This window comes from Escherichia sp. KTE172, assembly GCF_000408845.1.
In the GTDB taxonomy this organism is placed as follows: domain Bacteria; phylum Pseudomonadota; class Gammaproteobacteria; order Enterobacterales; family Enterobacteriaceae; genus Escherichia; species Escherichia coli.
In genome coordinates this window covers 2394373-2488235 of the sequence record NZ_KE137316.1, presented here as the reverse complement: position 1 = coordinate 2488235, position 93863 = coordinate 2394373, and the positions used below count along the sequence as shown (strand labels likewise).

90 protein-coding genes and 1 pseudogene (1 of these 91 running past the window's edge) are annotated in these 93863 nt (G+C 51.4%); 46 read left to right on the top strand and 45 right to left on the bottom strand.

Translation table 11 applies throughout. The features are described 5' to 3' along the window. Positions 1-159 precede the first annotated feature (159 nt). The 7 genes from G434_RS12005 to acrE all read right to left on the bottom strand — a co-directional run bounded on the left by G434_RS12005 (position 160) and on the right by acrE (position 9491). Entirely contained in the window at positions 160-918 is a 759-nt protein-coding gene (locus G434_RS12005; protein WP_000078348.1) for an amino acid ABC transporter ATP-binding protein, read from the bottom strand. 7 nt (positions 919-925) lie between these two features. Continuing rightward, positions 926-2029, bottom strand: a complete 1104-nt coding sequence (locus G434_RS12010; RefSeq protein WP_001309793.1) for an amino acid ABC transporter permease — start codon at positions 2027-2029, stop codon at positions 926-928. 9 nt (positions 2030-2038) lie between these two features. After that, on the bottom strand, positions 2039-3220 hold the full coding sequence (locus tag G434_RS12015; RefSeq protein WP_000019643.1) for an amino acid ABC transporter permease: 1182 nt from the start codon (positions 3218-3220) through the stop codon (positions 2039-2041). Positions 3221-3287: 67 nt separating this feature from the next. Then, positions 3288-4313 (bottom strand): amino acid ABC transporter substrate-binding protein, encoded by a 1026-nt coding sequence (locus tag G434_RS12020; protein WP_000738579.1) that lies wholly within the window; start codon positions 4311-4313, stop codon positions 3288-3290. Between the two features lie 430 nt (positions 4314-4743). Further along, on the bottom strand, positions 4744-4965 hold the full coding sequence (locus G434_RS12025) for a putative periplasmic lipoprotein (protein ID WP_000825639.1): 222 nt from the start codon (positions 4963-4965) through the stop codon (positions 4744-4746). 252 nt (positions 4966-5217) lie between these two features. Continuing rightward, a complete protein-coding gene (acrF, locus tag G434_RS12030; RefSeq protein WP_001273225.1) occupies positions 5218-8322 on the bottom strand; it encodes a multidrug efflux RND transporter permease subunit AcrF in 3105 nt (1034 codons plus the stop codon). Between the two features lie 11 nt (positions 8323-8333). Then, a complete protein-coding gene (acrE, locus tag G434_RS12035) occupies positions 8334-9491 on the bottom strand; it encodes a multidrug efflux RND transporter periplasmic adaptor subunit AcrE (RefSeq protein WP_000160348.1) in 1158 nt (385 codons plus the stop codon). Positions 9492-9889: 398 nt separating this feature from the next. Here acrE and acrS point away from each other — a divergent pair, with 398 nt between their 5' ends. Then, entirely contained in the window at positions 9890-10552 is a 663-nt protein-coding gene (gene acrS / locus G434_RS12040; protein WP_001129529.1) for a multidrug efflux transporter transcriptional repressor AcrS, read from the top strand. A 2-nt stretch (positions 10553-10554) separates the two neighbouring features. Here acrS and G434_RS12045 read toward each other — a convergent pair whose 3' ends face one another. From G434_RS12045 to G434_RS12095, 12 genes and pseudogenes are all read right to left on the bottom strand, one after another. Then, on the bottom strand, positions 10555-10734 hold the full coding sequence (locus G434_RS12045; RefSeq protein ID WP_001295275.1) for a DUF2556 family protein: 180 nt from the start codon (positions 10732-10734) through the stop codon (positions 10555-10557). Positions 10735-10817: 83 nt separating this feature from the next. Beyond that, positions 10818-11702, bottom strand: coding sequence for an adenine-specific DNA-methyltransferase (gene yhdJ / locus G434_RS12050; protein ID WP_001258950.1), 885 nt, complete (start codon positions 11700-11702; stop codon positions 10818-10820). Positions 11703-11787: 85 nt separating this feature from the next. After that, entirely contained in the window at positions 11788-12084 is a 297-nt protein-coding gene (fis, locus tag G434_RS12055; RefSeq protein ID WP_000462905.1) for a DNA-binding transcriptional regulator Fis, read from the bottom strand. 25 nt (positions 12085-12109) lie between these two features. Beyond that, entirely contained in the window at positions 12110-13075 is a 966-nt protein-coding gene (gene dusB, locus G434_RS12060; protein ID WP_001219652.1) for a tRNA dihydrouridine synthase DusB, read from the bottom strand. Positions 13076-13403: 328 nt separating this feature from the next. Then, on the bottom strand, positions 13404-14285 hold the full coding sequence (gene prmA / locus G434_RS12065) for a 50S ribosomal protein L11 methyltransferase (RefSeq protein WP_001145827.1): 882 nt from the start codon (positions 14283-14285) through the stop codon (positions 13404-13406). Positions 14286-14296: 11 nt separating this feature from the next. Continuing rightward, positions 14297-15748: a sodium/pantothenate symporter gene (gene panF, locus G434_RS12070; RefSeq protein ID WP_001175714.1), complete on the bottom strand. Its 1452-nt coding sequence runs from the start codon at positions 15746-15748 to the stop codon at positions 14297-14299. After that, a complete protein-coding gene (locus G434_RS12075) occupies positions 15738-15980 on the bottom strand; it encodes a YhdT family protein (RefSeq protein WP_000381170.1) in 243 nt (80 codons plus the stop codon). Before G434_RS12075 ends, panF begins: the two co-directional genes overlap by 11 nt. A 108-nt stretch (positions 15981-16088) precedes the next feature. Then, positions 16089-17438, bottom strand: a complete 1350-nt coding sequence (accC, locus tag G434_RS12080) for an acetyl-CoA carboxylase biotin carboxylase subunit (protein WP_000884639.1) — start codon at positions 17436-17438, stop codon at positions 16089-16091. 10 nt (positions 17439-17448) lie between these two features. Beyond that, complete coding sequence (gene accB, locus G434_RS12085; protein WP_000354622.1) at positions 17449-17919, bottom strand: acetyl-CoA carboxylase biotin carboxyl carrier protein; 471 nt, start codon at positions 17917-17919, stop codon at positions 17449-17451. A gap of 404 nt (positions 17920-18323) precedes the next feature. Beyond that, a pseudogene (locus tag G434_RS30980) lies at positions 18324-18626 on the bottom strand (sulfoxide reductase heme-binding subunit YedZ); the annotation flags it as partial. A gap of 158 nt (positions 18627-18784) precedes the next feature. Then, positions 18785-19615: a DUF1444 domain-containing protein gene (locus G434_RS12090; protein ID WP_000838295.1), complete on the bottom strand. Its 831-nt coding sequence runs from the start codon at positions 19613-19615 to the stop codon at positions 18785-18787. Between the two features lie 36 nt (positions 19616-19651). Further along, on the bottom strand, positions 19652-20626 hold the full coding sequence (locus tag G434_RS12095) for an acrylyl-CoA reductase (NADPH) (protein WP_001148479.1): 975 nt from the start codon (positions 20624-20626) through the stop codon (positions 19652-19654). 151 nt (positions 20627-20777) lie between these two features. On the opposite strand from G434_RS12095, the gene csrD reads away from it, so the two are divergent. The 8 genes from csrD (at position 20778) to tldD (ending at position 33166) form a co-directional block, all read left to right on the top strand. After that, positions 20778-22718: an RNase E specificity factor CsrD gene (csrD, locus tag G434_RS12100; protein WP_001241402.1), complete on the top strand. Its 1941-nt coding sequence runs from the start codon at positions 20778-20780 to the stop codon at positions 22716-22718. Between the two features lie 304 nt (positions 22719-23022). Beyond that, entirely contained in the window at positions 23023-24066 is a 1044-nt protein-coding gene (gene mreB, locus G434_RS12105) for a rod shape-determining protein MreB (protein ID WP_000913396.1), read from the top strand. A 65-nt stretch (positions 24067-24131) separates the two neighbouring features. After that, positions 24132-25148, top strand: coding sequence for a rod shape-determining protein MreC (gene mreC / locus G434_RS12110; protein WP_000802506.1), 1017 nt, complete (start codon positions 24132-24134; stop codon positions 25146-25148). Further along, positions 25148-25636: a rod shape-determining protein MreD gene (gene mreD / locus G434_RS12115; RefSeq protein WP_000179409.1), complete on the top strand. Its 489-nt coding sequence runs from the start codon at positions 25148-25150 to the stop codon at positions 25634-25636. Before mreC ends, mreD begins: the two co-directional genes overlap by 1 nt. Positions 25637-25644: 8 nt before the next feature. Beyond that, positions 25645-26238, top strand: a complete 594-nt coding sequence (yhdE, locus tag G434_RS12120; protein WP_000203099.1) for a nucleoside triphosphate pyrophosphatase YhdE — start codon at positions 25645-25647, stop codon at positions 26236-26238. Further along, positions 26228-27697: a ribonuclease G gene (gene rng, locus G434_RS12125; protein WP_000123197.1), complete on the top strand. Its 1470-nt coding sequence runs from the start codon at positions 26228-26230 to the stop codon at positions 27695-27697. Before yhdE ends, rng begins: the two co-directional genes overlap by 11 nt. A gap of 67 nt (positions 27698-27764) precedes the next feature. Next, entirely contained in the window at positions 27765-31565 is a 3801-nt protein-coding gene (yhdP, locus tag G434_RS12130; RefSeq protein WP_001253570.1) for an AsmA2 domain-containing protein YhdP, read from the top strand. Between the two features lie 155 nt (positions 31566-31720). Next, complete coding sequence (gene tldD / locus G434_RS12135; RefSeq protein ID WP_000055909.1) at positions 31721-33166, top strand: metalloprotease TldD; 1446 nt, start codon at positions 31721-31723, stop codon at positions 33164-33166. A 127-nt stretch (positions 33167-33293) separates the two neighbouring features. Here tldD and aaeR read toward each other — a convergent pair whose 3' ends face one another. Then, positions 33294-34223, bottom strand: coding sequence for an HTH-type transcriptional activator AaeR (aaeR, locus tag G434_RS12140; protein WP_000440317.1), 930 nt, complete (start codon positions 34221-34223; stop codon positions 33294-33296). 182 nt (positions 34224-34405) lie between these two features. On the opposite strand from aaeR, the gene aaeX reads away from it, so the two are divergent. From aaeX to G434_RS12160, 4 genes are all read left to right on the top strand, one after another. Continuing rightward, positions 34406-34609: a p-hydroxybenzoic acid efflux pump operon protein AaeX gene (gene aaeX / locus G434_RS12145; protein ID WP_000051841.1), complete on the top strand. Its 204-nt coding sequence runs from the start codon at positions 34406-34408 to the stop codon at positions 34607-34609. 7 nt (positions 34610-34616) lie between these two features. After that, on the top strand, positions 34617-35549 hold the full coding sequence (gene aaeA, locus G434_RS12150) for a p-hydroxybenzoic acid efflux pump subunit AaeA (protein WP_000854035.1): 933 nt from the start codon (positions 34617-34619) through the stop codon (positions 35547-35549). A gap of 5 nt (positions 35550-35554) precedes the next feature. Continuing rightward, complete coding sequence (gene aaeB / locus G434_RS12155; protein WP_000510962.1) at positions 35555-37522, top strand: p-hydroxybenzoic acid efflux pump subunit AaeB; 1968 nt, start codon at positions 35555-35557, stop codon at positions 37520-37522. A gap of 91 nt (positions 37523-37613) precedes the next feature. Continuing rightward, positions 37614-37886 (top strand): barstar family protein, encoded by a 273-nt coding sequence (locus G434_RS12160; RefSeq protein WP_001029005.1) that lies wholly within the window; start codon positions 37614-37616, stop codon positions 37884-37886. Positions 37887-37941: 55 nt separating this feature from the next. Here the strand turns inward: G434_RS12160 and yhcN are convergent, their stop codons facing one another. Together yhcN and argR are read right to left on the bottom strand one after the other, a co-directional pair. Next, positions 37942-38205: a peroxide/acid stress response protein YhcN gene (gene yhcN, locus G434_RS12165; RefSeq protein WP_000695690.1), complete on the bottom strand. Its 264-nt coding sequence runs from the start codon at positions 38203-38205 to the stop codon at positions 37942-37944. Between the two features lie 364 nt (positions 38206-38569). Continuing rightward, complete coding sequence (gene argR, locus G434_RS12170) at positions 38570-39040, bottom strand: transcriptional regulator ArgR (RefSeq protein WP_001257846.1); 471 nt, start codon at positions 39038-39040, stop codon at positions 38570-38572. Between the two features lie 434 nt (positions 39041-39474). Here argR and mdh point away from each other — a divergent pair, with 434 nt between their 5' ends. Beyond that, complete coding sequence (gene mdh, locus G434_RS12175) at positions 39475-40413, top strand: malate dehydrogenase (RefSeq protein ID WP_001309792.1); 939 nt, start codon at positions 39475-39477, stop codon at positions 40411-40413. Between the two features lie 192 nt (positions 40414-40605). Beyond that, a complete protein-coding gene (gene tnpA / locus G434_RS12180; protein ID WP_000526135.1) occupies positions 40606-41064 on the top strand; it encodes an IS200/IS605-like element IS200C family transposase in 459 nt (152 codons plus the stop codon). 122 nt (positions 41065-41186) lie between these two features. On the opposite strand, the gene degS is transcribed toward tnpA, so the two are convergent. The 3 genes from degS to zapG all read right to left on the bottom strand — a co-directional run bounded on the left by degS (position 41187) and on the right by zapG (position 44263). Next, a complete protein-coding gene (gene degS, locus G434_RS12185) occupies positions 41187-42254 on the bottom strand; it encodes an outer membrane-stress sensor serine endopeptidase DegS (RefSeq protein ID WP_000497723.1) in 1068 nt (355 codons plus the stop codon). A gap of 89 nt (positions 42255-42343) precedes the next feature. Then, entirely contained in the window at positions 42344-43711 is a 1368-nt protein-coding gene (gene degQ, locus G434_RS12190) for a serine endoprotease DegQ (RefSeq protein WP_001295271.1), read from the bottom strand. A gap of 153 nt (positions 43712-43864) precedes the next feature. Continuing rightward, on the bottom strand, positions 43865-44263 hold the full coding sequence (gene zapG / locus G434_RS12195) for a Z-ring associated protein ZapG (protein WP_001295270.1): 399 nt from the start codon (positions 44261-44263) through the stop codon (positions 43865-43867). A gap of 193 nt (positions 44264-44456) precedes the next feature. Between zapG and zapE the strand changes: the two genes are divergently transcribed. The 5 genes from zapE to sspB all read left to right on the top strand — a co-directional run bounded on the left by zapE (position 44457) and on the right by sspB (position 48175). Next, positions 44457-45584: a cell division protein ZapE gene (gene zapE / locus G434_RS12200; protein ID WP_001192347.1), complete on the top strand. Its 1128-nt coding sequence runs from the start codon at positions 44457-44459 to the stop codon at positions 45582-45584. A gap of 218 nt (positions 45585-45802) precedes the next feature. Continuing rightward, positions 45803-46231: a 50S ribosomal protein L13 gene (gene rplM / locus G434_RS12205; RefSeq protein WP_000847559.1), complete on the top strand. Its 429-nt coding sequence runs from the start codon at positions 45803-45805 to the stop codon at positions 46229-46231. Positions 46232-46246: 15 nt separating this feature from the next. Continuing rightward, positions 46247-46639 carry a 30S ribosomal protein S9 gene (gene rpsI, locus G434_RS12210; RefSeq protein WP_000829818.1) on the top strand — a complete coding sequence of 131 codons (393 nt, stop codon included), beginning with the start codon at positions 46247-46249 and terminating at the stop codon, positions 46637-46639. Positions 46640-47033: 394 nt separating this feature from the next. Next, entirely contained in the window at positions 47034-47672 is a 639-nt protein-coding gene (sspA, locus tag G434_RS12215) for a stringent starvation protein SspA (RefSeq protein ID WP_000257293.1), read from the top strand. A 5-nt stretch (positions 47673-47677) separates the two neighbouring features. After that, entirely contained in the window at positions 47678-48175 is a 498-nt protein-coding gene (gene sspB / locus G434_RS12220) for a ClpXP protease specificity-enhancing factor (RefSeq protein WP_000366126.1), read from the top strand. Positions 48176-48218: 43 nt separating this feature from the next. On the opposite strand, the gene dcuC is transcribed toward sspB, so the two are convergent. Next, positions 48219-49586, bottom strand: a complete 1368-nt coding sequence (dcuC, locus tag G434_RS12225; RefSeq protein ID WP_000466989.1) for an anaerobic C4-dicarboxylate transporter DcuC — start codon at positions 49584-49586, stop codon at positions 48219-48221. 379 nt (positions 49587-49965) lie between these two features. On the opposite strand from dcuC, the gene nanR reads away from it, so the two are divergent. The 6 genes from nanR to nanQ all read left to right on the top strand — a co-directional run bounded on the left by nanR (position 49966) and on the right by nanQ (position 55442). Next, positions 49966-50757, top strand: coding sequence for a transcriptional regulator NanR (gene nanR / locus G434_RS12230; RefSeq protein WP_000523843.1), 792 nt, complete (start codon positions 49966-49968; stop codon positions 50755-50757). 122 nt (positions 50758-50879) lie between these two features. Continuing rightward, a complete protein-coding gene (gene nanA, locus G434_RS12235) occupies positions 50880-51773 on the top strand; it encodes an N-acetylneuraminate lyase (RefSeq protein ID WP_000224714.1) in 894 nt (297 codons plus the stop codon). A 108-nt stretch (positions 51774-51881) separates the two neighbouring features. Continuing rightward, entirely contained in the window at positions 51882-53372 is a 1491-nt protein-coding gene (gene nanT / locus G434_RS12240) for a sialic acid transporter NanT (protein WP_000108458.1), read from the top strand. Positions 53373-53419: 47 nt separating this feature from the next. Further along, positions 53420-54109: an N-acetylmannosamine-6-phosphate 2-epimerase gene (locus G434_RS12245; RefSeq protein ID WP_000054239.1), complete on the top strand. Its 690-nt coding sequence runs from the start codon at positions 53420-53422 to the stop codon at positions 54107-54109. Next, positions 54106-54981: an N-acetylmannosamine kinase gene (gene nanK / locus G434_RS12250; RefSeq protein WP_000209040.1), complete on the top strand. Its 876-nt coding sequence runs from the start codon at positions 54106-54108 to the stop codon at positions 54979-54981. Before G434_RS12245 ends, nanK begins: the two co-directional genes overlap by 4 nt. Beyond that, positions 54978-55442 carry an N-acetylneuraminate anomerase gene (nanQ, locus tag G434_RS12255; RefSeq protein WP_000979886.1) on the top strand — a complete coding sequence of 155 codons (465 nt, stop codon included), beginning with the start codon at positions 54978-54980 and terminating at the stop codon, positions 55440-55442. The genes nanK and nanQ overlap by 4 nt, the downstream gene beginning before the upstream one ends. Before the next feature lie 59 nt (positions 55443-55501). Here the strand turns inward: nanQ and G434_RS12260 are convergent, their stop codons facing one another. From G434_RS12260 to gltB, 3 genes are all read right to left on the bottom strand, one after another. Beyond that, entirely contained in the window at positions 55502-56629 is a 1128-nt protein-coding gene (locus tag G434_RS12260) for a PDDEXK nuclease domain-containing protein (RefSeq protein WP_000445164.1), read from the bottom strand. A 183-nt stretch (positions 56630-56812) separates the two neighbouring features. Beyond that, on the bottom strand, positions 56813-58231 hold the full coding sequence (gltD, locus tag G434_RS12265; protein WP_000081679.1) for a glutamate synthase subunit GltD: 1419 nt from the start codon (positions 58229-58231) through the stop codon (positions 56813-56815). 12 nt (positions 58232-58243) lie between these two features. Next, positions 58244-62704 (bottom strand): glutamate synthase large subunit, encoded by a 4461-nt coding sequence (gene gltB / locus G434_RS12270; protein WP_032142346.1) that lies wholly within the window; start codon positions 62702-62704, stop codon positions 58244-58246. A 675-nt stretch (positions 62705-63379) separates the two neighbouring features. On the opposite strand from gltB, the gene G434_RS12275 reads away from it, so the two are divergent. From G434_RS12275 to mtgA, 4 genes are all read left to right on the top strand, one after another. Then, positions 63380-64309, top strand: a complete 930-nt coding sequence (locus G434_RS12275) for a tRNA modification radical SAM protein MnmL/YtqA (protein WP_001299745.1) — start codon at positions 63380-63382, stop codon at positions 64307-64309. A 95-nt stretch (positions 64310-64404) separates the two neighbouring features. Then, positions 64405-66741: an aerobic respiration two-component sensor histidine kinase ArcB gene (gene arcB / locus G434_RS12280; RefSeq protein WP_000809774.1), complete on the top strand. Its 2337-nt coding sequence runs from the start codon at positions 64405-64407 to the stop codon at positions 66739-66741. Between the two features lie 229 nt (positions 66742-66970). Beyond that, complete coding sequence (elbB, locus tag G434_RS12285) at positions 66971-67624, top strand: isoprenoid biosynthesis glyoxalase ElbB (RefSeq protein WP_001300411.1); 654 nt, start codon at positions 66971-66973, stop codon at positions 67622-67624. Then, positions 67621-68349, top strand: coding sequence for a monofunctional biosynthetic peptidoglycan transglycosylase (gene mtgA, locus G434_RS12290; RefSeq protein WP_000047073.1), 729 nt, complete (start codon positions 67621-67623; stop codon positions 68347-68349). Before elbB ends, mtgA begins: the two co-directional genes overlap by 4 nt. Here mtgA and yrbL read toward each other — a convergent pair. From yrbL to G434_RS12350, 12 genes are all read right to left on the bottom strand, one after another. Next, positions 68346-68978, bottom strand: a complete 633-nt coding sequence (yrbL, locus tag G434_RS12295) for a PhoP regulatory network protein YrbL (protein WP_000620398.1) — start codon at positions 68976-68978, stop codon at positions 68346-68348. The genes mtgA and yrbL overlap by 4 nt on opposite strands. A gap of 212 nt (positions 68979-69190) precedes the next feature. Then, the gene (gene npr, locus G434_RS12300; RefSeq protein ID WP_000216791.1) at positions 69191-69463 is read right to left on the bottom strand and encodes a PTS phosphocarrier protein NPr; all 273 of its coding nucleotides are present in this window, start codon (positions 69461-69463) and stop codon (positions 69191-69193) included. Then, complete coding sequence (gene rapZ / locus G434_RS12305; RefSeq protein ID WP_000243741.1) at positions 69460-70314, bottom strand: RNase adapter RapZ; 855 nt, start codon at positions 70312-70314, stop codon at positions 69460-69462. Before rapZ ends, npr begins: the two co-directional genes overlap by 4 nt. A 45-nt stretch (positions 70315-70359) precedes the next feature. Then, positions 70360-70851 (bottom strand): PTS IIA-like nitrogen regulatory protein PtsN, encoded by a 492-nt coding sequence (gene ptsN, locus G434_RS12310; protein ID WP_000183676.1) that lies wholly within the window; start codon positions 70849-70851, stop codon positions 70360-70362. 117 nt (positions 70852-70968) lie between these two features. After that, a complete protein-coding gene (gene hpf, locus G434_RS12315) occupies positions 70969-71256 on the bottom strand; it encodes a ribosome hibernation promoting factor (RefSeq protein WP_001176599.1) in 288 nt (95 codons plus the stop codon). Between the two features lie 22 nt (positions 71257-71278). Then, positions 71279-72712 carry an RNA polymerase factor sigma-54 gene (rpoN, locus tag G434_RS12320; protein ID WP_000809051.1) on the bottom strand — a complete coding sequence of 478 codons (1434 nt, stop codon included), beginning with the start codon at positions 72710-72712 and terminating at the stop codon, positions 71279-71281. Between the two features lie 47 nt (positions 72713-72759). Continuing rightward, on the bottom strand, positions 72760-73485 hold the full coding sequence (gene lptB / locus G434_RS12325; RefSeq protein WP_000224099.1) for an LPS export ABC transporter ATP-binding protein: 726 nt from the start codon (positions 73483-73485) through the stop codon (positions 72760-72762). Between the two features lie 6 nt (positions 73486-73491). After that, positions 73492-74049, bottom strand: coding sequence for a lipopolysaccharide ABC transporter substrate-binding protein LptA (lptA, locus tag G434_RS12330; RefSeq protein WP_000669785.1), 558 nt, complete (start codon positions 74047-74049; stop codon positions 73492-73494). Then, the gene (gene lptC, locus G434_RS12335; RefSeq protein ID WP_000030537.1) at positions 74018-74593 is read right to left on the bottom strand and encodes an LPS export ABC transporter periplasmic protein LptC; all 576 of its coding nucleotides are present in this window, start codon (positions 74591-74593) and stop codon (positions 74018-74020) included. Before lptC ends, lptA begins: the two co-directional genes overlap by 32 nt. Continuing rightward, on the bottom strand, positions 74590-75156 hold the full coding sequence (gene kdsC, locus G434_RS12340) for a 3-deoxy-manno-octulosonate-8-phosphatase KdsC (protein ID WP_000030006.1): 567 nt from the start codon (positions 75154-75156) through the stop codon (positions 74590-74592). The genes lptC and kdsC overlap by 4 nt, the downstream gene beginning before the upstream one ends. A 20-nt stretch (positions 75157-75176) precedes the next feature. After that, a complete protein-coding gene (kdsD, locus tag G434_RS12345) occupies positions 75177-76163 on the bottom strand; it encodes an arabinose-5-phosphate isomerase KdsD (RefSeq protein ID WP_001309787.1) in 987 nt (328 codons plus the stop codon). Between the two features lie 13 nt (positions 76164-76176). Beyond that, a complete protein-coding gene (locus tag G434_RS12350) occupies positions 76177-77154 on the bottom strand; it encodes a calcium/sodium antiporter (RefSeq protein ID WP_000922881.1) in 978 nt (325 codons plus the stop codon). Positions 77155-77363: 209 nt separating this feature from the next. On the opposite strand from G434_RS12350, the gene mlaF reads away from it, so the two are divergent. The 7 genes from mlaF (at position 77364) to murA (ending at position 82193) form a co-directional block, all read left to right on the top strand. Further along, positions 77364-78173, top strand: a complete 810-nt coding sequence (gene mlaF / locus G434_RS12355) for a phospholipid ABC transporter ATP-binding protein MlaF (RefSeq protein ID WP_000438245.1) — start codon at positions 77364-77366, stop codon at positions 78171-78173. Positions 78174-78180: 7 nt separating this feature from the next. Next, complete coding sequence (mlaE, locus tag G434_RS12360) at positions 78181-78963, top strand: lipid asymmetry maintenance ABC transporter permease subunit MlaE (RefSeq protein WP_000925795.1); 783 nt, start codon at positions 78181-78183, stop codon at positions 78961-78963. A gap of 4 nt (positions 78964-78967) precedes the next feature. Beyond that, positions 78968-79519: an outer membrane lipid asymmetry maintenance protein MlaD gene (mlaD, locus tag G434_RS12365; RefSeq protein ID WP_001296448.1), complete on the top strand. Its 552-nt coding sequence runs from the start codon at positions 78968-78970 to the stop codon at positions 79517-79519. Positions 79520-79537: 18 nt separating this feature from the next. Beyond that, positions 79538-80173 (top strand): phospholipid-binding protein MlaC, encoded by a 636-nt coding sequence (gene mlaC / locus G434_RS12370; protein WP_000476484.1) that lies wholly within the window; start codon positions 79538-79540, stop codon positions 80171-80173. Further along, on the top strand, positions 80173-80466 hold the full coding sequence (gene mlaB / locus G434_RS12375) for a lipid asymmetry maintenance protein MlaB (protein WP_000004488.1): 294 nt from the start codon (positions 80173-80175) through the stop codon (positions 80464-80466). The genes mlaC and mlaB overlap by 1 nt, the downstream gene beginning before the upstream one ends. 158 nt (positions 80467-80624) lie before the next feature. Further along, positions 80625-80879 carry a BolA family iron metabolism protein IbaG gene (gene ibaG / locus G434_RS12380; RefSeq protein WP_000429656.1) on the top strand — a complete coding sequence of 85 codons (255 nt, stop codon included), beginning with the start codon at positions 80625-80627 and terminating at the stop codon, positions 80877-80879. 54 nt (positions 80880-80933) lie between these two features. Further along, positions 80934-82193: a UDP-N-acetylglucosamine 1-carboxyvinyltransferase gene (murA, locus tag G434_RS12385; RefSeq protein WP_000357259.1), complete on the top strand. Its 1260-nt coding sequence runs from the start codon at positions 80934-80936 to the stop codon at positions 82191-82193. Positions 82194-82240: 47 nt separating this feature from the next. On the opposite strand, the gene sfsB is transcribed toward murA, so the two are convergent. Both sfsB and ispB read right to left on the bottom strand, forming a co-directional pair. Continuing rightward, the gene (sfsB, locus tag G434_RS12390) at positions 82241-82519 is read right to left on the bottom strand and encodes a DNA-binding transcriptional regulator SfsB (protein WP_000445406.1); all 279 of its coding nucleotides are present in this window, start codon (positions 82517-82519) and stop codon (positions 82241-82243) included. A gap of 226 nt (positions 82520-82745) precedes the next feature. Next, entirely contained in the window at positions 82746-83717 is a 972-nt protein-coding gene (gene ispB / locus G434_RS12395; protein ID WP_001047336.1) for an octaprenyl diphosphate synthase, read from the bottom strand. Positions 83718-83975: 258 nt separating this feature from the next. Here ispB and rplU point away from each other — a divergent pair, with 258 nt between their 5' ends. From rplU to cgtA, 4 genes are all read left to right on the top strand, one after another. Further along, positions 83976-84287: a 50S ribosomal protein L21 gene (gene rplU, locus G434_RS12400; protein WP_000271401.1), complete on the top strand. Its 312-nt coding sequence runs from the start codon at positions 83976-83978 to the stop codon at positions 84285-84287. Between the two features lie 20 nt (positions 84288-84307). Beyond that, on the top strand, positions 84308-84565 hold the full coding sequence (gene rpmA, locus G434_RS12405; protein WP_000940595.1) for a 50S ribosomal protein L27: 258 nt from the start codon (positions 84308-84310) through the stop codon (positions 84563-84565). A 126-nt stretch (positions 84566-84691) separates the two neighbouring features. Further along, complete coding sequence (locus G434_RS12410) at positions 84692-85657, top strand: DMT family transporter (protein ID WP_000813037.1); 966 nt, start codon at positions 84692-84694, stop codon at positions 85655-85657. A gap of 15 nt (positions 85658-85672) precedes the next feature. Then, positions 85673-86845, top strand: coding sequence for an Obg family GTPase CgtA (gene cgtA / locus G434_RS12415; RefSeq protein WP_000673561.1), 1173 nt, complete (start codon positions 85673-85675; stop codon positions 86843-86845). 39 nt (positions 86846-86884) lie between these two features. Here the strand turns inward: cgtA and dacB are convergent, their stop codons facing one another. Continuing rightward, positions 86885-88318, bottom strand: a complete 1434-nt coding sequence (gene dacB / locus G434_RS12420; protein WP_016239091.1) for a serine-type D-Ala-D-Ala carboxypeptidase — start codon at positions 88316-88318, stop codon at positions 86885-86887. 247 nt (positions 88319-88565) lie between these two features. Here dacB and greA point away from each other — a divergent pair, with 247 nt between their 5' ends. Next, positions 88566-89042, top strand: a complete 477-nt coding sequence (greA, locus tag G434_RS12425; RefSeq protein ID WP_001148001.1) for a transcription elongation factor GreA — start codon at positions 88566-88568, stop codon at positions 89040-89042. A 155-nt stretch (positions 89043-89197) separates the two neighbouring features. Here the strand turns inward: greA and yhbY are convergent, their stop codons facing one another. Further along, positions 89198-89491: a ribosome assembly RNA-binding protein YhbY gene (gene yhbY / locus G434_RS12430; RefSeq protein WP_001054420.1), complete on the bottom strand. Its 294-nt coding sequence runs from the start codon at positions 89489-89491 to the stop codon at positions 89198-89200. A 125-nt stretch (positions 89492-89616) separates the two neighbouring features. Here yhbY and rlmE point away from each other — a divergent pair, with 125 nt between their 5' ends. The 4 genes from rlmE to glmM form a co-directional block, all read left to right on the top strand. Further along, a complete protein-coding gene (gene rlmE, locus G434_RS12435) occupies positions 89617-90246 on the top strand; it encodes a 23S rRNA (uridine(2552)-2'-O)-methyltransferase RlmE (protein ID WP_000145975.1) in 630 nt (209 codons plus the stop codon). Positions 90247-90345: 99 nt separating this feature from the next. Then, complete coding sequence (ftsH, locus tag G434_RS12440; RefSeq protein WP_001107467.1) at positions 90346-92280, top strand: ATP-dependent zinc metalloprotease FtsH; 1935 nt, start codon at positions 90346-90348, stop codon at positions 92278-92280. Between the two features lie 89 nt (positions 92281-92369). After that, positions 92370-93218 carry a dihydropteroate synthase gene (gene folP, locus G434_RS12445; RefSeq protein ID WP_000764731.1) on the top strand — a complete coding sequence of 283 codons (849 nt, stop codon included), beginning with the start codon at positions 92370-92372 and terminating at the stop codon, positions 93216-93218. Beyond that, positions 93211-93863, top strand: partial view of a phosphoglucosamine mutase gene (gene glmM, locus G434_RS12450; RefSeq protein WP_000071137.1) — the 5' portion only. 685 nt of this gene lie beyond the right edge of the window; 653 of the gene's 1338 nt are visible here — the first part of the coding sequence; its start codon is at positions 93211-93213; its stop codon lies beyond the right edge, outside the window. The genes folP and glmM overlap by 8 nt, the downstream gene beginning before the upstream one ends.

Here is a 93863-nt window from a genome sequence, read left to right as displayed (position 1 = left end):
TGGTCCCACCTGACCCCATGCCGAACTCAGAAGTGAAACGCCGTAGCGCCGATGGTAGTGTGGGGTCTCCCCATGCGAGAGTAGGGAACTGCCAGACATCAAATCAAGCGAAAGGCCATCCGAAAGGATGGCCTTTTTGCTTTTCGAACTAACATTCAATTAATGGATTACCTGCGATAAAAATGCCCTCGTACGCTCTGATTTAGGATGCGCAAAAAATTCATCAGGTGCAGCTTGCTCCACTATTTCCCCACGATCCATAAAAATCACCCTGTCAGCGACGGTTCGTGCAAACCCCATCTCATGTGTTACACACAACATTGTCATACCCGACTGCGCCAGCCCAATCATCGTATCCAGCACTTCTTTCACCATCTCCGGATCGAGCGCTGACGTAGGTTCATCAAATAGCATGATCTTTGGTTTCATACAAAGTGAACGTGCTATGGCAACGCGTTGCTGCTGACCACCAGAAATCTGTCCGGGAAACTTCTGGGCATGTTCGGCAATTCTCACCCGCTCAAGGTAATGCAACGCCAGATCTTCAGCCTCTTTCTTAGGCATCTTGCGTACCCAAATCGGTGCCAGGGTACAGTTCTGTAGAACGGTCAGATGAGGGAAGAGATTGAAATGCTGAAAGACCATTCCCACTTCCTGCCTGACGCGCTCAATATTGCGGATATCTTCATTAAGTTCGATGCCATCCACCACGATCCGTCCCTGTTGATGTTCTTCCAGATGATTAATACAACGAATGGTTGTCGATTTACCGGAACCAGAAGGGCCACACAGAACGATCCGTTCTCCCGGTTGCACGGTTAAATTTATATTTTTCAAAACATGGAATTGCCCATACCATTTATTGACGTTTTCCAGCGTAATCATCGCGTTAGCAGGTTGCAGTAAAATTTGGCTCATAGTGTCCTCAATGCGGTGTACGCCCGGTGTTAAAACGTTTTTCCAGATGTTGGCTATAACGTGACATGCTGAAACAGAAGATCCAGTAGATCAGTGCGGCGAAAACATACCCTTCCGTCGACATACCCAACCAGGCGGGATCAACGGTTGCCTGCTGAACGCTACTGAAAAGATCGAACAACCCGATGATGATCACCAGGCTGGTATCTTTGAAGAGTGCGATGATGGTATTTACCAGCCCAGGAATCACCAGCTTCAACGCCTGTGGCAGAATAACCAGCCCCTGGGTTTTCCAGTAACCCAACGCCAGCGACTCTGCCGCTTCATATTGCCCTTTAGGCAGCGCCTGTAATCCGCCTCGCACGACTTCCGCAACATATGCTGACTGAAACAGGATCACGCCAACCAGCGCGCGGATCAATTTGTCGATACTGGTGCCTTCTGCCATAAACAACGGCAGCATGACCGAAGACATAAACAGAACGGTAATCAGCGGTACACCGCGCCAGAACTCGATAAAAATGACCGATAAGATACGCACAATCGGCATATGGGAGCGGCGACCTAACGCCAGTAAGATCCCCCACGGCAGCGCCCCCGCAATCCCAACTGATGCAATAATTAAAGTTAGCGTCAGCCCGCCCCATTGCCGGGTTTCAACCCGCTCAAGACCAAGAAACCCGCCATACATCAGCCACCAGACAATCAGTGGGTAAATCACCGCCCATACCGCAATATAGCGACCGCGATTCGGGAGTATTTTCCAGAACATTGGTGCGATCGACACAAGCCCAATCAGTAATGCGAGGTTAATTCGCCAGCGTTGGTCGTGTGGGTAAAGCCCATACATAAACTGACCAAATCGTTCGTGGATGAAGACCCAACAGGCACCGGCTTTTGTGCAGTCGGTACGCGTTGAGCCAACCCAGTTAGCCTGCAAAAATGCCCAGTTCAGCAACGGTGGAATCAGTTCCCACATCAACCATATGCAGCCAATAGTCAGCAGGCTATTGCTCCAGCTGGAGAACAGATTTTTTCGCACCCACACCATCGCGCGGCTTGAGTTATGGCTCGCCGGGCGCGGGGGATGAGACAGCAATACTTTTGTCATCATGACTCCTTAGCGTTCAACGATCGCGATGCGGCGGTTATAGATATTCATCAGCAGCGAGATAGTCAGGCTGATAATCAGATAGACCGACATGGTCATGGCTATCGTCTCGATGGCTTGCCCCGTCTGGTTCAGCACGGTGCCAGCAAACAGCGAAACCATATCCGGATAGCCAATCGCGGCGGCAAGAGAGGAGTTTTTGACGATGTTGAGATACTGGCTGGTTAACGGCGGAATAATCACTCGCAGTGCCTGGGGAATAATGACCTGGCGTAGCGTAACCGGATTGGGTAATCCCAGTGACCGAGCCGCTTCATGTTGACCATAAGGCACTGCCTGGATCCCAGCGCGGATAATCTCGGCGATAAATGCAGAGGTATAAACCGAAAGCGCCAGCGTTAAGGCTGCCAGTTCAGGAATTAAAACCATCCCGCCACGGAAGTTAAAGCCTCGTAGGGCTGGGACATCCCAGTGTAGTGCTGCGCCAAAAAGCCATTGCGCCAGTAAAGGCAAACCAATGATCAACACAGCGGCGATCGGCCAGGTGCGGCGCAGTTGTCCGGTCTTTATCTGGTATGTTTTATTAAAGCGGAATAGCCCAACAGAAAGGACTATAGCCATAACAACAGCCAGGATAAACGCAATAAATCCGTCTCCCAGCTGCGGTGACGGAATATAAAGCCCACGATTGCTCAAAAAGGCCAGATCAAACGCGCTCACAGCCTGGCGTGGTCCGGGCAAATTGCGCAACACGGCAAAGTACCAGAAGAAGATTTGCAGCAGCGGCGGAATATTACGGAAGATCTCAATATAAATTGTGGAAAGCTTTCGTAGCAGCCAGTTATCCGAAAGTCGAGCCAGACCGATAAAGAAGCCCAGAACAGAAGCGAATACAATACACAATGCAGAAACCAGTAGCGTATTGAGTAAGCCAACAATGAAAACGCGTCCGTAGGTATCACCCTGCTGGTAATCGATCAAATGCTGGACAATACCGAAGCCAGCGCCGCGATCCAGAAAGGCAAAACCTGAAGTAATGCCACGATTACTGAGATTCGTTACAGTGTTGTGAAATAACCAACCAACAATGCCGATAACAGCAACAACGGCAAGGATCTGGAATAACCAGGCACGAACCGTAGGGTTGGCAAAGGAGAGTGAGCCTTTAACGGTTGAGCGGCGATGAGACATAGAAACCTCGGAAAGCATAACGCTGAAGAGAGCGCCGCCGTAGCGACGCTCGTTACCTCACACCGACTTAACGCACGGGCGGCGCGTACTGAATACCGCCGTTATTCCAGAGATTATTTTGCCCACGTTTAATTTTCAGCGGGCTTTCTGAACCTACGTTACGCTCAAAAATTTCCGAGTAGTTACCCACCTGTTTGATGATGTTATAGGCCCATTTATTATCCAACTTCAGATCCTTGCCGTAATCGCCTTCTTTACCCAGCAAATGTGCCATATCAGGCGTTGCTGGATTAGCCGCTTTTTCATCGACGTTCTGGGAATTGATGCCCATCTCTTCAGCATTCAGCATGGCGAAAAGCGTCCAGCGTACAATCGAGAACCATTCATCATCGCCACGACGAACTACCGGCCCAAGCGGTTCTTTGGAGATAACTTCCGGTAAGACAATCCATTCAGCCGGGTTGCTTAATTTGATGCGCAGGGCATACAGTTGTGATTGATCCGAGGCCAGCGTATCACAGCGACCAGATTCCAGTGCCTTCGCTGATTCGTCAGAGCGATCGAAAGTCACTGGTGTGTACTTCATATTGTTTGCCTTGAAGTAATCGGCAACATTGAGTTCGGTATCAGTACCCGCCTGAATACAGACAGTAGCGCCATCCAGTTCTTTCGCGCTTTTTAGCCCCGCTTTATCGTGCGTCAGGAAGCCAATGCCGTCGTAATAAGTGACGCCAGTAAATGCCATTCCCATCCCGGCATCGCGAGATGAAGTCCAGGTCGTATTACGGGAGAGCAAATCCACCTCCCCTGACTGTAAAGCCGTGAAGCGTTCTTTTGCAGTGAGCGGGGTATATTTCACTTTCGTGTCGTCACCAAATACAGCTGCCGCAACACCACGACAAACATCTACATCAATACCTGAAAACTTACCGTCAGCATCGGCATAAGAGAACCCAGGTAATCCATCACTGATCCCGCATTGCACAAAACCTTTTTTCTGAACGGCATCAAGCGTCGCGCCAGCATGCGCCTGATTTGCAACGGCAAGCAGCACGCTGGCGGCAGCCAGTGTGGCTATCATCATCTTTTTCATAATGCTTCCTGTGAGGCGAAAATTATCGTTATAGGACGTTTGGGAAACGTCTTTTACCTGTCTGTGGCCATCCTCTTATAAGCAAAAGTAGTGCCAGCTTTTGCGCACGATTTCGCGTCGCAATAAGCTGAGTGTAGACAGGAAATAATAAAAACAGCGCCCCGCAATGGTGCGAAAATGAAACATGCGCCACATTTTGGCGCAAAATATTTACGCGTTTTTTACTAAGCAGAATAATGATTGTTAGCGTGAGTATAATTCTGGTGGGAAGTGTGAAAATTAAATTGATGCGTTATTTCGAAAGCAGCGAAATAACGCGATATAACATGCTAAATCAGCAGGGAATTAGCCAGCAGAATATAGCAATATTTTATCTTATGGTGAGATACTGTATCGTTAAACAGAGTGCGGTACTCCGCGCCCTGTGCAGTTATTTCGACAGAGCGATGATCCCCATCGTCAGGCCAGCAACAGCTGCTGCCCCGCCAGCAATAGCCCCAGCCGTTTCCCAGTTATCCTGAGTCGTGCCTTTCATACAGGTATTAGTGTGAACCAGTCGACCCTGATCGTCATAAACCGGAACGCAGGGCGAATCGTGAGCACAGCCCGCCAGCAATGCGGTGAGCAATGCCACAGGAATTAATCTTTTCATGGTGTTACCTCAGTAATAAACGCTAACGCTTAATAAGTTAACTCTCTTATTAACGAGCTGAATGCCATTTTATCACCGGAGGTTATAAATCTTGCGGAATGAATAATGACAAATTATGTGAATTGTAAAAATAGTGAAGGGAGCGGGAACTATAGAAAGTTTTTAAAGAGTGAGAAGAAGAATATCTTATTAATTTTTATGGGTTTCACTGAAAATAATAAAGGCACCCGAAAGTGCCTTTATGTTTCTGATTTATCCTTTAAAGCAACGGCGGATCACCACAAAGAACACCGGCACGAAGAAGATTGCCAGCAACGTTGCAGAAACCATCCCGCCCATTACTCCGATACCCACTGCGTTCTGCGCGCCACTGCCGGCACCGTTACTGATAGCTAGCGGTAATACGCCGAGAATAAAGGCGAGAGAGGTCATCAGGATAGGACGCAGACGCATACGTACTGCCATTAGTGTCGCTTCAACAACACCTTTACCCTCTTTCTCCATGAGATCTTTAGCGAACTCAACAATCAAAATAGCGTTTTTAGCCGACAAGCCAATTGTCGTTAGCAAGCCCACCATAAAGTAGACGTCATTTTTTTGATTAAAGAGTGTCGCCGCCAGTAGCACGCCGACAATCCCTAACGGCACGACCAACATAACCGAGACAGGAATTGACCAGCTTTCATAGAGTGCAGCAAGGCACAGGAAAACAACCACAAAGGAAATTGCTACCAGAGCGGGAGCCTGGTTTCCCGATAAGCGTTCCTGATATGACATACCCGTCCAGTCATAACCAATGCCAGCTGGTAATTGTGATGCAAGGTTTTCCATCAACGCCATGGCATCGCCGGAACTGGTTCCTGGCGCGGCTTCCCCCTGAATCTCCATTGACGGCAGACCGTTGTAGCGCTCCAGTCGCGGAGAGCCATACACCCAATGTGCAGTGGTAAAGGCCGAGAATGGCACCATTTCGCCGTTGGCGCTGCGGACATAAAGTTTATCGACATCTTCTGGCAGCATACGGAATTTGGCATCCGCCTGAACATACACCTTTTTCACGCGACCACGGTCAATGAAGTCGTTAACGTAAGTCCCACCTAACGCCGTTGAAATGGTCTGATTGATGTCAGAAAGTGAAACACCTAATGCCTGCGCCTTTTCCTGGTCAACTTCCAGTTTAAACTGCGCGGTGTCTTCCAGACCATTAGGACGCACGCTGACTAAGCTGGCAGGATGTTGCGCCGCCATGCCAAGCAACTGGTTACGGGCCTGGGTCAGGGCATCATGACCCAGCCCAGCCTGATCAATTAACTCAAAGTCGAAACCCGTTGCCGTGCCCAGTTCAACAATGGCTGGCATATTGAATGGAATGACAAAACCGTCGCGGATCTTGCCCAATTCCATTTTGGCACGATGGATTACCGCTTCCGCACTGTTTTCGTCACCACTACGCTCTTCCCACGGTTTCAGACTGACGAAAGCCATACCGGCGTTTTGTGCCTGGCCGCTGAAGCTAAAGCCGTTAACCGTAAAGACACTTTCTACGTTCGCTTTCTCGTTCTTCAGATAGTAATCCGTCACTTGATCCAACACTTTTTGCGTTCGCTCTTGCGTCGCGCCAGCGGGTAACTGAATCATAGTCAGAAAGACACCCTGATCCTCTTCAGGTAAGAAGGAAGACGGAAGACGTAAAAACAACACCACCATTCCAGCAACAATTAGTGCATAGATCAGTAAATATCGTCCTGTGGAACCGAGTATTTTGCCGACGCTGTTGGTGTAGTGGTTAACGCTATGATCGAAGGTGGTATTAAACCAGCCGAAGAAACCGCCCTTATTTTCGTGATGCTCAGCAGAGACGGGTTTGAGCAGTGTTGCACATAACGCTGGGGTAAGAATCAATGCCACCAGAACAGAAAGCGCCATTGCCGAAACGATGGTGATAGAGAACTGGCGATAAATTGCCCCAGTAGAACCGCCGAAGAATGCCATCGGAATAAATACCGCTGACAGCACCATTGCGATACCCACCAGTGCGCCCTGGATTTGCGACATTGATTTTTCCGTCGCTTCTTTTGGCGGGAGCTTATCCTCCATCATCACGCGCTCGACGTTCTCCACCACCACTATCGCATCATCGACGAGCAGCCCGATGGCAAGCACCATCCCGAACATCGTTAGTGTGTTGATGGAGTAACCAAAAGCGGCGAGGATGGCAAACGTCCCTAACAACACCACGGGTACCGCAATGGTGGGGATCAGCGTTGCTCGCATATTCTGCAAGAACAGATACATCACCAGGAACACCAGCATAATAGCTTCGAACAGCGTTTTTACCACTTCGTGAATAGAAAGCTGGACGAATGGCGTGGTGTCATAAGGGTAGAGAACCTTCATTCCCTGCGGGAAGAATGGCTGTAATTCCGCCAGTTTTGCCTTAATGGCTTTCGCGGTATCGAGAGCATTCGCGCCGGTTGCCAGCTTAATCCCCAGGCCCGCCGCCGGTTTACCGTTGATGCGAGCGATAACGTTATAGTTTTCACCGCCAAGTTCAACCCGTGCGACATCTTTCAGGCGTACCACCGAGCCGTCACTGTTTACGCGCAAGGTCACTTTGCCGAATTCTTCCGGATTTTTTAACCGCGTCTGAGCAATAATCGAGGCGTTCAACTGTTGCCCTGGTAACGCTGGCGTTCCGCCCAACTGTCCGGCAGCGATCTGATCGTTCTGTACCTTCAACTGGTTAATCACATCAACAGGCGTCAGTTTATATTTGTTTAGCAGATCGGCGTCCAACCAGATACGCATCGCATACTGTGCGCCGAAAAGCTGTACGTCACCGACGCCATTCAGACGGCTAAGCGTATCTTTAACGTTAGAGGCCACATAGTCCGAGATATCGTCCTGTGTGGTGTCTGGGTTATCAGAGACAAAGCCCGCCACCATCAAATAGCTGCTACTGGACTTTTCAACACTGATCCCCTGCTGCTGTACTTCCTGCGGCAGCAACGGCGTGGCGAGCTGGAGTTTGTTCTGCACCTGCACTTGCGCGATATCAGGATCGGTCCCGGACTGGAAGGTAAGGGTAATTGTCACGCTACCGGCGGAATCGCTGGTGGAGGACATATACATCAGGTTATCGATACCGTTCATATTCTGTTCGATAACCTGCGTCACCGTATCCTGCACGGTCTGCGCATCAGCGCCCGGATAGTTTGCTGAAACAGAAACCGCAGGCGGTGCAATGGTTGGGTATTGGGCGACGGGCAATTGTAGGATCGCCAGTGCGCCCGCCATCATCAGAATAATGGCCAGCACCCATGCAAATATCGGTCGTCGAATAAAAAAGTTTGCCATGTCAGATTGCCTTACTTCGATGCAGAATCTGCGGGGGTATCGGTAGTGGCTTTAACCTGCTCTCCCGGACGCGCTTTTTGCAGGCCGCTGACAATGACTTGATCGCCAGATTTCAGACCTTCGCTAATCAACCATTTATCGCCAATCGCCTGACTGGCAACGACAGGGCGCGCTTCAACCTGGCTTTTATCGTTAACAATCAGCACGGTTGCATCACCACGCGGTGTGCGGCTAACGCCTTGTTGCGGGATAAGAATGGCGTCAGGTTGGACGCCTTCATCAATCCGTGCACGCACAAACATACCCGGCAAAAGCGTATGTTGCGGGTTAGGGAAGACAGCACGTAGGGTTATGGAGCCGGTGCTTTCATCAACGGTCACATCAGAGAATTGCAGCGTACCTTTCAGGGGATAGGTTTGACCGTTTTCCATGACCAACTCTACGTTGCTGGTGGCGTTTTCCTTATGCAAATTTCCTTGCTCTACGGATTGCTTCAGCCTCATAAAATCGTTGCTGGATTGGGTCACATCAACGTAGATAGGATCGAGCTGCTGGACAGTCGCCAGTTCAGTCGTTTGCCCATTAGTGACAAGAGCGCCTTCGGTCACGGTCGATTTGCCGATACGTCCGCTAATTGGCGCAGTCACTTTGGTATAAGCGAGATTGATGCGAGCGCTTTCGACCGTGGCTTTTGCGGCAATCACGGCGGCATCGGCCTGGCGAGCATCAGCAATGGCCTGGTCGTACTCCTGCTGACTGATGTATTTCGTACCCACGAGCGGAACGTAACGTTTTACCGTCAAATGCGCGATGGCGGCGGCGGCTTCACTTTTCGCCAGTTCGCCTTTCGCGCTGTCATAACTTGCCTGATAGGTCGCGGGATCGATCTGGTACAGGGACTGGCCTGCTTGCACATCGCTGCCTTCAGTGAAATTGCGATTCAGTACGATCCCGCTAACCTGTGGGCGAACTTCGGCTATACGGTAAGCATTGGTGCGGCCTGGTAATTCAGTCTTAACTTCTAACGGGGCCGTTTTCACAATATGAACGGTAACCTGCGGTTCACCGACGTGAGCTTTCTCTTCTCCCTTATCGTTACAACCGGCGATTAAAGCCGCGGAGATCAGAATAAAGGAGGGCAGGAGGAAAAACCTGGCATGTTTCGTCATTACTATTCCTCAAAAAACCAAAAGCGCGTTATTTACCCAAAAAGGCAACGCGTTAACTCGCAGAAAGAAAAATACAGTTCGCTATCCTACAAATTATCATTCGTCGATGTAAGGAATAGTTATGAATACTGGCGTCTCAAGGCACATAAACACAAAAAAAGATTAATATTCTACTGTTTTATTTTGACGCGGGTTGAAAGAGGTAGAATCAAATCCTCGTAAATTGAAATATATATTGATAGAGTGAATGTATTTTAGGTAAATAATAAACGTTATTTATTTGACGATTTATAGCAACTCAATATTAGCCTCTCGTATAAATATACATTAGGTGATAGATTAACCTTCGCTATTTTCTCATCCTGTGTCGAATATATTTATTTCCTGAATAATTAATCATGGCAAAAAGAACCAAAGCTGAAGCCCTGAAGACCCGGCAAGAACTGATTGAAACTGCCATCGCCCAGTTTGCGCAGCGTGGCGTAAGCAAGACGACGCTCAACGACATTGCCGACGCCGCTAACGTTACGCGTGGCGCTATCTACTGGCACTTCGAGAACAAGACCCAACTGTTTAATGAGATGTGGTTGCAACAGCCTTCATTGCGGGAGTTAATCCAGGATCACTTGACTGCTGGGTTAGAGCATGACCCGTTTCAGCAATTGCGTGAAAAATTGATTGTTGGCTTGCAATATATTGCCAAAATTCCCCGCCAGCAGGCGTTGCTGAAAATCTTATATCACAAATGTGAATTTAATGATGAGATGCTGGCAGAGGGAGTGATACGCGAAAAGATGGGTTTTAATCCGCAGACTCTCCGCGAAGTATTGCAGGCATGTCTGCAACAAGGTTGTATAGCAAATAATCTCGATTTAGATGTTGTGATGATTATTATTGATGGTGCCTTCAGCGGAATTGTTCAAAACTGGTTAATGAATATGGCGGGTTATGATCTTTATAAACAAGCACCCGCACTGGTCGATAACGTATTAAGAATGTTCATGCCAGATGAAAACATAACGAAATTAATTCATAAAACGAATGAATTAAGTGTCATATAAATTCACATTCTGTCCTGAAAATTCAGTTCGTCACAGTTAACCAGTTTTAGTGGATTAACTGAGTTCATATTGCGGCATTTGTCTGTTTCTGTTGCGAGCAGTTCAATCCACTGCATCAGTAAAGTATCAAACAGAAAAACGAAGACAGCGAAAACGACGAGCCACCAATACTTGCGAATCATTACCTGAGCCTGTGCATGTTTAACCAAGTCTGGCAGGAAATATACACGAAATGAATAATCTGAAAACCAGGCTTACACTTCCTTTACTTTGCAATGAGATCGGGGTCAACTTCGCTTAACCTGCTTCGTTTTGACAGGTTGCCGGTCTTTCTTTTTTTCACTTTCGCCAGTTCTTCCGCAGAGTAATGCGACGCGACATCCAGCCGTCGAAGCCCCATTTTGATGTACTCGCTGTTGATCTCAATACCAATGAATTTTCGCCCACTGGCGACGGCTACGGCACCGGTAGTAAAGCTACCAGCAAACGGGTCGAGAACGATATCGCCTGGGTTGGAAGAGCCGAGAATAATGCGTTTCAGTAAGGCTTCCGGTTTTTGCGTCGGGTGGTTTTCATATTCATCCATCAAATAACGCACGCGCGGAAAATCCCAGACGTTACCCGGTACTTTTTGATGATTGTAAGGCTGTGGAGGGTTTTTGCGATAATCGATCAACGCGCGCTGCGATCCGGTTTTGGCTTCTACCAGAATAGCATCACCGTTGAATGTGTAGTTCTTTGCGTCTTTCACCATCATCAGGATGGGTTCGTACATGGAGCCGTAGTGTTTTTTCGCCTGCACTCCAGAACTGTCATATGACCAGACGATGCGACTTTTGATGGTAAAAAGCTTGCGGCACTGGAGATCGATAAAGGGCATGTTTTCCGTGCTATTCATGATGTACATGCTGCCCTGCTTTTTCAGAACGCGATGGCACTCTGCAATCACTTCAAACAGCCAGTCGATAAACAGATCTTCTTTCCAGGCTTCGATCAGACCATCAAAATTTTTACCGATGTTATACGGTGGGTCGGCAAAGATCAGATCGACACTTTCGGCGGGGAGCTTTTTAAGTTCGGTTAATGCATCACCCTGGATGATGGTCTTTGCTTCATTACCAAATCGGGTCGGTTCACATCCTGTTCTCATGGTCACTCCCTTTGTGACACCTATAAAAAAGGCGCTTCCCCATGCCGAGTAGCGCCTTTTTAATCAAGCATTTAGCTAACCTGAATTAGTTCATGCCGTATTTTTTCAATTTTTTACGCAGCGTACCACGGTTGATGCCCATCATCAGCGCAGCACGGGTCTGGTTACCACGGGTGTATTGCATCACCATGTCCAACAGGGGCTGTTCTACTTCAGCCAGTACCAGCTCATAGAGGTCATTCACATCCTGACCGTTCAGTTGAGCAAAATAGTTCTTCAGTGCCTGTTTAACCGAGTCACGCAGGGGTTTTTGGGTTACCTGATCCTGAGAGTTAACGGTAGAAACGGTCAGTACGTCAGAATTTACGCGTTGTTCGAACATAGTTCTGTCAGCTCTTTATTTCTGTTTACGCAAAATTTTCGAAGTATGCCTCCAACGCCTCCAGCTGTTCGCTGGCATCCTCAATGGCGTTGAATGTGCGCCGAAACTGGTCATTTGGAGCGTGTTCCTGGAGATACCAGGAAACGTGTTTACGTGCAATTCGGTACCCTTTTGCCGGACCATAAAAGTCATGCAGTTCCCGAACGTGCGCGCAAAGCAAGCGCTTAACCTCTGCCAAAGGCAGCGGGGGCAGCAACTCCCCAGTGTCCAGATAATGCTGGATTTCCCGAAAGATCCAGGGTCTTCCCTGAGCTGCGCGGCCTATCATCAAGGCATCCGCCCCTGTATAGTCGAGCACAGCTCTGGCTTTAAGCGGGTCAGTAATGTCGCCATTCGCGATAACCGGAATGGAAACTTTCTGCTTAACTGCCCGAATACTGTCGTACTCAGCTTCTCCATTGAACAAACAGGCGCGTGTACGGCCATGAATGGTCAGAGCCTGAATGCCACAGTCTTCAGCCAGTTGGGCAATCTCTTCGCAGTTACGGTGTTCCGGTGCCCAGCCAGTGCGAATTTTCAGGGTAACAGGAACGTCCACTGCATTGACGACCTCGGTAAGGATCGATTTAACGACATCCGGGTACTGCAAGAGGGCTGAACCTGCGAGCTTGCGATTCACTTTTTTAGCCGGGCAACCCATATTGATATCAATAATCTGGGCACCGCTTTCCACGTTAATACGTGCTGCATCTGCCATTTCTTTCGGATCGCTACCAGCAATTTGCACGGTGCGAATACCGGGTTCATCAATGTGCACCATCCGTAAACGAGATTTGTCGCTTTCCCAAACCTGAGGGTTAGAAGACATCATCTCGGATACTGTCAATCCGGCTCCCATCTCGTAGCACAACGTCCGAAAAGGTCTGTCTGTAATGCCAGCCATGGGCGCTGCGATCAGGCGATTTCTGAGCTGATATTGTCCGATGCGCATGAGTTAAGAAATGACCATACTGTGACTGCAAGGCGGCGTATATTACGCATTTTTTGCACGAGATGAAAGGCCAAACTTTGACCAATCCTCTGAGATGGATCAAAGAATTGCATTTAAAATGAGCGTAGCGCGATAATTACTCATAAAAATCATCATATTAGAAAATAGTGACTAAAATTTACACTCAAAGAAATTTGAGTAAGTTCTCAATTTTTCTTTATGAATGAAAATTTTGGCACGCAAATTTGCGTAAATAATCGGCAAATTAACGTGCCTTTTGTGACATCGCTCGCACTTCGCTCTGCGTCACCCTACGGCGATGCGAAGGTTAATTCTTACGACCGGTAATGCGGCACCACTCTTCTTTTTCCACGACCGGGTCCAGAGCGAAGCTGTCGGCATAAGCTTCGCAAACGCTCTCTGCCTGGCTTGCCAGAATACCGGAAAGGCCCAGCAAACCGCCTGAAACTGGCAGGACGCTGATTAACGGTGCCAGTTCACGTAATGGGCCTGCAAGGATGTTAGCGACCACCACGTCGGCTTTCATTTCTTCTGGCTGATCTTTCGGTAAGTAGAGTTCCAGACGGTCAGAGACGCCATTACGTTCCGCGTTGTCGCGGCTGGCCTGAATCGCCTGCGGATCAATATCAATACCAATGGCTTTTGCTGCACCCAGTTTCAGCGCCGCGATAGCCAGAATGCCGGAACCGCAGCCAAAGTCGATGACTGTTTTACCGGTTAAATCGAGGCTGTCGAGCCATTGCAGGCACAGAGAGGTAGTTGGATGGGTACCCGTACCAAACGCCAGCCCTGGATCTAACATCACGTTGACGGCGTTTTCGTCCGGCACATCACGCCAGCTTGGGCAGATCCACAGTCGTTCACCAAAGCGCATCGGGTGGAAATTATCCATCCATTCGCGCTCCCAGTCTTTATCTTCCAGTTGTTCGATTTTATGCGCGAAGCCCGCGCCGAGCAGCGGATGGTTTTCCAGAATCGCCACCACGTCGTTCATATCGGTTTCAGCGTCGAACAGACCAATCACATCGGTATCGCCCCACAGGCGCGTTTCGCCCGGCAGCGGCTCAAATACAGGCGTATCGTGGGTATCCTGAAAAGTGATAGAAACGGCACCCGCTTCCATCAGCGCATCGCTAAGATCTTCCGCGTTCGCGCCGGTAGTGTTCAGTTTCAGTTGGATCCAAGGCATGGCAAAACTCTTTATTTATCAGTAGTCAAAACGGTAGCTTGCGGGACGGATGTACCGAAACGGTTTCCGACCAGGAAAGCCAGCAAACTTAGTAGTAACGAGGGCACGATAGGGTGGAAGCCCAGGTACTGAATATTCAGCGTCGCGAGTACGGCATACAGTACGCCGCCAACAATCATCGCACTTAGCGCGCCTTTGGCGTTGGCGCGTTCCCAGTAAAGACCCAGTACCAGCGGCCACAGGAAAACGGCTTCCAGCCCACCGAAGGCCAGCAAATTCAGCCAGATGATCATTTCTGGCGGCTTCCAGGCGGCAAGCAGCAGCAACGCACCGAGAACTAACGTAATTACCGCCGACATCCGCTTCAGACGCGTCTCGTTTTGCATTTGATCCGGACGGATATTCAAATAGAGATCTTTAATGATCGTAGCGGAACTTTGCAGCAACTGGGCATTGATCGTCGACATGATCGCAGCCATAGGTGCAGCCAGGAAGATCCCGGCAGCAAACGGTGGCAACACTTTTACCATTAACGTCGGGATCACCAGGTCCGGTACGGTGAGATCGGGGATCACCGCCCGACCTAACGCTCCGGCCAGGTGCATACCGAACATCAGGATTGCGACCACAATCGTACCGATGATGATCCCCCGATGTACGGCTTTGCTGTCTTTATAAGAGATACAGCGCACCGCAGTATGCGGCAGGCCAATCACGCCAAAACACACCAGCACCCAGAACGACGTCATAAAGGCAGGCGACAGAATATCGTCAGCGCCTTGTGGCGTAACCAGTTGCGGATCGATGGTTTGCAACGTCTCTACTGCGTTGCTTAAGCCACCTGCGGCATGTACCACGCCAATAAGCAGCACAATGGTGCCAATCAGCATCACCAGCCCTTGCATGGTGTCGTTCAGCACGCTGGCGCGAAAGCCGCCGAAGGCGGTGTAGAGCGCAATGCTGATGCCAAAAATCAGCAAACCTGTTTCATAAGGGATACCCGCCGCGGTTTCCAGCAGACGCGCACCGCCGATAAACTGCACGGTCATCGCACCAACGAACGCAACCAGCAAACTTAAACTCGCCAGCCACACCAGCAGACGACTCTGGTAGCGGGCAAATAGCATATCGTTCAGCGTCACCGCATTGTAGCGGCGCGCAAGAATCGCGAACTTCTTGCCGAGAATACCGAGCGAAAGCCAGACCGCAGGAAGCTGAATCATCGCCAGCAATACCCAACCCAGGCCGTATTTATAAGCAGCGCCAGGCCCGCCGATAAACGAACTGGCACTGATATAGGTCGCGGTGAGCGTCATCGCCAGCACAATACCGCCCATAGAGCGGCTGCCGAGGAAATACTCATTAAGGAAGGTGCCGGTGCTCCGTTTACGCATCGCATAAACAGAGATACCGAACACCACCACCAGATAGGCGACCAGCGGTAGAATCACTTCAAGCTGCATCGTCATCCTCCAGTGGGATATCGCGATAGATAAATTTCACCATCGCCCAGCACAGTCCAATAAACAGCAGCGGCGTCAGGATGCAGGCCATCTCAAACCAGCGCGGAAAGCCGGTAAAACCGGGGGCAACGCCAGGTAAGTAAGCGGCTACTAACCATACCGCCAGATACAAAAGGGTCAGCCCCAGCGCCCAGCGCGCCTCTTTATGGGCCTGAACAAAACGAGTGTCCATTTTTTGTCCCTGATGGGTGAAGAAAGCGGGGATTGTACCTTATGGGGGTTGTCGATCCCCAGTAATAAAAAAGGCCGGAAAATCCGGCCTTTTGACGCTTTTGCAGTCTTATTTTTCCTGAAGACCGAGTTTTTTCTCCAGATAGTGGATATTAGTACCACCATGCTGGAAGTTCTCGTCATTCATGATGCGGATCTGCAGATCAACGTTGGTTTTGATACCGTCGATGATCAGCTCCTGCAGCGCATTCTTCATGCGGGCAATCGCCACGTCACGGTTTTCACCGTAGCAAATCAGCTTACCGATCATTGAGTCATAGTACGGCGGTACGGTGTAGCCCGCGTAGATATGAGACTCCCAACGTACGCCAAAACCGCCAGGTGCGTGGAAACGGGTGATTTTGCCCGGACTTGGCAGGAAGGTGTTCGGATCTTCGGCGTTGATACGACATTCCACCGCATGGCCGCGAACGTGAACTTCTTCTTGCTTGATCGACAGCGGTTGACCGGCAGCGATACGCAGCTGTTCTTTGATCAGGTCAACGCCGGTGATCATTTCGGTAACCGGATGTTCTACCTGAATACGGGTGTTCATTTCGATGAAATAGAACTCGCCGTTTTCGAACAGGAACTCGAAAGTACCTGCACCGCGATAGCCGATATCAACACACGCTTTAGCGCAACGTTCGCCGATGTAGCGACGCAGTTCCGGGGTAATGCCCGGTGCTGGTGCTTCTTCGACCACTTTCTGGTGGCGGCGCTGCATGGAGCAGTCACGTTCCGCCAGATAGATAGCGTTGCCCTGACCGTCAGCCAGTACCTGAATCTCGACGTGGCGAGGATTTTCCAGGTATTTCTCCATGTAAACCATATCGTTGCTGAAAGCAGCTTTCGCTTCCGCACGGGTCATGGAGATGGATTGTGCCAGTTCAGCGTCGCCGCGCACTACGCGCATACCGCGACCGCCGCCGCCGCCGGAGGCTTTGATAATCACCGGATAACCAATGCGTTTAGCAATGGCGCGGTTTTTATCCATATCGTCGCCCAGCGGGCCGTCAGAACCCGGTACGCAAGGAACGCCCGCTTTTTTCATCGCCGCGATTGCGGATACTTTGTCGCCCATCAGGCGAATGGTTTCTGCTTTCGGGCCAATGAAGATAAAGCCGGAGCGCTCAACCTGCTCGGCAAAGTTGGCGTTCTCGGAGAGGAAGCCGTAACCCGGATGGATTGCTACTGCGCCGGTGATTTCAGCGGCGCTGATGATTGCCGGGATGTTCAGATAACTTTTTACTGACGGAGCAGGGCCGATACAGACCGTTTCATCTGCCAGTAATACGTGTTTTAGATCGCGATCCGCGCTGGAGTGTACAGCGACAGTCTTGATGCCCAGTTCTTTACAGGCACGAAGAATACGCAATGCAATCTCGCCGCGGTTGGCAATAACAATTTTATCCAGCATGTTCGCCTCGTTACTCGATGACGACCAGCGGCTCGTCAAATTCTACCGGTTGTCCACTTTCGACCAGAATTGCTTTCACGGTACCGGATTTGTCCGCTTCGATCTGGTTCATCATTTTCATGGCTTCAACGATGCACAGGGTATCGCCCACGTTGACTTTCTGACCCACTTCGATGAACGCTTTCGCGTCCGGGCTTGGGGTGCGGTAGAAAGTACCAACCATCGGGGAACGTACGATGTGACCACTGATTTCCGCTGCTGCTGGCGCTTCCATGGAAGGAACGGTCGCCGGAGCGGCTGCGTTAGATTGAGCTGGCTGCTGCATCATTGGTGCAGCGTAAGCTTGTTGCATCACAGGGAAACTTGCGGCAGGAGCTGCACGGCTGATGCGTACTGACTCTTCGCCTTCGGAGATTTCCAGTTCGGAGATGCCTGATTCTTCAACCAGCTCGATCAGTTTTTTAATCTTACGAATATCCATGAGTGGGTTCCGTACTCTTTGTTTAGTGTGATTGTGACAGGCGTTTCACCGCCGTCTGTAAAGCGTATGCCCCGACAGCTGTATGCATAGCGATAAATTCCAGCAGGCCGGGACGCCGGTCTATTTTGCCCCAGAGTGTCAATGTTAGACTTGACGGACATTGTGCAGCGATCTGCTGCTATCCTCCGGCAAAAAACAAAATATACCTTCGTTGCGCCAATGTCACCTTTTCCGCAGCGCAAAAACTGCGTCAGGGAGGACGAGGTCGCACATTATAACGATTTCGTAGCAATTGGCAGCTAAATACTGGTCTTATCAGGGAAGATAATCAACAGCTAACATGTAAATAACCTTCAACACCGTGTAATTTGCAACAAGCCGCACAATTCACGAAATTAGCGCCATCATCGACGGAACTTCTTATAACGTAAGGCTAAAAGCTGTAAAGCCAGCCCTGCGAAGATGAGGGGCTGCAATGAGATAATCTTCACAGACCACAAATAATGTAGGGATGCCAGGATCGCGACAAGATAGACGACATTACGCAGCGGTTGCTGAGGATTACGCAATTTTCACTTCATCGTCTGGATAAACGTGAATGCTAAAGCACGCAAAATCAACCGCCTGACAATGCTCTGCATGAAATAGGTTTAAGTGGTTAATTTGTAATCAAATAAAATCAGATTATTCCCCCCATTTTGCAGAAGGTAAACTGTTTTGTCAGGCGGCAGTGCGGCTATGTGATGCATTCAGAATTTGCCGCGTGACAATAAAAAAGCCGATTTAGTAGCAAAATCGGCTTCGGTGAGTTTGCAGCATTCATCACATACTCCGACAAGCTTTTTCAAGCATGACGGAGGTTGCGTTAATGCAAGGTTTCTACCCAGGGATAAAAGTGACCGTTACGGCGGATGAATATCTGTGTTGTCAGAGGATGGTCATCCTCACGGAAGCATTGTTCTGTTAACTGTCGTAATGCGCTGAGATTTGCTGGCTGATCATTGTGGGTGAAAAACAGTTTTCCTCTGGAGGGAACGGTCACTAACAGGTCGCCGCATTCAGGATCGGGTGATTGCACCCAAAGATCGTCAATGAGCATCAGACTGGGCTCATAAGTACCCCCTGCGGAGATAACGGCAACTTTTCCATCGTTTGCGCCTGTATCAACGATTTCAGCCGTAACTTCCGGCAATATTTGCTTCAAATTACTGATGGCTTGTTCGCGGTCAATGGTCACTTCGCAGCGCATCAGATAGCGCATGGTTTCGCTACCGTCTTCAGCAAACAGGATAATTAACTCATCGTTAAAGTCTTCCCAGGCAAAATCAAGCGAGGCGTTGAGGACCTCTGGATCAGACTCATACTGGCTAAGCTGTTGGCGAACGGTATCCAGCCAGGCTTTTTCTTTAATCACCGGGACAATACAGCGCCCGGTCGGCAGCATTTCTGCAAGCTGTTTCAGCATATCTGCAGCCACTTCTTCCAGCGGGTCTGGTGCGGCTTGATAACGTTTGTAAGCATCATCAAGGGTGATTTCCACAGTTTGGTGACCCGTATCAATGCGCATCAATTTGTGGTCAGTCGAAATCATGACTTTCCAGTTTGGATGATGTTGTACAACTTCATGACCAAGATGTTCGACGAAAGCTGTCCGGCTAACCGCTTTTCCCGTTAACCGATTGAATAATGATTTCAAAATGAGTTCCCTCTCTTATTAATCCTTGCTAAATGGTTAGTTAACCTTCACCAGCGTGCGACCCTGGATCTGGTTATTAATGATGGCCTCGGCAAACTTCGGTGCCTCTGCCAGAGATATCTCTTTTGCCGCCTGGGTATAGAATGATTCCGGTAAATCGGCGACCAGTCGCTGCCAGGCTTGTGCGCGGCGTGCTGGTGGCGTCATCACTGAATCCACCCCCTGTAAACGGACATTACGCAGAATAAATGGCATGACCGTGGTTGGCAGAGTAAAACCACCCGCCAGACCACAGGCCGCCACGCAGCCGCCGTAATTCATTTGCGCTAGCACTTTCGCCAGCACTTTGTCGCCAACGGTGTCAATTGCCCCAGCCCAGAGTTGTTTTTCCAGAGGACGGGATTCGGCAAACTCATCGCGAGAGAGAATACGGCTGGCTCCTAAACTTTTCAGATATTCATGGGTACTTTCGCGACCAGAAACGGCAACGACCTGATAACCCAACTTATGCAGCAGCGCCACGGCGGTACTGCCGACGCCACCACTGGCACCCGTTACGACAATCTCGCCGTCCTGCGGGCGAACACCGGCATCTTCCAGCGCCATCACACACAGCATGGCGGTAAAACCGGCAGTACCGATAATCATTGCTTTACGCGCGTCCAGCCCTTGCGGCATGGCAACCAGCCAGTCACCTTTCACTCGCGCCTGCTCCGCCAGCCCACCCCAGTGGTTTTCACCAACGCCCCAGCCAGTGAGTAATACCTCCTGACCGGCATGAAAACGCGGATCTTCGCTGGTGCGTACAGTTCCGGCAAAATCGATCCCAGGAATCATCGGAAAATTACGGATGATTTTTCCCTTACCGGTAATTGCCAGCGCATCTTTGTAGTTCAGGCTCGACCAGTGAACATCAACCGTGACATCGCCCTCCGGCAGGCGACTTTCGTCCAGAGTCTGTACCGATGCGAGAGTTTTGCCGTCCTGCTGTTCTAAAAGTAACGCCTGCATAAGTGGTCCTCATGTGCATGATGGATTGGAAAATAATTTCTGAAGACTATACTCGCTAATGGAAAAGCAAAGCCGATGAAGCGCAATAAATTGCGAGATAAATCTGATTTGCTAGTATGCCCGCTTCCTCACTATCGGAGTTAACACAAGGATGAGATTAACGACGAAATTTTCGGCCTTTGTTACGCTGCTCACCGGGTTAACAATTTTTGTGACTTTGCTGGGCTGTTCGCTAAGTTTCTACAATGCCATTCAGTATAAGTTTAGTCATCGCGTTCAGGCGGTGGCGACGGCAATTGATACCCACCTTGTGTCGAATGACTTCAGCGCATTAAGGCCACAAATTACCGAATTAATGATGTCGGCAGATATCGTTCGTGTAGACCTGCTGCATGGTGATAAACAGGTATATACCCTGGCCAGAAATGGAAGTTATCGTCCGGTTGGCACCAGCGATCTGTTTCGCGAACTGAGCGTTCCGTTGATAAAGCATCCGGGGATGTCGCTGCGTCTGGTTTATCAGGATCCGATGGGCAACTATTTCCATTCGTTGATGACCACCGCGCCGCTCACGGGGGCGATTGGCTTTATCATTCTTATGCTCTTTCTGGCGGTACGCTGGTTACAACGGCAACTTGCCGGGCAAGAATTGCTGGAAACCCGGGCTACTCGTATCTTAAACGGTGAGCGTGGCTCTAATGTTTTGGGAACCATCTATGAATGGCCGCCCAGAACCAGCAGTGCGCTGGATACGCTGCTTCGTGAAATTCAGAACGCACGCGAACAACACAGCCGTCTTGATACGCTGATCCGCTCTTATGCCGCCCAGGACATGAAAACCGGCCTCAATAACCGACTCTTCTTCGATAATCAGTTAGCAACGTTACTGGAAGATCAGGAGAAAGTAGGTACCCACGGGATCGTGATGATGATTCGTCTGCCGGATTTCAATATGTTGAGTGATACCTGGGGGCACAGCCAGGTTGAAGAACAGTTCTTCTCTCTGACGAATCTGCTATCGACATTTATGATGCGCTACCCTGGCGCACTGCTGGCGCGTTACCACCGCAGTGATTTTGCTGCGCTGTTACCGCACCGGACGTTAAAAGAGGCAGAGAGCATCGCCGGTCAGTTAATCAAAGCCGTCGATACCTTGCCGAACAATAAAATGCTCGATCGCGACGATATGATCCACATTGGTATCTGCGCCTGGCGTAGTGGTCAGGATACCGAGCAGGTAATGGAACATGCAGAGTCTGCCACGCGTAATGCGGGATTGCAGGGCGGCAATAGCTGGGCTATTTACGATGACTCGTTGCCTGAAAAAGGACGCGGTAATGTTCGCTGGCGTACGCTTATCGAGCAAATGCTGAGTCGCGGCGGCCCGCGCCTTTATCAAAAACCGGCGGTTACTCGCGAAGGTCAGGTTCATCATCGCGAACTCATGTGCCGCATCTTCGATGGTAATGAAGAGGTTAGCTCGGCGGAGTATATGCCGATGGTCTTGCAGTTTGGCTTATCGGAAGAGTATGACCGCCTGCAAATCAGCCGTCTTATTCCACTATTGCGTTACTGGCCTGAGGAAAATCTGGCGATTCAGGTTACTGTTGAGTCGCTGATTCGCCCGCGTTTTCAGCGTTGGCTGCGAGATACGTTAATGCAATGTGAAAGATCGCAACGAAAACGCATAATTATTGAACTTGCAGAGGCCGATGTAGGTCAACATATCAGTCGCTTACAACCTGTTATTCGTTTAGTGAATGCTTTAGGGGTACGGGTAGCCGTCAACCAGGCTGGTTTGACGCTGGTAAGCACCAGTTGGATCAAAGAACTTAATGTTGAGTTACTCAAGCTCCATCCGGGGCTGGTCAGAAACATTGAGAAGCGAACGGAGAACCAGCTGCTGGTTCAAAGCCTGGTGGAAGCCTGCTCCGGGACCAGCACCCAGGTTTACGCCACCGGCGTGCGTTCGCGAAGCGAGTGGCAGACCCTGATTCAGCGCGGTGTTACAGGTGGGCAAGGGGATTTTTTCGCGTCCTCACAGCCACTTGATACTAACGTGAAAAAATATTCACAAAGATACTCGGTTTAACCTGCCGTTTAATCCGTTTTCACGTAGAATAACGCGCGCTGCGTCTCATGGGAGTGTGCTTGTCTGCTCGCCAGATTGTTGCAGCACATATGCAGATGAATGACCTTACGCGGTTGCAAACAGGCGAGGAATGCTGCTGATGCATTAAGCCTTTCTGGACTCAGGCAGAGATTTGTAACAAAGGAAACGAACTGCACTAATTTTCACCGTAGCAGATGATTTTTGCGCCTTGTCGCTGCTGCGTGTGGTTGGTAAAGTAAGCGGATTTTCTTTTCCGCCCCAGCTTTCAGGATTATCCCTTAGTATGTTGAAAAAATTTCGTGGCATGTTTTCCAATGACTTGTCCATTGACCTGGGTACTGCGAATACCCTCATTTATGTAAAAGGACAAGGCATCGTATTGAATGAGCCTTCCGTGGTGGCCATTCGTCAGGATCGTGCCGGTTCACCGAAAAGCGTAGCTGCAGTAGGTCATGACGCGAAGCAGATGCTGGGCCGTACGCCGGGCAATATTGCTGCCATTCGCCCAATGAAAGACGGCGTTATCGCCGACTTCTTCGTGACTGAAAAAATGCTCCAGCACTTCATCAAACAAGTGCACAGCAACAGCTTTATGCGTCCAAGCCCGCGCGTTCTGGTTTGTGTGCCGGTTGGCGCGACCCAGGTTGAACGCCGCGCAATTCGTGAATCCGCGCAGGGCGCTGGTGCCCGTGAAGTCTTCCTGATTGAAGAACCTATGGCTGCCGCAATTGGTGCTGGCCTGCCGGTTTCTGAAGCGACCGGTTCTATGGTGGTTGATATCGGTGGTGGTACCACTGAAGTTGCTGTTATCTCCTTGAACGGCGTGGTTTACTCCTCTTCCGTGCGCATTGGTGGTGACCGTTTTGATGAAGCTATCATCAACTATGTGCGTCGTAATTACGGTTCTCTGATCGGTGAAGCCACCGCAGAACGTATCAAGCATGAAATCGGTTCGGCTTACCCGGGCGATGAAGTCCGTGAAATCGAAGTTCGTGGCCGTAACCTGGCAGAAGGTGTTCCACGCGGTTTTACCCTGAACTCCAACGAAATCCTCGAAGCACTGCAGGAACCGCTGACCGGTATTGTGAGCGCAGTAATGGTTGCACTGGAACAGTGTCCGCCGGAACTGGCTTCCGACATCTCCGAGCGCGGCATGGTGCTCACCGGTGGTGGCGCACTGCTGCGTAACCTTGACCGTTTGTTAATGGAAGAAACCGGCATTCCAGTCGTTGTTGCTGAAGACCCGCTGACCTGTGTGGCGCGCGGTGGCGGCAAAGCGCTGGAAATGATCGACATGCACGGCGGCGACCTGTTCAGCGAAGAGTAATCGGATGCAGGCAGGGGAAATGTCTGTTTACCCTGCCTGGTCTGATACGAGAATACGCATAACTTATGAAGCCAATTTTTAGCCGTGGCCCGTCGCTACAGATTCGCCTTATTCTGGCGGTGCTGGTGGCGCTCGGCATTATTATTGCCGACAGCCGCCTGGGGACGTTCAGTCAAATCCGTACTTATATGGATACCGCCGTCAGTCCTTTCTACTTTGTTTCCAATGCTCCTCGTGAATTGCTGGATGGCGTATCGCAGACGCTGGCCTCGCGTGACCAACTAGAACTTGAAAACCGGGCGTTACGTCAGGAACTGTTGCTGAAAAACAGTGAACTGCTGATGCTTGGACAATACAAACAGGAGAACGCGCGTCTGCGCGAGCTGCTGGGTTCCCCGCTGCGTCAGGATGAGCAGAAAATGGTGACTCAGGTTATCTCCACGGTTAACGATCCTTATAGCGATCAAGTTGTTATCGATAAAGGTAGCGTTAATGGCGTTTATGAAGGCCAGCCGGTCATCAGCGACAAAGGTGTTGTTGGTCAGGTGGTGGCCGTCGCTAAACTGACCAGTCGCGTGCTGCTGATTTGTGATGCGACCCACGCGCTGCCAATCCAGGTGCTGCGCAACGATATCCGCGTGATTGCAGCCGGTAACGGTTGTACGGATGATTTGCAGCTTGAGCATCTGCCAGCGAATACGGATATTCGTGTTGGTGATGTGCTGGTGACTTCCGGTCTGGGCGGTCGTTTCCCGGAAGGCTATCCGGTCGCGGTTGTCTCTTCCGTAAAACTCGATACCCAGCGCGCTTATACTGTGATTCAGGCGCGTCCGACTGCAGGGCTGCAACGTTTGCGTTATCTGCTGCTGCTGTGGGGCGCGGATCGTAACGGCGCTAACCCGATGACGCCGGAAGAGGTGCATCGTGTTGCTAATGAACGTCTGATGCAGATGATGCCGCAGGTATTGCCTTCGCCAGACGCGATGGGGCCAAAGTTACCTGAACCGGCAACGGGGATCGCTCAGCCGACTCCGCCGCAAAGTGGTGCTCAACCGCCTGCGCGTGCGCCGGGAGGGCAATAGTGGCGAGCTATCGTAGCCAGGGACGCTGGGTAATCTGGCTCTCTTTCCTCATTGCGCTGTTGCTGCAAATCATGCCCTGGCCGGATAACCTGATTGTTTTCCGGCCAAACTGGGTGTTACTCATCTTGTTGTATTGGATCCTGGCCTTGCCTCATCGCGTAAATGTGGGCACAGGTTTTGTGATGGGTGCCATACTGGATCTGATCAGCGGCTCGACGCTTGGCGTACGCGTATTGGCGATGAGCATCATTGCTTACCTGGTGGCGCTGAAATATCAGCTTTTCCGCAACCTCGCATTATGGCAGCAGGCGCTGGTCGTCATGTTGCTTTCGCTGGTGGTGGATATTATTGTTTTCTGGGCAGAGTTTTTAGTGATTAACGTCTCTTTCAGACCGGAAGTGTTCTGGAGTAGTGTAGTCAATGGAGTGCTCTGGCCGTGGATTTTCTTGCTGATGCGTAAAGTCCGTCAGCAGTTTGCAGTGCAATAAAGGTTTCTATGACTTCTCTGTATTTAGCTTCCGGTTCTCCGCGTCGTCAGGAGTTACTTGCGCAACTTGGCGTGACCTTTGAACGTATTGTTACGGGCATTGAGGAGCAGCGTCAGCCGCAGGAGAGCGCGCAGCAGTATGTTGTGCGTCTGGCGCGCGAGAAAGCACAGGCGGGTGTCGCGCAAACGGCGCAGGATCTCCCGGTGCTGGGTGCGGACACTATCGTTATCCTGAACGGAGAAGTGCTGGAGAAACCGCGCGACGCAGAGCATGCGGTGCAGATGTTGCGCAAATTATCGGGTCAGACCCATCAGGTAATGACGGCAGTGGCGTTGGCCGACAGCCAGCACATTCTCGATTGCCTGGTGGTCACCGATGTGACTTTCAGAACGTTAACAGACGAAGACATCGCGGGCTATGTCGCCAGCGGTGAACCGTTAGATAAAGCAGGTGCATACGGTATTCAGGGGCTGGGTGGCTGTTTTGTCAGGAAGATAAATGGCAGCTATCACGCCGTAGTCGGCTTACCGCTGGTTGAAACGTATGAATTATTAAGTAATTTTAACGCACTGCGTGAGAAAAGGGATAAACATGACGGCTGAATTGTTAGTAAACGTAACGCCTTCGGAAACGCGAGTGGCGTATATTGATGGCGGTATTCTGCAGGAAATTCATATTGAACGTGAGGCGCGACGCGGAATAGTAGGCAATATCTACAAGGGTCGTGTAAGTCGTGTACTTCCGGGTATGCAGGCGGCTTTTGTAGATATTGGGCTGGATAAAGCCGCGTTTCTTCATGCATCTGACATCATGCCGCACACCGAATGTGTGGCGGGTGAAGAACAAAAGCAATTCACGGTGCGCGACATCTCGGAACTGGTTCGTCAGGGGCAAGATCTGATGGTGCAGGTGGTGAAAGATCCGCTTGGCACTAAGGGGGCGCGCCTGACCACGGATATCACGCTGCCTTCTCGCTATCTGGTATTTATGCCAGGGGCTTCTCACGTTGGGGTTTCCCAACGAATTGAAAGCGAATCAGAACGTGAACGCCTGAAAAAAGTGGTCGCAGAGTATTGCGACGAGCAGGGCGGGTTTATCATCCGTACCGCAGCTGAAGGGGTTGGCGAGGCTGAACTGGCCTCCGATGCCGCTTATCTGAAACGCGTCTGGACCAAAGTGATGGAGCGTAAAAAGCGCCCGCAGACTCGTTATCAGCTGTACGGCGAACTGGCGCTGGCGCAGCGTGTTCTGCGTGATTTCGCCGACGCCGAACTGGATCGCATTCGCGTTGACTCACGCCTGACTTACGAAGCATTACTTGAGTTCACCTCGGAGTACATTCCCGAGATGACCAGCAAGCTGGAGCATTACACCGGACGCCAGCCGATTTTCGATCTCTTTGATGTCGAAAACGAAATCCAGCGAGCGCTGGAACGCAAAGTAGAACTGAAATCCGGTGGTTATCTGATTATCGACCAGACCGAAGCGATGACCACCGTGGACATCAATACCGGAGCGTTTGTCGGTCATCGCAATCTGGACGACACCATTTTCAATACCAATATTGAAGCGACGCAGGCTATCGCTCGCCAGTTACGGTTGCGCAATCTGGGCGGGATTATCATTATTGATTTCATCGACATGAATAATGAAGATCACCGTCGCCGCGTGTTGCATTCGCTGGAGCAGGCGTTGAGCAAAGACCGGGTGAAAACCAGCGTTAATGGTTTTTCGGCGCTGGGGCTGGTGGAGATGACGCGTAAACGCACCCGCGAAAGCATTGAGCACGTACTATGTAACGAATGCCCAACCTGCCACGGTCGCGGAACGGTGAAAACCGTGGAAACGGTATGCTATGAAATCATGCGCGAGATTGTTCGTGTACACCATGCTTACGATTCCGACCGTTTCCTGGTCTATGCTTCCCCGGCAGTAGCTGAAGCCTTGAAAGGCGAAGAGTCACACTCGCTGGCGGAAGTGGAAATTTTCGTTGGTAAACAGGTTAAAGTACAAATTGAACCGCTCTATAACCAGGAGCAGTTTGACGTCGTAATGATGTAAACAGATGCTGGGCCGCCATCCGGCAAAGGGTTTTTGAGTCACATTTTTAGCAGACAAGGAGTGACGGGTGAGGCGATTGCCGGGGATATTACTGCTTACTGGAGCCGCGCTCGTTGTGATCGCTGCCCTGCTGGTTAGCGGCCTGCGTATTGCTTTACCGCATCTTGATGCCTGGCGTCCGGAAATCCTCAACAAAATAGAATCCGCGACTGGCATGCCGGTAGAAGCCAGTCAGCTCTCAGCCAGCTGGCAGAATTTTGGCCCGACGCTTGAAGCACACGACATCCGTGCAGAACTAAAGGATGGCGGCGAATTTTCGGTTAAACGCGTTACTCTTGCGCTAGATGTCTGGCAGAGCCTGTTACATATGCGCTGGCAGTTTCGCGACCTCACTTTCTGGCAGCTGCGCTTTCGCACCAACACTCCTATCACCAGCGGCGGTGGTAATGATAGCCTGGAAGCCAGTCACATCAGCGATCTGTTTCTTCGTCAGTTCGACCATTTTGATCTCCGCGACAGTGAAGTCAGTTTCCTGACGCCATCCGGTCAGCGCGCCGAGCTGGCGATCCCACAACTCACCTGGCTGAACGATCCACGTCGACACCGTGCAGAAGGCCTGGTAAGCCTCTCCAGCCTTACCGGACAGCACGGCGTGATGCAGGTGCGCATGGATTTGCGCGATGATGAGGGGTTGTTAAGCAATGGTCGCGTCTGGCTCCAGGCGGATGACATCGACCTGAAGCCGTGGCTCGGTAAATGGATGCAGGACAATATTGCGCTGGAAACGGCACAGTTCTCCCTTGAAGGCTGGATGACGATCGACAAAGGCGATGTAACCGGCGGTGACGTCTGGCTGAAACAGGGCGGTGCCAGCTGGTTGGGCGAGAAGCAAACGCATACGCTGTCGGTGGATAATCTGACCGCGCATATTACGCGTGAAAATCCGGGCTGGCAGTTCTCTATTCCCGACACACGGATCACGATGGACGGCAAACCCTGGCCGAGCGGAGCATTGACGCTGGCCTGGATACCGGAACAGGACGTTGGCGGCAAAGACAATAAACGCAGTGACGAACTCCGGATTCGCGCCAGTAATCTGGAGCTGGCAGGCCTGGAGGGCATACGCCCGCTGGCCGCGAAACTTTCACCTGCACTGGGTGATGTTTGGCGCTCCACACAACCGAGCGGCAAGATTAACACTCTGGCGCTGGATATCCCGCTTCAGGCGGCAGACAAGACCCGTTTTCAGGCATCGTGGAGCGATCTGGCCTGGAATCAATGGAAATTATTACCGGGTGCGGAACACTTCTCCGGGACGCTTTCCGGCAGCGTAGAAAATGGTTTGCTTACCGCGTCGATGAAACAGGCAAAGATGCCTTACGAAACGGTATTCCGTGCGCCACTGGAAATCGCCGACGGCCAGGCAACGATAAGCTGGCTGAACAATGACAAAGGTTTCCAGCTGGATGGGCGTAATATTGACGTTAAAGCCAAAGCCGTCCATGCGCGCGGCGGTTTTCGTTACCTGCAACCAGCTAACGATGAACCCTGGCTGGGTATTCTGGCTGGCATCAGTACCGATGATGGTTCACAAGCCTGGCGCTATTTCCCGGAAAACTTGATGGGTAAAGACCTGGTTGATTACTTAAGTGGCGCGATTCAGGGCGGAGAAGCGGATAACGCGACGCTGGTTTATGGTGGCAATCCGCAACTCTTCCCCTATAAACACAACGAAGGTCAGTTTGAAGTGCTGGTGCCGCTGCGCAACGCGAAGTTTGCCTTCCAGCCGGACTGGCCTGCATTAACTAACCTTGATATTGAACTGGACTTTATCAACGACGGTTTATGGATGAAAACCGATGGCGTTAATCTGGGCGGCGTGCGCGCGAGTAATCTCACCGCAGTGATCCCTGACTACTCAAAAGAAAAACTGCTGATTGACACTGACATTAAAGGCCCGGGTAAAGCCGTTGGCCCTTACTTTGATGAGACACCGCTGAAAGATTCTCTGGGTGCGACCCTGCAAGAACTCCAGCTCGACGGCGATGTGAATGCTCGCTTACATCTTGATATCCCGCTGAACGGCGAACTGGTAACCGCGAAAGGTGAAGTGACGCTGCGTAATAACAGTCTGTTTATCAAACCACTCGACAGCACCCTGAAAAATTTGAGCGGGAAATTCAGCTTTATTAATGGCGATCTGCAAAGTGAACCACTGACAGCAAGCTGGTTTAATCAGCCGTTGAACGTGGATTTTTCCACCAAAGAAGGGGCAAAAGCCTACCAGGTCGCGGTGAATCTCAACGGTAACTGGCAACCAGCGAAAACCGGCGTTCTGCCTGAAGCGGTGAACGAAGCATTAAATGGCAGCGTGGCGTGGGATGGTAAAGTGGGCATTGAGTTGCCTTATCATGCTGGCGCGACCTATAACGTAGAGCTGAACGGCGATCTGAAGAATGTGAGCAGTCACTTACCTTCACCGTTAGCCAAACCTGCGGGTGAACCACTACCGGTAAACGTTAAGGTTGATGGCAATCTCAACAGCTTTGAGTTAACCGGACAGGCTGGTGCAGATAACCATTTCAATAGCCGCTGGTTGCTTGGTCAAAAGCTGACGCTCGACCGTGCTATTTGGGCGGCAGACAGTAAAACGCTCCCGCCGTTGCCGGAACAAAGTGGCGTTGAACTCAATATGCCGCCGATGAATGGTGCCGAGTGGCTGGCCCTGTTCCAGAAAGGCGCGGCGGAGAGTGTCGGTGGTGCAGCGAGTTTCCCACAACACATAACGTTACGTACGCCTATGTTGTCGCTGGGAAATCAGCAATGGAATAACCTGAGTATTGTTTCGCAACCGACGGCAAATGGCACCCTGGTTGAGGCGCAAGGGCGTGAAATCAACGCCACGCTGGCGATGCGTAATAACGCGCCGTGGCTGGCGAATATCAAATATCTTTATTACAACCCGAGCGTGGCGAAAACTCGTGGTGATTCAACACAGTCATCACCTTTCCCGACAACGGAGCGCATTAACTTCCGTGGCTGGCCGGACGCCCAAATACGATGCGCAGAGTGCTGGTTCTGGGGGCAAAAATTCGGGCGCATTGACAGTGATATCACCATTTCTGGCAATACATTAACGCTGACCAATGGACTGATTGATACTGGTTTCTCGCGGCTTACTGCCGATGGTGAATGGGTTAACAATCCGGGAAATGAACGCACCTCGCTGAAAGGAAAACTGCGTGGGCAGAAAATTGATGCCGCCGCAGAATTTTTTGGTGTCACGACGCCCATACGCCAGTCGTCATTTAATGTGGATTACGATTTACACTGGCGCAAAGCACCCTGGCAACCAGATGAGGCGACGTTGAATGGCATCATTCATACTCAACTGGGCAAAGGCGAAATTACCGAAATCAATACCGGACATGCCGGGCAATTGCTGCGCTTATTGAGCGTTGATGCCCTGATGCGTAAGCTGCGTTTTGATTTCAGAGACACCTTTGGTGAAGGGTTCTATTTTGACTCCATTCGCAGCACCGCGTGGATTAAAGACGGCGTTATGCACACCGACGACACGCTGGTGGATGGCCTGGAAGCGGACATTGCCATGAAAGGGTCGGTAAATCTGGTGCGTCGCGACCTGAATATGGAAGCGGTTGTCGCACCAGAGATTTCTGCGACGGTGGGCGTGGCTGCGGCTTTTGCGGTTAACCCCATTGTTGGCGCGGCAGTGTTTGCAGCCAGTAAAGTGCTGGGGCCGCTGTGGAGCAAAGTCTCCATTTTGCGCTATCACATTTCGGGTCCGCTGGACGATCCGCAAATCAACGAAGTGTTGCGCCAACCGCGTAAAGAAAAAGCGCAATGATTTGACGAGGGCGCGTAATTGCCCCAATCTCATATGATAATCGTTGCCAAAGGCCAACGAGCCGGAACATAACCGTAGGCCGGATAGGGCGTTCACGCCGCATCCGGCAGCCGTAAAAAATCCTCTACTGCAGTAACTAACGAGTAGCAAAAACGATGAGTCTGAACCTGGTAAGTGAACAATTGCTAGCGGCGAACGGCCTGAAACATCAGGACTTGTTCGCGATCCTCGGTCAACTGGCCGAACGTCGCCTTGATTATGGCGATCTCTATTTTCAGTCGAGCTATCACGAATCCTGGGTTTTAGAAGACCGCATTATTAAAGATGGTTCTTACAACATCGATCAGGGTGTTGGTGTGCGTGCAATCAGCGGTGAAAAAACCGGATTTGCTTACGCAGACCAAATCAGCCTGCTGGCGCTGGAACAGAGTGCGCAAGCGGCGCGCACCATCGTCCGTGATAGTGGTGATGGCAAAGTACAGACGCTGGGCGCGGTAGAGCATAGCCCGTTGTATACCTCGGTAGATCCGCTGCAAAGCATGAGCCGTGAAGAGAAGCTGGATATCCTGCGTCGCGTCGATAAGGTTGCCCGCGAAGCGGACAAGCGCGTACAAGAAGTGACTGCCAGCCTCAGCGGCGTTTATGAATTAATTCTGGTTGCGGCCACCGACGGCACGCTGGCGGCGGATGTTCGTCCGCTGGTGCGTCTTTCCGTGAGCGTTCTGGTCGAAGAAGATGGCAAACGCGAACGCGGTGCCAGTGGCGGCGGCGGTCGTTTTGGTTATGAGTTCTTCCTTGCCGATCTCGACGGTGAAGTCCGTGCGGATGCATGGGCAAAAGAAGCAGTGCGTATGGCGCTGGTCAATCTTTCTGCCGTTGCTGCACCAGCGGGCACCATGCCGGTAGTACTTGGCGCAGGTTGGCCGGGCGTGCTGTTGCATGAAGCGGTAGGTCACGGTCTGGAAGGCGACTTCAACCGCCGTGGCACTTCAGTATTTAGTGGACAGGTCGGGGAGCTGGTGGCTTCAGAACTGTGTACCGTGGTTGATGACGGTACGATGGTCGATCGCCGTGGTTCGGTGGCGATTGATGACGAAGGTACGCCAGGCCAGTACAACGTGCTGATTGAGAACGGCATCCTGAAAGGCTACATGCAGGATAAACTCAACGCGCGTTTGATGGGGATGACGCCGACTGGCAACGGTCGCCGTGAATCCTACGCTCATCTGCCGATGCCGCGTATGACCAACACCTATATGCTGCCGGGTAAATCGACCCCGCAAGAAATTATTGAATCCGTTGAGTACGGTATCTATGCACCGAACTTTGGTGGCGGTCAGGTGGATATTACATCCGGCAAATTCGTTTTCTCCACTTCAGAAGCGTATCTGATTGAAAACGGTAAAGTAACGAAGCCGGTGAAAGGCGCGACGTTGATTGGTTCCGGTATCGAAACCATGCAGCAGATTTCGATGGTTGGCAACGACCTGAAACTGGATAACGGCGTGGGTGTCTGCGGTAAAGAAGGGCAAAGTTTGCCGGTTGGCGTGGGCCAGCCAACGCTGAAAGTTGATAACCTGACTGTTGGCGGTACCGCGTAATAATTTCAGTATTTTCAGAAGGATAATTAATCCTTTTACGTGCACGAACGGTCCCCTCGCCCCTCTGGGATTAGGGTGAGGGGAACCCGTTGGCACAGGTTTGTACAACGTAACAGTATAATATTAATTACTTCTCTTTCCCGCGCCCGTGCATCTCCTGAAACAATTTACCGACCTCAACAAAATAATCCGTTAGCGAGTTGATCACGACTTGTACCTTCAGCGGCAGCTTATCTTTTTCGGTATATAACGCATAAACCGGGCGTGGATCTGACTGGTAACGTGGCAGCAGGATCTCCAGCTCCCCGCGATTGATCTCGTTGATCACCCACATCAGCGGCACATAGGCGATCCCAGCGCCTGCAGTCAGCCAGCGCACCAGCGTCATCGGATCATTAGTCACAAATCTCCCTTGCGGGATCAGGCGAGTCGAGATCCCTTCCGGTGCGATCAGTTCAAATTCATTGTCGGGTCGCACGCTGTATTCAAGCCATGAATGACTACTTAAATCGGCGGGTTTTTCCGGTATGCCGTATTGTGTGAGATAGCTTTTCGCGGCGCACACCACCATTGGCATCGCGCCCAGACGGCGGGAAAACAGGCTGGAATCCTGCAACGCGCCGACGCGGATCACCACATCCAGACCGTCGGCAATCAGGTCGGGGGCAGGAATTCCGGTAACCAGATTGACGCTCAAACCTGGGTATTCTTTCAGCATTTTTGCTGTCAGCCCGGCGAGAACATTTTGTGCCATAGTTGAAGAACAGCCAATGCGCAGCGTCCCGATGGGGGTGTTATTGAAGGCATACAGTTGCTCATGAACATCCTGCACTTCATGGAGCATCCGACGGCAGCCCTGGTAGTAAATTCTGCCGGCTTCGGTCAGGCCAATGCTGCGTGTGCTACGGTTTAACAGCTTTACCTGCAACTCATCTTCCAGTTTTGACACCGTCTGACTGATGGACGAAACGCTCATCTGTAGCTGTCTGGCGGCGGCGGTAAAAGAGCCAAATTCAACTACTTTGGCAAACACCGACATGCGTTTTAGTCGTTCCATTATTCACTCTGACTTAAAAGTGATTTAGATCACATAATATAGATAACAGCATAACAGTTACGCTAATATATTAAATATCAATCTACAGCAATGTTGCTCTCGCCCGGCTTTCCATGCCCTTCTCTGCGGCGACAGATGCTGAAAATAATAACGCCTGCTCTCTCTATACAACCAAGGTCAACATGAGTCTGTTTCCCGTTATCGTGGTGTTTGGGCTGTCCTTCCCACCGATATTTTTTGAATTGCTTTTATCACTGGCGATTTTCTGGCTGGTGCGCCGGGTACTTGTGCCAACAGGTATCTACGACTTTGTCTGGCATCCGGCGTTGTTCAACACCGCGCTCTATTGCTGCTTGTTTTATTTGATATCGCGACTGTTCGTTTGAGGTTGAAGTGAAAACACTAATAAGAAAATTCTCCCGTACGGCCATCACGGTCGTATTAGTCATTCTGGCCTTCATCGCAATTTTTAATGCCTGGGTCTATTACACCGAATCCCCGTGGACGCGTGACGCGCGCTTTAGCGCTGACGTCGTTGCGATCGCGCCGGACGTTTCTGGACTTATCACCCAGGTGAATGTTCATGATAACCAGCTGGTGAAAAAAGGACAGGTACTGTTCACCATCGACCAGCCGCGCTATCAAAAGGCGCTTGAGGAAGCGCAAGCCGATGTTGCTTATTATCAGGTACTGGCACAGGAGAAACGCCAGGAGGCCGGACGTCGTAACCGTCTCGGTGTGCAGGCGATGTCTCGCGAAGAGATCGATCAGGCCAACAACGTACTACAAACGGTTCTGCATCAGTTAGCGAAAGCGCAGGCGACCCGCGATCTGGCAAAACTGGATCTTGAACGCACGGTGATCCGCGCGCCAGCAGATGGCTGGGTGACCAACCTCAACGTCTATACCGGTGAGTTTATTACCCGTGGATCAACGGCGGTTGCGCTGGTGAAACAGAACTCCTTCTATGTACTGGCCTATATGGAAGAAACTAAGCTGGAAGGGGTGCGCCCTGGGTATCGTGCAGAGATCACGCCGCTTGGCAGTAACAAAGTGCTGAAAGGGACTGTTGATAGTGTTGCCGCTGGGGTCACCAACGCCAGCAGCACGAGTGACGACAAAGGGATGGCGACCATCGACTCTAACCTTGAATGGGTGCGTTTGGCGCAACGTGTTCCGGTTCGTATTCGTCTCGACAACCAGCAAGAGAACATCTGGCCTGCGGGCACCACTGCTACAGTGGTGGTCACTGGCAAACAAGATCGCGACGAAAGCCAGGATTCGTTCTTCCGTAAAATGGCCCATCGCCTGCGTGAGTTTGGTTAATCACGATGGGTATTTTCTCCATTGCTAACCAACATATTCGCTTTGCGGTAAAACTGGCGACCGCCATTGTACTGGCGCTGTTTGTTGGCTTTCACTTCCAGCTGGAAACGCCACGCTGGGCAGTACTGACAGCGGCGATTGTTGCCGCCGGTCCGGCCTTTGCTGCGGGAGGTGAACCGTATTCTGGCGCTATTCGCTATCGTGGCTTTTTGCGCATCATCGGCACATTTATTGGCTGTATTGCCGGACTGGTGATCATCATTGCGATGATCCGCGCACCATTATTGATGATTCTGGTGTGCTGTATCTGGGCCGGTTTTTGTACCTGGATATCCTCGCTGGTACGAATAGAAAACTCGTATGCGTGGGGGCTGGCCGGTTATACCGCGCTGATCATTGTGATCACCATTCAGCCGGAACCATTGCTTACGCCGCAGTTTGCCGTCGAACGTTGTAGCGAGATCGTTATCGGTATTGTGTGTGCAATTATGGCGGATTTGCTCTTTTCTCCGCGATCGATCAAACAAGAAGTGGATCGAGAGCTGGAAAGTTTGCTGGTCGCGCAATATCAATTAATGCAACTCTGTATCAAGCATGGCGATGGTGAAGTTGTCGATAAAGCCTGGGGCGATCTGGTGCGACGCACCACGGCGTTACAAGGTATGCGCAGCAACCTGAATATGGAATCTTCCCGCTGGGCGCGGGCCAATCGACGTTTAAAAGCAATCAATACGCTATCGCTGACGCTGATTACCCAATCCTGCGAAACTTATCTTATTCAGAATACGCGCCCGGAATTGATCACTGATACTTTCCGCGAATTTTTTGACACGCCGGTAGAAACCGCGCAGGACGTCCACAAGCAGCTCAAACGCCTACGGAGAGTTATCGCCTGGACCGGGGAACGGGAAACGCCTGTCACCATTTATAGCTGGGTCGCGGCGGCAACGCGTTATCAGCTTCTCAAGCGCGGCGTTATCAGTAACACAAAAATCAACGCCACCGAAGAAGAGATCCTGCAAGGCGAACCGGAAGTCAAAGTAGAGTCAGCCGAACGTCATCATGCGATGGTTAACTTCTGGCGAACCACACTTTCCTGCATTCTGGGGACGCTTTTCTGGCTGTGGACGGGCTGGACTTCAGGCAGTGGTGCAATGGTGATGATTGCGGTAGTGACGTCACTGGCAATGCGTTTGCCGAATCCACGCATGGTGGCGATCGACTTTATCTATGGGACGCTGGCGGCGCTGCCGTTAGGGCTGCTCTACTTTTTGGTGATTATCCCTAATACCCAACAAAGCATGTTATTGCTGTGTATTAGCCTGGCAGTGCTGGGATTTTTCCTCGGTATAGAAGTACAGAAACGGCGACTGGGCTCGATGGGGGCGCTGGCCAGCACCATAAATATTATCGTGCTGGATAATCCGATGACTTTCCATTTCAGTCAGTTTCTCGACAGCGCATTAGGGCAAATCGTCGGCTGTGTGCTCGCGTTCACCGTTATTTTGCTGGTGCGGGATAAATCGCGCGACAGGACTGGACGTGTACTGCTTAATCAGTTTGTTTCTGCTGCTGTTTCCGCGATGACTACCAATGTGGCACGTCGTAAAGAGAACCACCTCCCGGCACTTTATCAGCAGCTGTTTTTGCTGATGAATAAGTTCCCAGGGGATTTGCCGAAATTTCGCCTGGCGCTGACGATGATTATCGCGCACCAGCGCCTGCGTGATGCGCCGATCCCGGTTAACGAGGATTTATCGGCGTTTCACCGACAAATGCGCCGCACAGCAGACCATGTGATATCTGCCCGTAGCGATGATAAACGTCGTCGGTACTTTGGCCAGTTGCTGGAAGAACTTGAAATCTACCAGGAAAAGCTACGCATCTGGCAAGCGCCACCACAGGTGACGGAACCGGTTCATCGGCTGGCGGGGATGCTCCATAAGTATCAACATGCGTTGACCGATAGTTAAGTCAAAACCGACGCCAAAAGCGTCGGTTTTTTCATGGCTATACTTAGCGATGAACGGCAGAACTCGCCGCGAAACGTGACGGTGGCAACAGATGAATATTTATACCTTTGATTTTGATGAGATTGAGAGTCAGGAGGATTTTTATCGCGACTTCAGCCAAGCCTTTGGTCTGGCGAAAGATAAGGTACGCGATCTCGACTCATTATGGGATGTGTTAATGAACGATGTCCTGCCGCTACCACTTGAGATTGAATTTGTTCATCTGGGAGAGAAAACGCGTCGCCGTTTTGGCGCGTTAATATTGCTGTTTGATGAGGCAGAGGAAGAGTTGGAAGGGCATTTGCGTTTTAATGTTCGTCATTAGCGCAAAAAAAAGCCCCCGAACCGGGGGCAATATCGTCGGACAAGACGATGAGGGTTTATTTGTACAGTTCAGCCGTAGCGTGCCAGGTGTCACCGCTACGAGCTTCCGTAATCTGGTAGGCCGTTGCGCCTTTCTCTTCTGCTTTTTTGTTCAGCATTTCACGCATATCCATTGGCGAAGACGCCACACCACTTACGGATACGGTCCCGATTGCTTCACGATTTTGTGCTTGTGCAGCATCAATGGAGTCGGCAGCGAATGCACCGAAAGATAGAACAGAAAGTACGCTTAATGCAGCAACAGTGGTTTTGATTTTCATGATTTTTACCTCGACATAATCTTTTAGCTGGGCCTTTGTTTCGTGACCCATATCACAAAATCAAGTATACACTAATTATTGAACTAATTAATACCACGCTAACTGTTTCAGTTGATACTAAGTGTTAAAAATGTGAGTTTTAATAACAAAAAAGAATTAAAAACACGGTTATTTATTATTAATTCTATTGTTTTCAATTAGATAATGAATTTTGCATAATGTGCTTTTTTTACCGTATGTATTCATTGTGTGAATGACATGTCGCAGTAAAACGCACTATTCGTTAAATTAATCGCAGAGGAAAGCAGGGGGTTGAGAGGGATAAGCAACATTTTCCCCGCCGCCAGAAGCGACGGGGCAGAGATTAAAGCTCCTGGTCGAACAGCTCTAAAATCGCTTCGTACAGGTCTTTGACGGTGAAACCGTTAGCAGGGGTAGTAAAGATGGTGTCATCGCCAGCGATGGTGCCCAGAATACCTTCTGCTTTGCCCAGTGAGTCCAGCAGGCGAGCAATTAACTGCGCCGCGCCAGGGCTGGTATGAATCACGACAACTGCATCGTTGTAGTCGATATCCAGCACCAGATTTTTCAATGGACTGGAGGTGGTTGGTACACCCAGTTCAGCTGGCAGGCAGTAAACCATTTCCATTTTGGCATTGCGTGTACGTACAGCACCAAACTTGGTCAACATCCGCGAGACTTTAGACTGATTAATATTGTCAAAGCCTTGCTCCTGCAACGCGGCGACGATTTCGCCCTGGGAGCTAAATTTCTCTTCTTTAAGTAATGCTTTAAATGCTTTAACTAGTTCTTCTTGCTTAGCCGAGCTTCGCATAAGTCACCCGATATGGTGGTTGATACAACATTATTGTGCATACAGATGAATTTTTATGCAAACAGTCAGCCCTGAAGAAGGCTGAAATAATGTTATGAAAGAGCGGGATTTTATCAAATTTCGTTATTGAGAAACATGCCTGCGTCACGGCATGCAAATTCTGCTTAAAAGTAAATTAATTGTTATCAAATTGATGTTGTTTTGGCTGAACGGTAGGGTATATTGTCACCACCTGTTGGAATGTTGCGCTAATGCATAAGCGACTGTTAATTACGTAAGTTAGGTTCCTGATTACGGCAATTAAATGCATAAACGCTAAACTTGCGTGACTACACATTCTTGAGATGTGGTCATTGTAAACGGCAATTTTGTGGATTAAGGTCGCGGCAGCGGAGCAACATATCTTAGTTTATCAATATAATAAGGAGTTTAGGATGAAAGTCGCAGTCCTCGGCGCTGCTGGCGGTATTGGCCAGGCGCTTGCACTACTGTTAAAAACCCAACTGCCTTCAGGTTCAGAACTCTCTCTGTATGATATCGCTCCAGTGACTCCCGGTGTGGCTGTCGATCTGAGCCATATCCCTACTGCTGTGAAAATCAAAGGTTTTTCTGGTGAAGATGCGACTCCGGCGCTGGAAGGCGCAAATGTCGTTCTTATCTCTGCAGGTGTAGCGCGTAAACCGGGTATGGATCGTTCCGACCTGTTTAACGTTAACGCCGGCATCGTGAAAAACCTGGTACAGCAAGTTGCGAAAACCTGCCCGAAAGCGTGCATTGGTATTATCACTAACCCGGTTAACACCACAGTTGCGATTGCTGCTGAAGTGCTGAAAAAAGCCGGTGTTTATGACAAAAACAAACTGTTCGGCGTTACCACGCTGGATATCATTCGTTCCAACACCTTTGTTGCGGAACTGAAAGGCAAACAGCCAGGCGAAGTTGAAGTGCCGGTTATTGGCGGTCACTCTGGTGTTACCATTCTGCCGCTGCTGTCACAGGTTCCTGGCGTTAGCTTTACCGAGCAGGAAGTGGCTGATCTGACCAAACGTATCCAGAACGCGGGTACTGAGGTGGTTGAAGCGAAAGCCGGTGGCGGGTCTGCAACCCTGTCTATGGGCCAGGCAGCTGCACGTTTTGGTCTGTCTCTGGTACGCGCACTGCAGGGCGAACAAGGCGTTGTCGAATGTGCCTACGTTGAAGGCGACGGTCAGTACGCCCGTTTCTTCTCTCAACCGCTGCTGCTGGGTAAAAACGGCGTGGAAGAGCGTAAATCTATCGGCACTCTGAGCGCATTTGAAAAGAACGCGCTGGAAGGTATGCTGGATACGCTGAAGAAAGATATCGCTCTGGGCGAAGAGTTCGTTAATAAGTAATTGATTAGCGGATAATAAAAAACCGGAGCGCAGACTCCGGTTTTTTGTTGTGCACAGAAAACCCCCAGCTAGGCTGGGGGTTCCGGAAAGCTTTCAGCTTTAAGCCAGTTATTAAAACCCCTTTTGATTTGTTAAAACACCTTGCGGTCTGGCAACTGCAAGTGTCAAACAAGAAATCAAAAGGGGGTCCCAATGGGGAACGAAAAGAGCTTAGCGCACACCCGATGGAACTGTAAATATCACATAGTATTTGCGCCAAAATACCGAAGACAGGTGTTCTACAGAGAGAAGCGTAGAGCAATAGGCAGTATTTTGAGAAAGCTGTGTGAGTGGAAAAGTGTACGGATTCTGGAAGCTGAATGCTGTGCAGATCATATCCATATGCTTGTGGAGATCCCGCCCAAAATGAGCGTATCCGGCTTTATGGGATATCTGAAAGGGAAAAGCAGTCTGATGCTTTACGAGCAGTTTGGTGATTTGAAATTCAAATACAGGAACAGGGAGTTCTGGTGCAGAGGGTACTACGTCGATACGGTGGGTAAGAACACGGCGAAGATACAGGATTACATAAAGCACCAGCTTGAAGAGGATAAAATGGGAGAGCAGTTATCGATTCCCTATCCGGGCAGCCCGTTTACGGGCCGTAAGTAACGAAGTTGGATGCAAATGTCAGATCGTGTGCGCCTGTTAGGGCGCGGCTGGTAAGAGAGCCTTATAGGCGCATTTGAAAAACCTCCGGCTATGCCGGAGGATATTTATTTTGAGCGCACGACTTAATTGGTTGCCGGATATTCCTGAATGGTGACCTGCAGCGTTAACTGCTTATCATCACGCATCACGACAACCGGGATCACCGAACCAGGGCGAATTTCCGCCACCTGATCCATCGTCTCCAGAGCAGAGATGGCCGGTTTGTTATCCACCGAAATAATCAAATCATTGACCTGAATACCCGCATTCGCCGCCGGGCCGTCAGGTGACACTTCATTAACCACGATCCCTTGCAGTTGATCTATACCACCGCCCTGCGCGTGCAGTGGTGCGATCTCACGTCCGCCGATACCAATGTAGCCGCGGATCACGCGACCATCGCGGATCAGTTTATCCATAATTTTGGTTGCTAACTGGAAAGGAATCGCAAAGCCGATACCTTCCGGCGTTTCGCCATCGTTACTCTTATCAAACGACAGCGTGTTAATGCCCATCAGTTCGCCCAGCGAGTTCACCAGCGCGCCGCCAGAGTTACCGTGGTTAATGGAAGCATCAGTTTGCAGGAAGTTTTGCCGCCCGGTTGGGTTCAGACCAATTCGACCCGTGGCACTAATAATCCCCTGGGTAATGGTCTGCCCGAGGTTGTACGGGTTACCGATCGCCAGTACCACGTCGCCAATGTGCGGTACGCGACGTGCATTGATTGGAATAGTAGGTAAACCGCCAGTGGCATTAATTTTAAGTACCGCCAGATCGGTTAGAGAGTCAGATCCCACCAGCAATGCTTCAAATACACGTCCATCCTGTAAGGCGACGATGATCTGATCGGCGTCGTTGATGACGTGTTTATTGGTGATGATATAACCGCGTTGATCCATGATTACACCGGATCCCAGGGTGCGGATCTCAAGCTGGTTGTGAGAGTTGGTGTTCAAACCTCGGTTGTAAACGTTAACCACCGCTGGCGCGGCGCGGCGAACCGCCAGATTATAGCTGGCAGGCGTCTCATCGGTACTGTCAAATTGCGGAGTGGAAAGCGGGTTAAGGCTGCGCAGCGAAGGCATGGCAACCAGCAGAATAGCGCCGACAATTAATCCAATCGCAACGGAACGTAAGAGCTTCACAAACATGATGGAGGCGTCATTAAAAAAGGGAACGGCAGCAGCATACCACGAGTTAACCGGACATCACACGTCAGCCTGATGCCCGGTTTACGACATTAACGCATCAGCAGATAGATGCTTTCATTGCCGCGTACAATTTGCAGGGCGATAATGGCCGGTTTTGCCGCCAGCACTTTACGCATTTCAGCAATCGAGTTCACCCGATCGCGGTTGACGCCAATGATCACATCGTCTTTTTGCAAGCCAGCCTGAGCAGCTGGGCTTCCTTTGACAACCTCATCGATCTTAATACCTTTGCCGCCATCTTTTAGCTGACCATCGCTCAACGTTGCACCTTCAAGCGCTGGCGTGATCATTTCAGCGCTGGCCGACGAAGAGGTGCTGGTATCGAGCGTCACTTCTACTTCCAGTGGTTTGCCGTTACGCAGCAGGCCAAGCTTCACTTTCGTGCCCGGCTCGGTGGTTGCGATACGAGAGCGCAACTCAGCAAAGCTATTCAGCGGTTTGCCGTTGAGGCTGGTAATAATATCGCCCGCTTTGACGCCCGCTTTTGCCGAGCCAGAACCTGGCAACACTTCGCTGACAAACGCGCCACGCTGCACGTCAAGGTTGAAGGCTTTGGCGATATCGGCACTCATCTCTGTGCCTTTGATGCCTAACAGACCGCGTTTGATTTCACCAAAGTCGATAAGCTGCTGCGCCAGTGTTCGCGCCATATTACTGGGGATGGCAAATCCAATCCCGACGCTCCCGCCACCAGGCGCAAGGATTGCCGTGTTGATGCCAATTAACTCACCGTTAAGATTTAACAGTGCACCGCCGGAGTTACCGCGGTTAATGGAAGCATCTGTCTGGATAAAGTTTTCCAGACCTTCAAGATTCAACCCACTGCGGCCTAATGCTGACACAATGCCAGAGGTGGCGGTTTGCCCAAGGCCAAATGGGTTACCGACCGCCACGGCAAAATCACCGACGCGCAATTTATCGGAGTCGGCAATAGCGATTTGCGTTAATTTGCTCGGGTTTTGAATTTGCAACAGGGCGATATCGCTCTGGTCATCGCTACCAATCAGTTTTGCATCAAACTCGCGCCCATCATTGAGCTGAATACTGATTTTCTGTGCCTGATTAATCACATGGTTGTTGGTCAGCACATAGCCTTTACTGGCGTTGATGATGACACCGGAGCCTAAACCTTCGAAGGGTTGTGCAGGTTGATCCGGTAAATCATCACCAAAAAACTTTTTGAATTCTTCCGGGATTTTCTGTCCCTGACTGGCCGTTCCTTCCACCCGTACGCTCACCACTGCCGGAAGCACTTTTTCCAGCATTGGGGCCAGACTGGGGAGGGGGGCCTGATCGGCAACCTGGCCTGGAATCGACGCAACGGCCTGAAATGACGCCGAGAGAGTTAACCCGACACTTAACGCTAATGCACTCAACAGCTGGGTTTGTTTTTTCATTATTCCTGCTCTCGTACCTGAATGATAAGAAAAGAGATTCAAAACAGTTTGATGTTATTGAATTTTCAGACGGCTAACAATGAGACACCAGATTAAATGATAGTCGGGGAGGGAGAGAAGAGGAGGGCGCAATGGCTGCGCCCGAAAAATAAATTAGTCGCGCTTCGCGCCAGTACGCAGCAGGCCGGACGCGCCTTCAGAATAGTCGCGAGGCATCTGCACCGGTGCCTGATCGTTGCTGGCTTCAGACTCTGCCAGACGATTACGGAACGGGTTTGCTTCAGCAGACAGTTCCGGCAGCAGGCTGCTGGAGCTTTTCGCCATGTGCTGATACAGCTGGCGATAGTCGTGCGCCATGGTATCCAGTAATTCCGCGCTGCGGGCAAAGTGGCTAACCAGCTCTTCGCGATACTCGTCCAGTTCAGCTTTATTCTTTTCCAGTTCGTACTGCAACGCCTGTTGCTGGCGTAGTTTACGATTACCAAAACGCATGGCCACAGCACCAATAATGATGCCGACGACTAACCCAATTAGCGCATATTCCCAGGTCATGAACATCTCCCGTTGTCTTTTGTTTCCGTAGGGTGTTGGCTTCAGGCTCCATGCCTGCGGCTGATTATGCCACTATAACCGTTAATTCCACAGAAGTGGAATCCCGACTGCATATCGCGTAGTGTAGAACGGCCTTTTTTTCGTCAACCGTGAACAACGGCGCACCGATTATTCAAGGAATAACAATAAGATCATGCAAAGCGTTACCCCAACATCGCAATACCTGAAGGCGCTCAATGAAGGCAGCCATCAACCCGACGACGTTCAAAAAGAGGCCGTCAGCCGCCTGGAAATTATTTATCAGGAACTCATCAATAGCACGCCTCCAGCCCCCAGGACGAGTGGGCTAATGGCGCGGGTCGGTAAGCTGTGGGGTAAACGCGAAGACACAAAGCATACGCCAGTGCGTGGCTTATATATGTGGGGCGGTGTAGGACGCGGGAAAACCTGGCTGATGGACCTTTTCTATCAAAGCCTGCCGGGAGAGCGGAAACAGCGTCTGCACTTTCACCGTTTTATGCTGCGGGTGCACGAAGAGCTGACCGAATTACAAGGCCAAAGCGATCCGCTGGAAATTATTGCCGATCGCTTTAAAGCAGAAACTGACGTGCTCTGTTTTGACGAATTTTTTGTTTCTGATATTACCGATGCCATGCTACTTGGCGGTCTGATGAAAGCCCTGTTCGCCCGCGGTATTACCCTGGTAGCGACGTCAAATATTCCGCCGGACGAACTTTATCGAAATGGCCTACAACGTGCGCGTTTTTTGCCTGCAATCGATGCCATTAAACAGCATTGTGATGTAATGAACGTGGACGCTGGTGTTGATTATCGACTGCGTACACTCACTCAGGCGCATCTGTGGCTTTCGCCCCTCAACGATGAAACCCGGGCGCAAATGGATAAACTATGGTTGGCGCTGGCGGGGGCGAAACGAGAAAATTCACCGACGTTAGAAATCAACCATCGGCCATTGGCGACAATGGGCGTCGAGAACCAGACGCTGGCGGTCTCTTTTACTACGCTGTGCGTCGACGCCCGCAGTCAGCATGACTATATTGCGCTCTCACGCCTCTTTCACACGGTCATGTTGTTTGATGTGCCAGTTATGACGCGGTTGATGGAGAGCGAAGCGCGGCGCTTTATTGCGCTGGTGGATGAGTTTTACGAGCGCCATGTCAAATTAGTGGTGAGTGCAGAAGTGCCGCTATATGACATTTATCAGGGCGAGCGGCTGAAATTTGAGTTCCAGCGTTGCCTGTCACGTCTGCAAGAGATGCAAAGCGAAGAGTATCTGAAGCGCGAGCATTTAGCGGGTTAAAACCTGCCACAAATCACAAAAAGGGGTCGATCTTTGACCCCGACTTCTCTATAATCCTGCGACCCCACGTTACAAGAAAGTTTTTTTCCCAAAACTTTTTGTGTGCTGGCATAGGCTATTCGAAGGGGTAGGTTTGCCGGACTTTGTCGTGTGAACCTCAACAATTGAAGACGTTTGGGTGTTCACCAACGTGTAACTATTTATTGGGTAAGCTTTTAATGAAAACTTTTACAGCTAAACCAGAAACCGTAAAACGCGACTGGTATGTTGTTGACGCGACCGGTAAAACTCTGGGCCGTCTGGCTACTGAACTGGCTCGTCGCCTGCGCGGTAAGCACAAAGCGGAATACACTCCGCACGTAGATACCGGTGATTACATCATCGTTCTGAACGCTGACAAAGTTGCTGTAACCGGCAACAAGCGTACTGACAAAGTGTACTATCACCACACCGGCCACATCGGTGGTATCAAACAAGCGACCTTTGAAGAGATGATTGCTCGCCGTCCTGAGCGTGTGATTGAAATCGCGGTTAAAGGCATGTTGCCAAAAGGCCCGCTGGGTCGTGCTATGTTCCGTAAACTGAAAGTTTACGCGGGTAACGAGCACAACCACGCGGCACAGCAACCGCAAGTTCTTGACATCTAATCGGGATTATAGGCAATGGCTGAAAATCAATACTACGGCACTGGTCGCCGCAAAAGTTCCGCAGCTCGCGTTTTCATCAAACCGGGCAACGGTAAAATCGTAATCAACCAACGTTCTCTGGAACAGTACTTCGGTCGTGAAACTGCCCGCATGGTAGTTCGTCAGCCGCTGGAACTGGTCGACATGGTTGAGAAACTGGACCTGTACATCACCGTTAAAGGTGGTGGTATCTCTGGTCAGGCTGGTGCGATCCGTCACGGTATCACCCGCGCTCTGATGGAATACGACGAGTCCCTGCGTTCTGAACTGCGTAAAGCTGGCTTCGTTACTCGTGACGCTCGTCAGGTTGAACGTAAGAAAGTCGGTCTGCGTAAAGCACGTCGTCGTCCGCAGTTCTCCAAACGTTAATTGGCTTCTGCTCCGGCAGAAAACAATTTGCGAAAAAACCCGCTTCGGCGGGTTTTTTTATGGCTAAATTCTGAATCAGCGTAAAAAATGGAAAGTTGCTTTTTGCTGCCGTCTGACAGACAGGCAAAACAAAAACCACATCGCCAATAAGGGACTAAGTCAACTATTTCAGACTAAAGCGCATCTCTTTTTCCCCATTTCCGGCATCGACTCACCACAAAGGTCGCAAAATCTGGTAAACTATCATCCAATTTTCTGCCCAAATGTCGGGTATTGCTCATTTTTTGTTTGATTTTCGAACAAAGAGAGTCGTTCCTTACTGGGTAACACAACTTCTGACTGGCCACCTGGTGGCTGGTAGCAGTAAAAATTCTGACTATACCTGGAGGTTTTCATGGCTGTCGCTGCCAACAAACGTTCGGTAATGACGCTGTTTTCCGGTCCTACTGACATCTATAGCCATCAGGTCCGCATTGTGCTGGCTGAGAAAGGTGTAAGTTTCGAGATCGAACACGTGGAAAAGGACAATCCGCCTCAGGATCTGATTGACCTCAACCCGAATCAGAGCGTTCCGACCCTGGTGGATCGTGAGCTGACCCTGTGGGAATCTCGCATCATTATGGAATATCTGGATGAGCGTTTCCCGCATCCGCCACTGATGCCTGTTTACCCGGTAGCTCGCGGTGAAAGCCGTCTGTACATGCATCGCATCGAAAAAGACTGGTACACGCTGATGAACACCATCATCAACGGTTCAGCTTCTGAAGCAGATGCCGCACGTAAGCAACTGCGCGAAGAACTGCTGGCGATTGCGCCGGTCTTCGGTCAGAAGCCGTACTTCCTGAGCGATGAGTTCAGCCTGGTCGATTGCTACCTTGCTCCGCTGCTGTGGCGTCTGCCGCAACTGGGTATCGAGTTCAGCGGCCCGGGTGCGAAAGAGCTGAAAGGCTATATGACCCGCGTCTTTGAGCGTGACTCTTTCCTTGCTTCTTTAACTGAAGCTGAACGTGAAATGCGTCTGGGCCGGAGTTAATCTGTATGGATTTGTCACAGCTAACACCACGTCGTCCCTATCTGCTGCGTGCATTCTATGAGTGGTTGCTGGATAACCAGCTCACGCCGCACCTGGTGGTGGATGTGACGCTCCCTGGCGTGCAGGTTCCTATGGAATATGCGCGTGACGGGCAAATCGTACTCAACATTGCGCCGCGTGCTGTCGGCAATCTGGAACTGGCGAATGATGAGGTGCGCTTTAACGCGCGCTTTGGTGGCATTCCGCGTCAGGTTTCTGTGCCGCTGGCTGCCGTGCTGGCTATCTACGCCCGTGAAAATGGCGCAGGCACGATGTTTGAACCTGAAGCTGCCTACGATGAAGATGCCAGCATCATGAATGATGAAGAGGCATCGGCAGACAACGAAACCGTTATGTCGGTTATTGATGGCGACAAGCCAGATCACGATGATGACACTCATCCTGACGATGAACCACCGCAGCCACCACGTGGTGGTCGACCAGCATTACGCGTTGTGAAGTAATACTAAAACAGGCCCTGGCGGCCTGTTTTGTCTTTTTAATGACTTAATAAAATAGCGTGATTGTGGCAATCATATTCACCACGAAACCGACTGCCATGGGGATCGCTGTCCGCTTCACTACCGCAAAAGGCGAAACGCCTGCAATTCCTGACGTAACGACCACCACCGCAGTAATCGGCGAAACAGCGCGCGCTAGCGTCGTGGCAAAATGCATCGGCATAATCATTACAACCGCTGGCACATGTAGTCCGGCTGCGATATTCGGAATAAGACTGGCAAATGACATAAACGGCGCATTGCCTGAGCCCATCACAATGGCACAAATGGCAATGACCAGCGCCATAATAATCATCACGCCAATACCGCCCAGACCAGAATGCTCCGCACCCCTGATAACCGCATCGACAGTGCCAATCGTCGTTAAGCCTTTCGCAAATATTTCACCCGCGACCACCAGCGTTACCACGTTGGCAAACTGCGTACCCATGCCGTCAAAAAACGCCTGCACATCATCCATTGTTTCGCGCAAGTTATGCTTGCGGAAGAACTCAACAAACATCGTCACCGTCAAACTCAGTAACATCACCACCACCAGATGCAGTTCTGACTGCATCAGCCCGACGTGGGCAAGGAACAGCGAGCCGAGCATCAGGATTAACGGCATCACCGGTAAAATGGCGTAATAGAGCGGCGGGACATTATCGAGAGCTTTTTGCTCTGCCTGTTCGTGATTGATATTTTTATCTTTTTTGTCGAAAGCGCGTTGCACGAAAAAGTGGGAGATCGCCACCGAGATAATGACGCAAGAGGCGACCGGAAGCTGGTAGTGGAAGAAGTAAGTGGCAATTTTCATTCCTGCGACCTGGGCAGCAAAAATGGAGTTCGTTTCCAGAATCCCCCACTCAATGGACATGGTGGTTGCGATAACCGCCACCGCAGAGAGACGACTTACTCCCAGACTCACCAGCGTCGGAAATAAGGTGACCATCAGCAACATACCCAGACCGGAGGCGCTGGTAATAAACTGCGCCATGATTTGGCCGATGACGTAAGTTGCCGACAGAATAATATACGGCGAGCGAATGAGTTTTAACGGGCGGCTTAACAAGCTCACCATCGCGCGACTTGCCCCTATGCGCTCCATATAGCGGGCATAACCGCCCACTGCCATAATCGACAGCCCCAATCCAGCAATGCGGTTGGACAGCATGCGCAGGATTTCATTATAAATATCGACGATCAAGTAGCCGCTGCTTTTGGCGGGATCGAGCACACCACCGAACCCTAACCAGACACCGCACATCATCAGGAAGATACCTGCGGCAGCCAGCACCACCTGAGGTTTGTAGTTTTTCAGGATCAAATAGCCCATCGTAATTAATACGATGACAGATATAATTATGCCGAACATTGTTGAACTCCGTGTCAAAAGAAAACGGTCAATCCCATAAACGGCAGATTGAAAACAATGATGTTATATTTTTTGCAAGGTTATTTATGGTGCGGATGTCGTGTTTTTAATTGTAGGTGAGGTGATTTTTCATTAAAAAATATGCGCTTATGATTATTTTGTAAGAACACATTCATAATATTCATAATGCTCGTGAATAGTCTTATAAATAATTCAATCGGGATGTTTTTATCTGCGTTACATTAATTTTTCGCAATAGTTAATTATTCCGTTAATTATGGTAATGATGAGGCACAAAGAGAAAACCCTGCCATTTTCCCCTACTTTCAATCCTGTGATAGGATGTCACTGATGATGTTAATCACACTGACCTTACAGAATGGGCCTTATGAACGCATTTGATTCGCAAACCGAAGATTCTTCACCTGCAATTGGTCGCAACTTGCGTAGCCGCCCGCTGGCGCGTAAAAAACTCTCCGAAATGGTGGAAGAAGAGCTGGAACAGATGATCCGCCGTCGTGAATTTGGCGAAGGTGAACAATTACCGTCTGAACGCGAACTGATGGCGTTCTTTAATGTCGGGCGTCCTTCGGTGCGTGAAGCGCTGGCAGCGTTAAAACGTAAAGGTCTGGTGCAAATAAACAACGGCGAACGCGCTCGCGTCTCACGTCCTTCTGCGGACACCATCATCGGCGAGCTTTCCGGCATGGCGAAAGATTTCCTTTCTCATCCTGGTGGGATTGCCCATTTCGAACAATTACGTCTGTTCTTTGAATCCAGCCTGGTGCGCTATGCGGCTGAACACGCCACCGATGAGCAAATCGATTTGCTGGCAAAAGCACTGGAAATCAACAGTCAGTCGCTGGATAACAACGCGGCATTCATTCGTTCAGACGTTGATTTCCACCGCGTGCTGGCGGAGATCCCCGGTAACCCAATCTTCATGGCGATCCACGTTGCCTTGCTCGACTGGCTGATCGCCGCACGTCCAACCGTGGCTGATCAGGCTCTGCACGAGCATAACAACGTTAGCTATCAACAGCATATTGCGATCGTTGACGCGATCCGCCGCCATGATCCCGATGAAGCCGATCGCGCGTTGCAATCGCATCTCAACAGCGTCTCTGCTACCTGGCATGCCTTCGGTCAGAGCACCAACAAAAAGAAATAATGCCACTTTAGTGAAGCAGATCGCATTATAAGCTTTCTGTATGGGGTGTTGCTTAATTGATCTGGTATAACAGGTATAAAGGTATATCGTTTTATCAGACAAGCATCACTTCAGAGGTATTTATGGCAACGAATTTACGTGGCGTAATGGCCGCACTCCTGACTCCTTTTGATCAACAACAAGCACTGGATAAAGCGAGTCTGCGTCGCCTGGTTCAGTTCAATATTCAGCAGGGCATCGACGGTTTATACGTGGGTGGTTCTACCGGCGAAGCCTTTGTACAAAGCCTTTCCGAGCGTGAACAGGTACTGGAAATCGTCGCCGAAGAGGCGAAAGGCAAGATTAAACTCATCGCTCACGTCGGTTGCGTCAGCACTGCTGAAAGCCAACAACTTGCGGCATCGGCTAAACGTTATGGCTTCGATGCCGTCTCCGCCGTCACGCCGTTCTACTATCCTTTCAGCTTTGAAGAACACTGCGATCACTATCGGGCAATTATTGATTCGGCGGATGGTTTGCCGATGGTGGTGTACAACATTCCTGCCCTGAGCGGGGTAAAACTAACCCTGGATCAGATCAACACCCTGGTTACGCTGCCTGGTGTCGGCGCGCTGAAACAGACCTCTGGCGATCTCTATCAGATGGAACAGATCCGTCGTGAACATCCTGATCTGGTGCTCTATAACGGTTACGACGAAATCTTCGCCTCTGGTCTTCTGGCGGGCGCTGATGGTGGTATCGGTAGTACCTACAACATCATGGGCTGGCGTTATCAGGGGATTGTGAAGGCGCTGAAAGAAGGCGATATCCAGACCGCGCAGAAGCTGCAAACCGAATGTAATAAAGTCATTGATTTACTGATCAAAACGGGCGTATTCCGCGGCCTGAAAACGGTCCTGCATTATATGGATGTCGTTTCTGTGCCGCTGTGCCGCAAACCGTTTGGACCGGTAGATGAAAAATATCTGCCAGAACTGAAGGCGCTGGCCCAGCAGTTGATGCAAGAGCGCGGGTGAGTTGTTTCCCCTCGCTCGCCCCTACCGGGTGAGGGGAAATAAACGCATCTGTACCCTACAATTTTCATACCAAAGCGTGTGGGCATCGCCCACCGCGGGAGACTCACAATGAGTACTACAACCCAGAATATCCCGTGGTATCGCCATCTCAATCGTGCACAATGGCGGGCATTTTCCGCTGCCTGGTTGGGATATCTGCTTGACGGTTTTGATTTCGTTTTAATCGCCCTGGTACTCACCGAAGTACAAGGTGAATTCGGGCTGACGACGGTGCAGGCGGCAAGTCTGATCTCCGCAGCCTTTATCTCTCGCTGGTTCGGCGGCCTGATGCTCGGCGCTATGGGTGACCGCTACGGGCGTCGTCTGGCAATGGTCACCAGCATCGTTCTCTTCTCGGCCGGGACGCTGGCCTGCGGCTTTGCGCCAGGCTACATCACCATGTTTATCGCTCGTCTGGTCATCGGCATGGGGATGGCGGGTGAATACGGTTCCAGCGCCACCTATGTCATTGAAAGCTGGCCAAAACATCTGCGTAATAAAGCCAGTGGTTTTCTGATTTCCGGCTTCTCTGTGGGGGCCGTCGTTGCCGCTCAGGTCTATAGCCTGGTGGTTCCGGTCTGGGGCTGGCGTGCGCTGTTCTTTATCGGCATTTTGCCAATCATCTTTGCTCTCTGGCTGCGTAAAAACATCCCGGAAGCGGAAGACTGGAAAGAGAAACATGCTGGTAAAGCACCAGTACGCACGATGGTAGATATTCTCTACCGTGGTGAACATCGCATTGCCAATATCGTAATGACACTGGCGGCGGCTACTGCGCTGTGGTTTTGCTTCGCCGGTAACCTGCAAAATGCCGCGATCGTCGCTGTTCTTGGGCTGTTATGCGCCGCAATCTTTATCAGCTTTATGGTGCAAAGTACGGGCAAACGCTGGCCAACGGGCGTAATGCTGATGGTGGTCGTGTTGTTTGCTTTCCTCTACTCATGGCCGATTCAGGCGCTGCTGCCAACGTATCTGAAAACCGATCTGGCTTATAACCCGCATACTGTCGCCAATGTGCTGTTCTTTAGTGGCTTTGGCGCGGCGGTGGGATGCTGCGTAGGTGGCTTCCTCGGTGACTGGCTGGGAACCCGCAAAGCGTACGTTTGTAGCCTGCTGGCCTCGCAGCTGCTGATTATTCCGGTATTTGCGATTGGCGGCGCAAACGTCTGGGTGCTCGGTCTGTTACTGTTCTTCCAGCAAATGCTTGGACAAGGGATCGCCGGGATCTTACCGAAACTGATTGGCGGTTATTTCGATACCGACCAGCGTGCAGCGGGCCTGGGCTTTACCTACAACGTCGGCGCATTGGGCGGTGCACTGGCCCCAATCATCGGCGCGTTGATCGCTCAACGTCTGGATCTGGGTACTGCGCTGGCATCGCTCTCGTTCAGTCTGACATTTGTGGTGATCCTGCTGATTGGTCTGGATATGCCTTCCCGCGTTCAGCGTTGGTTGCGCCCGGAAGCATTGCGTACTCATGACGCTATCGACGGCAAACCATTTAGCGGTGCCGTGCCATTTGGCCGCGCCAAAAACGATTTAGTCAAAACCAAAAGTTAATCCTGTTGCCCGGTCTCTGTACCGGGCCTTTCGCTAAGGGAAGATGTATGTCGTTACTTGCACAACTGGATCAAAAAATCGCTGCTAACGGTGGCCTGATTGTCTCCTGCCAGCCGGTTCCGGACAGCCCGCTCGATAAACCCGAAATCGTCGCCGCCATGGCATTAGCGGCAGAGCAGGCGGGCGCGGTTGCCATTCGCATTGAAGGTGTGGCAAATCTGCAAGCCACGCGTGCGGTGGTGAGCGTGCCAATTATCGGGATTGTGAAACGCGATCTGGAGGATTCTCCGGTACGCATCACGGCCTATATTGAAGATGTTGATGCGCTGGCGCAGGCGGGCGCGGACATTATCGCCATTGACGGCACCGACCGCCCGCGTCCGGTGCCTGTTGAAACGTTGCTGGCACGTATTCACCATCACGGTTTACTGGCGATGACCGACTGCTCAACGCCGGAAGACGGCCTGGCATGCCAAAAGCTGGGAGCCGAAATTATTGGCACTACGCTTTCTGGCTATACCACGCCTGAAACGCCAGAAGAGCCGGATCTGGCGCTGGTGAAAACGTTGAGCGACGCCGGATGTCGGGTGATTGCCGAAGGGCGTTACAACACGCCTGCTCAGGCGGCAGATGCGATGCGCCACGGCGCGTGGGCGGTGACGGTCGGTTCTGCCATTACGCGTCTTGAACACATTTGTCAGTGGTACAACACAGCGATGAAAAAGGCGGTGCTATGACCACACTGGCGATTGATATCGGCGGTACTAAACTTGCCGCCGCGCTGATTGGCGCTGACGGGCAGATCCGCGATCGTCGTGAACTTCCTACGCCAGCCAGCCAGACACCAGAAGCCTTGCGTGATGCCTTATCCGCATTAGTCTCTCCGTTGCAAGTTCATGCGCAGCGGGTTGCTATCGCTTCAACCGGAATTATTCGCGACGGCAGCTTAATGGCGCTAAATCCGCATAATCTCGGTGGATTACTACACTTTCCGTTAGTTAAAACACTGGGGCAGCTTACCGATTTGCCGACCATTGCCATTAACGACGCGCAGGCCGCAGCATGGGCGGAGTATCAGGCGCTGGAAGGCGATATAACCGAGATGGTGTTTATCACCGTTTCCACTGGCGTCGGCGGCGGTGTAGTGAGCGGCGGCAAACTGCTTACCGGCCCTGGAGGTCTGGCGGGGCACATCGGGCATACGCTTGCCGATCCGCATGGTCCAGTCTGCGGCTGTGGACGCACAGGTTGCGTGGAAGCGATTGCTTCTGGTCGCGGTATTGCAGCGGCAGCGCAGGGTGAACTGGCGGGCGCGGATGCGAGAACTATTTTTACACGCGCCGGGCAGGGCGACGAACAAGCGCAATGGCTGATTCATCGCTCCGCACGTACGCTTGCAAGGCTGATCGCTGATATTAAAGCCACAACTGATTGCCAGTGCGTGGTGGTCGGTGGCAGCGTTGGGCTGGCAGAAGGGTATCTGGCGCTGGTGGAAACGTATCTGGCGCAGGAGCCAGCGGCATTTCATGTTGATTTACTGGCGGCGCATTACCGCCATGATGCAGGTTTACTTGGGGCTGCGCTGTTGGCCCAGGGAGAAAAATTATGATGATGGGTGAAGTACAGTCATTACCGTCTGCTGGGTTACATCCTGCGTTACAGGACGCGTTAACGCTGGCATTAGCTGCCAGACCGCAAGAAAAAGCGCCGGGTCGTTACGAATTACAGGGCGACAATATTTTTATGAATGTCATGACGTTTAACACTCAATCGCCCGTCGAGAAAAAAGCGGAATTGCACGAGCAGTACATTGATATCCAGCTGTTATTAAACGGTGAGGAACGGATCCTGTTTGGCATGGCAGGCACTGCGCGTCAGTGTGAAGTGTTCCACCATGAAGATGATTACCAGCTTTGCAGCGCCATTGAGAATGAGCAAACCATCATCCTGAAGCCGGGAATGTTCGCCGTGTTTATGCCTGGAGAACCGCATAAGCCGGGATGCGTTGTCGGCGAACCTAGTGAGATTAAAAAGGTGGTAGTGAAGGTTAAGGCTGATTTAATGGCTTAAAACTTAGTTCGTTTTAAAGATTCTGCAGACACTGTCTGCAGAATTCGAAATTGCTGAAATTATCGGCGTCTATAGCCTTCCTCTAGCACCGCCTGTGTTCGAACGAGTTCATCCGCGAGTCGTTTTTCATCAGGTAGTTGCATCTTATATTCACTCGCCAGAACGGTGTTAGGCAAACCAGCCAGTGCATAATGCGCTTCTCCGACTCCTTTCTCTGCACAGAGAATCAGACCGATGGGCGGATTTTCATCCGGTAGCGTCCAGTGCTCTTTGGCGTAGTTGAGATACATATTCATCTGTCCGGCATCGCTATAGCTAAATTTGCCCACTTTTAGATCGACGATTAGCAGGCAGCGTAAACGGCGGTGGAAAAACAGCAGATCGACCCGAAACCAGTTGTCATCAATGCGTAACCTTCGCTGCCGACCAACAAAGGCAAAATCATCCCCAAGTTCCAGCATGAAATCCATCAGGTGGTTGATCAGCGCCTCCTCAAAATCGGATTCTGAGTATTCATCTTTCAATTCCAGAAATTCGAGCACAAAGGGATCGCGTATCGCCTGCTGCGGAAGAATATGCATCTCGGCAGGAGCGTGTTGTTGCAGCATGGCTGATTTATCATGTGACAGTAGTGTTCGCTCATAAAATTGGGTCGCAATTTGCCGCTCTAGCTGGCGGACAGACCAACCACAGCGGAGCGTCTCTTTTTCATAAAAGCTGCGGGCGTCAGCGTTTTTAACGGAAAGTAGACGGACGTAGGTGGACCAGGGCAGGGGGAAAGATTTGGCAGACAGCGTCTGCCAAATCTTTGCCGATGGGAATTCTGCAGACGGTGTCTGCGGCATTCCCAATGGTGTTAATTCGCCAGACACTGTCTGGCGAATTTCAACATGTTGAAAAAAGAGGTAAAAAAGCCTCATTTGGCGTAAGTTTTTTGCAGAGAACCCACGCTTATACCTTAGACTTAAATCCTTTGATAGTCGCTTGATTAGCTGCGCACCATACGCAGCCCTGGCCTCACCGCCTTGTTCAAATTCGACAATTCGTCGGCCAATTTCCCAGTACGTCGCGGTCATTAACGCGTTAACGCTACGTACCGTTTCCGTTCGGGCGCTATCGACCAGATGAATAATGCCGTCGTGGATTTGCTGGTAGCCTGCTGTGGTTCTCTCTGAGAGCGATTCCATTATCTGTCCCTTTTTATGGCGCTGTGTTGAATAATGGAATCAGCTATACGCCGGGCATCTGCCGGTAACAATCCAGATGAGCGTATTACATTGGTTTTCTTCAGATTATGCGAGGCGCTTTCCAGAAAGAAAGGAGAATTTCAGCGCCGACTCTTTTCTGAGGAGGCGGCGCTGGGACAGAGCTTAAACTTCCAGCCAGTTCATAATGCCGTCTGCCGCCTTACGACCTTCGGCGATGGCGGTAACGACCAGATCGGAACCACGGACGATATCGCCGCCAGCAAAGATTTTCGGGTTGCTGGTCTGGAAGGCGTTGTCGCTGCCTTCCGGGGCGATGATGCGGCCTTGTGAATCCAGCTCGACGCTGTGTTTTGCCAGCCATTCCATGTTGTGTGGACGGAAACCAAACGCCATGATCACCGCATCTGCCGGAACGATATGTTCGGAACCTGCCACGATCTCCGCGCGGCGACGGCCTTTGGCATCCGGTTCGCCCATTTCGGTACGTACCATTTTTACGCCGCTGACTTTGCCGTTACCGTTCACTTCAATCCCCAGTGGCTGGACATTGAATTTGAACTCTACACCTTCTTCTCGCGCGTTTTTCACTTCGCGGCGGGAACCTGGCATGTTCTCTTCATCACGACGATAGGCACAGGTAACGTGCTTCGCTCCCTGGCGTACAGACGTACGCACGCAGTCCATCGCAGTGTCGCCACCGCCAAGTACCACCACGCGTTTGCCTTCCATGCTGACGAACGGTTCTTCGCGGGTTTCGCCAAAGCCCATTAACTGTTTGGTGTTGGCGATAAGGAACGGCAGCGCTGCGTATACGCCATCGGCGTCTTCGTTTTCCAGCCCGCCGCGCATTGACTGATAAGTCCCGACGCCAAGGAACACGGCATCGTAATCACTCAGCAGATCGTCCAGCTGTACGTCGCGGCCCACTTCGGTATTGAGTTTGAATTCAATACCCATGCCGGTGAAGATTTCACGGCGGCGCGTCATTACCTCTTTTTCCAGCTTGAAAGCCGGAATACCGAAGGTCAGCAATCCGCCAATTTCCGGGTGACGGTCGAAGACGACCGCTTTTACGCCGTTGCGCGTCAGGACATCCGCGCACGCCAGACCCGCCGGGCCTGCGCCGATAATCGCCACTTTTTTACCGGTCTGTTTCACGCCGGACATATCCGGACGCCAGCCCATCTCGAACGCTTTATCGTTGATATAGCGCTCAATGTTGCCGATGGTCACTGCGCCGAACTCATCGTTCAGGGTGCAGGAACCTTCGCACAGACGGTCTTGCGGGCAGACACGTCCGCATACTTCCGGCAGAGTGTTGGTCTGATGCGACAGTTCCGCCGCTTCAAAAATACGCCCCTCGTTGGCGAGCTTCAGCCAGTTCGGGATGTAGTTGTGTACCGGGCATTTCCACTCGCAGTATGGGTTGCCGCACGACAGGCAGCGGTCAGCCTGCGCTTTGGCCTGGCCTTCGGAAAACGGCTCGTAAATTTCAACAAACTCAATTTTGCGGATCTTCAGCGGTTTCTTTGGCGGATCAACGCGCTGCAGGTCGATAAATTGATAAACATTCTGACTCATTGTTGCTACCCCTTACTGCGCCTGCACGCGCAACTCTGCTGCGCTACGACTACGGTGACCCAGCAGTGCTTTTACATCACTGGACTTCGGTTTAACCAGCGCAAATTTAGTGGCGAAGGTTGACCAGTTCGCCAGAATCTCTTCACCGCGCTGAGAGCCAGTATACTGAACATGCTCGGTGATAAGTCCACGCAGATGCTCTTCATGGATCGCCAAATCGTCAACGCTTAAGACCTCGACCAGTTCCGGGTTAACGCGTTTGCGGAAATCGCCGCTTTCATCGAGAACGTAAGCGAAGCCGCCAGTCATGCCAGCGCCGAAGTTAACGCCGGTTTTACCCAGAATACAGACAATACCGCCCGTCATATATTCACAGCCGTTGTCGCCAATGCCTTCTACCACGGTGATAGCACCGGAGTTACGCACGCCGAAACGTTCACCCGCGCGGCCTGCGGCATACAGACGACCACCGGTCGCGCCATACAGGCAGGTGTTGCCGATAATGCTTGCTTCGTGGCTGCGGAAGGCTGAACCAACCGGAGGACGAATGGCGATTAAGCCGCCCGCCATGCCTTTACCGACATAGTCGTTGGCATCACCGGTCAGGTACAGTTCCACGCCGCCCGCGTTCCACACACCGAAGCTCTGGCCTGCGGTGCCGTTGAAGTACGCTTTGATCGGATCGGCTGCCAGACCCTGATCGCCGTGCGTCTGGGCGATATAGCCTGAAAGCGACGCGCCGACAGAACGGTCGGTGTTGCGAATATCGAACCAGAAGGTTTTGCTCTGGCGCTCATCGACAAACGGTTTCGCCTGTTGCAGCAACTGCGCGTTCAGCAGGCCGTTATCAAACGGCGGGTTGTTTTCGGTGCAGTAGAGCGCCTTACCGGGATGCGGCTCGGCGGTCTCCAGCAGTTTCGACAGCGCCAGTTTCTGCTGTTTGGCGGTGAAACCGTCCAGCTCTTTCAGCAGGTCGGTGCGACCAATCAGATCCACCAGCCGCGTTACCCCCAGCTGTGCCATCAGCTCGCGGGTTTCACGGGCGATAAACTCAAAGTAATTCGTCACTTTGAACGGCAGGCCGTGATAGTGATTCTTACGCAGTTTGTCATCCTGAGTTGCTACACCCGTGGCGCAGTTGTTCAGGTGGCAAATTCGCAGATATTTACAACCGAGCGCGACCATTGGGCCAGTGCCGAAGCCGAAGCTTTCTGCGCCGAGAATCGCCGCTTTGATGATATCAACGCCCGTTTTCAGGCCGCCATCAACCTGCAAACGAATTTTATGACGTAAACCGTTGGCAACCAGCGCCTGTTGGGTTTCCACCAGGCCGAGTTCCCACGGACAGCCTGCGTATTTCACCGATGAAAGCGGACTTGCGCCGGTGCCGCCATCATAGCCTGCGATGGTGATTAAATCGGCATAAGCTTTCGCCACGCCAGTCGCGATGGTGCCTACTCCCGGTTCGGAAACCAGCTTCACGGAGATCATCGCTTTCGGGTTAACCTGCTTGAGGTCGAAAATAAGCTGCGCTAAGTCCTCGATAGAGTAGATATCATGGTGCGGCGGCGGGGAGATCAGCGTCACTCCGGGCACCGAATAGCGCAGTTTGGCGATGTAAGGCGTGACTTTATCGCCCGGTAACTGACCGCCTTCGCCCGGCTTCGCGCCCTGGGCGACTTTAATCTGAATGACGTCGGCATTGACCAGATACGCCGGAGTAACCCCAAAGCGACCGGAAGCCACCTGCTTGATGCGCGACACTTTGTTGGTGCCGTAGCGTGCCGGATCTTCGCCGCCTTCACCGGAGTTAGAGTTGCCGCCGATGCTGTTCATCGCTTCAGCCAGCGCCTCGTGGGCTTCCGGGCTTAACGCGCCGATAGACATCGCAGCGGTATCGAAGCGTTTAAACAGTTCGCTTGCCGGTTCAACATCAGCAATGTTGACCGCGTTTTCACCCGGCGTAATTGCCAGCAGATCGCGCAGCGTGGTTGCCGGACGCTCATTAACCAGCTTCGCGTATTCCTGATAGTCGCTGTACTCGCCGCTTTGTACCGCCTGTTGCAGTGTGCGCACCACGTCCGGGTTGTAGGCGTGGTATTCGCCACCGTGCACGTATTTCAGCAGGCCGCCCTGGCTGATGGGCTTACGCGCCAGCCAGGCACGTTTCGACAGGTTCAGCAGATCCTGCTGGAAGTCTTCAAAGCTTGCCCCACCAATGCGGCTAACAGCGCCCTGGAAGCACAGGCCTACGACATCATCGTGCAGACCGACCGCTTCAAACAGTTTCGAGCAGCGGTAAGAGGCGATGGTGGAGATGCCCATTTTGGACATGATTTTGTACAAGCCTTTGTTGATGCCGTTACGGTAGTTGAGCATCACGGTACGATAATCTTTGGCAATCGCGTGGGTGTCTACCAGGCGGCCCAGCGTTTCATAGGCAAGGTACGGATAAATAGCCGTCGCACCGAAGCCCAGCAACACGGCGAAATGGTGCGGATCGCGGGCGCTGGCGGTTTCGACGATGATGTTGGCATCGCAACGCAAGCTTTGATCGACCAGACGGGTCTGGATCGCGCCAACCGCCATCGGAGCCGGAACCGGCAGGCGATCTTTAGCGATATTCCGGTCGGAGAGCACCAGCAGCACAGTGCCGCTACGTACCATTTTTTCGGCTTTGTCGCACAGCTCTTTGACCGTCGCTTCGAGCGTGGTTTTAGTGACGTCAAAGGTGATATCCAGTGTATCTGCGCGGTAGTGCTCCTCTTTCATCGTCGTGAGCTGTTTGAAATCGGAGTAGAGCAGAATCGGCGATTTAAAGCTTAAACGGTGCGCCTGGCCCTCTGCTTCGCAAAAGACGTTCATTTCACGACCGATACTGGTGGCGAGCGACATAACATGCGCTTCACGCAGCGGGTCGATTGGCGGGTTAGTCACCTGGGCAAACTGCTGGCGGAAGTAGTCGTAAATAATGCGCGGCTGACTGGAGAGCACGGCGAATGGGGTGTCGTCACCCATCGAACCGACCGCTTCCTGACCGTTTTCGCCCAGTACGCGAATTACGGAGTCCAGCTCTTCCGCGCTGTAGTTAAACTGTTTCTGATAGCTGGCAAGCGTGTCGTCGTCCAGTTCGCGGCTACCCACTTCTTCATCGGGCAGATCTTCAAACGGTACCAGACGGCGGACGTTTTTCTCCATCCACTCTTTATAAGGGTGGCGGCTTTTCAGATCGTCATCGGTTTCTGCCGAGTGCAGAATACGCCCACTGCGGGTGTCGATAACCATCAGTTCGCCTGGCCCGACGCGGCCTTTTTCGACCACTTCGTCAGGCTGGTAATCCCAGATACCGACTTCAGAGGCGCAGGTGATGAGCTTATCTTTGGTGATGACGTAGCGCGCCGGACGCAGACCGTTACGGTCGAGGTTACAGGCGGCAAAACGACCGTCAGACATCACGATGCCCGCCGGGCCATCCCACGGCTCCATATGCATGGAGTTAAAGTCAAAGAAGGCACGCAGTTCCGGGTCCATATCCGGGTTGTTCTGCCAGGCGGGTGGTACTAACAGACGCATGGCGCGGATGATATCCATCCCGCCTGCCAGCAGCAGTTCCAGCATGTTATCCATGGAACTGGAGTCAGAACCGGTTTCGTTGACGAACGGCGCGGCGTCGTGCAGGTCAGGGATCAGCGGCGTCTGGAATTTATAGGTACGCGCACGCGCCCATTGGCGGTTACCGGTGATGGTGTTGATTTCACCGTTATGCGCCAGGTAGCGGAACGGCTGCGCCAGCGGCCAGCGCGGTACGGTGTTAGTGGAGAAGCGCTGGTGGAACAGGCAAATGGCCGATTCCAGACGCAGGTCCGCAAGATCCAGATAAAAGCGCGGCAGATCCGCCGGCATACACAGACCTTTATAGATGTTCACCAGATTCGACAGGCTACAGACGTAGAAGTCTTTGTCGGCTTCGAGACGCTTTTCAATGCGGCGGCGGGCGATAAACAGACGGCGCTCCATATCGCGCGGACGCCAGCCTGCCGGGGCGTTCACAAAAATTTGCTCAATGCGTGGCAGAGAGGAGAGGGCGATTTCACCCAGCACGCCTTCGTTGGTGGGGACATCACGCCAGCCCACAATCGATAAGGTTTCGCGTTGCAGCTCTTCTTCAACGATGCGGCGTGCGGCAGCGGCGAGTTCAGGATCTTTATTCAGGAAGAGCATCCCGACGGCGTAGTTTTTCGCTAAACGCCAACCGCGCTCCTGCGCAACGATGCGAAAAAAGCGATCCGGTTTTTGTAACAGCAAGCCGCAACCGTCACCGGTTTTACCATCGGCGAGAATCGCGCCACGGTGCTGCATGCGGGCCAGTGCGTGTATTGCAGTACGCACTACCTTGTGGCTAGGTTCGCCTTCTATATGGGCGATCAGGCCGAAACCACAGTTATCCCTCTCAAGGGATTTATCGTACAACATATCGTGAACCTCCCCCAGGCTCTGCGGGAACCCCACTTCCGAACCGCTGCGCACGGGCACAGAAAGAGCGTGGCGACGGGGTTTGCGTGTCATACGCGCGCCTCGCATTCGCCCCCTTGTTGTCCTTTTCGCATCGGTTAATACGGTGAAGAGGGGATCTCAATTACTGCATAAATATGATGAGCAGGCTGCTCATCCAGAAAGCTTCCAGCGGATTTCCAACTTATCGGGAAAGATGATACAGGTCAAATGGCAAGCTTATTGGTACAGAAATGTGCTTTAGCGCAAAATTCTTTATTAATTTGCTGAAATTAAAGTGGATTTTCTATTTAAGGCTAAAAGGGGCGTCGGTAGAGAAACAGCCAATTCCTGACTGTCATAAAGGCGTGTTAACCCTTATCCTGCCTTGAACTGACGAGAAAACCAGCATTTTATACTGCCTTAATTGGTAATGGCATTTTATGCTACTGTTTTTGCCTAAAATCTATAAGGAGATAAAAAAAATCTGACACAAGATAAGCAAAAATGATTTATGTGATCATGCATGAAATTTCGGTAATTTTGATTGATTATGCAGTTGATAAAAGCAGGCCGGGACGATTGATCCAGGTCATCGCCGAATTGAGCTAAAAATGGCAGGCTTTGGCCTCTTTTCAAGGCGCGGTCTATCAGATTATGCAGTTACAGAAATTAGTCAATATGTTTGGTGGTGATCTCACCCGTCGTTATGGGCAAAAGGTGCATAAGCTGACGCTGCACGGCGGTTTTAGCTGCCCTAACCGTGACGGTACCATCGGGCGTGGCGGCTGCACATTCTGTAATGTTGCCTCGTTTGCCGATGAAGCGCAGCAACATCGTTCTATTGCCGAACAACTGGCGCACCAGGCGAATTTAGTTAACCGCGCTAAACGCTATCTGGCCTACTTTCAGGCGTATACCAGCACCTTTGCGGAAGTTCAGGTGCTGCGTTCTATGTATCAGCAGGCGGTGAGCCAGGCCAATATTGTCGGTTTGTGTGTTGGTACCCGCCCGGACTGCGTGCCGGATGCAGTGCTGGATCTGCTTTGTGAATATAAAGACCAGGGCTACGAAGTGTGGCTGGAGCTGGGGCTACAAACCGCCCACGACAAAACGCTACATCGCATCAACCGCGGCCATGATTTTGCCTGTTATCAGCGTACAACCCAGCTGGCACGTCAGCGCGGGCTGAAGGTGTGTTCCCACTTAATTGTCGGCCTGCCTGGCGAAGGGCAGGCTGAATGTTTGCAAACGCTGGAGCGAGTGGTTGAAACTGGCGTGGACGGCATAAAGCTGCATCCGCTGCATATTGTGAAAGGCAGCATTATGGCGAAAGCCTGGGAAGCGGGGCGTTTGAACGGTATTGAACTGGAAGATTACACGCTCACTGCCGGAGAAATGATTCGCCATACGCCACCGGAAGTGATCTACCACCGCATTTCCGCCAGCGCCCGTCGCCCGACGCTGCTTGCTCCTCTGTGGTGCGAAAATCGATGGACGGGAATGGTCGAGCTGGATCGCTATCTGAATGAACATGGCGTACAGGGATCGGCGCTGGGACGTCCGTGGCTACCTCCAACGGAGTAGGCCATTGAGGGGAATTCCGCATTTCTCACACAATTTATAACGTAACTGTCAGAATTGGGTATTATTGGGGCAGGTTGTCGTGAAGGAATTCCCTAATGAAGCAAATTCGTCTGCTGGCGCAGTATTATGTTGACCTGATGATGAAGTTAGGTCTGGTGCGCTTCTCAATGTTGCTGGCGCTGGCCCTCGTCGTTCTTGCCATTGTGGTACAAATGGCGGTAACCATGGTGCTGCATGGTCAGGTCGAAAGCATTGATGTTATTCGTTCTATCTTCTTTGGTTTGCTGATTACGCCGTGGGCGGTCTACTTTCTATCGGTGGTCGTCGAGCAACTGGAGGAGTCACGACAACGTCTGTCACGACTGGTGCAAAAACTGGAGGAGATGCGCGAGCGCGATTTGAGCCTCAACGTTCAGTTAAAAGATAATATTGCCCAGCTAAATCAGGAAATCGCCGTTCGTGAAAAAGCGGAAGCAGAACTGCAGGAAACCTTCGGCCAACTGAAAATTGAAATCAAAGAGCGCGAAGAGACACAAATTCAGCTCGAGCAGCAATCCTCATTCTTACGTTCCTTCCTTGACGCTTCACCCGACCTGGTTTTTTATCGTAACGAAGATAAAGAGTTTTCCGGCTGTAACCGCGCGATGGAGCTGCTGACCGGAAAAAGCGAAAAACAACTGGTTCACCTGAAACCTGCTGATGTTTACTCACCGGAAGCCGCTGCGAAAGTCATTGAAACCGATGAAAAAGTGTTCCGTCATAATGTGTCACTGACCTATGAACAGTGGCTGGATTACCCGGACGGGCGCAAAGCCTGTTTTGAAATCCGTAAAGTGCCGTACTACGACCGCGTGGGTAAACGTCACGGTTTGATGGGTTTTGGTCGCGACATTACCGAGCGTAAGCGGTATCAGGATGCGCTTGAACGCGCCAGCCGCGACAAAACGACGTTTATTTCCACCATCAGTCACGAATTGCGTACACCGCTGAATGGTATCGTCGGCCTGAGCCGCATTCTGCTGGATACCGAACTCACCGCCGAGCAGGAAAAATATCTCAAAACCATCCATGTTTCGGCCGTCACGCTCGGGAATATCTTCAACGATATTATCGACATGGATAAGATGGAACGGCGTAAGGTCCAGCTTGATAATCAGCCGGTTGATTTCACCAGCTTCCTTGCCGATCTGGAAAATCTCTCCGCATTGCAGGCGCAACAAAAAGGATTGCGCTTTAATCTGGAGCCTACGCTGCCATTACCGCATCAGGTCATTACCGACGGGACGCGTTTACGGCAGATCCTGTGGAATCTCATCAGTAACGCCGTCAAATTCACCCAGCAAGGCCAGGTTACCGTGCGCGTGCGCTACGATGAAGGCGATATGCTGCATTTTGAAGTGGAAGACTCTGGTATCGGCATTCCGCAGGATGAGCTGGATAAAATCTTTGCCATGTATTACCAGGTGAAAGACAGTCATGGCGGTAAACCTGCCACCGGCACCGGTATTGGTCTGGCCGTTTCTCGTCGTCTGGCGAAAAATATGGGCGGCGATATTACGGTTACCAGCGAACAGGGCAAAGGTTCAACCTTTACGTTGACGATCCACGCACCGTCGGTGGCTGAAGAGGTCGATGATGCGTTTGATGAAGACGATATGCCTTTACCGGCGCTGAATGTGCTGCTGGTGGAAGATATTGAACTGAACGTGATTGTCGCACGCTCTGTGCTGGAAAAATTAGGTAACAGCGTTGATGTCGCCATGACCGGCAAGGCGGCGCTGGAAATGTTTAAACCGGGCGAATACGACCTGGTGTTGCTGGATATTCAGTTGCCAGATATGACCGGGCTGGATATCTCTCGTGAACTGACGAAGCGTTATCCGCGCGAGGATTTACCGCCGCTGGTGGCCTTAACCGCTAACGTGCTGAAAGACAAGCAAGAGTACCTCAATGCTGGAATGGATGATGTGCTGAGTAAGCCGCTTTCTGTTCCGGCGCTAACCGCGATGATCAAGAAATTCTGGGATACCCAGGATGATGAGGAAAGTACGGTGACGACAGAAGAGAACAGTAAATCAGAAGCATTGCTCGATATTCCCATGCTGGAACAGTATCTCGAACTTGTAGGACCGAAGCTGATCACCGACGGGTTAGCGGTGTTTGAGAAGATGATGCCGGGCTATGTCAGCGTGCTGGAGTCGAATCTGACGGCGCAGGATAAAAAAGGCATTGTTGAGGAAGGACATAAAATTAAAGGTGCGGCGGGGTCAGTGGGGTTACGCCATCTGCAACAGCTGGGTCAGCAAATTCAGTCTCCTGACCTTCCCGCCTGGGAAGATAACGTCGGTGAATGGATTGAAGAGATGAAAGAAGAGTGGCGTCACGACGTAGAAGTACTGAAAGCGTGGGTGGCAAAAGCCACTAAAAAATGACCCCGGCTAGACCGGGGTGCGCGAATACTGCGCCAACACCAGGGAAATCTTGGCTGCGCCGTAAATTATTATGATGAGTTACAAGGGCACAGCACTGTTTTTCAGGCTGCACGCAGTTAAGATAGCAAAACTTAAATGATTTGTTACATGAATCAGTTAAATGTGTGATGCGTAGCATTTTTATTAAAAAAATTAATGTGTTTCAGTCAATTGCGAAAGGATGATCACAATGAAGAAAATTGGCGTAATTCTGAGCGGATGCGGCGTCTATGACGGTTCTGAAATTCATGAAGCGGTGTTGACGTTGTTAGCTATTTCACGCAGCGGTGCGCAGGCGGTCTGCTTTGCACCGGATAAGCAGCAGGTTGATGTTATCAACCATTTAACGGGCGAAGCGATGACGGAAACGCGCAATGTGCTGATTGAAGCGGCACGAATAACGCGCGGTGAAATCCGTCCTCTGGCCCAGGCCGATGCCGCTGAACTGGATGCGTTGATTGTGCCGGGGGGTTTTGGCGCGGCGAAGAATTTAAGCAATTTTGCCAGTCTTGGTAGCGAATGCACCGTTGACCGTGAATTAAAGGCGCTGGCACAAGCGATGCATCAGGCCGGAAAACCGCTTGGTTTTATGTGTATTGCCCCGGCGATGCTGCCGAAAATTTTCGATTTCCCGCTGCGTTTGACCATCGGTACTGATATCGATACCGCAGAAGTGCTGGAAGAGATGGGCGCGGAGCATGTGCCGTGTCCTGTCGATGATATCGTGGTTGATGAAGACAATAAGATTGTCACCACCCCGGCATATATGCTGGCGCAGAACATTGCAGAAGCGGCGAGCGGCATTGATAAGCTGGTTTCCCGCGTGCTGGTTCTGGCTGAATGAGTAAAAGCCGCTTAACGGTGTTTAGTTTCGTTCGCCGTTTTCTTCTGCGGTTAATGGTTGTCCTCGCCGTTTTCTGGGGCGGGGGCATCGCGTTGTTTAGCGTTGCGCCTGTTCCTTTCTCAGCGGTAATGGCCGAGCGACAAGTCAGCGCCTGGCTGCATGGCAATTTTCGTTACGTGGCACATTCTGACTGGGTCAGTATGGATCAAATTTCGCCGTGGATGGGACTGGCGGTGATTGCCGCAGAAGATCAGAAGTTTCCTGAGCACTGGGGCTTTGATGTCGCCTCCATTGAGCAAGCCCTGGCCCACAACGAGCGCAATGAAAACCGTATTCGCGGTGCGTCAACGATTTCTCAGCAGACAGCCAAAAATCTCTTTTTATGGGATGGGCGTAGCTGGGTTCGAAAAGGGCTGGAAGCTGGATTAACGCTGGGGATAGAAACTGTCTGGAGCAAAAAGCGTATCCTGACGGTTTACCTGAATATCGCCGAATTTGGCGACGGTGTGTTTGGCGTCGAAGCTGCGGCACAACGTTATTTCCACAAACCCGCGAGCAAACTTACCCGCTCGGAAGCTGCATTACTGGCAGCTGTATTACCTAATCCACTTCGTTTCAAAGTCTCCGCGCCATCGGGCTACGTGCGTGGCCGTCAGGCGTGGATTTTACGGCAGATGTATCAGTTAGGCGGTGAGTCGTTTATGCAACAGCACCAGCTTGATTAAGCTTCGCGCGAAGTGAGGGCCAGCGTTTTGCTCTCACGAGGTTGCAGATCTTTCTGCAGGGCAATAGCCAGCGCCGGTTGGGCGATAAATCGTTTCCATAACCGCTCTTGCTTACGCAGACAACACCACTTCGACCAGGTCGCCAGTGGAATCAATGTGCTTTCACCAATGTTGTCGCAGACGACGGGGATAACCTCTGACTCACTGATGCGGTGACAGAGGATATTCTGCGGCTTCAGCGACATCGTCACGATACGGTTATCCTGCAAATAACGCTTCAGCTGTTTCAGTATCTGGCGCAGTTGTGCAATGTCTTCTTCGTAACGGCATTGTTCAGCAAATTCGGTCAGCGTAATGGAGGGTTTGCCGTCAAAATCTGCAATCACATCGTAGACATAACCGGTTCCGCAATCCGTCTCAACGGTACCGTGATAGCGCGGTATTCCACTCCAGTCTTTTAACCGGCGACCAAGATGCGCGTAGTACTTTAACTCACGGCGGATCTCTTTATCGCCACCATCGCCACGATGGTAGACAATCTTGATACAGCGTTGGGCATCTTCCGGATGCGCATAACATTTCCGATGTCTTCCGGTGCCCAGGGGACTTTGTTCAGATAAGCGAATCATGCCATCTCCTGGAAATATTTTCTGACGATCTCCAGTATGGTCGATTAACTTAAACGAAACCTAAACAATGCTTCTTAAGGTTTTCTTAAGGTTCTTCTGAAAGTAAAAAGCGCACGAAATGTACAATTGACGTTGATTGAGAACGATTTCAGTACGCGCTTTTCTTATTGCCGGGGGAGCTTGAAGGGATTTGAATGTCAAAGTGATGAAGATTAATCTTCATCAAAACCAGAGTTAAAGAGGGCGATAACGGCGGCCAGTGCTTCCTCTTCCTGTGGACCGGTCGCTTCAACTTCAATCTGCCGTCCTTTGGCAGAATCCAACATCAGCAGCGCAATAACGCTGTTGGCTTCAGCCTCGGTGCCTTCGTCATTACGTAACAGCACTTCAGCGTCAAAACCTTGCATTAATTCAAACAGCTTCATTGCAGGCCGGGCATGCATGCCCAGCTTGTTTGTGATTTCAACAGTTTGCTTGACGGTCATGGTTTACGTTTTTCCAGCGTACGATGGCGTGACTGGACATTTTTACCGCGCGAGCGGAAGTAGTCTGCCAGTTGCTCTGCAATATACACCGAACGGTGCTTCCCGCCGGTACAACCAATGGCGACCGTCAGGTAGCTACGGTTGTTGGTTTCCAGCATAGGTAACCATAGCTCAAGATAGCTTCGCGTCTGGTAGATAAAATTGTGTACTTCTGTGTGGCGGTCGAGGAACGCGGCGACGGGCTTATCAAGACCTGTCATTGGACGCAGTTTCGGATCCCAGTGCGGGTTCGGCAAGAAGCGCACGTCAAAGACGTAATCTGCATCGATAGGGATACCGTGTTTGAAGCCGAAAGACTCAAAGACCATGGTCAGTTCACGTTCACGTTTACCCAGCAGACGGGTACGCAGCATTTCTGCCAGCTCGTGAACGGACATTTCTGAGGTATCGACAATCAGATCCGCTCGCGAACGCAGAGGCTCCAGCAAATCGCTTTCTTTGTCGATAGCACTTTCCAGCGACAGGTTTTTGCTGGAAAGCGGATGCAGTCGGCGCGTGTCACTGTAACGACGAATTAAGGTATTACGGTCGGCATCCAGGAACAGGAGTTGCGGTGAGAAAGCGTCAGGCAGGTTACTCATCGCCTGTTCGAATATTTCTGGTGACTCCGGCATATTACGAACATCAATGCTGACGGCGGCAGAAATCTCGCGATCGGCCAGAGTTCGAGCCAGATCGGGTAACAACACTACGGGAAGGTTATCCACGCAGTAAAAACCCATATCTTCCAGCGCACGCAGGGCGACAGATTTACCTGAACCTGAACGTCCGCTGACGATCATCAGTACCATGTACTGTTTCTCCTCACAACGTCTAAAAGAGACATTACCGAATAACTACGCTTCATCCGGAGTACCTTCGGTATCCGTAATGATTTGATACAGCTCTTCATCGCTCTGGGCTGCGCGTAAACGGCGGCAGATGGTTTTGTCCGCCAGACGTTTCGCCACCAGTGACAGAGTATGCAGGTGCGTTTTAGTTTGGTCTGCCGGCACCAGCAGGGCAAAAAGTAAATCCACCGGTTGGTTGTCGATGGCATCGAAAGCTATAGGCGTTTCGAGCTGAACGAAAACGCCAACGGCGCGAAGAGTATCTTCTTCCAGTTTGCCATGCGGAATGGCAATACCATTGCCGATACCGGTACTGCCCATTTTTTCCCGCGTCAGGATAGCTTCAAAAACCACCTGAGGCGGCAGACTAAGTTGTTTCGCCGCCAGCTCGCTGATGATTTCCAGGGCGCGTTTTTTGCTCTGACAGTGGACGCGGCTTCGCGTACATTCCCTGTTAAGAACACTGCTAAGCTGTAGAGTTGTATCATTATTTGTCATAATTTCACCTAAGAACCTGCCCACTCAAACAGTGGAACAGGCTCGGAGCATTAACCGTACAAATGGCCCGTTGTGCCGCACAACAGGCCGCCATGCACATGCTAATTGCCCGGACAATTAGTGTTGTTTCAGTTTATCTTTATGTTTGGTCAACTGGCGTGCCAGCTTATCAATTAAGCCATCAATGGCAGCGTACATGTCCTGACCTTCCGCGCTGGCATGAATTTCACCACCGTTTACATGCAGTGTTGCATCTGAGGTGTGGGTGACTTTCTCCACTTTCAGAACAACATAGACCTGGTTGATTCGGTCAAAATATTGCTCAAGTTTGGCAAATTTGGCTGTAACAAATTCGCGCAGTGCCTCGGTGATCTCGACGTTATTTCCGGTAATGTTGAGCTGCATAGTGTCTTCCTTATCGGTTGGGTCAAACGAGCTGTTTACGCTGGTTTGACGGCGGAATGGATAAAGACTCTCGGTACTTCGCAACAGTGCGGCGTGCCACCATGATACCTTGTTCCGACAGCAAAGAGGTTAACTTGCTGTCGCTCAACGGTTTCGCTGGGTTTTCCGCCGCGATTAATTTCTTCACCAGCGCACGAATCGCCGTGGAGGAGGCTTCGCCGCCGCCCTCGGTATTGACGTGACTGGAAAAGAAATACTTCAGTTCAAAAATGCCTCGTGGACTATGCAGGTATTTTTGCGTGGTCACGCGAGATATCGTCGATTCATGCATTTCGACAGCCTGGGCGATATCGGCCAGTACCATCGGTTTCATATATTCTTCGCCTTGCTCAAAGAAGGCTTGCTGCTGTTCAACGATACAGCGACTCACGCGCAGTAGCGTATCGTTACGGCTTTCCAGACTCTTGATCAACCATTTGGCATCCTGCAGATTGCTGCGGATAAACTGGCTGTCACCATCGTTGCGCGCGTTATTGCACATCGAGGCGTAGTGCTGGTTGATTTGCAGACGCGGAATGCTGTCACTGTTGAGTTCTACCGTCCAGTGACCGTTATGCTTACGCACCAGCACATCTGGAATGACATACTCAGGTTCGCCCGTCTGGATCGACTGCCCGGGGCGCGGATCGAGCGACTGGATCAGATTGACGGCTTCTTTCAGCACATCTTCTTTCAGACGCGTGACGCGCATTAAAGTGCGGAAGTCGTGATTGGCTAACAGATCGAGATGATCGCTAATAATCAGTCTGGCCTCTTCCAGCCACGGCGTGGTTTTATCGAATTGGGAGAGTTGGATCAGCAGGCAGTCACGCAGATCTTTTGCCGCCACACCGACCGGATCAAACCGTTGGATCCGCTTAAGGACGGCTTCAACTTCGTCGATGTCGATCTCTTCATCGCCCATACTTTCGAGAATATCTTCCAGCGGGACAGTCAGATAACCGGTGTCATCAACGGCATCGACGATAGAGGTAGCAATGGCGCGGTCAGTATCGGAAAACGGTGTCAGCTCGACCTGCCACATCAGGTAATCCTGCAAGGTCTGCGTCGTTTCGCCCTGATAGACCGGCAGCTCGTCGTCAATGTAGTCACCGCTGGTGCCGGATGGTGTACCAGCGGTGTAAATGGTGTCCCAACTGGCATCGAGCGGCAGCTCTTCCGGCATCTCTTTTTGTTCGAGCGCGTCGGCGGTGTCCAGTGTTTCACTGTCTTGCGTTTCGCGGGTGTCGATTTCTTCATGAGTGTCGATTTGCTCAAGCAGCGGATTACTCTCCAGCGCCTGCTGTAGCTCCTGCTGAAGTTCCAGCGTCGACAACTGCAACAGACGAATTGCCTGTTGGAGCTGTGGCGTCATCGCCAGTTGTTGGCTAAGCCTGAGTTGCAAACCTTGCTTCATGTTCAGAATCGTACTCTCCTGCTAAAACGTCGCAAACTTCTACCCTATCAGAGTCTGAAGTCTTCCCCAAGGTATACACGCTTAACGTGTTCGTCTTGTAAGATTTCTGTAGGCGTGCCGTGGGCGATCAAATGCCCCTGACTGACGATATAAGCGCGTTCACAAACCGCCAGTGTTTCACGCACGTTGTGGTCAGTGATCAGTACGCCCAGGCCGCTGTCGCGCAGGTGCTCAATGATGCGTTTAATGTCGATAACCGAGATCGGGTCAACCCCGGCAAACGGTTCGTCGAGCAGAATAAATTTCGGATTCGCAGCCAGTGCGCGGGCAATTTCTACACGGCGACGTTCACCCCCGGAGAGTGACTGCCCCATGCTGTCACGCAGGTGCTCAATGTGAAACTCTTCCATCAGCTCGTTCGCGCGGTCTTCACGTTGTTCAGCAGACAAGTCGTCACGAATTTGCAGTACCGCCATCAGGTTATCGTAAACGCTGAGGCGACGGAAAATGGAGGCTTCCTGTGGCAGATAGCCGATACCGCGGCGCGCGCGTGCATGCAGAGGCAGCAGACTGATATCGTCATCATCAATAATGATGTTGCCCGCATCGCGCGGCACAATGCCTACAACCATGTAGAAAGTGGTGGTCTTACCGGCACCGTTTGGCCCCAGCAGACCGACAATTTCCCCGGAGTTGACGGTCAGGCTGACGTCTTCTACCACGCGACGGCCTTTATAGGCTTTTGCAAGGTTCTTTGCAGTTAATGTTGCCATAACGAATTAATTACCCTTCTTCTGTGCCGGGGTCTGGCCTTTGTTGTTTTTGTCCTGCAGCTGCGACGGCACCAGAACGGTGGTTACGCGCTTACCTTTGTCGCTGAAAGCCTGCATTTTCTGCTCTTTCACCAGGTAAGTGATCTTATCGCCCTTAATGTTGCTATCGACCTGCTGCAGATAAGCATTACCCGTCAGAACGACAAAATCTTTTGCCAGTTCGTAGTGCATCTGGGAAGCGTGACCTTCAACGGGTTTACCATTGTCCTGCATCTGGTAGAACGTTGCCGGTTTACCGTAGCCGTCAATCACTTCTTTACCTTGTTCGCCGCCCGGACGGGTAACGACCACTTTGTCGGCATTAATTTTGATGGTGCCCTGGGTGACGATGACATTACCGGTAAAGGTAACCACGTTGCCTTGCATATCAAGAGATTGCTGGTCCGATTCAATGTGGATCGGCTGATCAGTGTCTCCGGTTACGGCAAATGCCGGAATGCTGGCGGCCAGAAGTGAGCTGGCAAGCACAAGATTAAGGCTGAGTTTGTTTGTTTTGAATTTCATAGGATGTTCTAACCTTTTCAATCAGCTCGGCGTTCTTGCTGCGTAAGTTGCCGCGCATTTTCAGACCGCTGGAGTTAAATGTTGTTCCGTATAACGTGACGAGGTCTTCAGAGGTAACATCCTGCGTCACCAGATTGATCTGCGCGTTATCCGTCGTGATTCTGCGAAGTTGAGAGTCCGGCACAAGTGCGTTGACTTCAACGTGTCCATATAAATAGAGCATCCGGTCATTGGTCAGCTTGGCTTTATCTGCTTTTACGGACCATGTCGGGATTTTATCCTTATCAAACGTGGTAAGTACCGGCTGCGTAAACCACGAAACGGCCTGATCGGAATAATATTCAACGTGTTGAGCAATCAATCGATAGCTTAGTGCCCCTTCTGGGTTATAGACGAGCGTGTCCGTATGCTCGCTTTTATAGGTGGGATCATTGTTGTTGACGACCACCTGGGCGGTATCGTCTTTTTCGGCCATATTAATGCCGATCATCACCAGAACCGCCAGTGATAGCACAATGATAACCCAACGTCTGGCTTTACTCATATCGATTGCCCTTTGGCTTCATCCAGTTTGCCCTGCGCCAGGAGTAATAAGTCGCAAACTTCACGCACTGCACCACGACCGCCAGCAATGCGCGTCACGTAATCGGCGCGCGGGAGCAACAGTGGATGCGCATCGGCCACGGCGACGCTTAAACCCACTTTTTCCATTACCGGCCAGTCGATGAGATCATCGCCGACATAAGCCACATTTTCCGGGGCAATCGCCAGTTTTTCCAGCAAATCGCTAAAGGCGATCAGTTTGTTTGACTGCCCCTGATACAAGTGAGTGATCCCCAATGTGGCACAACGATCTTCTACCAGTTTAGCCTTTCGCCCGGTAATGATAGCGACTTCAATATCAGAGGTGAGCGCACAACGAATGCCATAACCGTCACGAACATTGAACGCTTTCAGCTCTTCGCCATTATTGCCCATATAAATCAGGCCATCTGACAGTACGCCATCGACATCGAGGATCAGCAGACGAATGTTCTCTGCTTTTGCTATAACGTCGGCGCTGACAGGGCCGTAACAGGTCGCAAGCGACGCACCTGCTTTGCTCATTGTTGTTTATCCTTGAATCTTTACACTACGCCTGCACGCAGTAAATCATGCATATGTAACACACCGAGTAAATGGTCGCCATCGGCAACCATCACGGAGGTGATATGGCGGGACTGCATTAAGTTCAGTGCCTCAACGGCCAGAATGCCAGGGCGCACACGTATTCCCCCCGGCGTCATAACATCGGAAATACTTAACTGACGAACATCCACGCCCATATCGAAGACACGGCGTAAATCACCGTCGGTAAAGATGCCTTCAATCATCATATTGTCATCGCAAATGACAGTCATACCAAGATTTTTGCGGGTAACTTCCAGCAATGCGTCACGCAGACTGGCCGTTTTCTTAACATGCGGGATCTCATCGCCCGTATGCATAATATCGTTTACGCGCAGCAGAAGTTTACGACCCAGTGCGCCGCCTGGATGTGAGAGCGCAAAATCTTCAGCAGTAAAGCCGCGTGCTTTTAACAGCGCGACAGCGAGGGCATCGCCCATAACCAGCGTGGCGGTGGTGCTGCTGGTCGGTGCCAGCCCTAACGGACAGGCTTCTTTCGCTACTTTAACACACAGATGCACATCTGCGGCGCGCGCCATGCTGCTCTCCGGGCGACCGGTGATGCAGATTAACGGTACGTGAAGACGCTTAAGCACTGGAATTAAGGCCGTGATTTCGCTGGATTCACCTGAGTTAGAGATAGCAATCACCACATCCTGTGGGGTGACCATGCCTAAATCACCATGCGCGGCTTCACCAGGATGGACGAAAAATGAAGGTGTACCGGTGCTGGCAAACGTTGCCGCCATTTTGCGCCCAATATGCCCCGATTTCCCCATCCCCATGACGACAACTTTCCCTTTACACCAGAACATCTTTTCACAGGCAAGCGTGAAATTCTGATTGATGTATTGATCAAGCTCCGCCAGGCATTCACGTTCAATCGCCAGGACTTCTTTACCTGCTTGCTGAAAGTCAAAACCCGGTTGTAACTCTACGTGCGACATAATGCGTTTCCAGTTATTCAACGAGTATTGGCGATAACCAGTACAACATCGCCAGCCATACGATAAATCCGCCAGTTAATAATACCCCTACACCACGGCCCGATTGCGGGGAGCGCCGCCAGCACAGCAACGCAAAAATAATGCTCACCAGCAACATCACGCTGTAGTCACGACTGTACGCCAGTGGATCAATCTCTCCTGGCGTTATCAGCGCGGGTAAACCCAACACGATGACAATATTAAAAATGTTTGCGCCAATGATGTTTCCGACAGCAATGTCGTTTTCACCTTTGCGAACCCCCGCTATTGCGGTTGCCAGTTCCGGCAGGCTGGTTCCGATAGCAATTGCCGTCAGCCCCATCGTCAACTCGCTGATGGCAAAGTAATTCGCCAGCACCGTGGCGTTATCAACCACCATCCGCGTGGCCACTGGCATGATGATAAGCGCAATGCCGAGCCATAAAAACGCGACGGGCAATCCACCTTCACGCGGCAGCTCTGCAAGCTGCTCTCTGGTCAGACTGTCAGTCCCCTGACGTTCAGCCTGACGTGCAAGTTTAACAATGAACAGCAGCCATAGCACAGCCAGAAAGAGGAGAAAGATACCATCGCTGCGACTAAGTTGTCCGTCATAGAGTACGGAACCGGCCACCACGCTGACCAACAACATTAAGGGTAATTCACGGCGTAGAACATCAGAATGGACGGTAAAAGGACGAACCAGCGCAGCCAGACCGAGGATCAGCAATATATTGATAATGTTTGAGCCGAGGGCTGTACCAACGGCTAAATCGCGTTGTTCGTGCAGAGACGCGGCAAGCGAGACGATGATTTCTGGTAACGATGTACCAATACTGACCACCGTCATGCCGATGATCAGCGGCGGGATGCCAAAGGTTCGGCAAAGAATAGACGCGGCAAAAACCAGGCGGTCGGCACTGTAAACGACCAAAAGTAAACCAACAATTAACAGTGCCGTAGCTAAAAGCATCTAACGTCCTTTCTTCAGGTATACTCGCCGGTCCGCTGAAGATTTTCAGAAAGCCGTAACGGATTCTTAATTTTGACTTTATGCGGCTAAAAAGTAAAACAAATGCCAGCTTTCGCTAACCACGGCGGGTAATATTCTGTAAATATGTTGGGTTCAAGGTTAAATTGAGCGCCATGCTTAGAAAATCAACGCAAGACGAAGGGTGAATTATGGAGCAGTCTGTGGCGAATTTAGTCGATATGCGCGATGTCAGTTTTACGCGTGGCAATCGCTGCATCTTCGATAATATTTCCCTGACCGTGCCGCGAGGGAAGATCACGGCGATCATGGGGCCATCGGGCATCGGTAAAACGACGCTACTCCGTCTGATTGGCGGGCAAATCGCACCAGATCATGGTGAGATTCTTTTCGATGGTGAGAATATTCCGGCGATGTCTCGTTCGCGCCTGTATACAGTGCGCAAACGGATGAGCATGTTATTTCAGTCCGGGGCGTTGTTCACTGATATGAACGTATTTGACAACGTCGCCTATCCACTGCGCGAACATACTCAACTTCCCGCGCCATTGTTGCATAGTACGGTGATGATGAAGCTGGAGGCCGTGGGGCTGCGTGGAGCGGCTAAACTAATGCCTTCTGAACTTTCCGGTGGGATGGCGCGGCGTGCAGCGCTGGCGCGTGCGATTGCGCTGGAGCCGGATCTCATCATGTTTGATGAGCCCTTTGTTGGGCAAGATCCCATCACCATGGGCGTACTGGTGAAGCTGATTTCTGAGCTGAACAGCGCGCTGGGTGTGACTTGTGTGGTGGTTTCTCACGATGTGCCGGAAGTGTTAAGTATTGCCGATCACGCCTGGATCCTGGCGGACAAAAAAATTGTCGCTCATGGCAGTGCCCAGGCGTTGCAGGCGAATCCTGATCCGCGCGTACGTCAGTTTCTGGACGGGATAGCTGACGGGCCTGTTCCGTTCCGCTATCCTGCCGGCGATTATCACGCTGATCTTTTACCAGGGAGTTAAGCCACTCATGCTGTTAAATGCGCTGGCGTCGCTCGGACATAAAGGGATTAAAACCCTGAGAACGTTCGGGCGGGCCGGGTTAATGTTATTCAATGCGCTGGTCGGCAAACCGGAATTTCGCAAACATGCGCCGCTGCTGGTGCGCCAGCTCTATAATGTCGGCGTCCTGTCGATGCTGATTATTGTAGTTTCTGGCGTGTTCATCGGAATGGTGTTGGGGCTGCAAGGTTATCTGGTTCTGACCACTTATAGTGCGGAAACCAGTCTGGGTATGCTGGTGGCGTTATCGCTACTGCGTGAACTGGGGCCGGTGGTTGCCGCGTTGTTGTTTGCCGGGCGTGCTGGTTCGGCGCTAACCGCAGAAATCGGCCTGATGCGCGCTACAGAGCAACTCTCCAGTATGGAGATGATGGCGGTGGATCCGCTGCGTCGGGTTATTTCTCCCCGTTTCTGGGCTGGGGTTATTTCATTACCACTGTTGACGGTTATTTTCGTCGCCGTGGGGATCTGGGGCGGATCTCTGGTCGGCGTCAGTTGGAAAGGCATTGATAGCGGGTTCTTCTGGTCGGCAATGCAAAATGCCGTCGACTGGCGTATGGATCTGGTCAACTGTCTGATTAAGAGCGTGGTGTTCGCCATCACGGTGACGTGGATTTCGTTGTTTAACGGCTACGACGCCATCCCGACGTCTGCCGGGATTAGCCGGGCAACCACTCGCACCGTTGTCCACTCGTCTCTGGCTGTTCTGGGGCTGGATTTTGTGCTGACCGCATTGATGTTTGGGAATTGAGTTCATGCAAACGAAAAAAAATGAAATTTGGGTGGGTATCTTTTTATTAGCAGCACTACTGGCGGCGCTGTTTGTTTGCCTGAAGGCGGCGAACGTGACGTCCATACGTACTGAACCGACCTACACGCTTTATGCGACGTTCGATAACATTGGCGGCCTGAAAGCGCGCTCTCCGGTCAGCATTGGTGGTGTTGTTGTGGGCCGGGTGGCGGATATTACGCTGGACCCGAAAACCTATCTGCCGCGCGTAACGCTGGAAATTGAACAACGTTATAACCACATTCCTGATACCAGTTCGCTGAGCATTCGTACTTCCGGCCTGCTGGGGGAACAATATCTGGCATTAAACGTCGGTTTTGAAGACCCGGAACTGGGGACTGCTATCCTGAAGGATGGCGATACAATTCAGGACACCAAGTCTGCGATGGTGCTGGAAGATCTTATTGGTCAGTTCCTTTACGGTAGTAAAGGCGATGACAATAAGAATAGTGGCGATGCGCCAGCTGCTGCGCCAGGTAATAATGAAACCACTGAACCTGTGGGTACAACGAAATAATTTCAGGAGAACCGACGCATGTTTAAACGTTTAATGATGGTCGCTTTGCTGGTGATTGCACCGCTGAGTGCGGCAACCGCGGCAGACCAGACCAATCCGTATAAGCTGATGGACGAGGCGGCGCAGAAAACGTTCGATCGCCTGAAGAATGAGCAACCGCAAATTCGGGCCAACCCGGATTATCTGCGTACCATTGTCGATCAGGAACTGCTGCCATACGTACAGGTGAAATACGCCGGTGCGCTGGTGCTGGGCCAGTATTACAAGAGTGCGACCCCTGCTCAACGTGATGCTTACTTTGCCGCTTTCCGTGAGTACCTGAAGCAGGCTTACGGTCAGGCGCTGGCGATGTATCACGGTCAAACCTATCAGATTGCGCCAGAACAGCCGCTAGGCGATAAAACCATTGTGCCTATTCGCGTTACCATTATTGACCCGAATGGCCGCCCGCCGGTGCGTCTGGACTTCCAGTGGCGTAAAAACTCCCAGACGGGCAACTGGCAGGCTTACGACATGATTGCTGAAGGCGTCAGTATGATCACCACCAAACAAAACGAGTGGGGAACGCTGCTGCGTACCAAAGGTATCGACGGCCTGACTGCACAACTGAAATCGATTTCTCAACAGAAAATCACTCTGGAAGAGAAAAAATAATGAGCGAGTCACTGAGCTGGATGCAGACGGGTGACACGCTGGCGCTATCCGGAGAGCTGGATCAGGACGTTCTGCTACCGCTTTGGGAAATGCGTGAGGAAGCGGTGAAGGGGATTACCTGCATCGATCTTAGCCGTGTGTCCCGCGTGGATACGGGTGGACTGGCACTGCTGCTCCATCTTATCGATCTGGCGAAAAAGCAGGGCAACAACGTGACGCTTCAGGGGGTAAACGATAAAGTGTATACCCTGGCGAAATTGTATAATTTGCCTGCTGATGTTCTGCCTCGTTAAATTTTTTCAGGCCGGATATGGCGTTAACGCCTGTCCGGCAAACCTGCCTGCAAGTCGAGCCTTGTCTGATTTATCAGCGAGGCTTTTTGCTTATTTATGCCAGCGCAACTTTGCTCTAAGATGTTTCGCTGGTTTATTAACTGATGATTGAAGATCCCATGGAAAATAATGAAATTCAGAGCGTGTTGATGAACGCTCTCTCCCTCCAGGAAGTCCACGTTTCCGGCGATGGCAGCCACTTTCAGGTTATTGCCGTGGGTGAGTTGTTTGACGGCATGAGTCGGGTTAAAAAACAGCAGACGGTCTATGGGCCGCTGATGGAATATATTGCGGATAACCGCATTCATGCTGTGTCGATCAAAGCGTATACCCCTGCGGAGTGGGCGCGCGATCGCAAACTGAACGGCTTTTGAGCTATGGGCGATTCGCCGGTAGCGGATATGAATTGTTAACTGAGAACAAACTAAATGGATAAATTTCGTGTTCAGGGGCCAACGAAGCTCCAGGGCGAAGTCACAATTTCCGGCGCTAAAAATGCTGCTCTGCCTATCCTTTTTGCCGCACTACTGGCGGAAGAACCGGTAGAGATCCAGAACGTCCCGAAACTGAAAGACGTCGATACATCAATGAAGCTGCTAAGCCAGCTGGGTGCGAAAGTAGAACGTAATGGTTCTGTGCATATTGATGCCCGCGACGTTAATGTATTCTGCGCACCTTACGATCTGGTTAAAACCATGCGTGCTTCTATCTGGGCGCTGGGGCCGCTGGTAGCGCGCTTTGGTCAGGGGCAAGTTTCACTGCCTGGCGGTTGTACGATCGGTGCACGTCCGGTTGATCTACACATTTCTGGCCTCGAACAATTAGGCGCGACCATCAAACTGGAAGAAGGTTACGTTAAAGCTTCCGTCGATGGTCGTCTGAAAGGCGCACATATCGTGATGGATAAAGTCAGCGTTGGCGCAACGGTGACCATCATGTGTGCTGCAACCCTGGCGGAAGGTACCACGATTATTGAAAACGCAGCGCGTGAACCGGAAATCGTCGATACCGCGAACTTCCTGATTACGCTGGGTGCGAAAATTAGCGGTCAGGGCACCGATCGTATCGTCATCGAAGGTGTGGAACGTTTAGGCGGCGGTGTCTATCGCGTGCTGCCGGATCGTATCGAAACCGGTACTTTCCTGGTGGCGGCGGCGATCTCTCGCGGCAAAATTATCTGCCGTAACGCGCAGCCAGATACTCTCGACGCCGTGCTGGCGAAACTGCGTGACGCTGGAGCAGACATCGAAGTCGGCGAAGACTGGATTAGCCTGGATATGCATGGCAAACGTCCGAAGGCTGTTAACGTACGTACCGCGCCGCATCCGGCATTCCCGACTGATATGCAGGCCCAGTTCACGCTGTTGAACCTGGTGGCAGAAGGGACCGGCTTCATCACCGAAACGGTCTTTGAAAACCGCTTTATGCATGTGCCAGAGCTGAGCCGTATGGGCGCGCATGCCGAAATCGAAAGCAATACCGTTATTTGTCACGGTGTTGAAAAACTTTCTGGCGCACAGGTTATGGCAACCGATCTGCGTGCATCAGCAAGCCTGGTGCTGGCTGGCTGTATTGCGGAAGGGACGACGGTAGTTGATCGTATTTATCACATCGATCGTGGCTACGAACGCATTGAAGACAAACTGCGCGCTTTAGGTGCAAATATTGAGCGTGTGAAAGGCGAGTAATCGTCTGAGAGCTGGCAGCCCCGTTCGCGGGGCTACCGCCAGACCACTCATTTTTTCGGTTTAGTGTAGCTACGTATCAACTGCGTTCTGTCGATAAACTCATGGGTCAGCGGATCATGGTAGCGAGATGGCCAGATAATCCAGGGGTCAGTTCCCAGGGCTTTCGCAATAATCATCTCTCCTTTCGGCCAGGGGCGCGATAATGCGTTCGCCAGCGTTGAGGAACTCAAACCATTTCTGCGAGATTCCGCCGCCATTGACGTTCCCTTCTTGCGCAAACCCGCAATGATGTCAGCGGGATGCCAGTCAATGAAATTACTTTCCATCTTTCCTCACTCCTTAAGTTAGTCGCTTTCATTCAGAACACTTCTTCTGTCGAGCATCACTATACTCCTGATGGCCTATTGCTCTAAAAAGTTCCTGTAAAGAGTGTGAATATTCAGAATATATAAAGATGTACAGCCCTATTTTCAGGTGTTATAGAGCTGAATAAGTGTTTTTATGGAATTTACTGGAATCATCCCGCGCGCTGCGCGGGATGAGGGGAGGGGATTAACGATCGCGTTGAACAGCGATGTGCGCGAGGCCGATGAGTGCTTCTCGCCACGGGGTGTCCGGGAGCACCTGTAACGCTGCGATGGCTTTGTCTGCTTCTTCCTCGGCACGCTGACGCGTCCATTCAAGAGATCCACAAGCGTTCATTGCTTCCAGAACCGGTTCCAGAAGATGGCGACCGTTACCCTGTTCGATGGCGGTACGAATCATCTGTGCCTGTTCTGGTGTGCCATGATGCATTGCATGCAGCAGCGGCAGCGTCGGTTTACCTTCGTTCAGATCGTCGCCGACGTTTTTACCTAACTGTTCGCCATCGGCATTGTAATCGAGTAAATCGTCGATCAACTGGAAAGCAGTGCCGAGATAGCGCCCATAATCCTGCAGGCCTTTCTCCTCCTCCGGCGTACAGCCAGCCAGAATCCCGGAACACTGCGCGGCAGCCTCAAACAGACGCGCGGTTTTGCTATAGATAACGCGCATGTAGTTTTCTTCAGTGATGTCCGGATCGTTAACGTTCATCAGTTGCAGAACTTCACCTTCTGCGATGACGTTTACGGCTTCTGACATGACTTCCAGCACTTTGAGCGAGCCGAGGCTGGTCATCATCTGGAACGCGCGGGTATAAATAAAATCGCCTACCAGCACGCTGGCGGCATTGCCAAATGCGGCGTTGGCGGTAGCTTTACCCCTGCGCATATCTGATTCATCCACAACGTCGTCGTGCAGCAGAGTCGCCGTGTGGATAAACTCGATCAGGGCAGCAATGGTGACATGCGCATTTCCCTCATAGCCAACAGCTCGTGCAGCCAGTACAGCAATCATCGGGCGAATACGTTTACCGCCGCCGCTGACGATGTAATAGCCTAACTGATTGATCAGTTGGACGTCGGAATTAAGCTGCTCAAGGATTGCCGCATTAACACCCGCCATATCTTGCGCGGTTAACTCATTGATTTTTTCTAAATTCATCGCAAAAGCCGGGCTTTTCGCCCCGATTACCTTACTGTGAACAAAGGCAAGTTAGGGTTTATGGTTAGGAATATAGGGTGATTGTACTGAAAAAATGGCACAGATAAACGTTACCGTACAAGTTGTGTTTTTTTTCTTCGTGTATTGACTGTAGCACTTGTCAAAGGCGTGCGTTTTGCGTAATATTCGCGCCCTATTGTGAATATTTATAGCGCACTCTGAATCATTGAAAAGGTGTGCGCGGAAGCGGAGTTTTATATGTACGCGGTTTTCCAAAGTGGTGGTAAACAACACCGAGTAAGCGAAGGTCAGACCGTTCGCCTGGAAAAGCTGGACATCGCAACTGGCGAAACTGTTGAGTTCGCTGAAGTGCTGATGATCGCAAACGGTGAAGAAGTCAAAATCGGCGTTCCTTTCGTTGATGGCGGCGTAATCAAAGCTGAAGTTGTTGCTCACGGTCGTGGCGAGAAAGTTAAAATCGTTAAGTTTCGTCGTCGTAAACACTATCGTAAGCAGCAGGGCCATCGTCAGTGGTTCACTGATGTGAAAATTACTGGCATCAGCGCCTAAGACCTGAGGAGAGATTTCAAATGGCACATAAAAAGGCTGGCGGCTCCACACGTAACGGTCGCGATTCAGAAGCTAAACGCCTGGGCGTTAAGCGTTTCGGTGGCGAATCCGTTCTGGCGGGTAGCATCATCGTTCGTCAACGTGGTACCAAATTCCACGCTGGCGCTAACGTAGGTTGCGGTCGTGACCACACTCTGTTTGCTAAAGCAGACGGTAAAGTGAAATTCGAAGTTAAAGGCCCGAAAAACCGTAAATTTATCAGCATCGAAGCTGAATAAGTTTTTCGCGTCCCGGTAACGGATGAAAGCCCCGCAACACGTTGCGGGGCTTTTTACATTCGATAACCGGTAAAAATGCGCATGGTGCGACGTTAATTCGCAAATGCGCTTTGCAGGGAATACGGTATGAAGCAGCAGGCAGGCATTGGCATTCTTTTGGCGCTCACCACAGCAATTTGCTGGGGGGCGTTGCCAATCGCAATGAAGCAGGTGCTGGAGGTGATGGAACCTCCGACAATCGTGTTTTACCGTTTCTTGATGGCGAGTATTGGCCTTGGTGCCATTCTTGCGGTGAAGAAGAGGTTGCCGCCATTACGCGTGTTTCGTAAGCCACGCTGGTTGATTTTGTTGGCAGTGGCGACCGCCGGGCTGTTTGGGAACTTCATCCTGTTCAGCTCATCCTTGCAATACCTGAGTCCGACCGCTTCGCAGGTGATTGGGCAACTCTCGCCAGTTGGCATGATGGTTGCCAGCGTATTTATCCTGAAAGAGAAAATGCGCAGCACTCAGGTTGTAGGGGCATTGATGCTCCTGAGCGGTCTGGTGATGTTTTTTAACACCAGTCTGGTCGAGATATTTACAAAGCTCACCGATTACACCTGGGGAGTTATCTTTGGGGTCGGTGCGGCGACGGTTTGGGTGAGTTATGGCGTGGCGCAAAAGGTTTTATTGCGTCGGCTGGCCTCACCGCAGATCCTGTTTTTACTGTACACTTTATGTACAATTGCGCTCTTCCCTCTGGCAAAGCCTGGAGTGATAGCGCAGCTTAGCCACTGGCAGCTCGCATGTTTAATTTTTTGCGGACTGAATACATTGGTAGGATATGGCGCCCTGGCGGAAGCGATGGCTCGCTGGCAGGCAGCGCAGGTGAGCGCGATCATCACGCTCACCCCACTGTTTACGCTGTTTTTTTCAGATCTTTTATCACTGGCCTGGCCCGATTTCTTCGCCAGACCGATGTTAAACCTTTTAGGTTATCTCGGTGCGTTTGTCGTGGTTGCGGGCGCGATGTATTCCGCCATTGGTCATCGTATTTGGGGCGGATTACGTAAGCATACAACGGTGGTATCGCAACCGCGCGCAGGCGAATGATTTACGGAGAATAAAATGAAGTTTGTTGATGAAGCATCGATTCTGGTCGTTGCAGGTGATGGCGGTAATGGTTGCGTGAGCTTCCGCCGCGAAAAGTATATTCCGAAAGGCGGCCCGGATGGCGGCGATGGCGGTGATGGTGGTGACGTATGGATGGAAGCCGACGAGAACCTGAACACGCTTATAGATTATCGTTTTGAAAAATCTTTCCGTGCAGAGCGTGGTCAGAACGGCGCAAGCCGCGACTGTACCGGTAAGCGCGGTAAAGACGTCACGATTAAAGTGCCGGTAGGTACGCGTGTAATCGACCAGGGTACTGGTGAAACCATGGGCGATATGACCAAACACGGTCAGCGTCTGCTGGTTGCTAAGGGCGGCTGGCACGGTCTGGGCAATACCCGTTTCAAATCGTCAGTTAACCGTACACCACGGCAGAAAACTAACGGTACGCCGGGCGATAAGCGTGAGCTGCTGCTGGAGCTGATGCTGCTGGCTGACGTCGGTATGTTGGGGATGCCAAACGCGGGTAAATCGACCTTTATTCGCGCGGTATCGGCGGCTAAACCGAAAGTGGCGGATTATCCGTTTACCACTCTGGTGCCAAGTCTGGGTGTGGTACGAATGGACAACGAAAAGAGCTTCGTTGTTGCCGATATTCCAGGACTGATTGAAGGCGCTGCGGAAGGCGCAGGTCTGGGCATTCGCTTCCTGAAGCACCTGGAACGTTGCCGCGTCCTGTTGCACCTCATCGATATCGATCCGATTGACGGCACCGATCCGGTTGAAAACGCGCGTATTATTATCAGCGAGCTGGAAAAATACAGCCAGGATCTGGCAGCGAAACCGCGTTGGTTAGTCTTCAACAAGATCGACCTGCTGGATAAGGCAGAAGCCGAAGAGAAAGCGAAAGCGATCGCTGAGGCGCTGGGTTGGGAAGATAAATATTATCTGATCTCTGCGGCGAGCGGACTGGGCGTGAAAGATCTCTGCTGGGATGTGATGACCTTTATCATTGAAAACCCGGTCGTGCAGGCTGAAGAAGCGAAACAGCCAGAGAAAGTCGAATTCATGTGGGATGATTATCACCGTCAGCAGCTTGAAGAGATTGCTGAAGAGGATGATGAAGACTGGGATGACGACTGGGACGAAGACGACGAAGAAGGCGTTGAGTTCATTTACAAGCGTTAATCAGCAAAACCCCGGCCATGTGCCGGGGTTTCTTATTGACTAATTGTTCTGATAAATATCTTTATACAAACGGCTTTCAAAACGTACCAACGGAATACGGCGATTACGCTGATCCGCCGGTTCTACTGCATAGCCAGAAAGATATTGCACAAACGCCATTCGTTGCCCGCTCGCTGTGGTAATGAATCCCGCCAGGTTATATACCCCCTGCAACGAACCGGTTTTCGCTGAGACTTTTCCATCCACGCCCGCCTGATGCAGACCTGCACGGTACTGCAAAGAGCCGTCATAGCCCGCCAGCGGCAGCATAGAGATAAAGTTAAGTTCATTGTCGTGTTGGGCTATGTATTGCAGCACCTGCATCATGGTGGCGGGGGCAATCAGGTTATGCCGCGAAAGCCCTGAACCATCGGCAATAATGGTGTTACCAATATCGACACCAGCTTGCTGGCGCAGGATCTGACGCACGGCGTCCGACCCGGCCCGCCATGTTCCAGGCACATTGAAGCGTGCATGGCCTATCATGCGGAAAACCGTATCGGCGATCATGTTGTCTGACTTTTTCAGCATAATCTTAAGCAGATCGTGCAACGGGGCCGACTGTTTACTGGCAACTACCGTTCCAGGTTCGTTAACCTGCGTCTGACGCAGCAGTGTTCCGCTCCAGGTGATACCTGCCTGTTTTAACTCATCTTTCAGAATTGCCCCAGCATAGCTGGCACCATCCTGCACGGCAAAAGCCAACGGGAGCGGCTCAGAACGTTGTGGCAGGCATCCGGTCAGCGTAAAGCGGTTCAGGTCGCCTGGCACCACATCCAGCTCGCAATATTGCGCTTCGGCAGACCCACGGGGGAGGGTGCGTACCTGGCTGAACATCGTAACGGGGTAATAAGATGCCACGCGTATAAAAGCCATATCACCGGGTTTTTGGGCACTGTAGAGCGAGACGGAGAAACAGTTGCGGTCAACTAAGGCGGCGGCAGGCGGAGCGCTAAAGCATTGTGTCATGTCATTCCATGGCCAGCCGGGGGCTTTATCGTGGCTGGCGAAAATGGAGGTATCTATCAACACATTGCCATCGATTTTGTTGACGCCAGATTTTTTCAAAGTCGCGACCATATTGCGAATATCCTGACGTTTTAACGTCGGATCGGCACCAAATCGCGCCACTAAGTCACCCTTAAGTACGCCGTTTTCCACATTGCCTTTGGTTTCAAGCGTCGTGGTGAAACGAAAATCGGGGCCGAGTTGAATCAACGCCGCCAGCGCAGTAATCACTTTCTGGGTACTGGCGGGCAGCGCCATCTGCTGACTGTGGTAATCAATAGCGGGGGCCGACGCGCCGACTTTTTGCACCATCAGGGCAAGGTTGGCACCAGCGGGGAGTTGAGTAACGTACTCATCAACATTCGCGGCCTGAACACTGAACGCTATACAGCTGGTCAATCCGATGATAAATCTGGAAAATCGCATAATCTCGCGCTAACAACCTGGAATCGAGCCGTCATACTACGGCGCAACGCCCTATAAAGTAAACGATGACCCTTCGGGAACTTCAGGGTAAAATGACTATCAAAATGTGAATTGTAGCTGACCTGGGACTTGTACCCGGGTCGGTATTTTTTTGCTTCTGGTCCCGGTGAGGAGTTATGCCGGGCAGGCCGAACAGCCGGGGTGGGTGAAGACTTGCCCCATCAGGAATATTCAAGAGGTATAACAAATGCAAGCTATTCCGATGACCTTACGCGGCGCTGAAAAATTACGCGAAGAGCTGGATTTTCTGAAATCTGTGCGCCGTCCTGAAATCATTGCTGCTATCGCGGAAGCGCGTGAGCATGGCGACCTGAAAGAAAACGCCGAATACCACGCAGCTCGTGAACAGCAGGGCTTCTGCGAAGGCCGTATCAAAGACATCGAAGCCAAGCTGTCGAACGCGCAGGTGATTGATGTCACCAAAATGCCCAACAATGGGCGCGTTATTTTTGGTGCTACCGTAACGGTGCTGAATCTCGATTCTGACGAAGAACAGACTTATCGCATCGTTGGCGATGACGAAGCTGACTTTAAACAAAACCTGATTTCTGTAAACTCACCTATTGCTCGTGGCCTGATCGGCAAAGAAGAAGATGATGTTGTGGTCATCAAAACGCCGGGCGGCGAAGTAGAATTTGAAGTAATTAAGGTGGAATACCTGTAAGAATTACCCAATACTCAAGATGTTGATGTATTGTAAAGAAAGGAAAAAGGCCGCTATGCGGCCTTTTATCAACGAACAGAGCGTGGCATTTTGCTCTCCTGCCTGCGGAAAACCCCTCGTTTTACACAGCAAATGTGTGTAACTTTAGGATAATCTTAGCGTGGCAGCGAGATTTTACGTTCTTTAGTTGGGCGATAAAGCACCAGCGTTTTACCGATGACCTGTACATTACAGGCGCCGGTTTCGCGCACGATAGCTTCCACGATCAAGGTTTTAGTTTCGCGATCTTCGGTGGCGATTTTCACCTTGATGAGTTCATGGTGCTCTAACGCTTGTTCAATCTCGGCCAGCACCCCTTCGGTCAAACCATTACTGCCAAGCAGAACAACTGGCTTGAGCGGATGTGCCAGACCTTTCAGGTGCTGTTTTTGTTTAGTACTCAGATTCATCGTATTTTTTGCTTACGTTGGGATTGAAAACGGGTCATTCTACCGCCATCTCCCATATATCACCAAATAGGCGCGTAAAAATTTACGCAATTGGTTACGATGAGTTATCCCCATGGGAAAGTTAAATGACAGGTAAGAAGCGTTCTGCCAGCTCCAGCCGCTGGCTTCAGGAACACTTTAGCGATAAATATGTTCAACAGGCACAGAAAAAGGGGTTACGTTCCCGTGCCTGGTTTAAACTTGATGAAATACAGCAAAGTGACAAACTCTTTAAACCGGGAATGACGGTTGTCGACCTTGGTGCTGCTCCGGGTGGTTGGTCACAATATGTGGTCACCCAAATTGGCGGCAAAGGCCGCATCATCGCTTGCGATCTTTTACCTATGGATCCTATCGTTGGTGTGGACTTTCTTCAGGGCGATTTTCGTGATGAACTGGTGATGAAAGCACTGCTGGAGCGCGTTGGCGACAGCAAAGTCCAGGTTGTCATGTCCGATATGGCACCAAACATGAGCGGAACACCGGCGGTGGATATCCCCCGTGCCATGTATCTGGTGGAACTGGCGCTAGAAATGTGTCGTGATGTATTAGCGCCAGGTGGCAGTTTTGTAGTGAAGGTGTTCCAGGGCGAAGGTTTCGATGAGTATCTAAGGGAAATTCGCTCCCTGTTTACGAAGGTCAAAGTTCGTAAGCCGGACTCTTCTCGTGCACGTTCGCGGGAAGTGTATATTGTAGCGACCGGGCGTAAACCCTAACCGGGAGATTTCAGACGAAAGTTTGAAAGATGCTGGATATAGAGTATCCTGACGCTGTTTTTAACACAGTTGTAATAAGAGGTTAATCCCTTGAGTGACATGGCGAAAAACCTAATACTCTGGCTGGTCATTGCCGTTGTGCTGATGTCAGTATTCCAGAGCTTTGGGCCCAGCGAGTCTAATGGCCGTAAGGTGGATTACTCTACCTTCCTACAAGAGGTCAATAACGACCAGGTTCGTGAAGCGCGTATCAACGGACGTGAAATCAACGTTACCAAGAAAGATAGTAACCGTTATACCACTTACATTCCGGTTCAGGATCCGAAATTACTGGATAACCTGTTGACCAAGAACGTCAAGGTTGTCGGTGAACCGCCTGAAGAACCAAGCCTGCTGGCTTCTATCTTCATCTCCTGGTTCCCGATGCTGTTGCTGATTGGTGTCTGGATCTTCTTCATGCGTCAAATGCAGGGCGGCGGTGGCAAAGGTGCCATGTCGTTTGGTAAGAGCAAAGCGCGCATGCTGACGGAAGATCAGATCAAAACGACCTTTGCTGACGTTGCGGGCTGCGACGAAGCAAAAGAAGAAGTTGCTGAACTGGTTGAGTATCTGCGCGAGCCGAGCCGCTTCCAGAAACTCGGCGGTAAGATCCCGAAAGGCGTCCTGATGGTCGGTCCTCCGGGTACCGGTAAAACGCTGCTGGCGAAAGCGATTGCAGGCGAAGCGAAAGTTCCGTTCTTTACTATCTCCGGTTCTGACTTCGTCGAAATGTTCGTCGGTGTGGGTGCATCCCGTGTTCGTGACATGTTCGAACAGGCGAAGAAAGCGGCACCGTGTATCATCTTTATCGATGAAATCGACGCCGTAGGCCGCCAGCGTGGCGCAGGCCTGGGCGGTGGTCACGATGAACGTGAACAGACTCTGAACCAGATGCTGGTTGAGATGGATGGCTTCGAAGGTAACGAAGGTATCATCGTTATCGCCGCGACTAACCGTCCGGACGTTCTCGACCCGGCGCTGCTGCGTCCTGGCCGTTTCGACCGTCAGGTTGTGGTTGGTTTGCCAGATGTTCGCGGTCGTGAGCAGATCCTGAAAGTTCACATGCGTCGCGTACCATTGGCACCCGATATCGACGCGGCAATCATTGCCCGTGGTACTCCTGGTTTCTCCGGTGCTGACCTGGCGAACCTGGTGAACGAAGCGGCACTGTTCGCTGCTCGTGGCAACAAACGCGTTGTGTCGATGGTTGAGTTCGAGAAAGCGAAAGACAAAATCATGATGGGTGCGGAACGTCGCTCCATGGTGATGACGGAAGCGCAGAAAGAATCGACGGCTTACCACGAAGCGGGTCACGCGATTATCGGTCGCCTGGTGCCGGAACACGATCCGGTGCACAAAGTGACGATTATCCCACGCGGTCGTGCGCTGGGTGTGACTTTCTTCTTGCCTGAGGGTGACGCAATCAGCGCCAGCCGTCAGAAACTGGAAAGCCAGATTTCTACGCTGTACGGTGGTCGTCTGGCAGAAGAGATCATTTACGGGCCGGAACATGTTTCTACCGGTGCGTCCAACGATATTAAAGTTGCGACCAACCTGGCACGTAACATGGTGACTCAGTGGGGCTTCTCTGAGAAATTGGGTCCACTGCTGTACGCGGAAGAAGAAGGTGAAGTGTTCCTCGGCCGTAGCGTAGCGAAAGCGAAACATATGTCCGATGAAACTGCACGTATCATCGACCAGGAAGTGAAAGCACTGATTGAGCGTAACTATAATCGTGCGCGTCAGCTTCTGACCGACAATATGGATATTCTGCATGCGATGAAAGATGCTCTCATGAAATATGAGACTATCGACGCACCGCAGATTGATGACCTGATGGCACGTCGCGATGTACGTCCGCCAGCGGGCTGGGAAGAACCAGGCGCTTCTAACAATTCTGGCGACAATGGTAGTCCAAAGGCTCCACGTCCGGTTGATGAACCGCGTACGCCGAACCCGGGTAACACCATGTCAGAGCAGTTAGGCGACAAGTAAGTTCCCGCATCAGATGACTGTATTTGTACCGAAAACCCCGGGGCGTGCTCCGGGGTTTTTTCTTATCAATTTATACCAGGGATAACACCATGAAACTCTTTGCCCAGGGCACTTCACTGGACCTTAGCCATCCTCACGTAATGGGGATCCTCAACGTCACGCCTGATTCCTTTTCGGATGGCGGCACGCATAACTCGCTGATAGATGCGGTGAAACATGCGAATCTGATGATCAACGCTGGCGCGACGATCATTGACGTTGGTGGCGAGTCCACACGCCCGGGGGCGGCGGAAGTTAGCGTTGAAGAAGAGTTGCAACGTGTTATTCCTGTGGTTGAGGCAATTGCTCAACGCTTCGAAGTCTGGATCTCGGTAGATACATCCAAACCAGAAGTCATCCGTGAGTCAGCGAAAGTTGGCGCTCACATTATTAACGATATTCGCTCCCTTTCCGAACCAGGCGCTCTGGAGGCTGCTGCAGAAACCGGTTTGCCGGTTTGCCTGATGCATATGCAGGGAAATCCAAAGACCATGCAGGAAGCCCCGAAGTATGACGATGTCTTTGCGGAAGTGAATCGCTATTTTATTGAGCAAATAGCACGTTGCGAGCAGGCGGGTATCGCAAAAGAGAAATTGTTGCTCGACCCCGGATTCGGTTTCGGTAAAAATCTCTCCCATAACTATTCATTACTGGCGCGCCTGGCTGAATTTCACCATTTCAACCTGCCGCTGTTGGTGGGTATGTCACGAAAATCGATGATTGGGCAATTGCTGAACGTGGGGCCATCTGAGCGTCTGAGCGGTAGTCTGGCTTGTGCGGTCATTGCCGCTATGCAAGGCGCGCATATCATTCGTGTTCATGACGTCAAAGAAACCGTAGAAGCGATGCGGGTGGTGGAAGCCACTCTGTCTGCAAAGGAAAACAAACGCTATGAGTAATCGTAAATATTTCGGTACCGATGGGATTCGTGGTCGTGTAGGGGATGCGCCGATCACCCCTGATTTTGTGCTTAAGCTGGGTTGGGCCGCGGGTAAAGTGCTGGCGCGCCACGGCTCCCGTAAGATCATTATTGGTAAAGACACGCGTATTTCTGGCTATATGCTGGAGTCAGCACTGGAAGCGGGTCTGGCGGCTGCGGGCCTTTCCGCGCTCTTCACTGGCCCGATGCCAACACCGGCCGTGGCTTATCTGACGCGTACCTTCCGCGCAGAGGCCGGAATTGTGATATCTGCATCGCATAACCCGTTCTACGATAACGGCATTAAATTTTTCTCTATCGACGGCACCAAACTACCGGATGCAGTAGAAGAGGCCATCGAAGCGGAAATGGAAAAAGAGATCAGCTGTGTTGATTCGGCAGAACTGGGTAAAGCCAGCCGTATCGTTGATGCTGCGGGTCGCTATATCGAGTTTTGCAAAGCCACGTTCCCGAACGAACTTAGCCTCAGTGAACTGAAGATTGTGGTGGATTGTGCAAATGGTGCGACTTATCACATCGCGCCGAACGTGCTGCGCGAACTAGGGGCGAATGTTATCGCTATCGGTTGTGAGCCGAACGGTGTGAACATCAATGCCGAAGTGGG

What these genes read in the sequence shown, in the direction of transcription:
- G434_RS12005 (WP_000078348.1), bottom strand. Translation starts at nt 918, where the DNA reads ATGAGCCAAATTTTACTGCAACCTGCTAACGCGATGATTACGCTGGAA.
- G434_RS12010 (WP_001309793.1), bottom strand. Translation starts at nt 2,029, where the DNA reads ATGACAAAAGTATTGCTGTCTCATCCCCCGCGCCCGGCGAGCCATAAC.
- G434_RS12015 (WP_000019643.1), bottom strand. Translation starts at nt 3,220, where the DNA reads ATGTCTCATCGCCGCTCAACCGTTAAAGGCTCACTCTCCTTTGCCAAC.
- G434_RS12020 (WP_000738579.1), bottom strand. Translation starts at nt 4,313, where the DNA reads ATGAAAAAGATGATGATAGCCACACTGGCTGCCGCCAGCGTGCTGCTT.
- G434_RS12025 (WP_000825639.1), bottom strand. Translation starts at nt 4,965, where the DNA reads ATGAAAAGATTAATTCCTGTGGCATTGCTCACCGCATTGCTGGCGGGC.
- acrF (WP_001273225.1), bottom strand. Translation starts at nt 8,322, where the DNA reads ATGGCAAACTTTTTTATTCGACGACCGATATTTGCATGGGTGCTGGCC.
- acrE (WP_000160348.1), bottom strand. Translation starts at nt 9,491, where the DNA reads ATGACGAAACATGCCAGGTTTTTCCTCCTGCCCTCCTTTATTCTGATC.
- acrS (WP_001129529.1), top strand. Translation starts at nt 9,890, where the DNA reads ATGGCAAAAAGAACCAAAGCTGAAGCCCTGAAGACCCGGCAAGAACTG.
- G434_RS12045 (WP_001295275.1), bottom strand. Translation starts at nt 10,734, where the DNA reads ATGATTCGCAAGTATTGGTGGCTCGTCGTTTTCGCTGTCTTCGTTTTT.
- yhdJ (WP_001258950.1), bottom strand. Translation starts at nt 11,702, where the DNA reads ATGAGAACAGGATGTGAACCGACCCGATTTGGTAATGAAGCAAAGACC.
- fis (WP_000462905.1), bottom strand. Translation starts at nt 12,084, where the DNA reads ATGTTCGAACAACGCGTAAATTCTGACGTACTGACCGTTTCTACCGTT.
- dusB (WP_001219652.1), bottom strand. Translation starts at nt 13,075, where the DNA reads ATGCGCATCGGACAATATCAGCTCAGAAATCGCCTGATCGCAGCGCCC.
- prmA (WP_001145827.1), bottom strand. Translation starts at nt 14,285, where the DNA reads ATGCCTTGGATCCAACTGAAACTGAACACTACCGGCGCGAACGCGGAA.
- panF (WP_001175714.1), bottom strand. Translation starts at nt 15,748, where the DNA reads ATGCAGCTTGAAGTGATTCTACCGCTGGTCGCCTATCTGGTGGTGGTG.
- G434_RS12075 (WP_000381170.1), bottom strand. Translation starts at nt 15,980, where the DNA reads ATGGACACTCGTTTTGTTCAGGCCCATAAAGAGGCGCGCTGGGCGCTG.
- accC (WP_000884639.1), bottom strand. Translation starts at nt 17,438, where the DNA reads ATGCTGGATAAAATTGTTATTGCCAACCGCGGCGAGATTGCATTGCGT.
- accB (WP_000354622.1), bottom strand. Translation starts at nt 17,919, where the DNA reads ATGGATATTCGTAAGATTAAAAAACTGATCGAGCTGGTTGAAGAATCA.
- G434_RS12095 (WP_001148479.1), bottom strand. Translation starts at nt 20,626, where the DNA reads ATGCAGGCGTTACTTTTAGAACAGCAGGACGGCAAAACTCTCGCATCG.
- csrD (WP_001241402.1), top strand. Translation starts at nt 20,778, where the DNA reads ATGAGATTAACGACGAAATTTTCGGCCTTTGTTACGCTGCTCACCGGG.
- mreB (WP_000913396.1), top strand. Translation starts at nt 23,023, where the DNA reads ATGTTGAAAAAATTTCGTGGCATGTTTTCCAATGACTTGTCCATTGAC.
- mreC (WP_000802506.1), top strand. Translation starts at nt 24,132, where the DNA reads ATGAAGCCAATTTTTAGCCGTGGCCCGTCGCTACAGATTCGCCTTATT.
- yhdE (WP_000203099.1), top strand. Translation starts at nt 25,645, where the DNA reads ATGACTTCTCTGTATTTAGCTTCCGGTTCTCCGCGTCGTCAGGAGTTA.
- rng (WP_000123197.1), top strand. Translation starts at nt 26,228, where the DNA reads ATGACGGCTGAATTGTTAGTAAACGTAACGCCTTCGGAAACGCGAGTG.
- tldD (WP_000055909.1), top strand. Translation starts at nt 31,721, where the DNA reads ATGAGTCTGAACCTGGTAAGTGAACAATTGCTAGCGGCGAACGGCCTG.
- aaeR (WP_000440317.1), bottom strand. Translation starts at nt 34,223, where the DNA reads ATGGAACGACTAAAACGCATGTCGGTGTTTGCCAAAGTAGTTGAATTT.
- aaeX (WP_000051841.1), top strand. Translation starts at nt 34,406, where the DNA reads ATGAGTCTGTTTCCCGTTATCGTGGTGTTTGGGCTGTCCTTCCCACCG.
- aaeB (WP_000510962.1), top strand. Translation starts at nt 35,555, where the DNA reads ATGGGTATTTTCTCCATTGCTAACCAACATATTCGCTTTGCGGTAAAA.
- G434_RS12160 (WP_001029005.1), top strand. Translation starts at nt 37,614, where the DNA reads ATGAATATTTATACCTTTGATTTTGATGAGATTGAGAGTCAGGAGGAT.
- yhcN (WP_000695690.1), bottom strand. Translation starts at nt 38,205, where the DNA reads ATGAAAATCAAAACCACTGTTGCTGCATTAAGCGTACTTTCTGTTCTA.
- argR (WP_001257846.1), bottom strand. Translation starts at nt 39,040, where the DNA reads ATGCGAAGCTCGGCTAAGCAAGAAGAACTAGTTAAAGCATTTAAAGCA.
- mdh (WP_001309792.1), top strand. Translation starts at nt 39,475, where the DNA reads ATGAAAGTCGCAGTCCTCGGCGCTGCTGGCGGTATTGGCCAGGCGCTT.
- tnpA (WP_000526135.1), top strand. Translation starts at nt 40,606, where the DNA reads ATGGGGAACGAAAAGAGCTTAGCGCACACCCGATGGAACTGTAAATAT.
- degS (WP_000497723.1), bottom strand. Translation starts at nt 42,254, where the DNA reads ATGTTTGTGAAGCTCTTACGTTCCGTTGCGATTGGATTAATTGTCGGC.
- degQ (WP_001295271.1), bottom strand. Translation starts at nt 43,711, where the DNA reads ATGAAAAAACAAACCCAGCTGTTGAGTGCATTAGCGTTAAGTGTCGGG.
- zapG (WP_001295270.1), bottom strand. Translation starts at nt 44,263, where the DNA reads ATGACCTGGGAATATGCGCTAATTGGGTTAGTCGTCGGCATCATTATT.
- zapE (WP_001192347.1), top strand. Translation starts at nt 44,457, where the DNA reads ATGCAAAGCGTTACCCCAACATCGCAATACCTGAAGGCGCTCAATGAA.
- rplM (WP_000847559.1), top strand. Translation starts at nt 45,803, where the DNA reads ATGAAAACTTTTACAGCTAAACCAGAAACCGTAAAACGCGACTGGTAT.
- rpsI (WP_000829818.1), top strand. Translation starts at nt 46,247, where the DNA reads ATGGCTGAAAATCAATACTACGGCACTGGTCGCCGCAAAAGTTCCGCA.
- sspA (WP_000257293.1), top strand. Translation starts at nt 47,034, where the DNA reads ATGGCTGTCGCTGCCAACAAACGTTCGGTAATGACGCTGTTTTCCGGT.
- sspB (WP_000366126.1), top strand. Translation starts at nt 47,678, where the DNA reads ATGGATTTGTCACAGCTAACACCACGTCGTCCCTATCTGCTGCGTGCA.
- dcuC (WP_000466989.1), bottom strand. Translation starts at nt 49,586, where the DNA reads ATGTTCGGCATAATTATATCTGTCATCGTATTAATTACGATGGGCTAT.
- nanR (WP_000523843.1), top strand. Translation starts at nt 49,966, where the DNA reads ATGGGCCTTATGAACGCATTTGATTCGCAAACCGAAGATTCTTCACCT.
- nanA (WP_000224714.1), top strand. Translation starts at nt 50,880, where the DNA reads ATGGCAACGAATTTACGTGGCGTAATGGCCGCACTCCTGACTCCTTTT.
- nanT (WP_000108458.1), top strand. Translation starts at nt 51,882, where the DNA reads ATGAGTACTACAACCCAGAATATCCCGTGGTATCGCCATCTCAATCGT.
- G434_RS12245 (WP_000054239.1), top strand. Translation starts at nt 53,420, where the DNA reads ATGTCGTTACTTGCACAACTGGATCAAAAAATCGCTGCTAACGGTGGC.
- nanK (WP_000209040.1), top strand. Translation starts at nt 54,106, where the DNA reads ATGACCACACTGGCGATTGATATCGGCGGTACTAAACTTGCCGCCGCG.
- nanQ (WP_000979886.1), top strand. Translation starts at nt 54,978, where the DNA reads ATGATGATGGGTGAAGTACAGTCATTACCGTCTGCTGGGTTACATCCT.
- G434_RS12260 (WP_000445164.1), bottom strand. Translation starts at nt 56,629, where the DNA reads ATGGAATCGCTCTCAGAGAGAACCACAGCAGGCTACCAGCAAATCCAC.
- gltD (WP_000081679.1), bottom strand. Translation starts at nt 58,231, where the DNA reads ATGAGTCAGAATGTTTATCAATTTATCGACCTGCAGCGCGTTGATCCG.
- gltB (WP_032142346.1), bottom strand. Translation starts at nt 62,704, where the DNA reads ATGTTGTACGATAAATCCCTTGAGAGGGATAACTGTGGTTTCGGCCTG.
- G434_RS12275 (WP_001299745.1), top strand. Translation starts at nt 63,380, where the DNA reads ATGCAGTTACAGAAATTAGTCAATATGTTTGGTGGTGATCTCACCCGT.
- arcB (WP_000809774.1), top strand. Translation starts at nt 64,405, where the DNA reads ATGAAGCAAATTCGTCTGCTGGCGCAGTATTATGTTGACCTGATGATG.
- elbB (WP_001300411.1), top strand. Translation starts at nt 66,971, where the DNA reads ATGAAGAAAATTGGCGTAATTCTGAGCGGATGCGGCGTCTATGACGGT.
- mtgA (WP_000047073.1), top strand. Translation starts at nt 67,621, where the DNA reads ATGAGTAAAAGCCGCTTAACGGTGTTTAGTTTCGTTCGCCGTTTTCTT.
- yrbL (WP_000620398.1), bottom strand. Translation starts at nt 68,978, where the DNA reads ATGATTCGCTTATCTGAACAAAGTCCCCTGGGCACCGGAAGACATCGG.
- npr (WP_000216791.1), bottom strand. Translation starts at nt 69,463, where the DNA reads ATGACCGTCAAGCAAACTGTTGAAATCACAAACAAGCTGGGCATGCAT.
- rapZ (WP_000243741.1), bottom strand. Translation starts at nt 70,314, where the DNA reads ATGGTACTGATGATCGTCAGCGGACGTTCAGGTTCAGGTAAATCTGTC.
- ptsN (WP_000183676.1), bottom strand. Translation starts at nt 70,851, where the DNA reads ATGACAAATAATGATACAACTCTACAGCTTAGCAGTGTTCTTAACAGG.
- hpf (WP_001176599.1), bottom strand. Translation starts at nt 71,256, where the DNA reads ATGCAGCTCAACATTACCGGAAATAACGTCGAGATCACCGAGGCACTG.
- rpoN (WP_000809051.1), bottom strand. Translation starts at nt 72,712, where the DNA reads ATGAAGCAAGGTTTGCAACTCAGGCTTAGCCAACAACTGGCGATGACG.
- lptB (WP_000224099.1), bottom strand. Translation starts at nt 73,485, where the DNA reads ATGGCAACATTAACTGCAAAGAACCTTGCAAAAGCCTATAAAGGCCGT.
- lptA (WP_000669785.1), bottom strand. Translation starts at nt 74,049, where the DNA reads ATGAAATTCAAAACAAACAAACTCAGCCTTAATCTTGTGCTTGCCAGC.
- lptC (WP_000030537.1), bottom strand. Translation starts at nt 74,593, where the DNA reads ATGAGTAAAGCCAGACGTTGGGTTATCATTGTGCTATCACTGGCGGTT.
- kdsC (WP_000030006.1), bottom strand. Translation starts at nt 75,156, where the DNA reads ATGAGCAAAGCAGGTGCGTCGCTTGCGACCTGTTACGGCCCTGTCAGC.
- kdsD (WP_001309787.1), bottom strand. Translation starts at nt 76,163, where the DNA reads ATGTCGCACGTAGAGTTACAACCGGGTTTTGACTTTCAGCAAGCAGGT.
- G434_RS12350 (WP_000922881.1), bottom strand. Translation starts at nt 77,154, where the DNA reads ATGCTTTTAGCTACGGCACTGTTAATTGTTGGTTTACTTTTGGTCGTT.
- mlaF (WP_000438245.1), top strand. Translation starts at nt 77,364, where the DNA reads ATGGAGCAGTCTGTGGCGAATTTAGTCGATATGCGCGATGTCAGTTTT.
- mlaE (WP_000925795.1), top strand. Translation starts at nt 78,181, where the DNA reads ATGCTGTTAAATGCGCTGGCGTCGCTCGGACATAAAGGGATTAAAACC.
- mlaD (WP_001296448.1), top strand. Translation starts at nt 78,968, where the DNA reads ATGCAAACGAAAAAAAATGAAATTTGGGTGGGTATCTTTTTATTAGCA.
- mlaC (WP_000476484.1), top strand. Translation starts at nt 79,538, where the DNA reads ATGTTTAAACGTTTAATGATGGTCGCTTTGCTGGTGATTGCACCGCTG.
- mlaB (WP_000004488.1), top strand. Translation starts at nt 80,173, where the DNA reads ATGAGCGAGTCACTGAGCTGGATGCAGACGGGTGACACGCTGGCGCTA.
- ibaG (WP_000429656.1), top strand. Translation starts at nt 80,625, where the DNA reads ATGGAAAATAATGAAATTCAGAGCGTGTTGATGAACGCTCTCTCCCTC.
- murA (WP_000357259.1), top strand. Translation starts at nt 80,934, where the DNA reads ATGGATAAATTTCGTGTTCAGGGGCCAACGAAGCTCCAGGGCGAAGTC.
- sfsB (WP_000445406.1), bottom strand. Translation starts at nt 82,519, where the DNA reads ATGGAAAGTAATTTCATTGACTGGCATCCCGCTGACATCATTGCGGGT.
- ispB (WP_001047336.1), bottom strand. Translation starts at nt 83,717, where the DNA reads ATGAATTTAGAAAAAATCAATGAGTTAACCGCGCAAGATATGGCGGGT.
- rplU (WP_000271401.1), top strand. Translation starts at nt 83,976, where the DNA reads ATGTACGCGGTTTTCCAAAGTGGTGGTAAACAACACCGAGTAAGCGAA.
- rpmA (WP_000940595.1), top strand. Translation starts at nt 84,308, where the DNA reads ATGGCACATAAAAAGGCTGGCGGCTCCACACGTAACGGTCGCGATTCA.
- G434_RS12410 (WP_000813037.1), top strand. Translation starts at nt 84,692, where the DNA reads ATGAAGCAGCAGGCAGGCATTGGCATTCTTTTGGCGCTCACCACAGCA.
- cgtA (WP_000673561.1), top strand. Translation starts at nt 85,673, where the DNA reads ATGAAGTTTGTTGATGAAGCATCGATTCTGGTCGTTGCAGGTGATGGC.
- dacB (WP_016239091.1), bottom strand. Translation starts at nt 88,318, where the DNA reads ATGCGATTTTCCAGATTTATCATCGGATTGACCAGCTGTATAGCGTTC.
- greA (WP_001148001.1), top strand. Translation starts at nt 88,566, where the DNA reads ATGCAAGCTATTCCGATGACCTTACGCGGCGCTGAAAAATTACGCGAA.
- yhbY (WP_001054420.1), bottom strand. Translation starts at nt 89,491, where the DNA reads ATGAATCTGAGTACTAAACAAAAACAGCACCTGAAAGGTCTGGCACAT.
- rlmE (WP_000145975.1), top strand. Translation starts at nt 89,617, where the DNA reads ATGACAGGTAAGAAGCGTTCTGCCAGCTCCAGCCGCTGGCTTCAGGAA.
- ftsH (WP_001107467.1), top strand. Translation starts at nt 90,346, where the DNA reads ATGGCGAAAAACCTAATACTCTGGCTGGTCATTGCCGTTGTGCTGATG.
- folP (WP_000764731.1), top strand. Translation starts at nt 92,370, where the DNA reads ATGAAACTCTTTGCCCAGGGCACTTCACTGGACCTTAGCCATCCTCAC.